This is a genomic window from Thiomicrolovo sp. ZZH C-3, from assembly GCF_054862725.1.
This window is the reverse complement of record NZ_JBTKXX010000004.1, coordinates 110,782-224,179: the sequence shown is the minus strand read 5'-3', so window position 1 is coordinate 224,179 and position 113,398 is coordinate 110,782. Positions and strand designations below refer to the sequence as shown.

General features: G+C 58.2%; 105 protein-coding genes and 2 tRNA genes (2 of these 107 running past the window's edge). 58 read left to right on the top strand and 49 right to left on the bottom strand.

All coding sequences use genetic code 11. The annotated features are described in order from the left end of the window. The 6 genes from clpX to ACXWTF_RS12400 form a co-directional block, all read right to left on the bottom strand. Positions 1-924, bottom strand: the 5' portion of a protein-coding gene (clpX, locus tag ACXWTF_RS12425) for an ATP-dependent Clp protease ATP-binding subunit ClpX (RefSeq protein ID WP_461715299.1). The gene continues 315 nt to the left of window position 1, outside the view; only the first 924 of its 1,239 coding nucleotides appear in the window; its start codon is at positions 922-924; the stop codon falls past the left edge of the window. Beyond that, positions 921-1,706, bottom strand: a complete 786-nt coding sequence (gene lpxA / locus ACXWTF_RS12420) for an acyl-ACP--UDP-N-acetylglucosamine O-acyltransferase (RefSeq protein WP_461715298.1) — start codon at positions 1,704-1,706, stop codon at positions 921-923. Before lpxA ends, clpX begins: the two co-directional genes overlap by 4 nt. A 10-nt stretch (positions 1,707-1,716) precedes the next feature. Continuing rightward, positions 1,717-2,160 carry a 3-hydroxyacyl-ACP dehydratase FabZ gene (gene fabZ, locus ACXWTF_RS12415; protein WP_231018798.1) on the bottom strand — a complete coding sequence of 148 codons (444 nt, stop codon included), beginning with the start codon at positions 2,158-2,160 and terminating at the stop codon, positions 1,717-1,719. A 93-nt stretch (positions 2,161-2,253) separates the two neighbouring features. Next, on the bottom strand, positions 2,254-3,336 hold the full coding sequence (locus ACXWTF_RS12410; protein ID WP_461715297.1) for an epoxyqueuosine reductase QueH: 1,083 nt from the start codon (positions 3,334-3,336) through the stop codon (positions 2,254-2,256). 104 nt (positions 3,337-3,440) lie between these two features. Beyond that, entirely contained in the window at positions 3,441-3,953 is a 513-nt protein-coding gene (locus ACXWTF_RS12405; RefSeq protein ID WP_461715296.1) for a peptidylprolyl isomerase, read from the bottom strand. A gap of 112 nt (positions 3,954-4,065) precedes the next feature. Continuing rightward, positions 4,066-5,646 carry a hypothetical protein gene (locus ACXWTF_RS12400; RefSeq protein WP_461715295.1) on the bottom strand — a complete coding sequence of 527 codons (1,581 nt, stop codon included), beginning with the start codon at positions 5,644-5,646 and terminating at the stop codon, positions 4,066-4,068. A 220-nt stretch (positions 5,647-5,866) separates the two neighbouring features. Here ACXWTF_RS12400 and ACXWTF_RS12395 point away from each other — a divergent pair, with 220 nt between their 5' ends. The 8 genes from ACXWTF_RS12395 (at position 5,867) to acs (ending at position 16,249) form a co-directional block, all read left to right on the top strand. Beyond that, a complete protein-coding gene (locus ACXWTF_RS12395) occupies positions 5,867-7,495 on the top strand; it encodes a sensor histidine kinase (protein ID WP_461715294.1) in 1,629 nt (542 codons plus the stop codon). Then, positions 7,476-8,135 (top strand): response regulator transcription factor, encoded by a 660-nt coding sequence (locus tag ACXWTF_RS12390; protein ID WP_461715293.1) that lies wholly within the window; start codon positions 7,476-7,478, stop codon positions 8,133-8,135. Before ACXWTF_RS12395 ends, ACXWTF_RS12390 begins: the two co-directional genes overlap by 20 nt. A gap of 138 nt (positions 8,136-8,273) precedes the next feature. Further along, on the top strand, positions 8,274-9,677 hold the full coding sequence (locus ACXWTF_RS12385) for an OprD family outer membrane porin (protein ID WP_461715292.1): 1,404 nt from the start codon (positions 8,274-8,276) through the stop codon (positions 9,675-9,677). A 13-nt stretch (positions 9,678-9,690) separates the two neighbouring features. After that, entirely contained in the window at positions 9,691-10,023 is a 333-nt protein-coding gene (locus ACXWTF_RS12380; protein WP_461715291.1) for a DUF485 domain-containing protein, read from the top strand. After that, complete coding sequence (locus ACXWTF_RS12375) at positions 10,020-11,669, top strand: cation acetate symporter (RefSeq protein WP_461715290.1); 1,650 nt, start codon at positions 10,020-10,022, stop codon at positions 11,667-11,669. The genes ACXWTF_RS12380 and ACXWTF_RS12375 overlap by 4 nt, the downstream gene beginning before the upstream one ends. Before the next feature lie 38 nt (positions 11,670-11,707). Continuing rightward, positions 11,708-13,525, top strand: a complete 1,818-nt coding sequence (locus ACXWTF_RS12370; RefSeq protein ID WP_461715289.1) for a putative nucleotidyltransferase substrate binding domain-containing protein — start codon at positions 11,708-11,710, stop codon at positions 13,523-13,525. Between the two features lie 118 nt (positions 13,526-13,643). Beyond that, positions 13,644-14,279, top strand: a complete 636-nt coding sequence (locus ACXWTF_RS12365) for a 3'-5' exonuclease (RefSeq protein ID WP_461715288.1) — start codon at positions 13,644-13,646, stop codon at positions 14,277-14,279. Continuing rightward, the gene (gene acs / locus ACXWTF_RS12360; protein ID WP_461715287.1) at positions 14,276-16,249 is read left to right on the top strand and encodes an acetate--CoA ligase; all 1,974 of its coding nucleotides are present in this window, start codon (positions 14,276-14,278) and stop codon (positions 16,247-16,249) included. Before ACXWTF_RS12365 ends, acs begins: the two co-directional genes overlap by 4 nt. Before the next feature lie 81 nt (positions 16,250-16,330). Here acs and ACXWTF_RS12355 read toward each other — a convergent pair whose 3' ends face one another. The 3 genes from ACXWTF_RS12355 to ACXWTF_RS12345 form a co-directional block, all read right to left on the bottom strand. Beyond that, positions 16,331-17,212, bottom strand: coding sequence for a diguanylate cyclase (locus tag ACXWTF_RS12355; protein ID WP_461715286.1), 882 nt, complete (start codon positions 17,210-17,212; stop codon positions 16,331-16,333). An 87-nt stretch (positions 17,213-17,299) separates the two neighbouring features. Next, positions 17,300-18,139, bottom strand: a complete 840-nt coding sequence (locus tag ACXWTF_RS12350; RefSeq protein WP_461715285.1) for a DUF6544 family protein — start codon at positions 18,137-18,139, stop codon at positions 17,300-17,302. 167 nt (positions 18,140-18,306) lie between these two features. Beyond that, positions 18,307-18,648, bottom strand: coding sequence for a hypothetical protein (locus ACXWTF_RS12345; RefSeq protein WP_461715284.1), 342 nt, complete (start codon positions 18,646-18,648; stop codon positions 18,307-18,309). 242 nt (positions 18,649-18,890) lie between these two features. Between ACXWTF_RS12345 and ACXWTF_RS12340 the strand changes: the two genes are divergently transcribed. The 3 genes from ACXWTF_RS12340 (at position 18,891) to ACXWTF_RS12330 (ending at position 21,611) form a co-directional block, all read left to right on the top strand. Further along, positions 18,891-19,799 (top strand): DMT family transporter, encoded by a 909-nt coding sequence (locus ACXWTF_RS12340; protein WP_461715283.1) that lies wholly within the window; start codon positions 18,891-18,893, stop codon positions 19,797-19,799. Positions 19,800-20,082: 283 nt separating this feature from the next. Further along, positions 20,083-21,432 (top strand): DEAD/DEAH box helicase, encoded by a 1,350-nt coding sequence (locus ACXWTF_RS12335; RefSeq protein ID WP_461715282.1) that lies wholly within the window; start codon positions 20,083-20,085, stop codon positions 21,430-21,432. Next, a complete protein-coding gene (locus tag ACXWTF_RS12330; RefSeq protein ID WP_461715281.1) occupies positions 21,432-21,611 on the top strand; it encodes a hypothetical protein in 180 nt (59 codons plus the stop codon). The genes ACXWTF_RS12335 and ACXWTF_RS12330 overlap by 1 nt, the downstream gene beginning before the upstream one ends. A 102-nt stretch (positions 21,612-21,713) precedes the next feature. Here the strand turns inward: ACXWTF_RS12330 and ACXWTF_RS12325 are convergent, their stop codons facing one another. Then, positions 21,714-21,932 carry a cold-shock protein gene (locus tag ACXWTF_RS12325; protein ID WP_461715280.1) on the bottom strand — a complete coding sequence of 73 codons (219 nt, stop codon included), beginning with the start codon at positions 21,930-21,932 and terminating at the stop codon, positions 21,714-21,716. Between the two features lie 350 nt (positions 21,933-22,282). On the opposite strand from ACXWTF_RS12325, the gene ACXWTF_RS12320 reads away from it, so the two are divergent. The 5 genes from ACXWTF_RS12320 (at position 22,283) to ACXWTF_RS12300 (ending at position 31,249) form a co-directional block, all read left to right on the top strand. After that, positions 22,283-22,954 carry a GNAT family N-acetyltransferase gene (locus tag ACXWTF_RS12320; protein ID WP_461715279.1) on the top strand — a complete coding sequence of 224 codons (672 nt, stop codon included), beginning with the start codon at positions 22,283-22,285 and terminating at the stop codon, positions 22,952-22,954. A 62-nt stretch (positions 22,955-23,016) separates the two neighbouring features. Continuing rightward, positions 23,017-24,204: a sensor histidine kinase gene (locus ACXWTF_RS12315; protein WP_461715278.1), complete on the top strand. Its 1,188-nt coding sequence runs from the start codon at positions 23,017-23,019 to the stop codon at positions 24,202-24,204. After that, the gene (locus ACXWTF_RS12310) at positions 24,201-24,887 is read left to right on the top strand and encodes a response regulator (RefSeq protein WP_461715277.1); all 687 of its coding nucleotides are present in this window, start codon (positions 24,201-24,203) and stop codon (positions 24,885-24,887) included. The genes ACXWTF_RS12315 and ACXWTF_RS12310 overlap by 4 nt, the downstream gene beginning before the upstream one ends. Before the next feature lie 86 nt (positions 24,888-24,973). Beyond that, positions 24,974-30,412 (top strand): beta strand repeat-containing protein, encoded by a 5,439-nt coding sequence (locus ACXWTF_RS12305; RefSeq protein WP_461715276.1) that lies wholly within the window; start codon positions 24,974-24,976, stop codon positions 30,410-30,412. 111 nt (positions 30,413-30,523) lie between these two features. After that, positions 30,524-31,249, top strand: a complete 726-nt coding sequence (locus ACXWTF_RS12300; RefSeq protein WP_461715275.1) for a hypothetical protein — start codon at positions 30,524-30,526, stop codon at positions 31,247-31,249. A gap of 6 nt (positions 31,250-31,255) precedes the next feature. Here ACXWTF_RS12300 and ACXWTF_RS12295 read toward each other — a convergent pair whose 3' ends face one another. Together ACXWTF_RS12295 and ACXWTF_RS12290 are read right to left on the bottom strand one after the other, a co-directional pair. Further along, entirely contained in the window at positions 31,256-32,104 is an 849-nt protein-coding gene (locus tag ACXWTF_RS12295; protein WP_461715274.1) for a hypothetical protein, read from the bottom strand. A 108-nt stretch (positions 32,105-32,212) separates the two neighbouring features. After that, on the bottom strand, positions 32,213-33,079 hold the full coding sequence (locus ACXWTF_RS12290) for a TIGR01777 family oxidoreductase (RefSeq protein ID WP_461715273.1): 867 nt from the start codon (positions 33,077-33,079) through the stop codon (positions 32,213-32,215). A 101-nt stretch (positions 33,080-33,180) separates the two neighbouring features. On the opposite strand from ACXWTF_RS12290, the gene ACXWTF_RS12285 reads away from it, so the two are divergent. Beyond that, positions 33,181-33,951, top strand: a complete 771-nt coding sequence (locus ACXWTF_RS12285; protein WP_461715272.1) for an ATP-binding protein — start codon at positions 33,181-33,183, stop codon at positions 33,949-33,951. A 13-nt stretch (positions 33,952-33,964) separates the two neighbouring features. Here the strand turns inward: ACXWTF_RS12285 and ACXWTF_RS12280 are convergent, their stop codons facing one another. Both ACXWTF_RS12280 and ACXWTF_RS12275 read right to left on the bottom strand, forming a co-directional pair. Continuing rightward, on the bottom strand, positions 33,965-34,546 hold the full coding sequence (locus ACXWTF_RS12280) for a Spy/CpxP family protein refolding chaperone (protein WP_461715271.1): 582 nt from the start codon (positions 34,544-34,546) through the stop codon (positions 33,965-33,967). A 75-nt stretch (positions 34,547-34,621) separates the two neighbouring features. Further along, the gene (locus ACXWTF_RS12275) at positions 34,622-35,770 is read right to left on the bottom strand and encodes an aminotransferase-like domain-containing protein (RefSeq protein ID WP_461715270.1); all 1,149 of its coding nucleotides are present in this window, start codon (positions 35,768-35,770) and stop codon (positions 34,622-34,624) included. A gap of 99 nt (positions 35,771-35,869) precedes the next feature. Between ACXWTF_RS12275 and ACXWTF_RS12270 the strand changes: the two genes are divergently transcribed. Next, entirely contained in the window at positions 35,870-36,745 is an 876-nt protein-coding gene (locus ACXWTF_RS12270) for an AraC family transcriptional regulator (protein ID WP_461715269.1), read from the top strand. Positions 36,746-36,751: 6 nt separating this feature from the next. Here ACXWTF_RS12270 and ACXWTF_RS12265 read toward each other — a convergent pair whose 3' ends face one another. Both ACXWTF_RS12265 and ACXWTF_RS12260 read right to left on the bottom strand, forming a co-directional pair. Next, positions 36,752-37,957, bottom strand: a complete 1,206-nt coding sequence (locus tag ACXWTF_RS12265; RefSeq protein ID WP_461715268.1) for an NAD(P)/FAD-dependent oxidoreductase — start codon at positions 37,955-37,957, stop codon at positions 36,752-36,754. Positions 37,958-37,960: 3 nt separating this feature from the next. After that, entirely contained in the window at positions 37,961-38,854 is an 894-nt protein-coding gene (locus tag ACXWTF_RS12260) for a DMT family transporter (RefSeq protein WP_461715267.1), read from the bottom strand. 168 nt (positions 38,855-39,022) lie between these two features. Here ACXWTF_RS12260 and ACXWTF_RS12255 point away from each other — a divergent pair, with 168 nt between their 5' ends. From ACXWTF_RS12255 to ACXWTF_RS12245, 3 genes are read left to right on the top strand one after another with little or no spacing between them, the layout of a single operon-like run. After that, positions 39,023-39,703 (top strand): superoxide dismutase, encoded by a 681-nt coding sequence (locus ACXWTF_RS12255; protein ID WP_461715266.1) that lies wholly within the window; start codon positions 39,023-39,025, stop codon positions 39,701-39,703. Positions 39,704-39,749: 46 nt separating this feature from the next. Continuing rightward, positions 39,750-42,320: a 2-oxoacid:acceptor oxidoreductase subunit alpha gene (locus tag ACXWTF_RS12250; RefSeq protein WP_461715265.1), complete on the top strand. Its 2,571-nt coding sequence runs from the start codon at positions 39,750-39,752 to the stop codon at positions 42,318-42,320. Further along, a complete protein-coding gene (locus tag ACXWTF_RS12245; protein WP_461715264.1) occupies positions 42,317-43,159 on the top strand; it encodes a thiamine pyrophosphate-dependent enzyme in 843 nt (280 codons plus the stop codon). The genes ACXWTF_RS12250 and ACXWTF_RS12245 overlap by 4 nt, the downstream gene beginning before the upstream one ends. Before the next feature lie 3 nt (positions 43,160-43,162). Here the strand turns inward: ACXWTF_RS12245 and ACXWTF_RS12240 are convergent, their stop codons facing one another. Both ACXWTF_RS12240 and ACXWTF_RS12235 read right to left on the bottom strand, forming a co-directional pair. Next, complete coding sequence (locus tag ACXWTF_RS12240) at positions 43,163-44,035, bottom strand: hypothetical protein (RefSeq protein WP_461715263.1); 873 nt, start codon at positions 44,033-44,035, stop codon at positions 43,163-43,165. 184 nt (positions 44,036-44,219) lie between these two features. After that, positions 44,220-45,551, bottom strand: a complete 1,332-nt coding sequence (locus ACXWTF_RS12235; RefSeq protein WP_461715262.1) for an MATE family efflux transporter — start codon at positions 45,549-45,551, stop codon at positions 44,220-44,222. 265 nt (positions 45,552-45,816) lie between these two features. Here ACXWTF_RS12235 and ACXWTF_RS12230 point away from each other — a divergent pair, with 265 nt between their 5' ends. The 8 genes from ACXWTF_RS12230 to ACXWTF_RS12195 are packed head-to-tail and all read left to right on the top strand — an operon-like array spanning position 45,817 to position 51,730. After that, entirely contained in the window at positions 45,817-47,292 is a 1,476-nt protein-coding gene (locus ACXWTF_RS12230) for a hypothetical protein (protein ID WP_461715261.1), read from the top strand. 11 nt (positions 47,293-47,303) lie between these two features. Next, a complete protein-coding gene (locus ACXWTF_RS12225; RefSeq protein ID WP_461715260.1) occupies positions 47,304-47,732 on the top strand; it encodes a TOBE domain-containing protein in 429 nt (142 codons plus the stop codon). A gap of 16 nt (positions 47,733-47,748) precedes the next feature. Then, positions 47,749-48,168 carry a TOBE domain-containing protein gene (locus ACXWTF_RS12220; protein WP_461715259.1) on the top strand — a complete coding sequence of 140 codons (420 nt, stop codon included), beginning with the start codon at positions 47,749-47,751 and terminating at the stop codon, positions 48,166-48,168. Between the two features lie 15 nt (positions 48,169-48,183). Further along, complete coding sequence (gene modA, locus ACXWTF_RS12215) at positions 48,184-48,927, top strand: molybdate ABC transporter substrate-binding protein (RefSeq protein WP_461715319.1); 744 nt, start codon at positions 48,184-48,186, stop codon at positions 48,925-48,927. After that, positions 48,924-49,334 carry a TOBE domain-containing protein gene (locus ACXWTF_RS12210; RefSeq protein WP_461715258.1) on the top strand — a complete coding sequence of 137 codons (411 nt, stop codon included), beginning with the start codon at positions 48,924-48,926 and terminating at the stop codon, positions 49,332-49,334. The genes modA and ACXWTF_RS12210 overlap by 4 nt, the downstream gene beginning before the upstream one ends. Then, positions 49,331-50,185: a ModD protein gene (gene modD / locus ACXWTF_RS12205; RefSeq protein WP_461715257.1), complete on the top strand. Its 855-nt coding sequence runs from the start codon at positions 49,331-49,333 to the stop codon at positions 50,183-50,185. Before ACXWTF_RS12210 ends, modD begins: the two co-directional genes overlap by 4 nt. After that, positions 50,172-50,855 (top strand): molybdate ABC transporter permease subunit, encoded by a 684-nt coding sequence (modB, locus tag ACXWTF_RS12200; protein ID WP_461715256.1) that lies wholly within the window; start codon positions 50,172-50,174, stop codon positions 50,853-50,855. Before modD ends, modB begins: the two co-directional genes overlap by 14 nt. Beyond that, positions 50,855-51,730, top strand: a complete 876-nt coding sequence (locus tag ACXWTF_RS12195) for an ABC transporter ATP-binding protein (RefSeq protein ID WP_461715255.1) — start codon at positions 50,855-50,857, stop codon at positions 51,728-51,730. Before modB ends, ACXWTF_RS12195 begins: the two co-directional genes overlap by 1 nt. Before the next feature lies 1 nt (position 51,731). Here the strand turns inward: ACXWTF_RS12195 and ACXWTF_RS12190 are convergent, their stop codons facing one another. Together ACXWTF_RS12190 and ACXWTF_RS12185 are read right to left on the bottom strand one after the other, a co-directional pair. Continuing rightward, positions 51,732-53,027 carry an APC family permease gene (locus tag ACXWTF_RS12190; RefSeq protein ID WP_461715254.1) on the bottom strand — a complete coding sequence of 432 codons (1,296 nt, stop codon included), beginning with the start codon at positions 53,025-53,027 and terminating at the stop codon, positions 51,732-51,734. 174 nt (positions 53,028-53,201) lie between these two features. Next, a complete protein-coding gene (locus ACXWTF_RS12185; RefSeq protein WP_461715253.1) occupies positions 53,202-53,657 on the bottom strand; it encodes a hypothetical protein in 456 nt (151 codons plus the stop codon). A gap of 218 nt (positions 53,658-53,875) precedes the next feature. On the opposite strand from ACXWTF_RS12185, the gene ACXWTF_RS12180 reads away from it, so the two are divergent. The 7 genes from ACXWTF_RS12180 to ACXWTF_RS12150 all read left to right on the top strand — a co-directional run bounded on the left by ACXWTF_RS12180 (position 53,876) and on the right by ACXWTF_RS12150 (position 63,177). Continuing rightward, positions 53,876-54,247: an HIT family protein gene (locus tag ACXWTF_RS12180; protein ID WP_461715252.1), complete on the top strand. Its 372-nt coding sequence runs from the start codon at positions 53,876-53,878 to the stop codon at positions 54,245-54,247. Between the two features lie 113 nt (positions 54,248-54,360). Beyond that, positions 54,361-54,990 carry a TetR/AcrR family transcriptional regulator gene (locus tag ACXWTF_RS12175; protein WP_461715251.1) on the top strand — a complete coding sequence of 210 codons (630 nt, stop codon included), beginning with the start codon at positions 54,361-54,363 and terminating at the stop codon, positions 54,988-54,990. Continuing rightward, complete coding sequence (locus ACXWTF_RS12170; protein WP_461715250.1) at positions 54,974-57,331, top strand: TolC family protein; 2,358 nt, start codon at positions 54,974-54,976, stop codon at positions 57,329-57,331. The genes ACXWTF_RS12175 and ACXWTF_RS12170 overlap by 17 nt, the downstream gene beginning before the upstream one ends. Continuing rightward, complete coding sequence (locus ACXWTF_RS12165) at positions 57,324-58,325, top strand: HlyD family secretion protein (protein WP_461715249.1); 1,002 nt, start codon at positions 57,324-57,326, stop codon at positions 58,323-58,325. Before ACXWTF_RS12170 ends, ACXWTF_RS12165 begins: the two co-directional genes overlap by 8 nt. After that, positions 58,322-61,042 (top strand): ribosome-associated ATPase/putative transporter RbbA, encoded by a 2,721-nt coding sequence (gene rbbA, locus ACXWTF_RS12160; protein ID WP_461715248.1) that lies wholly within the window; start codon positions 58,322-58,324, stop codon positions 61,040-61,042. Before ACXWTF_RS12165 ends, rbbA begins: the two co-directional genes overlap by 4 nt. Next, positions 61,043-62,170, top strand: a complete 1,128-nt coding sequence (locus ACXWTF_RS12155; protein ID WP_461715247.1) for an ABC transporter permease — start codon at positions 61,043-61,045, stop codon at positions 62,168-62,170. A gap of 8 nt (positions 62,171-62,178) precedes the next feature. Further along, positions 62,179-63,177 carry a lipid A deacylase LpxR family protein gene (locus ACXWTF_RS12150; protein WP_461715246.1) on the top strand — a complete coding sequence of 333 codons (999 nt, stop codon included), beginning with the start codon at positions 62,179-62,181 and terminating at the stop codon, positions 63,175-63,177. Between the two features lie 73 nt (positions 63,178-63,250). On the opposite strand, the gene ACXWTF_RS12145 is transcribed toward ACXWTF_RS12150, so the two are convergent. The 3 genes from ACXWTF_RS12145 to ACXWTF_RS12135 all read right to left on the bottom strand — a co-directional run bounded on the left by ACXWTF_RS12145 (position 63,251) and on the right by ACXWTF_RS12135 (position 65,942). Further along, the gene (locus tag ACXWTF_RS12145; protein WP_461715245.1) at positions 63,251-64,081 is read right to left on the bottom strand and encodes a hypothetical protein; all 831 of its coding nucleotides are present in this window, start codon (positions 64,079-64,081) and stop codon (positions 63,251-63,253) included. A 278-nt stretch (positions 64,082-64,359) separates the two neighbouring features. Beyond that, complete coding sequence (locus ACXWTF_RS12140; RefSeq protein ID WP_461715244.1) at positions 64,360-65,376, bottom strand: DUF21 domain-containing protein; 1,017 nt, start codon at positions 65,374-65,376, stop codon at positions 64,360-64,362. Positions 65,377-65,444: 68 nt separating this feature from the next. Then, positions 65,445-65,942: a DUF4145 domain-containing protein gene (locus tag ACXWTF_RS12135; protein ID WP_461715243.1), complete on the bottom strand. Its 498-nt coding sequence runs from the start codon at positions 65,940-65,942 to the stop codon at positions 65,445-65,447. 246 nt (positions 65,943-66,188) lie between these two features. Between ACXWTF_RS12135 and ACXWTF_RS12130 the strand changes: the two genes are divergently transcribed. Further along, positions 66,189-66,392, top strand: a complete 204-nt coding sequence (locus ACXWTF_RS12130) for a hypothetical protein (RefSeq protein ID WP_461715242.1) — start codon at positions 66,189-66,191, stop codon at positions 66,390-66,392. 31 nt (positions 66,393-66,423) lie between these two features. On the opposite strand, the gene ACXWTF_RS12125 is transcribed toward ACXWTF_RS12130, so the two are convergent. Beyond that, positions 66,424-67,164, bottom strand: coding sequence for a DUF4395 domain-containing protein (locus tag ACXWTF_RS12125; RefSeq protein WP_461715241.1), 741 nt, complete (start codon positions 67,162-67,164; stop codon positions 66,424-66,426). Between the two features lie 348 nt (positions 67,165-67,512). Between ACXWTF_RS12125 and ACXWTF_RS12120 the strand changes: the two genes are divergently transcribed. The 7 genes from ACXWTF_RS12120 to ACXWTF_RS12090 all read left to right on the top strand — a co-directional run bounded on the left by ACXWTF_RS12120 (position 67,513) and on the right by ACXWTF_RS12090 (position 72,038). Beyond that, entirely contained in the window at positions 67,513-68,028 is a 516-nt protein-coding gene (locus tag ACXWTF_RS12120) for a hypothetical protein (protein WP_461715240.1), read from the top strand. 146 nt (positions 68,029-68,174) lie between these two features. Next, positions 68,175-69,419 (top strand): DEAD/DEAH box helicase, encoded by a 1,245-nt coding sequence (locus ACXWTF_RS12115; RefSeq protein WP_461715239.1) that lies wholly within the window; start codon positions 68,175-68,177, stop codon positions 69,417-69,419. A gap of 296 nt (positions 69,420-69,715) precedes the next feature. Next, positions 69,716-69,907, top strand: coding sequence for a hypothetical protein (locus ACXWTF_RS12110; protein ID WP_461715238.1), 192 nt, complete (start codon positions 69,716-69,718; stop codon positions 69,905-69,907). A gap of 255 nt (positions 69,908-70,162) precedes the next feature. Further along, positions 70,163-70,768: a hypothetical protein gene (locus ACXWTF_RS12105; RefSeq protein WP_461715237.1), complete on the top strand. Its 606-nt coding sequence runs from the start codon at positions 70,163-70,165 to the stop codon at positions 70,766-70,768. A gap of 40 nt (positions 70,769-70,808) precedes the next feature. Further along, on the top strand, positions 70,809-71,033 hold the full coding sequence (locus ACXWTF_RS12100) for a hypothetical protein (RefSeq protein WP_461715236.1): 225 nt from the start codon (positions 70,809-70,811) through the stop codon (positions 71,031-71,033). Positions 71,034-71,167: 134 nt separating this feature from the next. Beyond that, positions 71,168-71,533, top strand: coding sequence for a hypothetical protein (locus tag ACXWTF_RS12095; protein WP_461715235.1), 366 nt, complete (start codon positions 71,168-71,170; stop codon positions 71,531-71,533). Positions 71,534-71,567: 34 nt separating this feature from the next. Beyond that, positions 71,568-72,038, top strand: a complete 471-nt coding sequence (locus tag ACXWTF_RS12090; protein ID WP_461715234.1) for a hypothetical protein — start codon at positions 71,568-71,570, stop codon at positions 72,036-72,038. Positions 72,039-72,199: 161 nt separating this feature from the next. On the opposite strand, the gene ACXWTF_RS12085 is transcribed toward ACXWTF_RS12090, so the two are convergent. The 11 genes from ACXWTF_RS12085 to ACXWTF_RS12035 form a co-directional block, all read right to left on the bottom strand. Then, positions 72,200-72,274 (bottom strand) — tRNA-Asn (locus ACXWTF_RS12085). 12 nt (positions 72,275-72,286) lie between these two features. Continuing rightward, a tRNA-Ser gene (locus ACXWTF_RS12080) sits at positions 72,287-72,376 on the bottom strand. 73 nt (positions 72,377-72,449) lie between these two features. Then, a complete protein-coding gene (pyrF, locus tag ACXWTF_RS12075) occupies positions 72,450-73,133 on the bottom strand; it encodes an orotidine-5'-phosphate decarboxylase (RefSeq protein WP_461715233.1) in 684 nt (227 codons plus the stop codon). A gap of 59 nt (positions 73,134-73,192) precedes the next feature. Next, complete coding sequence (locus tag ACXWTF_RS12070; protein WP_461715232.1) at positions 73,193-74,887, bottom strand: nickel-dependent hydrogenase large subunit; 1,695 nt, start codon at positions 74,885-74,887, stop codon at positions 73,193-73,195. Further along, on the bottom strand, positions 74,877-77,324 hold the full coding sequence (locus tag ACXWTF_RS12065) for a hydrogenase small subunit (RefSeq protein WP_461715231.1): 2,448 nt from the start codon (positions 77,322-77,324) through the stop codon (positions 74,877-74,879). The genes ACXWTF_RS12070 and ACXWTF_RS12065 overlap by 11 nt, the downstream gene beginning before the upstream one ends. Position 77,325: 1 nt before the next feature. Further along, positions 77,326-77,760, bottom strand: coding sequence for a 4Fe-4S dicluster domain-containing protein (locus tag ACXWTF_RS12060; RefSeq protein ID WP_461715230.1), 435 nt, complete (start codon positions 77,758-77,760; stop codon positions 77,326-77,328). A gap of 9 nt (positions 77,761-77,769) precedes the next feature. Beyond that, positions 77,770-78,855 carry a hydrogenase large subunit gene (locus ACXWTF_RS12055; protein ID WP_461715229.1) on the bottom strand — a complete coding sequence of 362 codons (1,086 nt, stop codon included), beginning with the start codon at positions 78,853-78,855 and terminating at the stop codon, positions 77,770-77,772. Beyond that, entirely contained in the window at positions 78,852-79,196 is a 345-nt protein-coding gene (locus tag ACXWTF_RS12050) for an NADH-quinone oxidoreductase subunit C (protein ID WP_461715228.1), read from the bottom strand. Before ACXWTF_RS12050 ends, ACXWTF_RS12055 begins: the two co-directional genes overlap by 4 nt. Further along, positions 79,183-79,710 carry an NADH-quinone oxidoreductase subunit B family protein gene (locus ACXWTF_RS12045; protein WP_461715227.1) on the bottom strand — a complete coding sequence of 176 codons (528 nt, stop codon included), beginning with the start codon at positions 79,708-79,710 and terminating at the stop codon, positions 79,183-79,185. The genes ACXWTF_RS12050 and ACXWTF_RS12045 overlap by 14 nt, the downstream gene beginning before the upstream one ends. Then, entirely contained in the window at positions 79,707-80,525 is an 819-nt protein-coding gene (locus ACXWTF_RS12040; protein ID WP_461715226.1) for a complex I subunit 1 family protein, read from the bottom strand. The genes ACXWTF_RS12045 and ACXWTF_RS12040 overlap by 4 nt, the downstream gene beginning before the upstream one ends. After that, a complete protein-coding gene (locus ACXWTF_RS12035; protein WP_461715225.1) occupies positions 80,522-82,282 on the bottom strand; it encodes a proton-conducting transporter transmembrane domain-containing protein in 1,761 nt (586 codons plus the stop codon). The genes ACXWTF_RS12040 and ACXWTF_RS12035 overlap by 4 nt, the downstream gene beginning before the upstream one ends. A 145-nt stretch (positions 82,283-82,427) precedes the next feature. Here ACXWTF_RS12035 and ACXWTF_RS12030 point away from each other — a divergent pair, with 145 nt between their 5' ends. Then, positions 82,428-82,877, top strand: a complete 450-nt coding sequence (locus tag ACXWTF_RS12030; protein ID WP_461715224.1) for an ankyrin repeat domain-containing protein — start codon at positions 82,428-82,430, stop codon at positions 82,875-82,877. Here ACXWTF_RS12030 and ACXWTF_RS12025 read toward each other — a convergent pair. Beyond that, positions 82,857-83,189 (bottom strand): hypothetical protein, encoded by a 333-nt coding sequence (locus ACXWTF_RS12025; RefSeq protein ID WP_461715223.1) that lies wholly within the window; start codon positions 83,187-83,189, stop codon positions 82,857-82,859. The genes ACXWTF_RS12030 and ACXWTF_RS12025 overlap by 21 nt on opposite strands. A 130-nt stretch (positions 83,190-83,319) precedes the next feature. Between ACXWTF_RS12025 and ACXWTF_RS12020 the strand changes: the two genes are divergently transcribed. Genes ACXWTF_RS12020 through ACXWTF_RS12010 form a run of 3 tightly spaced genes read left to right on the top strand, consistent with a single transcriptional unit; the run spans position 83,320 to position 87,086 of the window. Continuing rightward, positions 83,320-83,865, top strand: coding sequence for a hypothetical protein (locus ACXWTF_RS12020; RefSeq protein WP_461715222.1), 546 nt, complete (start codon positions 83,320-83,322; stop codon positions 83,863-83,865). 43 nt (positions 83,866-83,908) lie between these two features. Beyond that, positions 83,909-85,186 carry a DNA polymerase Y family protein gene (locus ACXWTF_RS12015; protein ID WP_461715221.1) on the top strand — a complete coding sequence of 426 codons (1,278 nt, stop codon included), beginning with the start codon at positions 83,909-83,911 and terminating at the stop codon, positions 85,184-85,186. A 34-nt stretch (positions 85,187-85,220) separates the two neighbouring features. After that, positions 85,221-87,086, top strand: a complete 1,866-nt coding sequence (locus tag ACXWTF_RS12010) for a pyruvate kinase (RefSeq protein ID WP_461715220.1) — start codon at positions 85,221-85,223, stop codon at positions 87,084-87,086. Here the strand turns inward: ACXWTF_RS12010 and ACXWTF_RS12005 are convergent. Together ACXWTF_RS12005 and ACXWTF_RS12000 are read right to left on the bottom strand one after the other, a co-directional pair. Beyond that, positions 87,054-87,860: a fructosamine kinase family protein gene (locus ACXWTF_RS12005; RefSeq protein ID WP_461715219.1), complete on the bottom strand. Its 807-nt coding sequence runs from the start codon at positions 87,858-87,860 to the stop codon at positions 87,054-87,056. The two genes, ACXWTF_RS12010 and ACXWTF_RS12005, sit on opposite strands and share 33 nt — an antisense overlap. Continuing rightward, complete coding sequence (locus ACXWTF_RS12000) at positions 87,851-88,384, bottom strand: YaeQ family protein (RefSeq protein WP_461715218.1); 534 nt, start codon at positions 88,382-88,384, stop codon at positions 87,851-87,853. Before ACXWTF_RS12000 ends, ACXWTF_RS12005 begins: the two co-directional genes overlap by 10 nt. Before the next feature lie 111 nt (positions 88,385-88,495). Here ACXWTF_RS12000 and ACXWTF_RS11995 point away from each other — a divergent pair, with 111 nt between their 5' ends. Continuing rightward, a complete protein-coding gene (locus ACXWTF_RS11995) occupies positions 88,496-89,851 on the top strand; it encodes a GNAT family N-acetyltransferase (protein WP_461715217.1) in 1,356 nt (451 codons plus the stop codon). Here ACXWTF_RS11995 and ACXWTF_RS11990 read toward each other — a convergent pair. The 3 genes from ACXWTF_RS11990 to ACXWTF_RS11980 all read right to left on the bottom strand — a co-directional run bounded on the left by ACXWTF_RS11990 (position 89,848) and on the right by ACXWTF_RS11980 (position 93,191). Beyond that, a complete protein-coding gene (locus ACXWTF_RS11990) occupies positions 89,848-90,831 on the bottom strand; it encodes an ATP-grasp domain-containing protein (RefSeq protein WP_461715216.1) in 984 nt (327 codons plus the stop codon). The two genes, ACXWTF_RS11995 and ACXWTF_RS11990, sit on opposite strands and share 4 nt — an antisense overlap. Beyond that, entirely contained in the window at positions 90,824-91,837 is a 1,014-nt protein-coding gene (locus tag ACXWTF_RS11985) for a hypothetical protein (protein ID WP_461715215.1), read from the bottom strand. Before ACXWTF_RS11985 ends, ACXWTF_RS11990 begins: the two co-directional genes overlap by 8 nt. Before the next feature lie 145 nt (positions 91,838-91,982). Next, positions 91,983-93,191, bottom strand: coding sequence for a hypothetical protein (locus ACXWTF_RS11980; protein WP_461715214.1), 1,209 nt, complete (start codon positions 93,189-93,191; stop codon positions 91,983-91,985). A 215-nt stretch (positions 93,192-93,406) separates the two neighbouring features. Here ACXWTF_RS11980 and ACXWTF_RS11975 point away from each other — a divergent pair, with 215 nt between their 5' ends. From ACXWTF_RS11975 to ACXWTF_RS11965, 3 genes are read left to right on the top strand one after another with little or no spacing between them, the layout of a single operon-like run. Continuing rightward, on the top strand, positions 93,407-95,794 hold the full coding sequence (locus ACXWTF_RS11975) for a S8 family serine peptidase (RefSeq protein WP_461715213.1): 2,388 nt from the start codon (positions 93,407-93,409) through the stop codon (positions 95,792-95,794). A 12-nt stretch (positions 95,795-95,806) separates the two neighbouring features. Further along, positions 95,807-96,280 (top strand): hypothetical protein, encoded by a 474-nt coding sequence (locus ACXWTF_RS11970; protein ID WP_461715212.1) that lies wholly within the window; start codon positions 95,807-95,809, stop codon positions 96,278-96,280. Positions 96,281-96,317: 37 nt separating this feature from the next. Further along, positions 96,318-96,524: a hypothetical protein gene (locus tag ACXWTF_RS11965; protein ID WP_461715211.1), complete on the top strand. Its 207-nt coding sequence runs from the start codon at positions 96,318-96,320 to the stop codon at positions 96,522-96,524. A gap of 15 nt (positions 96,525-96,539) precedes the next feature. Here the strand turns inward: ACXWTF_RS11965 and ACXWTF_RS11960 are convergent, their stop codons facing one another. Then, on the bottom strand, positions 96,540-96,845 hold the full coding sequence (locus ACXWTF_RS11960; RefSeq protein ID WP_461715210.1) for a sll1863 family stress response protein: 306 nt from the start codon (positions 96,843-96,845) through the stop codon (positions 96,540-96,542). A gap of 109 nt (positions 96,846-96,954) precedes the next feature. On the opposite strand from ACXWTF_RS11960, the gene ACXWTF_RS11955 reads away from it, so the two are divergent. Then, the gene (locus ACXWTF_RS11955) at positions 96,955-98,664 is read left to right on the top strand and encodes a glycoside hydrolase family 3 N-terminal domain-containing protein (RefSeq protein ID WP_461715209.1); all 1,710 of its coding nucleotides are present in this window, start codon (positions 96,955-96,957) and stop codon (positions 98,662-98,664) included. Beyond that, positions 98,664-100,148, top strand: a complete 1,485-nt coding sequence (locus ACXWTF_RS11950) for a sodium:solute symporter (protein ID WP_461715208.1) — start codon at positions 98,664-98,666, stop codon at positions 100,146-100,148. The genes ACXWTF_RS11955 and ACXWTF_RS11950 overlap by 1 nt, the downstream gene beginning before the upstream one ends. Before the next feature lie 46 nt (positions 100,149-100,194). Here ACXWTF_RS11950 and ACXWTF_RS11945 read toward each other — a convergent pair whose 3' ends face one another. The 3 genes from ACXWTF_RS11945 to ACXWTF_RS11935 form a co-directional block, all read right to left on the bottom strand. Beyond that, complete coding sequence (locus ACXWTF_RS11945) at positions 100,195-101,793, bottom strand: hypothetical protein (RefSeq protein ID WP_461715207.1); 1,599 nt, start codon at positions 101,791-101,793, stop codon at positions 100,195-100,197. A gap of 197 nt (positions 101,794-101,990) precedes the next feature. Continuing rightward, on the bottom strand, positions 101,991-103,577 hold the full coding sequence (locus ACXWTF_RS11940; RefSeq protein WP_461715206.1) for a P-loop ATPase, Sll1717 family: 1,587 nt from the start codon (positions 103,575-103,577) through the stop codon (positions 101,991-101,993). Between the two features lie 263 nt (positions 103,578-103,840). Then, positions 103,841-104,695 (bottom strand): DUF808 domain-containing protein, encoded by an 855-nt coding sequence (locus ACXWTF_RS11935; protein WP_461715205.1) that lies wholly within the window; start codon positions 104,693-104,695, stop codon positions 103,841-103,843. 71 nt (positions 104,696-104,766) lie between these two features. Here ACXWTF_RS11935 and ACXWTF_RS11930 point away from each other — a divergent pair, with 71 nt between their 5' ends. The 4 genes from ACXWTF_RS11930 to ACXWTF_RS11915 are packed head-to-tail and all read left to right on the top strand — an operon-like array spanning position 104,767 to position 108,987. Beyond that, positions 104,767-105,858, top strand: coding sequence for an anhydro-N-acetylmuramic acid kinase (locus tag ACXWTF_RS11930; RefSeq protein WP_461715204.1), 1,092 nt, complete (start codon positions 104,767-104,769; stop codon positions 105,856-105,858). Then, positions 105,851-106,822, top strand: coding sequence for an aminoglycoside phosphotransferase family protein (locus ACXWTF_RS11925; protein WP_461715203.1), 972 nt, complete (start codon positions 105,851-105,853; stop codon positions 106,820-106,822). The genes ACXWTF_RS11930 and ACXWTF_RS11925 overlap by 8 nt, the downstream gene beginning before the upstream one ends. A gap of 31 nt (positions 106,823-106,853) precedes the next feature. Continuing rightward, positions 106,854-107,519 carry an N-acetylmuramate alpha-1-phosphate uridylyltransferase MurU gene (gene murU / locus ACXWTF_RS11920; RefSeq protein WP_461715202.1) on the top strand — a complete coding sequence of 222 codons (666 nt, stop codon included), beginning with the start codon at positions 106,854-106,856 and terminating at the stop codon, positions 107,517-107,519. A 25-nt stretch (positions 107,520-107,544) separates the two neighbouring features. Continuing rightward, positions 107,545-108,987, top strand: coding sequence for an SLC13 family permease (locus ACXWTF_RS11915; RefSeq protein ID WP_461715201.1), 1,443 nt, complete (start codon positions 107,545-107,547; stop codon positions 108,985-108,987). A gap of 930 nt (positions 108,988-109,917) precedes the next feature. Here ACXWTF_RS11915 and ACXWTF_RS11910 read toward each other — a convergent pair. The 4 genes in view from ACXWTF_RS11910 to ACXWTF_RS11895 are tightly spaced (each overlapping or abutting the next) and all read right to left on the bottom strand, a layout consistent with a single transcriptional unit that may run on beyond the window. Further along, on the bottom strand, positions 109,918-110,529 hold the full coding sequence (locus ACXWTF_RS11910; RefSeq protein WP_461715200.1) for a fumarylacetoacetate hydrolase family protein: 612 nt from the start codon (positions 110,527-110,529) through the stop codon (positions 109,918-109,920). Beyond that, a complete protein-coding gene (locus ACXWTF_RS11905) occupies positions 110,526-111,383 on the bottom strand; it encodes a D-hexose-6-phosphate mutarotase (RefSeq protein ID WP_461715199.1) in 858 nt (285 codons plus the stop codon). The genes ACXWTF_RS11910 and ACXWTF_RS11905 overlap by 4 nt, the downstream gene beginning before the upstream one ends. After that, complete coding sequence (locus tag ACXWTF_RS11900; protein ID WP_461715198.1) at positions 111,376-112,650, bottom strand: sugar MFS transporter; 1,275 nt, start codon at positions 112,648-112,650, stop codon at positions 111,376-111,378. Before ACXWTF_RS11900 ends, ACXWTF_RS11905 begins: the two co-directional genes overlap by 8 nt. Beyond that, positions 112,643-113,398, bottom strand: the 3' portion of a protein-coding gene (locus ACXWTF_RS11895; protein ID WP_461715197.1) for an HAD-IIB family hydrolase. The gene runs 78 nt beyond the window's last position; the window shows 756 of its 834 coding nt (coding positions 79-834); its start codon lies beyond the right edge, outside the window — the gene reads right to left on this strand; it ends in the stop codon at positions 112,643-112,645. Before ACXWTF_RS11895 ends, ACXWTF_RS11900 begins: the two co-directional genes overlap by 8 nt.

Genomic DNA, 113,398 nt, shown 5'->3' with positions numbered 1-113,398 from the left:
GTTAAGCGATGCGATGACCGGGAGGCGGCCGATGAGTTCGGGGATCAGGCCGTAGTGCACGAGGTCATCGGGCTCGACGCTCTGCATGGTGACCTCCTGTTCGGCGGTGCTTTTCTTCTCGTGGCCGAAGCCGAGGACGTTTTTGCCCGCTTTGCGCTTGAGGATCTCCTGCATGCCGTCGAAGGCCCCCCCGCAGATGAAGAGGATGTTGGAGGTATCCATCGCGATGAAGTCCTGGTTGGGGTGCTTTCGGCCCCCCTTTGGCGGGATATTGACGACGGAGCCCTCGATGATCTTGAGCAGCGCCTGCTGGACACCCTCGCCGGAGACGTCACGGGTGATGGAGCGGTTCTCACTCATGCGGGCGATCTTGTCGATCTCGTCGATGAAGAGGATCCCCTGCTGGGCCCGGTCGACGTCGCCGTCGGCGGCCTGGAGCAACTTGGTCAGGATGTTCTCGACATCCTCGCCGACATAGCCCGCCTCGGTGAGGCTTGTGGCATCGGCGATCGCCAGGGGGACGTTCAGGATACGGGCGATCGTCTGGGCCATCAGGGTTTTCCCGCTGCCCGTCGGTCCGATCAGCAGGACGTTCGATTTGGCGATCTCCGTATCGTCGTCGAGGTCATGCTGCTTGAAGATCCGCTTGTAGTGGTTGTAGACGGCGACGGAGAGAAGCTTGCGTGCCCGCTCCTGCCCGATGATGTATTCGCCCAGGAAGGCGTTGATCTCCTTGGGCGTCATCAGATCACCGACATACTCGACGAGCTGCTTGTCCGCTTCGCTGAGGGCCTCTTCGTCTCCGAACATGATCTTGTAGGCGGAGAAGACGCAGTTCTTGCAAATATAGGCGTCATTCCCTGCAATCAGGGGGTTGGCCTCGCTTTCATGGGTGCCGCAGAAACTGCAGTGACGATCTTTCATGCTGTCTTCCTCTCAAAGGGGATACCCCGTTTGGTTTTCAGAATAAAGTTACACAGGTTGTGTACGTAGTGGTTGTCGCTGCTCTCTACCAGTTCCGCCGCCGTCTCTTTGAGGGGCTGACCCGATTCGAAAAGGTCGCGGTAGGCGGATTTGAGGGCATCGATGTCGTTGCGCTCGCTGTGGCGGCGCAGTCCGGTGAGGTTGAGGCCCCGGATGACGGCGCGGTTGCCTTCGGCCATGCAGTAGGGCGGGACGTCCTGCGACAGTGCCGACGCCCCGGCGATCATTGCGAAGTCGCCGATTTTGACGAACTGGTGGATCGGGGTCATCCCGCCGATGACGGCGTAGTCCCCCATCTCGACGTGGCCCGCCAATGTGGCGGCGTTGGCCAGGATGCAGTGGTTGCCGATGATGACGTCGTGCCCGATATGGACGTAGCCCATAAAGAGGTTGTGGCTGCCGATGATCGTTTTGCCGCCGCCGCCTTTGGTGCCCGGGTTGAAGAGGGTGAACTCGCGGATCTTGTTGTGATCGCCGATAATGAGTTCCACATCCTCACCGCCGAACTTCAGGTCCTGGGGGATGGAGCCGAGGACGGCATAGGAGAAGATCTCGTTATGTTTGCCGATGGTCGTCTTCCCGTAGATACAGGCGCCCTGGGCGATCCTGGTGCCGTCGCCGATGGTCGCTTCGGAAGAGATGAAACAGAAGGGACCGATTTCGACGTCGTTGCCGATGACGGCACCCTCTTCGATGATCGCCTGCGGTGAGATTTTGCTCATCATCCCTGCCTTACTTGTCGACGATCATCGCTTTGAGCTCGGCCTCGGAAACGAGCTTGTCGTCCACATAGGCTTTGCCCTCCAGGATCCAGATGGCCCCTTTGTGTTTGACGACTTTCATGCGGTACTCCAGGCGGTCGCCCGGACGGACCGGGTTGCGGAACTTGGCACCGTCGATGCTCATGAAGTAGACGACTTTGTTCGCCGCTTCTTCTTCGCTCATATCCATGCTTTTAAACGCGAGGATACCGCCTGCCTGCGCCATCCCCTCGAGGATCATAACGCCCGGATAGATAGGGTGGCCCGGGAAGTGGCCTTCGAAGATCTGTTCGCCTATTGTCACGTTCTTGTAACCGGTGAGGGACTCGTTCGGGTTGAGTTCGGTGACGCGGTCTACGAGGAGGAACGGGAAGCGGTGCGGCAGAATTTTCTGAATTTCGACAACATCGATCATAGTGGGTTAATCTTCCTTTTTCTGATAGCTTGCCCGGCATATTTTGGCCGGGGAAAAGTGAGTGATTTTAGCGAAAAAGGGGTTAATAACCGATTAGTCTGCGATGAGCCGCTCTTTCGTATCCTCATACACCTTGGCGTCGAGGGTAAGGGTGAGTTTGCCTTCCGGGGCCGTGTCGACGACGATGAGGGGCGAGAGGTCGAACGGGGTGTCGCTGAGTTCCTGGCGCAGGGCGAGTTCATCTTCGAGGCTGGGCGGTTCAAAGCTGAGCGCCTTGACGTTTTCATACGTGGTTCCCAGGCGGCGGTTGAAGGTCTCAAGGGTGATGAAACGGACGTCGTCGCGGTTGAAGTAGTAAATACCGTGCTGTTCGTATTCCACTTTCCCGCTGGCACGCTGGCGCGGCAGGGTCGAGTAGTACAGGGCATACGCGGGGACGGACTCCGTTTTGCCCCGGGTGAGGCGGCAGGTAAACTGGCGGTAGTTGAGGAACTTCTGCTTGACGATGCGGTAGGTTCTGCCTGCATCTTCGAGGACCATCCGCTGTTCGTACATGGCCAGCCGCTCCTCGATGGAGGCGGGCAGGATACGGCCGTCGATGGGGGAGAACATCTCGTCCATCAGCCGCTCCTGGTGTTCGCGCTGCATGCTCAGCCCGAAGAGGCAGCCGCAGTAGTCCTGGCGGTAGAGCTGCTGCTCCTTGGTGACCCGGCTCTGGTCCTGGGTCCCGCCGCCGGCGCGGTAGTCGACGGCGATGAACTCGACACCGTGCTCGCGGTGAAAAGCGTCGCCGACGCGTTTGAGCTGCTCCTGGGATTTAAGCGGGCTCACCAGCAGGGTCGTCGTCATCCGTTTTTCGCCCAGTTCCAGGGCTTTGTTCGCGCTCACCTCGAAGCGGCGGTCGAAGCAGACCTCGCAGCGCGCCCCCTTCTCCGGCTCTTTCTCCAGTCCTCTGACGGCGTCCATCCAGGTTTCGAAGTCGTATGCGCCTTCGAGCAGATCGATGCCGAGTTTTTTGCACGAACGCTGGACGTCAAGGTAGCGCAGGCGGTATTCGGAGTAGGGGTGGATGTTGGGGTCGTAGAAGAAGCCGGTCAGCTTCTCCTCGGGGTAGTCGCGCTGCAGCTTCTCCAGGAAGAAGTGGGAGTCGACGCTGCAGCAGATATGGACCAACATTAGATTGTCTCCTTGGCAAGGAGCAAAGCCCCTTGCCAATTCCTCTCACTAAAGCTACGCCTAACGGCGAGAATGTCAGTCCAGCTATTCATGTAGAGCCTTGATTAAGCTTTTTCGGCGAGGATCTCGACTTTTTCGATCTTGTCCTGGCCGGCGATGCTGTCGAGCACGGCCATGGAGTCCGCGTCATCGGCTTCGATGCCGCCGAAGACGGTGTGGACACCGTCGAGGTGCGGGCAGGGGACGAAGCAGATAAAGAACTGGCTGCCGCCGGTGTTCGGACCCGCGTGGGCCATGGAGAGGGTGCCTTTGACATGCTTGTGAACGTTGTTGGCCGTTTCGCAGGCGATGCTCCAGCCCGGACCGCCGGTACCGGTACCGTGCGGGCAGCCGCCCTGGGCCATGAAGCCCGGGATGACGCGGTGGAAGTTCAGACCGTCGTAGTAGCCGTCTTTGGCGAGGAAGGCGAAGTTCGCGACGGTATTCGGCGTTTCCTCGTTATAGAGCTTGAGCCACATGACACCCTTGCTGGTGGTCATTTTCGCCCATTGGAACGATGCCATCTCTTCGGCGCTGTAGTCGTAGGTCTTGAGTTCTTGTTTTCCGAAACCGAACATAGGTAGTACTCCTGTGTATTTTAATCCGCATTATATTTGGGAAAAACTTAACGGGCGGTTTCTAAAGCGGGTTACCCGCAGAAAACGGGGCAGGCCAAGGCTACCGCCGGGCTTACGGCAGCGAAAAACGGTAGGTGAGACCGGCGCCGACGGATGTCGCGCTGAAGGGCCTCTCCTCATGGTAGAGGTCCGAAATGTTCACGGAGACGATCTGGCCCACCTGCGCATAGAGCGCAAACCGGTCACTGAGGCTGTAGCTTGTGCCGACGGAGGGCTTGAAGACGACACCGTCGACATTCGTTCCCAAAAGCAGCTGGAAAAAGCTTTGAAAGCGCGTGGAAGGGGTGTAGTGGTTCTGGACCCCGAAGCCGGCCAGGATCTCCCCGTATCCCGGGTAGCCCCTGAAGTCGTTGTAGGCGACGCTGACCTGGGTCGCAAAATACCAGTTCTCGTGCAGCAGCGCATCGAGCTGGGCCGAGAGCATATTGACGTCGTGGTGGTCGGCATGGGCGACCTTGACGTTGAGTTCGGTCTGCGGGAAGAGGCTGAGGCGGAACCCTTTGTAGCGGCTGGCCGATGCCTTCGTGTGCTGCCGTCCGGTCGAGAGGTGGTAGTTGAGGGTGGCGCCGACCGTATAGTTTTTCGACGTGCCCGTCGGGGCGGCCAGGTAGCCCCCGGAGAGGGCCAGGCCGACGGTGTCGCCCAGCAGGTACTCCAGGGATGCCTTGGGGTAGACCAGCAGTCCCGAACCGGTGTCGATGAGGTCGGGGGAGTACCCTCCGGAGCCGACGCCGACCTGTCCGTAGAGGTTCAGGCGCGGGGTGAGTGCGAAGCGGTGGCCGGCACCGGGGAGGACCTGGTTGTAGAGCGGAAGGCCCTTGTAGCCGATTTCCGCTTCGATGAAGAGGTAGTTGGCCTCATCGAGGAAATGGGAGAACTGCAGCGCGATTGTATTGATGGTTTTGTGGTTCGTGCCCTTCGGGTCGATCTGAAAGAGATTGTTCATCTCGAAGGTAAGGATATTTTCGTGCGAAGAGAGCAGGGCGTAAATGTCCGGGACGAGTTTGCCCGCATCGGCATAGGCACCGGCGGAGTAGTCGACGGATTTTTCGATAAAGAAATTGACCTGCGAGCTGTCGATCTGGGAATCTTGGAACTTGATGCGGGCGTAGTTCACCCCCGCCGAGAAGCCGTTTTCAAAGGCGTAGCCCACGCCGATGTAGCCGATGCCGAATCCCCCCGTTCCGGAGAGTTCCTTGCTCTGCGCGATGCTGGAACCGCCGCCCCCGCCGCCGAGGGTGGCCCCCGCGTCGATGAAGAGCCCTTCATAGATGCGGTACTGGGCATGGAGGGTGGCATCGAGGGTCATAAAACCGCCGTAATCGCCTTCCACCAGCGGGGCATGGAAGCCGACGCCGAAATAGAGCCAGCTGTTGAGCTGCTGCAGGTAGCGCATCCCGAACAGGTCGATGGTGCCGCTGTCCGTGAGGGGGATCACCTGGTAATCGGCGACGATCAATCCGTGTTCGGTGTGCGGTTCGTGTTCGGCGTAGCGGGCGCCGTCCGGGTCGGCAAGCGGCTGCGTTGGTTGTTCCGAAGCGATAAGGGTGGCCTGCGGCAGAAGAAGCACCGCCAGAAGCGTACAGACGGTTGTCAGCATACGGGAAGCAGCCATGGAGGGCAAAGGTCGCATTGTCAGAGCCTGTTCATTTGGTGTTGCACACTGCAGCGACTTCGCAAGACGCGAAGTTTCACGCGGATGTGTTAAAGCGCGAACATTATAGCACCGATGGTGTTGCGCCGTAGCGCCGTTCCTGCCTAAAATCCCCACATGGCATCCCTGCCGTGATTGGTTCCGCATGAGATTTAGGATAAACTTCACTTGAGTTAACGGGAAAACGGGATATAAGAAATTGAAAAGAAAAGCATCGCACGGCCCCTGGCATACGATCAGCCTGGAGAAGATCAACTTCCTTGCCATTGTGGCACTCTTCTGCTTTGCGATGCTCTTTACGCTGTTGGTCATTTTCGAAGAGTACCGTGATTTCGACCGGGATGCGGCCCGGATGCGCGCGACCTACCTGCAGCAGCAAAAGGAGCTGATCCGTGAGGAGACGCAGCGCGCGCTCAGTTTTGTCGAGCACGAGTACGGCCGCTGGCACGGCCGGCTTGACGAAGCGGTGCTCCAGCGCAATATCATCGATGCGATCAACGCCCTCTATGACCGCGGTGACGGCAGCAAATACATCTTTATCTACACCCTCGACGGCGTCAATATCAACGACCCGAACAAACCGGAAAATTACGGCAAGGATATGCTGGACATCGAGGACGTCAACGGTGTGAAGATCCTGCGGGAACTGATCGCCGCGGCGGGCAAGGACACCTTCGTACACTATGTCTGGGAGAAGCCGACGACGGGCAGACTCTCCCCCAAGATCGCTTCGGCCGTCGCCTTCAAGCCCTGGCACTGGCTGATCGGTTCGGGGGTCTACCTTGATGACATCGATGCCATGATCGCGGAGAAGAAGCTGCAAAAACGCGACCAGCTCATCAAGTACGTTATGGAGATCCTCACCCTCAGCGCCATCCTCTTCGCCCTGGCCCTGAGCGGAATCAAGCTGATCAACAAGGTGCTGCGCGATGAGATCCGCACCTTCAGCGACTTCTTTTCCCTCGCCGCGTCGCGCTACGTCGTCATTGAGCGCGAGCAGATCCGGATCGCCGAGTTCCAGACCCTGGTCGAGCACGTCAACGGCATGGTCGATACCATCCACAAGCGCAACCTGGAACTCTCCGACCTCAACGCCTCGCTGGAGCAGAAGGTGCGGGAGAAAACAGCCAAGCTGCGGCATGAGAAGGCGTTCAGCGACCAGCTCGTGCAGTCGCAGGACGCCTTTATCAAGCAGTCCATCCACGAGGTGAACACCCCGCTGGCGGTGATCATGACGCAGATCGACCTCTACCGCCACATGCACGGGGAGGACCGTTTCCTCGGCCATATCGAAGCGGCGGCGAAGATGCTCCATACGATCTTTGACGACCTGCGCTACATGGTGAAGAAGGAGCGGATCGACTACCCCTCCGATACGATCGACCTGGGGGCGTTCCTGCAGGCGCGGCTGGGGTTCTTCGAGAGCGTCATGGCCGCCAACCGGCTGAGCGTCGCCGCGAAGATCGCCCAGACGGTCCCGGTCTGCATGAATGACGAGGAGCTGCGTCGCATCGTCGACAACAACCTCTCAAACGCCATCAAGTACGCCTATCCCGACAGCACGGTCGACGTCGAGCTGGAGGTGGTGGCGCAGACGGCCCGCATGCGTTTCACGACGCGCTCGAACCCCATTGACCGCCCGGAAAAAGTGTTCGAACCCTTCTACCGGGAAGCGGACGAGCTGAGCGGTTTCGGGCTGGGGCTGCACCTGGTCAAGTCGATCTGCAACAAGTACGGCATCGAGACGGAGATCAGCTCCGAGGCGGGGGTGACGGCCTTTACCTATATTATTGCGAAAGGGGGGTGCGATGAAAATTCTGCTGCTTGAAGATGAGGTGATGCTGCAGGGCGCCGTAAGCGAGTACCTGCAGATGCATAACCACAAGGTCGACGCCTTCGTCGACGGGGCGGAAGCCCTGGAGGCCATCATGAAGGGCGGGTACGACCTGCTGATCCTCGATATCAATGTCCCCTCCATCGACGGGCTGAGCCTGCTGGAACGCCTGAACGAAGCGAAGATCGCCGTGCCCGCGATCTTCACGAGCGCGCAGACCGACATCGCCGAGATCTCGAAGGCGTATGAGCTGGGCTGTTTCGACTACCTCAAAAAGCCCTTTCACCTGCAGGAGCTTCTCTTGCACATCAACCGGGTCATGCGCGACGTCCCGCCGGACCAGCGCAAACACCTGCGCCTCTCCAAGCGCTACAGCTACGATATGCTCAACGAGACCCTGCTGTTCGACAACGAACCGCAGACGCTGACCCGGCGTCAGCACCAGATTATCGATTTGCTTGCCCGCAACATGAACCGGGTGGTCGATTTCGAAACATTCCGCATCTATGTCTGGGATGAGGCAATCATTGACAATGCGACCATCCGTGCCGAGGTAAACCGCCTGAAAAAGGGGCTTAAAGAGGATTTCATCCAGAATATCCGGGCGATGGGCTATATGATCACCTCACGCTGACCCCCGGCCGGCACGGCCGAAAAAGTGTTACTTTTTTACCACCTTTCGCTGAAAATCCGTATTTTTTTCCGTCAAATTGTCATTGCTATGTTCGCGCTACGTTCCTCGCTTAATGTGCTGAGAGTACAAGGAGAGACTATGAGAAAAACGTTACTTTTGTCCGGCATCACTGCTGCGCTCGTCACCGCCAATGCGGCCGACGATATCGCCGCGATGTTTGCAAACGGCAAAACGAGCGGGCAGATCCGCGCCTTCTACGTCGACCGGGACTACTCCGGCTACGACGGGGCACCGCATCGTAACGCAACGGCGCTGGGCGGGCACCTGGGTTATGAGACGGACGCGCTTTACGGGGTGAGCCTCGGGGCATCGGCCTATACGACGAACCGCATTTTCCAGGGGCTCGAATACGGCTCCCCCTCCGAGGGGAAGGTCGATCCGTCCCTGTTCGGAAACGGCTACAAGAGCTACAGCATCTTCGGCGAGGCCTATATCAACCTGAAGATGGGTGCGAGCAACCTGAAACTGGGACGCCAGTCCCTCAATACACCGATGGCCGCCGCCGACGATGCCCGGATGCTTCCGAGCTTCTTCGAGGCCTACGTCTATACGAACAGCAGCCTGGCCAACACGAGCCTCGTCGCGGCGCACATCACGAAGTTCGCCCCGGGCAGCTTCTCGAACATCTACACGGGCGGCGGGATCCTCGGCGCGACGTCGGGGTATTCGCCGATTCCGGCCAACTACTCCACCTACGGCGGCGACTTTGCCAACGTCGGGAGCTGGGCCGTCGGCGAAACGACACCGGGCATCACGACCCTTGCGGCGGTCTACAAGGATGAGCACCTGAGCCTCCAGGCGTGGGACTACTACGCCTGGGATATCCTCAACGCCGTCTATGCCGAGGGGAGCGTCAGCTGGAAATGCCTGCTCAACCCGGAAGTGAAACCCTTCGTCAGCGTTCAGCTGATCAAGCAGAACAACGTCGGCGACAATCTGCTTCAGAACCTCGGCGGCGACGGCAAGATCGACAGCCTCTACGGCGCGGCGAAGCTCGGGGCGAAGTACCACGGTTTCAGCGCCTATGCGGCCTATTCGCAGAGCAGCGCGAACAGCGACAGCGATATTACCGGCGGCCAGTCCTATGCCGGTGCCGTGATCACCCCCTGGGGCGGGATGCCGGCGTATACGCAGGGGATGGTGACGCGTCACCAGTTCATGGCGGGGACCAAGGCCTATAAAGGGGCCGTGGCCTACTCCTTCAAAGAGCACGGCGTCAACCTGAACGTGGCGGCCTACTATGTCGCCTTTGACATGGACAAGAACAACGGTTACTCCGTTGTCAAAGATGTCAACGGCACCGTCACCGGGGGATATGCCTGGACGGCGGCGGAGCCGGGCTTCGACATTCAGTACTACCCTGCGGCGGTGAAGAACCTGCAGCTGAGACTGCGCGGAAACTTCCCCGACAAGTTCTATGACAGTGCGGCAAAAACCGTCAATTGGGACGAATACCGGTTTATTGTAAACTATAACTTTTAATTAAAGGACGATCATGACGAACGAAATGGTTGATCATATTAAGAACAATCCGAAGTACCAGGAGTTGGTGAAGACGCGCAGCGCCTTTGCCTGGAAGCTTTCGATCGTAATGCTGGTGGTGTATTTCACCTTCATCCTTACCATCGCATTTGACCCGTCGCTGCTCGGCACGCCGCTGAGCGAGACGGGGGTCACGACGGTCGGTATCCCGGTCGGTGTCGCCATCATCTTTATTGCCTTCGTCCTGACGGGGCTCTACGTCAAACGCGCCAACGGCGAGTTCGACGATCTCAGCCGCGACGTCCGTGCCGAACTCGAGCGCGACATGGCAAAGGGGGCGGAATGAAACGTCTTCTTCTGCTTCTGACAGCCGCAGCGTCTTCGCTGATGGCATCGGGCGCCATAGAGGGTGCCGTGGAAAAACAGCCGCTGAACGTCTCGGCGATCGTCATGTTCCTCGTCTTCGTCGGTGCGACGCTGGGGATCACCTACTGGGCGGCCAAGCGTACGAAAACGGCCAAGGACTTCTACACTGCCGGCGGCGGTATTACGGGTTTCCAGAACGGGATGGCGATCGCCGGGGACTATATGTCCGCGGCATCGTTCCTGGGGATTTCCGGCCTCGTCTTCCTTAAAGGGTATGACGGGCTCATCTACTCCATCGGTTTCCTGGTCGGCTGGCCGCTGATCCTTTTCCTGGTGGCGGAGCGCCTGCGCAACCTCGGCAAGTACACCTTTGCCGACGTCGCCTCTTTCCGTCTGAAGCAGACGCCGATCCGTACCCTGGCGGCCTTCGGCTCCATCGCGACGGTTACGCTCTACCTGATCGCCCAGATGGTCGGTTCGGGCAAGCTGATCCAGATCCTCTTCGGTCTGCCGTACGAGGTCGCGGTCATCCTGGTCGGTGTCCTGATGATCCTCTACGTCACCTTCGGCGGGATGCTGGCGACCACGTGGGTCCAGATCATCAAAGCGGGGCTGCTGCTCTCCGGTGCAACCTTTATGGCGATCGCCGTCATGGCGCACTTCGGTTTCAGCTTCGAAGCGCTCTTTGCCAAGGCGGTCGAGGTGCACGACACCCATGACGCCATCATGAGCCCGGGCGGCCTGGTCAGCGACCCGGTCTCCGCGATCAGCCTCGGTATCGCGCTGATGTTCGGTACGGCGGGTCTGCCGCATATCCTGATGCGCTTCTTTACCGTCAGTGATGCGAAAGAGGCACGCAAATCGGTCTTTTACGCGACCGGTTTCATCGGCTATTTCTATATCCTGACCTTTATCATCGGGTTCGGGGCAATCGTCATGGTGGCGACCAACCCGCACTACCTTGATGCGGCGGGCACACTGCTCGGCGGCAACAACATGGCGGCGATCCACCTCAGCCACGCGGTCGGCGGGAACTTCTTCCTCGGCTTCATCTCGGCGGTGGCCTTCGCGACGATCCTCGCAGTCGTCTCCGGTCTGACCCTGGCGGGCGCTTCGGCGATCAGCCACGACCTCTACGCCAACGTCTTCCGCCGCGGGCAGGTCGACGAGATGCAGGAGATGCGTATCTCTAAGATCGCCGTTGTCGTCATGGGGATCGTCGCGATCCTGCTGGGGATCGCGTTTGAGAAGCAGAACATCGCGTTCATGGTCGGTCTGGCCTTCGCCATCGCCGCATCCGCGAACTTCCCGGTGCTCTTCCTCTCCATGTTCTGGAAGAGACTGACGACGCGCGGTGCCGTCATCGGTGGTACGCTCGGTCTGGCAACGGCGGTCCTGCTGGTGATCCTCGGCCCGATCGTATGGGTCCAGATCCTCGGCAATGCCGAAGCGGTCTTCCCGTACAAGTATCCGGCGCTCTTCTCCGTCACGGTCGCCTTCGCCGGTATCTGGTTCTTCTCCATTACCGACAAGAGTGCGGACGGCGAGAACGAACGCGAAGCCTTCGAGGCCCAGAACATCCGTTCACAGACCGGTATCGGTGCCGAAGGCGCCGTCAGCCACTAATCGCGGGAGTGTGACTCCCGTGCCAGCATGAGGTATTAATGAGCATATTCGACCAGAAGCAGCTGTTGGCGTCGATGCACCCCTTTGACCTGTTGTCATCGCGGGCGCTGGACAACGTCATGGCGCAGATGGACATCGCCTACTATCCCCGGGAGACGGTACTGGTCTCGCCCAACGTCCCCGCGGAGTGCCTCTACATCATCATCAAAGGCAGCGTGCATGAGTGGCTGGGCGAGGAGCTGACCGACGCCTACGGGGCGATGGACAGCTTCGACGCCGACGCCCTCATCTACGGCAAGACGGACAAACGGTTCGTCGTGCATGAAGAACTCATCTGCTATGAACTCCCCAAACAGGTCTTTCTCGATCTCATCCAGGACCACGACGCCTTCAAACACTTCTACCTCGAAGACTTTGTCACCAAGCACGAACAGCTCAAAATGCTCAAGCAACAGAACGACCTGACGCCGTTCATGGTGGCGCGCATCGGCGATATCTACCTCCATGCGCCCTGTATCGTCGCGGCGGAGACCCCCATCGCGGAAGCGGTGCGGCAGATGGAAGCGATGAAGAGCCCCGCGATACTCGTTGAAGGGGAGGAGGGGTACGGCATCGTGACCGATACGGACCTGCGCCGCAGCGTTCTGATGGGCAGGGTCGAGGCTTCCGCCGCGATCGCCACCATCGCCACCCGTCCCCTCATCACCATCGAGAAACAGGATTTCCTCTTCAATGCACTGCTGCAGTTCACCGCGCATCACATCAAGCGCGTCGCCGTCACGGACGGCGGAAAGGTCGTCGGGATCCTCGAGCAGCTCGACCTGCTCAGCTTCTTCGCGAGCCACTCCTACCTGGTGGCGATGCAGGTCGAAAAGGCCGAGAGCATCGCGGCGCTGCAGCGCATCGGCGAAGAGATGGTCCACCTGATCCGCTCCCTGCACACCAAGGGGGTCAAGGTCCGCTATATCACCAAACTGATCAACGCGCTCAATACGAAGATCTACCGCAAGGTGTTCGAGTTCTGCGTCGCGCCGGAACACCGGAACGACTGCGCCCTCATTGTCATGGGCAGCGAGGGGCGCGGCGAGCAGATTTTGCGGACCGACCAGGACAACGGTCTCATTATCCGCGACGGCTGCGGGAAGGATTTCGCCGACGAGATGGCGGCGATGAACGACGCCCTGCGGCAGCTTGGCTTCCCCGACTGTCCGGGCAACGTGATGGTGACCAATCCCCACTGGCGCCGCGCGCTCGGGGCGTACCAGTCGGATATCGACGGCTGGGTCGGCTCGATGGACGAGGCGGCGCTGCAGAACCTCGATATTTTCCTGGATGCGCGCTGCGTCGCCGGGAATGCCGAGCTTCTTGAACGGGCCAAGCAGTACCTTTACGGCCGCTTTGAAGGGCGCGACGACGTCCTGGCCCACATGGCGAAGGCCGCGCTCAGTTTCGAGACGCCGCTGAGTCTCTTTTCGGGTCTGGTGGTCGAGCGCAGACAGGGGAACACGCTGAACCTGAAAAAGGGCGGGATCTTCGCCATCGTCCACGGCATCCGCGTCCTGGCGCTGCAGAAGAAGATCCGGGAGACGAACACGTTCGAGCGGATCAAGCAGCTCAACAATGTCGGGGTCTTCGACAAGACCTTCTCGACGGAGCTGATGGAGGCCTACGATACGCTGCTCTCGATCAGGCTGCGGGCCCGCCTGGGCCACGCCGGGGAGGGGTGGATGCTCAATGAGGTCGCCCCGGGCGAGCTGGACAAGCTGGAGCGGGACCTGCTCAAGGACAGTTTCAAGGTCGTCAACGCCCTCAAGAAGCTGTTGACCTACCACTTCCACCTGAACATGGTGATGTGATGTTCGGCTATTACTGTGGTACGCCAATGGAGCAAAGCCCCATTGACTACGTTAACACTTGGTTTTCCTCAGCGGAAGGCTCGTACGGTTGCCTGCGTTGCCGTTATGGTGAACGCGTATGAAGTTATTTCAAACACTCCGTGCCAAACGGAACCGCAGACGGCTGAAGGAGGAGGCGTACGCCTTCTTGTTCGAACCCTACGACGGCGACGAGGTCGTCGTTTTCGATACGGAGACGACGGGGCTCGACCCCAAAAAAGACGAGATCGTCTCCATCGGCGCGGTGAAGGTGAAAGGCAACCGGATCCTCACCTCGGAGACCTTCGAGGTCTACCTGAAAACGTCCAGACCCATCCCGGCGGAGAGCATAGAGGTGCATGGCATTCGTCCCTGCGACCTCGAGCATGCGCTCTCTCCGCCGGAGGGGATTGCGAAGTTCCTGCATTTTATCGGCCCGAGGCCGCTGGCAGGGTACTACCTTGAGTTTGACGTGGCGATGATCAACCGCTATGTCAAACCCTGGCTCGGGGTGGAACTTCCCAACCCGAAAACAGAGGTCTCCGGCCTTTACTTTGACAAAAAAAATTTCGGGATTCCGCAAGGAAACATTGATTTACGCTTTGATACAATCCTTGCCAATCTGGGAGTGCCCCCAATGGGCAGACACAACGCCGTCAACGACGCGATCATGACGGCAATGATCTATATCAAATTGAACAAAACGATTAAACTCAAAACAGGAGAGAGAACATGAGTGATACAACAGTCAAACCGGTTTTCCAACCCAACCGCGAATTCGCCAAAACGGCGCGCGTCAAGAACATGTGTGAATACAAAGACCTTGCGGCATGGGCCGAAGAGGATTATGAAGGGTTCTGGGACCACTTCGCGAAAGAGAAGATCGACTGGTTCGAGCCGTACGGCAAGGTACTCGATGACAGCAACATGCCGTTTGCGAAATGGTTTGAAGGCGGTAAGCTCAACGTGGCGCACCAGTGTATCGACCGTCACCTCGACTCGCGCAAGAACAAAGCGGCGATCATCTTTGAAGGGGACCGCGGCGATAAGCAGATCGTCACCTACCTCGAGCTCTACTACAACGTCAACAAAATGGCGAACCTCCTCAAGAACGAGTTCGGCATCAAAAAGGGTGACCGCGTCGTCATCTACATGCCGATGATCCTCGAAGCGGCCTACGCCATGCTGGCGTGTACGCGTATCGGTGCGATCCACTCCATCGTCTTTGGCGGCTTCTCCGCGGAAGCGCTGCGCGACCGTATCATCGACGCGGAGGCGAAACTCGTCATTACCGCCGACGGTGCGTTCCGCAAGGACAAACCGTACATGCTCAAGCCGGTCGTCGACAAAGCCCTTGAAGAGGGGTGCGAGTGTGTTAACAAGGTCCTCGTCGTTCAGCGCAACGGTGAAGATATCGAGTGGAAGGCGGGCCGTGACTACTCCTATAACGAGATGATCGAGCAGCAGTCCGCTGTCTGCGAAAGCGAACCGATGGACAGCGAAGACCCGATGTTCCTGCTCTATACGTCCGGTTCCACGGGCAAGCCGAAGGGGGTCCAGCACAATACGGCGGGCTACATCCTCTGGGCGCAGATGACGATGGAGTGGGTCTTCGACGTCAAGGAGAACGACACCTACTGGTGTACGGCCGACATCGGCTGGATCACCGGCCACACCTACATCGTCTACGGTCCGCTCGCCATGGGTGCGACGACGCTGATGTTCGAAGGGGTCCCGACCTATCCGGACGCGGGACGCCCGTGGAAGATGGTCGAAGAGTACAAGATCAACCAGTTCTACACGGCGCCGACGGCGATCCGCGTGCTGCACAAAACGGGGGCGGAAGAGCCTGCGAAGTACGATCTGAGCTCCCTCAAGGTCCTCGGCACCGTCGGCGAGCCTATTGACCCGCCGGCATGGAAGTGGTACTACGAGGAGATCGGCGGTGGCAAATGCGCCATCGTCGATACCTACTGGCAGACGGAGACGGGCGGCCATATCGTCACGCCGCTGCCGGGCGCGACGCCGATCAAACCGGCGTGTGCGACCCTGCCCCTGCCGGGCATCATGGGTGAGATCCTCGACCCGGAAACGGGCAAGAAGGTCGGCGTTGGCGAGAGTGGCTACATGTGTGTCACCAAGCCGTGGCCGTCGATGATCCGTGGCGTCTGGGGTGACCCGGAGCGCTTCGTGAAGTCCTACTTCGGCGACGTCAAGAAAGACGGACAGCCGGTCTACTTCACCGGTGACGGCGCGAACTACGACGAGGACGGCTACATCACCATCACGGGCCGTACGGACGACGTCATCAACGTCTCCGGCCACCGTATGGGTACCGCCGAGGTCGAAGCGGCGTGCAAGAAGCACCCGAACGTCGCGGAAGTCGCCGTCGTCGGCAAGCCGCACGAGCTCAAGGGTGAGGGGATCTTTGCCTATGTCGTCCTCAAAGGCGACGAGAGCATGGCTGAAGATGTCGAGATGAGCAAAGAGATTAACAACGTCATCAAGCAAGAGATCGGCAACATCGCCGTCTGCGACGACATCGCTTTTGTTCCGGGCCTGCCGAAGACCCGTTCGGGCAAGATCATGCGCCGTATTCTGCGCTCCATCGCCAAAGGCGAGGCGATCACCCAGGATACGTCGACGCTCGAAGACCCCAGTGTCGTCGAAAAGATCCAGGAAGTCGTCAACGCCTGCCGCGTCTGACCGTACATGGGGAGTGCGCCGCGCTCCCGCCCCACTTTTTTTTCAATCCTTGACAGTGAACGTTTGCTTTTTCTCTGTGTCCTATTCGGATACGACACTCTTGTTGCGTCCGCCCAGTTTGGCTTCGTAGAGGGCTTTGTCGGCCTCTTCGATGGCCGTTTCGATGTTGTGGTGGTCCCGGAGCCTGGTCAGTCCCGCAGAGATCGTGACGCATATACTCTCCCCGCTGGGAATATGCGTTTCCAACAGCGCGATTCCTTCGCGGATGCGCTCGATCACGGCTCTGGCCGTCTCGACATCGGTGTGGGGCATCATGACCAGGAACTCCTCCCCGCCGTAGCGGTAGACGCTGTCGTAGGGGCGCAGATGCTGCAGGATAAAGGCGGCAATATTGGCGAGGACAAGGTCCCCCGTCGGGTGGCCGTGCGTATCGTTGACCTGCTTGAAATGGTCGATGTCGATGATGGAGATCACCGTCGTCTCGACGTGTCGGTCGATCAGATCCATCTGCTTGCGCAGATCGCTGAGCATGCTGATGCGGTTGCGGACCCCGGTGAGGGGGTCGCGGTTGTACAGGGTCTCCTCGAGTTCGTATTTGAGGGTCTGCAGGTTGAGGCGCAGGCGCTCGATGGAGTTGGCGAAACTGTCGTAATCGATATGGGAGATGGCTTCGTCCCGCGAGGAGGTCTCCAGCAGCAGTCTCGCCAGGGTGTGTACCTTTTTATGCTCGCCTCGGATCGACTGAAAGGTCTTGTTGTTCTGGATCTCTTTCTCGGAACAGTTGTAGTACCACTGACCGAAGGTGCAGTGATGGTGGGCATCTTCGGCCATGTCGCGGTAATCGAAGGGGAGGCGGCAGACGATGGAGCGGATGATGTTCTGGTGCCACTGGTTATGGTTGTAGATGGCCTGGTCCACTTCGCGGATGACGGCCTGGAGTTTTTCCCGGTTGATACGGTACATTTTTATTCCCTCCCCGCAGGTATAACAAAACTTTCTATCGTCAGCTTATCATATTCTCTAATAATTTTTCAAAGAAAACAGCGCGGGTCAATCTCCCGAAGCAGCCGGCGCGGGGAAGCGGATCGCTGTGACATCGGCCTTGTAAAAGGGGAAGTACGCATCGGTACCGAACAGATTGCCCCCTTCAACCCTGAAGGGAAGGCGGTAGCCCGAAACGTCGCGGAAATCCGACAGCGTCCCTCCGAAGGGTTGCAGTCGGTACTGCTTTTGCGGGTTGGCGTTGCTCCAGCGCAGCATGGAGACTTCGACGGGCTGCCCGTCGTTGCCCAGGGTGATGTCCACCGACTGTGAAAGCGCTCCTTTGGTGACGGTGACCCGGGCGACGTTCTCGTTCACTCCTTCCCAGGCTATGTCTTTGCCGGGCAGCAGGGCCGCCGGGGTCCAGAACACCGCTTCGATGACATAGCGGCCGAAGGCGGAGCGGGTGTGGTCCGCATCCCCGCCCGCCCGGGCGACGGGAAGGATTCCCAGTATCCTGAAACGGGTCCAGCTCCCCGTATCGGACCCGGAGACGGGCAGGCCGCCGACGAGCTGCATCTTCCAGATAAAGCCGTGGGGCAGGGCGAGGATCTGCCGGGCCTGCATAGGCAGGTACGCGGGGGGGGTGAGGCTGAACTCCCCCTGCATGTCGATCTCGGCGACGGTGAGCAGCGGCGTACCGGGAGCGATGGTATAGGCGAAGTAGCGCTGTGCCGCCGGCGGAAGGTTTTGGAGCATGGAAGGGTCGAAAGAAGCAGGCTGCAGCGGCTGTTGCGAGCGCAGCCGCTGCCATTCGTGTGTTTCCGCCCGGTGGTCAACGTAGCGCAGCAGCACAAGGGAGATGAGCAGCACGGCCAGGATGCCGAGGAGCAGGATGAGAAGGGTCATGAAACGTATCCCGTAGCGGTGTAGCATAATGCCTATGATAGCCAATTCATTATGAGAGGGACGGATGCGCAGGTTTCAGTAAAGCAGGAAGCGGGCTGACGGGGGAGGGCGGCACTGTTTTGCCCAGATCAAAACGATCTGCCGCCTTTAAGGCATAGTGTTGAAGGTCAGCGCGGATTTTTGAATCCGCACTCGTTGTAGCCGCCGGTACAGGCTGACCAGCGGTAGTTGCCTGTTGCGTGGCAGGTGTAGAACCCGTTGTTGGTTTCGCCCGGGTCCAGGGTGGAGTCTGACCCGCAGGACCAGTTCCCGTTTTTCCGTTCAAGGCACACCTTGACATAGACGCGCTGGTTGCACTGGTTGGTGACCTTGAGCGACAACGAGTCTGATGAACCGCAGTTGTCGCCCCAGCGGTCATCAAGGTTGACGCAGAATTTGGCATCCTGTGCAAAGCTATTTGTTGTTAACAACAGGCCGAGGGCCAGAAACGACCAGATAAATTTTTTCACAATTTCTTTCCTCCGTCATCTATACGTTGAGAGTACTAGCAGCTGGGACCGGATGCTTACGGCATGCAAGCAAATGAGGTGTGATTGATTAAACTGCTTCAAAACAGAAGCCTGCATCAAGCCTACCAGACCGTCCCTCCGATGCGGGGAAGATACTGATTATCTTTTGTTCATATCTCAAAGGAAGAAGCCGAGTGATCGAAAGCTGATACAATGCCGCACCAAAACGTAACGGAGCAGCGGTGAAAAAGTACAGTGTTTATCTCCTTGTCGGCCTCTGCGTACTTTTCTGGTCGGGCAATTTCATTCTGGGCCGGTTCGTGCGGGATGATGTTCAGCCCCTGGAACTGGCCTTTTTCCGCTGGGCTTTCGTCTGCCTCATGCTGCTGCCCGCGTTTTACGCTGTCAGCCTTCGTAATGTCCTGAAGCTGGTCCGCGAGCACTTCATCGTGACATCCGTGCTGGCCATCCTCAGCGTGACGTTTTTCAATACCATCCTCTACACCGCCCTGCAGACAACGACGGCGACCAACGCGCTGCTCATCAACTCCAGCGTCCCTATCATGATCCTGCTCCTCTCAGCGATGATGCTCAAGCACGACGTGAGCAGGCGGCAGGTCGCGGGTATTGCACTGTCCACGGCGGGGGTCGTTTTCCTGATCCTTAAAGGCGATTTCGGAAGCGTCTCGGCGCTCCGTCTCAGTCATGGCGACTTCTGGATGTTGGCGAGTTCGCTGTCGTGGGCACTCTACTCGGTCCTGTTCAAACGGAAGCCTGCGGGCTTCAGCAGCGCGGAGCTCTTCATGGCCAATATGTACCTTGGATTCCTCTACCTGCTGCCGATCTACCTGGCGCAGGGCTATACGTTTCACGCGGAAGCCGTGCTGCTTGAAAACTACTGGGCCTATTTTATCTACGTCTCGCTCTTTGCCTCGATCCTCTCCTACATTTTCTGGAACAAGGGGATTGATGTCCTCGGTGCCGCCAAAACGGGGCAGTTCGCGCATCTTATGCCGCTCTTCGGCGCCATGCTGGCCTATATCTTCCTCGGTGAGACCCTGCAGTCCTACCACGTCGTCGGGGCGGTTTTGATCGGAGCGGGGATCTATACATCGCTTTTTCTGAAGAAGCCTGTTCAAGCGGGAGGGTGATCAAGAGGCTCTGCGGGGTGCCCGCCTGCACCCCCATCGTAGCGGCCGGGATCAGAGCAGCTGCAGATTATGGTATAATGTCACCACTTTCAGCGCACCACGGTCTGCGACTGTCTCCGTTTTCGTACTTCTTTGATCGCACAGCGCATCTACTGATTACCTTAACAATTTTTTTACACCATAGCCTGGATCGATAATGTTTTCGGATGTTTGGCAGGCTTGAGGGAACGTACGGATCCAAAGAGGATCCTGCAGTCTCCCCCTCATTGACAGGAATATATATATGTCATTTTCAACACTGGGCTTGTCAGAGCCCCTTTTGCGTGCTGTTGCCGATACCGGCTACACCGAACCTACACCGATCCAGGCACAGGCGATCCCCGTCGTATTGAAGGGAAAAGATCTCCTTGCCGGCGCCCAGACGGGCACGGGAAAGACGGCGGGCTTCACCCTGCCGATGCTCCAGCTGCTCAGCAGTGCGGCGCCCTCCAGGGGCAAACGCCCCGTCCGTGCACTCGTATTGACGCCGACGCGCGAATTGGCCGCACAGGTGGGCCAGAGCGTCGAGACCTACGGCAAACACCTTCAACTTGACTCGGCGGTGATCTTCGGCGGGGTCAACATCAACCCGCAGATCAACAAGCTGCGCCGCGGCGTCGACATTGTCATTGCGACACCGGGGCGCCTGCTGGACCATGCGAACCAGAAGAACATCGACCTCTCCCGCATCGAGCTGCTTATCCTCGACGAAGCGGACCGTATGCTCGACATGGGCTTTATCCACGACATCAAAAAGGTCCTCAAGCTCGTGCCGAACAAGGCGCAGAAGCTGCTCTTCTCCGCGACGTTCTCCGATGAGATCAAGACGCTGGCCGACGGCCTGCTGCACAGCCCGGAGCTGATCGAGGTCGCCCGTCGCAACACGACCTCCGAGCGCGTGGCACAGGTGGTCTACCCGGTCAAGCAGGACCGGAAACGCGCGCTGCTTTCGACGCTGATCAATACGAACGGCTGGGAACAGGTCCTGGTCTTCACACGGACCAAGCACGGGGCGAACCGCCTCTGCAAGCAGCTGACATCCGACGGCATCCCTTCCGAAGCGATCCACGGCAACAAGACCCAGAACGCCCGCACCAAGGCGCTGGCCGCTTTCAAAGCGAAGCGGGTCCGCGTCCTGGTCGCGACGGATATCGCGGCACGGGGGATCGACATCGACCAACTGCCGCATGTCGTCAACTTCGAACTGCCGAATGTGCCCGAGGACTACGTGCACCGCATCGGCCGGACGGGCCGCGCGGGCAACGAGGGCGAGGCTGTTTCGCTGGTCTGCGCCGAAGAGGCCGAATACCTGCGTAACATCGAGAAGCTGATCAAGGCGGCGATCCCGCAAAAAACGGTCGAGGGGTTTGAAACCCGTCTGCCCGACAAGGTGACATCCTCATCGAAACCGAGAACAAACGCCTCCAAAAAGCGTCCGGCACGGAACAGCAACGAGCGTGCGGAAGCAAAGCCTCGCCAGGGCCAGCGTGATAAAAAACGTAACGCGCCGAAAGAGCGCCGCAAAGAGCAGCCGCCGATGAAAGCGGAAGATGTCGCATCGTACCTCGCGCAGATGAAAGCGGGGGTGCGCTGATGGCACGCAGTACGCAGACATTCGAAAAACGGCGCCGGGAGCTGGACAAAAAGCAGAAGAAAGAGGCAAAACGCCTCAAGAAAGAGGCAAAGAAAAGCGATGATTACGTGCCGCTTCCGGAGATCTACGTCCCGGAAGAGGAGACGGAACCGGCCGCAGAGAGTGTGCCGGAAGTATAGCCGGAACTTTTCGGCCCGGGGAAGGGCATCTTTTAAAAACCTTCAGGACGCTGGAGGGTTTTAAAAGGTGTCCCGGCGGCGGAACGTTCCGCCGATAGGGGCTTAGAGCGGAGTAACGTTCTCTGCCTGCGGGCCTTTTTGTCCCTCGCCGATCTCGAAAGTCACTTCCTGACCCTCCTGGAGCTCAACGCGGCCGTAGCCTGTTCTGTTGACCTGGCGAAAGTGTACAAATACGTCTTTACCGCCGTCTTCAGGGGAGATAAACCCATAGCCTTTTTCACTGTTGAACCATTTAACGGTTCCCTTTTGAAGATCTGCCAAAGCAAGTCCTTGTTTAATGTAGTCGTCGAAATTTAATGTGGAGCACTCTGTAAGGTATCGAAATTATTGAGGCGCAACGGGGCTTCAATAAGTTAACACACCAAGATGAAACTCTATATCATCTTTCAATGGCTGAATGATACCTGAAAAATGGTTTCTTTCGCAAGCCGAAATCGTTTCCAAAAGGTTCCGGAGTCAAAAGAGGAAGCAGTGATGACATATTATACACCCCGGCCTGCCGGAGCGGAACGCGGGGTGCTATACTGAACCTACAACTAATCTGTCACTTCTAATACCTCTGGGAAGTTTGCCCTTTTCAAGCATTATTATTGGCTTGTAAAGGGGCAAGTATGCCTTACAGCGTCATTAACGTCAACCGTAAAGAGTATCTGGATTCCATCGCGCAGATCGACGATACGAAGAGCAGGGGATTCGCCGACCAGGCACTGAGATGGTGGGACCGCCACTACAGCTGGAATGCCGAGGGGAGTGTCATCCTCACGGATGATGCGGGGGCGCATCTTTGTTACCTCTTCTACAAGATTGACCGCTATCACGAGTATCTGACTATCCACAATATCCTCACCCCGCTGTGCCACCGTCGCCACGGCTACGCACTGATGCTGCTGCAGTGGGTGTTCGAACTGGCGGTGCAACACCATGTCCGGCGTTTCAAAGCGGTCTGCGTCCCCCAGTCGCTCGATTTTTACCTCTCTTTGGGGTTTTGCTACTGGGGACTGACGTCAACGAAGGATTACTACTGCAACCTTCCTGTCCCGGTTTCCGGACTCGACGGCCTCCGGGAGATGGTCGAATCGGCCTCGGCGGAGACCCTTGCGGGGACGGCGCTTCAAAGCATTCACGACCGGGTTGCGGACAACGATGCGTCGCTGGACACGGCCCAGCAGAACCTGCATGACAAGGGGCTTGCCAAACTGCAGGACGCCTACATGCAGACGGAGCTGATCGCGTGTATGGAAGATGCCAAGGGACAGGAGAAGGGGAACAAGCCCGGGATGTGAGCCCGAAAGCGCGAAGGCGTAACGCTAATAAAACAGGCACAAAAACATGCTATGATGGCTGAATGTTCTGTTCCGCCTGGTGTAAACGTATTATCCGTGACAATATCGACGCTCCCGAAGATTCCATAGAGTATAAACGTTCCGTCATCGCGAACCTTATTACGATCTTCGCGGTCCTGGTGCTTGTCCTGGACATCTATAACAACCTGACCCACGGGTTTGAGACCCTTGGCGTCCTGGAACTCTTCGGGATCGTCATTATCCTGATCAACAATATCCTGTTCCGCACCCGGAAGGTCAGACTGGAAACAACCTCGAGCATCCTTGTCGGGGTGATCGCGGGACTCGCCGTTCTTTCGCTGCACATCGACGGTTTTGAGAGGGATTCCGCACTCTTCTGGACGGCCTCGCTGCCGATCTACGTGTTCGCGCAGCACGGATTGACGCGGGGGATCCGCTGGAGTGTGATCATCGCATCGGGTATCGGCGTCGTGCTGCTGCTGAGTGCACTCGATCTCGGCGACCCTATCTTTCCCGCGGGGCTCCTGATCCAGATGTTTATCGGCTATGTCGCCATCTCCTTCGTCGTCTACTATTTCGAACAGATGCGCATGGATTATGAAGTCCGCCTGTCGAAAACGGCACGGGAGCGTGAAGTGATGCTCCGGGAGCTCCACCACCGTGTCAAAAACAATATGCAGGTCATTATGAGTCTGCTGTGGCTGCAATCCGAAAAGATCGAAGAGCCGAAATACCGCAAATACTTTACCGAAAATATCGGCCGCCTGCGGGCGATGGCGATGGTCCATGAAAACCTCTACAGCGCGGACGATTTTGCGGACATCGATATGCACCACTATCTGCAGATGCTGACGCTGAACCTTCAGAAGATCTCGGCGGTAGAGCTGCACTGCGAATGCGAGAAATCCATACGGCTGGGAATCCGAAATGCATTGTCGATCGGACTGATCGTGAACGAAGGGGTCACCAATGCCGTCAAGTATGCCTATGACGAGACGCAGCACGGCGAGATCCTGATCAAACTCGTTCAGCGCGGCGAAGGAAGCTATGAACTGACCGTAAGGGATTACGGGAAAGGACTTCCCGCCCACGCCGCCCCCTCCGAAGGTATCGGCATGATGCTGATCACCGACCTTGTCAAAGGTCTGGACAACGGTACCTGCGATATCAGTTCCAACGGGGGCGTGACCATTACGGTGGGATTTGAGGCAAGAGAGAGGTACGCATGATTGACTCCGTGATGATCGTCGAAGACGAGATGCTGACGGCCCGCTACATTTCCAGCATTCTTAAAGGGTGGGGCATCCGGGTGGTCGGTGTATTTGACAACGCCATGGCCGTTATCGCCGCGTTCGAGGAGGAGATCCCGGGGCTGGTCCTGATGGATGTCAATATCCGGGGCAATATCGACGGTTTTGCGCTGAGCGATATGATCTGGGAACAGCACACGGTGCCGATCGTCTATATCACGGCCTACTGCGATAACGAGACCCTGCAGAAGGCTTTCCGCCCCCTGGCATACGGCTACGTGATGAAGCCTTTCGGCCCCGAGGAGCTCGAAACTGTCTTGCGCAGCGCGCACCGGCGCCACCAGAAGGTGAGTGACGAAGCGCACGATACGGAAAAGGGTGCGCGCATCGACCTCTCCCCCGTCCATACCTATGACCTCGCCACCGCAAGCCTCTATGCGGACGGCGAAGAGGTGGTCCTGACCGCCAAGCAGAACATTCTGCTGGAACACCTGGTACTGCACCGTCACCAGGTGGTGAGTTACCATGAGCTCGAATTCGCCATCTGGGCCGACGAGGAGGTGTCACCCTCTTCGCTGAAAACGGTCGTCTACTCCCTGCGCAAACGCGCCCCGGAGCTCCGCATCAAGAACCTCAGCAAACAGGGCTATACCCTTTCGTAAAACTGCTACTCCCTCTCACGCCTTTTTGACTTTTTTTGACTTTTTTCCTGTAGCTTTTGTGATAGGAAACATTTTAGGAGTTAATAATGGTCAAGATAAGCCAGATGATGCTGTCTGTTGCTGCCGTGATCGCGATCGGCGGTTGCGGCGGTGGCGGCAGCAGCAGTAGCAATACGAGTACCGGCAGCGGCGGCGGCGTTGTTGACGGGTATGTATCGGGGGCGACCGTCTTTGTCGACAGTACCGGCGAAGGCGAGCATAACGATACGGAGTTGTCGACGGTGACCGATGCGAACGGGGACTTCTCCTTCGCGGCGACCATTGCAGACGGAACAAAAATCTATGCCTACGGGGGCATCGATATCAGTACAGGCTACCCTTTTGAGGGGCGTCTGTCAACTGTGTATGACGCGACGCGTCCGGATATCGTCCTTTCGCCGCTGACAACCTATGTCGCGGCGATCATGGCATCGGATCCGACGGTGACCTTCGATGCGGCGGCCGATACGGTCGCGGCCAACCTCGGCATCACCGCCGATCAGGTCAAGAACGACCCGATGCTCGACAGCGACAGCTTTATGGCGGCGCAGAAGGTCCAGAAGGTCGCCGAAGTGCTGAGTGCCGCCACCAAAAGTGACGGCGAGTCCTTTGACGATGCTTATACGAAGGTGTTTGAATCGTTGGCGGCCACCACGTTCAGCGGCGACTTCAACGCGACGGAACTGGCCGGTCAGGTCAGTTCCGATTCCGGGGTGACGCTTGATCCGTCGGTCACGACCTTCGTCGAAACCCTCGCCGGCACGATCGATGAACTCGCGGCAAACGTCACGACGACAAGCGAACTGGACGGCTTCGGCGAGACGATCAATACCTACGCCGAAGCGGCGGAAGGGGCGATTGAGAACGGCGATACGGCCGCCGTCTCCGACCTGACAACGACCCTGGGCGACCTGAACACGACCCAGGTGGCGAATGAGATCGAAACGGGGACCTATGTTGACCCGATGATTGCCGCACTGGCACAGGTTGAAAGCGCCCTCGCCGACAATATCACCTACCTGGGGACGAATACGGCCGAGACGAGCATTACGGCCAATCTCGTGCTGAGCGATCCTGCCGTGGCCCCCTTTGACACCCCGGATCTGAACCTGACATGGTCGGCAACCCCCGCGGGCGTCATCGATGTCGCTACCGGTGCCGTGACGCGCAGCGATCTGGCAGATGTGGCCGTCGCGCTCAAAGCGACGGTCGCGAACAGCCTCGTCACGAATAACCGGGTCTTCGACCTTGTGGTCAAGCGCAACGAGTACGCACCGATGGCGGTGGGAGATAGCCTGAGCCTTGATGAGGATACCAACGCGTCGCTCAATGTCCTGGCGAACGATTCGGACCAAAACGGCGATACGCTCTTTGTCTCGGCGGTTTCGGCCGCGGGCCACGGCGCGGCGGTGATCAACCCCGACGGCACGGTCACCTACACCCCGGTAGCGAACTACAACGGTCCGGACAGCTTTACCTATACGGTCAGCGACGGTACGGGACGCAGCGCCGATGCAAACGTCAGCGTGACCGTTGCACCGGTGAATGATGCACCGACGATCGGCGGTACGCCGGCGACGTCGGTCGACCAGGATGCACCGTACAGCTTTACGCCTTCTTCCGGTGACATCGACGGTGACATGCTGACCTTCAGCATCGTCAATCCGCCGGCCTGGGCGGCGTTCGACCCGGCAACGGGGGCACTGACCGGTACACCGGGCAACAGCGACGTCGGTACGACAGTCGATATCAATATCTCGGTGACCGACGGTACGGCCACGGTCTCCCTGCCGCTCTTCTCCGTGACGGTGCTCAACGTGAATGATGCACCGACGATCAGCGGTACGCCGGCGACATCGGTCGACCAGGACGCGCCGTACAGCTTTACGCCGACTTCGGGGGATATTGACGGCGATACGCTGACCTTCAGCATTCTCAACAAGCCTTCCTGGGCGACATTTGACACAGCGACAGGAGCACTCTCCGGTACCCCGGGTAATGCCGATGTCGGCACGACGACAGGAATCGTCATCTCCGTGTCTGACTCGGTGTTGACTGCAGCGCTGGCACCGTTTGACCTGGAAGTCATCAACGTCAATGACGCCCCGACGGCGTCGGCCGCATCGTTCCAGGTCCAGACGAATACCCAGCTCGACGGCGACCTAAGCCCGTATGCATCTGATATCGATGTCGGTGACACCCTGACCTTCACGCAGGTCGGAACGCTTGCCGGACTGACGCTCAACGGCAACGGTACCTTCAGCTTCAGCAGTGCATCCGAAGGCAACTTCACCTTCGATTATGAGGTTTCCGACGGCACACTGACAAGCGCCCCGGCAACGGTCACCATCAGTGTCGTCGCCAACCTCTCGCCCGTAGCGGGTGACGTCGCAGTCAGTACCGATGAGGATACGGCGGTGCTGATCGACGTGGCGGCACACACCAGCGACAGCGACGGTTCGGTAGATGCCACGACGGTGGCGGTCTCCGCCGCGACGGACGGTAACCTGAGCGTTGACCCGGGAACGGGCGTTGTGACCTATACACCGAATGCCAACTTCAACGGTACGGACAGCTTTACCTACACGATCCAGGATGACCAGGGCGCGACATCGAACGCCGGGACCGTAACGGTCACAATCGTTCCTGTCAACGACGCCCCGACGATCGATCCTATCGGCAATCCGCCTTCAGTGGCGGTCAGTTCACCGATCTTCGAAGTCCCGGTCTCTATTGCCGATGTTGACGGCGATGCACTGACGCTGAGCGCCGTTTCGTCCAATCCGGGCGTCGCAGCGGTTTCGGCGAACGGTACGACGGTGGCGGTCGACCCGGTCGCGGAAGGTACGGCAACAGTGACAGTCACTGTCGATGACGGCATTCTCACTGCCCAGGAGACCTTTACCGTCACGGTCATTGCCGATCCGGTGCTGACGGACAACAGTTTCTACGACGGGCAGTATCTGTATGACTACTGGATGGAAGATAACGGTACGGCAATGGTGCCGATGTACGCACAGCACTACCTTAATTACGGTGCTGTCGACACTATGACTTATGCCCTCACTGCGGATAACAATTGGAGCGAGGTCCCGATCGATATGAACATGGTGACCTGGGATGACATCAACACTGTCTGGGTCCCGGACTCTTATCTGCAGATCGACTACACCATCAGCGCGGACACGCTGACGCTCTCCATGCAAAATGAATCGCACCGCATCGGTACGGTCACTGACCTGAGTGGTCAGACGTTGGATATTCCGATCGGTTCCGGAACGACGGTGCCTGTTACGTTCTCAGCAGGTGCAAAACAGTACGTATCCCTCTACAAGGCGGACAACGAGATCTTCTATTCCTACTGGAACGAGGGTCTGGGGTATACGACGCTCGAAGACCATATGAACAACGACGGGACATTCTATTGGGATGAGTCGACATGGCCATGGCAGCCGGCTTTCGTCGCGCAGAGGAATGCCGGCGGTACCGCCGCTGTCGACAGCAACGGCGCGGATATTACGACGCTGACGCTCGGCATGACGGGTAACCTGGTCGCCGACGGCAATCACAGCCAGGTCGTCGGTAGCTGGTGGGTCTCCACCCTGCCCAATGACAGTAACCTGATCGTCCGTACCGAGTTGAATGCGACTCTGGTCGATCCTGCTATGTATAATGAGGGTGAACCCGTGTTTACGCATATCCATAACGGTATGGTCTACAACGGTGCCTACGGTGCCCCGATGACGGACTTTATCGTTGGCAATGATTCGGTAACCTACAACGATACGGCGATGAATGATATTCTGACCGCTATTGCGAACTATACGCCGCCGGCAGCCCCGGTAACGGTCGATGAGTTCTATGCGCTGACCGAGATCCCCATCAGCCAGGCGGAGTGGGATGCCCTTCCCAAGGCACAGGTTGCCAATCTTGCGAACATGGACCTGTGGGGCGTCTGGCCCGACAGTAACGGTACGGCGGTTATCGCCGTCAATTCCGACGCGCTCTATGCCGACTCCAACGGCACGGTCATGTTCAAAGATATCAACGGTACGGTGACGGATAGTTTTGCTTTCACGATCAATCTCGCCGGTACGGAACTGAATGTCTCCATTCCGCCGAGCGGCCATCTCTTTGCGAACCTGGGAGATGTCTACGACCAGGCGGCCCTCGAAGGGATGTTCGGCATCACGATGCCGGCAGGCTCCGCAGGGTACAAAACGGCGCACCTGCGCCTGAGCGACGAGTATGATTTCTGGGGGACGTTGACATCATATGACATCAACTACTCCTCCATGACGTTCACGACGCTGGCGGAATTCGTCAGCGCCAACCAGGGAGGTCTGGGCGGTTACGTCTTTAACATCAACGGCAATACCGGCATCCAGTTTGGTGCCGGCGATGCCTATACCGACATCAACAGCAACGGTACGGTGACGCTGATCGACTTCAGCGATGCCCAGGCTCCGTTTGTTGTCGAGAGCGGGACATGGTATGTCCAGAATAACGGGAACGGCGATGTCATTATCGTCGAACTGCCGAGTATGAATAGGCCTTTTGCCGCGACGGTCATGAACGACGGCTTCGGTGACTATGTTGCCGAGGGTGAAATGCAGCCGGCCTTTACCGGCGATATCGAGATTAAATTCAACGTAATCGCCCGCGATGCGCTGATCAACTACTTTATGAGCGGGGGAGGCACTGCTACGCCGACGACCGCCAACGATGCGACGCTGGTCGGGGCCTGGGCACTGGGCGGTATCACGACGATGGATGCCCTCCTGATTATCGCCGATAACGACAAATATATGGCGGTCCAGAAAGTTCTGGGTACGAACGGTGTCATCGGCGGCGTGGAAGTCGGGCTGTACACGCTCGATGCCTCCGGCAACTTCACCTCGGCCTCCCCATTGATCAACACCAATGCCGGCGACACTGCCGTGGGGGCGACGGTCAGCGATAACGGCGATGACACGGCGACGCTGACCAGCAGCGATGGGACGGTGGTCTTAAACCGCCTGAGCAGTGCTGCCAGCCTTGAAGCGGGGGCATGGATCGTCAACCAGTCGACGGCCGGTAACATCAAATTCGTTATTATGGTTCTGGACGGTGCGGGTAACTATATGGTTGCCGATATTGACGACAGTTACGGCTCGGAAGTCGTCGGAACCGAACCGGGGACCGTCGGGCGTTACAACATGACGGAGTTTGGTACCTATGTGGTCGAGGGGAACGGCACGGTGACGATGACGCCGGATCTTGAGACGGATGAAAGCGCGGTCTGTACCGATACGATCACCTCCGGATGCGATACCATCGCCGGCGATACGAATAAGGAGTTCGGTCTGACGGTCGACAATACGCTGGGATCCCAGGTCCCGGTCAATATGACGGTCAGTTTCGATCCGACTTACAACTACATGACCGTCGACGGCAGCATGGTCTTCGTCCGGGTCGTGCCCGGCGGACCGGTGATCTTCCAGTAGAGGTGCCACTGCGGCACTTGCCAATCTCTTTCTCCTGAGCGGCCGGCACGGCGCCGGCCGCTCCCTGAAAATATCAGCCCGCTTTTATCCATTCCTTTTATAATCCATCCCATGAAGCAGATCATTATCGGCGATGAGGTCAGAGGGAGCGTTGAAATGCCCGAGACCCCGAACGCCTATTCCCTTTTTCATGCAGTTAAAAAAGCCTATGCGCAGCAGCGGCCGCCGACGCTGTCACTGCTCTTTTCAGCGGAGAAGATCAAGGCACTGGGGCGTTACCAGAAGGGCGGGGCGCAGGCCGAGCTGGCCGAGCTGCAGCTCTTTATCGATATGGGTCAGGTGCTGGGGTTCGAGACGGCGGAGGCGGAGGCGCTGAAGCTGCAGATCGAACTGACCAATGACAACGCCCATGTCCACCTCAACATCTCCAAGCGCCTCAAACTGCTCAACAAAAAGCGCCGGAGCCGGACACGCGGTACCTACCTCTTCTGGGACATCGAGAACTTCGGCCCCGTCGGGCCCATGTTCACCCACGTTATCGAGAAGTTCCGCGTCCCCGACGACCACATCTACCTGGCGGCGAACCCCGACTCCCTCTACCTCAAGCGGCGGGAGTGGGAGGCGGAGCTGTACGATTACGGCAAGCGGCTGGAGTCGTTCAATTTTACCGTCGTCGATCACGGAAAGAACGTGGCGGACGATTTTCTGCTGGGGGAGTTCGAGCGTCTGAAGCTCCGGCAGGCCGACGTTTTCATCATGACCTATGACCGGGAGCTCCGCGAACGCTTCCAGGCGGCGTGCCACAACAGCAACAACCTTTACACGCTGGGGAAATAGCGGCGGTTATTTTTTCGGGTCGCTCTTTTTGAGCTTTTCCGCCTTGATGCGGATCATCGGGCGTTTGGGTTTGGTGCCTTCGGGTTTCTTCTCTGCAGGTTTCCCTGGCCCTTTCTGCGCATCATAAGGCTTCTTTTCCCCTTTGTAGGGCGGCTTTTTCTTCGCGTCGTAGGGCTTTTTACCCTGCTGCTTCCGTTTGGCATCCCACGCTTTTTTGGCCTCGAGGCTCTCTTCGGTGTGGGGCTTGCCGTCATGGCGGTGGTTACGTTCGCCAGTCTTGCCGGAGAACATCGGTTTGCCGTTCTCGTCGGTGCCGATGTAGCGGGAGACGCCGCTCTCTTTCGGTTTGCGCGGGGCACCTTTGCCCTTCGGCTTGGCCGGGGCTTTCTTCGGCGCGGCATCTTCGTAAAGGCGGGCAGAGGGTTTTTTGTAGCGTTTCGGGCGCTGGGCGGGTACGGCACTCTCTTCGGGGGCGAACCCCTCCGGGCGCTCCTGGGAGATGGCGCGGCCCAGCAGCATCTCGATGCCCATCAGGCGCGGGCGGTCCGCCTCGCCCAGCAGGACGAGGGCCCCCTCGCGGGCCAAAGCCATACGTTCCAGGTAGCGCTGCGGAACCTCCGGCAGGTCGTAGCTGATGAGCAGATCGCAGCCTTCGGCATCTTCGAGGGCATCGTCGTTCAAGACGGTGACGGTGTCGGGGACGCTGATGGCCGCAGCGTCACCGGCGGTGACGACGCTGATCTTTCTGTCGGCGTTTTCTGCGAGCAGCTGGGCAAGCAGTTCGTCTTTGCGGGTATCTTCACAGAGGAGAAGGCGGTGGTTCTGGCGTTTGAACGCTACGGATGGGATAGCCATGGTTGGTCCTTGGTGGTGCAGGGAAAGGTGCGGATTTTCGGTACGCTCCGCCGCTGCAAATGATGGTGGAATTATAGCGGTTTTTCACTCAAGCAGGGGCGGAAGGCGTCAATCCTTCCGTTTTGCAAGCAGATTGTCCAGGGCGTCGCCGAGATGTTCGAACCGGAAGGTGAAACCGGCATCAAGCAGGCGGCGCGGTACGGCCCACTGCCCGCCGGCGATTACCTCGGAACCCTCGCCGAAAACGAGGCGCAGGAACCAGTAGGGGAGGCGCATGAAGGTGGGGCGGTGCAGGCGCGTTCCGAGGGCTTCGGTGAGCTCTTTGTTAGTTGAGACCCGGGGCGCCGCGAGATTGTAGACCCCCCGCATATTGTGATCGGAGACGGCGCGGACAAAGGCCTCGCAGAGGTCGCCGATGTGGATCCAGGAGAGGTATTGCTTCCCGTTGCCGACGACGCCGCCGAGGCCGAGGCGGAAGGCGGGCAGCATCCGGGAGAGCATCCCCCCGTTGCCCAGGACGATGCCCAGGCGGAAGATCACCGTCCGGACACCGTAGGCTTTGACCCCTGTTGCCGCGGCTTCCCACTGCTGGCAGAGTTCGCCGAGGAAGGTGTAGGCGTACTCCTCGCTCAATTCGTCGTGCCATTTTTTCGACGGGTAGATGCCGACGGCGGAACCGCCGATGTAGAGGGAGGGCTTGACCTCCAGCAGGCCGATCGCCTCGACGAGGCGCTCTGTCGTGCCGACGCGGCTGGAGACGAGCAGCGCTTTGTAGCGCCGGCTCCAGCGGCGGTCGACGGGGGCCCCGGCGATGTTGATGATCACGTCGGCGCCGGCCAGCTTTTCGGCGAGGGCTTCTGCCGGAAGCGCGAGGTCGCTGCGGCTGAGCGGCACGACGGCCCACCCCTCCGCTTCAAATCGTTTCCGCAGGTGTTTGCCGACAAACCCCGTCGCTCCGCCCATGGCAATTCTCATACCGACCTCCGTTGTGAAATTATATTATCATTGTAGCGAAGGTGCCCGAAATTTGCACAGGGGTATAATGGCACGAAAAGTCCTGCCCGAGAGGAGATGCCATGATCGCATGGAACACAACCCTGGCCGCCGTGTTCAGACGGCGCACGGAGAGACTCAAACCCATTGCTCAGATAGAGGCGATGCCGCTGGAGGAGCTGATCAATATCGACCGCCAGAAGGCGGCCCTTGTCGAGAATACGGAGAACTTCATCGCGGGACGTTTTGCGAACAACGTCCTGCTCTGGGGAAGCCGCGGGACGGGCAAATCATCGCTGGTGAAGGCGCTGCTGCACGCCTACGCCGACGAGGGGCTTCGGATCGTGGAGTTTTTCAAGGAGGACCTGCGCTACCTGCCCGAGGTGATCGACGAGCTGCGCGACGAACCTTACCGTTTTATCCTCTATCTCGATGACCTCACTTTCGGCGAAACGGACCTCTCCTATACCTACCTTAAAAGCGCGATGGAGGGCTCCATCGAAAGCGCCCCGGAAAACGTCCGGGTCTATGCCACCTCCAACCGCCGCCACCTCGTCCCCGAATACATGAGCGAAAACCAAGGGGCAACGGTCAAAGACGGCGAACTGCATTACGGCGACAGCGTCGAGGAGAAGATCTCCCTGGCGGACCGTTTCGGGTTATGGCTTTCATTTTATCAGGGGACCCAGGACGATTACCTGGCCATGGTGGAACACTACTTCAAAGGGGTCGATGTCGAGCGGGAGATGCTCATGCGCGAGGCGCTGCGCTTTTCGGCCGAGCGGGCATCGCGCAGCGGTCGGACGGCCAAGCAGTTTTACCTGCACTATATGCAGCGTTTCTATCCGGCGTAACGGCGCGCGGCGTTCAGCGGGACATCCCGCCGCACTTCATGCCGCCGCATTTCATCCCGCCTTTTGGCATGGCACCGCTTTTCTGACAGCTGTTTTTCATGCCGCCGCTTTTCATACCGCCGCTTTTCATCCCGCCTTTGATCATGTTCTGTTTGATCATTTTCTTGACCATGGGGGCGGTGAAAGCGCGTTTGAAGAGGGGGCGCTGTTCCGGCGTCAGCGTGGCGTAGATGGCGGTGAAGAGTTCGGTCATCGCGTCGGTCTTGGCGTCGAACTGTTTCTGCTGGGCCGCTTTGAACTTCTTCGCATCGAAGGCGGCGTCCCCGAAGGCGTCGATGGGGAAGGTTTTGGACGCTTTGCGAGTCATCATCTTTGCCTTGAAGCTGTTGATGGCATCGGTGACGGCCTGGGCCTGCGCGGCGCTGAGGCCCGTCTGGCTGACGGCATCGACGACTTTGCGGGCCAGGTGCATTTTGTTGTCCTTGCCGCCGTGCATGCCCTGCATGCTGTTCTGGCCGCTGCAGGCAAAGGCCGACGGGACGCTGAGGGCGAGGGTGGCTGCCGCGATCACGGCCATTTTTGCGAAGGGTTTCATCTGAAGAACTCCTGTGGGTGGTTGAATGAAACCATTGTAGGACAACGGTATTAATTTACCGTTAATAGGGACGTGTCACGCAGTGGCCTTCGCCACCCCCGTGATGTTCGCGACGACCTGTTCGCGGTAGGCTTCGGCGATCAGGCTGACACCGCGGTGCATCTGCGCCGGATCGGTGTGGGTGAAGTTGAGCCGGAGCTCGTCGTGCGCCGGCGATCCGGGGTAGAACTCGCTGCCGGGGACGAAGGCGACCCCGCGCTGCACGCAGCGGTCGACCAGCGTTCTCGTATCGTAGCCGGGCAGCCTGCCGTAGAGGAACATGCCGCCGTGGGGCTCGTCAAAGATGAAGTCGGGCAGTGTCGTGCGCAGTGCCGCGGCGAGCGCGTTTTTCTTGGCCCGGTAGTGGATGCGGAGGGTGGCGAGGTGCTGCTCAAGCCCTTCCGCCTCCCAATATGCGTCGATCAGGCGCTGGTCCAGGGTCGACGTATGCAGGTCGATCGTCTCCTTGATGATGAGCAGGCGGCGCAGGTTCGCTTCGCTGGCCCGGACCCATCCGACCCGCAGGCCCGGGGCCAGGATCTTGGAGAAGGAGCCCAGGTGGAAGCTGCGTTCGGGCATGGCCGCGCTGATGGGCAGGGAGGCATGGTCGAAGTAGAGCTCGCTGTAGGGCGCGTCTTCGATCAGCAGCGCATTCTCGTTCAGCAACGCCTTGGCGACGGCGTTGCGTTTGGCGGTACTGTAGCGCAGTCCCGTCGGGTTCTGGAAGTCGGGGATCAGGTAGGCCGCCCCCGTCCTGGCGAGACTGCGTCTAAAGGGGGTCATCGCGATGCCGTCATGTTCCAGGGCGACCCCTTCGGTGCGGACTTTCGACAGCCGGAACGCGCTGAGCGCCCCGAGGTAGGCGGGTAGTTCGACGGTGACCCCGTAGGGGAGCGTGCTCATGGCGATGAGGTTGATCGCCTGCTGCGAGCCGGTGGTGATGAGGATCTCGTCCGCGCGGGTCTCAAAGCCCGCATCGCAGTAGCGCTGCGCGATCTTTTCGCGCAGGGGGGCGTACCCCTGCGAACGTGAATACTGCAGCGACGCGGGATCGCCCAGGACCTTTTCGGCAGCGGATTTGAAGCCGTCGAGGGGGAAGAGGTCGGCGTCGGGAAGGCCGCCGGCAAAGGAGATGGTGTCCGCGGTGATCACATCGAGGATCTCCCGGATAAATTGGCGTTTCATGTTCTGTCCTTTTGGTTGAACGCGATGATACGCCGATTCCGGGGATTAATCTTCAATATTTCTTGCAAAAAAATATGCAGATCTTGCTAAAATGACCTTATGAAGAAAGAGACGCTGCGCCACCACGCCCACGTCGTCAACGACGCGCTGTATTACATCTACCGTCATATCGACTCGCCGATCACCCTGGAGGTGCTCGCGGAGCGAAACCGCACGAGCATCTACCATTTCCACCGGATCTTCAAAGAGGTGACGGGGCGCAACTTCTACGACACGCTGCAGTCCATCCGGCTGCAGAAGGCGGCGAACCTGCTCATCGTCAACAAGACCGAGAAGGTCTCCATGATCGCGCAGCAGTGCGGCTACAGCACGCATTCGGCCTTTATCCGGGCCTTCCGGCAGCGCTACGCGCAGACGCCGACGCAGTGGCGCGAAGGGGGCTACCTTGACTTTTCAAAGGAGAATATCCGCTACTCCGGCAACCTGCCGCGGATCGCGTCGGATCTGACCGGCCTCAGGCCCGAGATCGTCAAGATGCCCGCCATCCGTGTCGCCTACATGCGCCACCGCGGCTACAACCGCTCCATCGGCGACGTCTGGCGGCGGCTCTACGCCTACGCGGTAGAGCACGGCCTGGAGGCGTCCCGGCAGATCGGGCTGCACCACGACAACCCCTCGATCGTGCCGCTGGAGGAGTGCGCCTACGTCGCCGCCATCGAGATTCCCGACGGTTTCGAGGTCTCGGGCTCCGTCTCCAGCTTCGTCATCCCCTCATCGCTCTGCGCGCGCTTTACGATGCAGGGGCGCTACGGCGAGGTGCCGAACCTGATCCGCTACATCTACCATACCTGGCTGCCCGGCAGCGGTTTCGAGGCGAAGACCCTGCCGCCCTACGTCGTCTACCGCCGGAACCATTTTCTCGAATCCGACGAACGGTTCGACCTCGACTTCTACCTGCCCGTCAGCGTCATTTGACGGAGATCAGGCCTCTGTCCGTTTTTTGAAGCCCGTATTGATCCGCAGTTTGAGGCCGAGGTAGTACCCTTTGGTGATGAGCTTTTTCAACAGGTAGGCCGTGTAGCCGCTGACGCGGATGATACCGAAGAGTTCGCCGACCGCGTAGCGGCCGCCCAGGGCGACAAAGACACCGTCGACCTTGGCATGAAACGGGGGAACGGGGTCGCCGTTCAGCCGCTTGCGGATGGCGGCGGCGACGTACTCGGCGCTCTTCTCCGCCGTCTGGGCCGTCGGCGGCAGGAGGTTGCCTTTCGCGTCTTTGAGTTCGACGCAGTCGCCGACCGCGTAGACGTTCATGTGCGGAGCGAGGCGCAGGTAGGCATCCGGAACGATCTGCCCTAGGCGGTTCGTCTCCGGGGGCGTGTCGCTGTGCAGCGTATTGGCGGTGATCCCCCCGGTAAAGATCATGAAACGGTAGGGCAGCGCCGTGCCGTCTTTGAGGTGGATGGTCCCGTCTTCGACCTTGTCGATAAAGGCGTTGGTCAGGATCCGGATCCCCAGCGCTTCCAGGCGTTTCGCCGTGCGGTTGACGATGTAATCGCTCATGCCCGGCAGGATCGTGTCGGCCGCATCGATGAGGGTGATCCTGATCTTTTTGGCATTGGTGCCGAGGGTCTTGTGGTGTTTTTCGATGACGTCGGCCATCTCCGCGGCGATCTCGACGCCGCTGAGCCCCGCCCCGCCGATGGCGATCTGCAGCTCGGCCGGCGCCGGGTCGCGGTGCTCTTCGACCTTGGTGTAGACCAGTTGTTCGAAGGTCTGGCGGAAGGCGAAGGCGCGCTGGAGGTTCTTGACCCCGTAGCTGTTTTCACGCAGCCCCTTGATGAACGCGAAGAAGTTCGTGCGCGCCCCGGTGGCAATGATAAGGCTGTCGTAGCCGATACGCCCCTGCTCCAAAACGACCTCCCGCGCTTCGGGATCGACCCCGGTGATCTCGGCCTGCCTAAAGGTGACACGGTCGCCAAATCCCCGGCACCAGTTTGCCAGGTCTATCGTGATGTCGTGGATATCGAAACGCCCGGCGATATAGCCGTAGGCTTCGGTCTGCAGGTAGTGGTAGGGGTGGCGGTCGATCAGCGTGATGCGAAAGCGCGGGTCGCCGGCGAGATGTTCGATGGCCCGGAGACCGCCGTAGCCGCCGCCGAGAATGACAATGTGCTCTTGTTGCATTTTTTATCCTTTTTTGACCAGGAGTCCGGCGGCGACGATCATGGCGATGCCCAGCCAGACGGCCATGTCGGGGAAACCGTCGCCGAGCATGATGCCGAAGCCGACGGCAAAGGGGATGTTCGTGTAGCTCACGGCCCCGATGATTCCCGCTTTGCTGAAACTGTACGCCTTGGTGAGCAGCCACTGTGAGAGGGTGGAGATGAGGGCCATGAAAGCGATCAGCCCCCACACCTTCGGCGACGTCGGCCAGAGGAATTCCGGAAAGAGAAACGCCAGGGCGTCCGGCGCGTCTACGAAGGGGGCGAGGGCGAAGAGCAGCAGGGAGGCGAGGGTGCCCACCCCCATGAACGAGAGGACGATGACGCGGGTGTCGTAGACGTGGCGGATCGTTTTGATGGTGGCATAGGCGGAGGCGGCGAAGAAACCGCCGAGCAGGCCGAGGAAGTGCTCGTACCCCATCAGCATCCCCGTCGGCTTGGAGATGAACAGGACCCCGGTAAAGCCGATGAAGAGGGCGCTGAGCGCGTAACGGTTCAGATGCTCTTTCAACAGGAAAAAGGCAAGGACGGAGACGAAGAGCGGGGAGGTTTTGTTGAGCGTGATCGCTTCACCCAGCGGGATGACGGTGATGGTATAGAAGAAGAGGATCATCGCGCTGAAACCGAAAAAGCCGCGCAGCAGGAGCAGGTGCACTCTGCCGCCGGGCAGGGAGGGCGGGGTATGGCGCAGCATCGCAAGGACGATGATCACCCCGATGAGGTTCCGGAAAAAGACGATCTCCAGGGCGCTCAGGTCGTCGCCGAGGAGTTTGGCAACGGCCCCGTTGAGGGCGGAGATAAAGGCGCTGAGCAGCATGAAGAGCACGCCGCGGTCGGTCCGGGAGAGAAACTTTTTCACAGAGGGAGACTTTTTTGACGGAAGTATACACTGTTTGGTTGCGCACCCGCACGCCGCAGTGGCTATTCTGAAGGCAGGCTTTATCCTGGCGCTAAAACCATTTCCTTTTCATCGCTTTACTTGGATAAGTTATGATAATAAAAATGAGCCCGCCAAAAGGAGCATAAAATGGCATTCGAACTGATGAAGCTGCCGTACGAAGAGACGGCACTGGAACCCGATATCTCCGCCGAAACGGTGTCGTTCCACTACGGGAAACACCATGCCGGTTACGTCAACAAACTCAACGGGCTGATTGAGGGGAGCCCCCTCGAGGATGCACCGCTGCTCAACATTATCCGCGAGGCTGAAGGTGCCACCTTCAATAACGCCGCCCAGGTCTTCAACCACGACTTCTACTGGCTGGGGCTTTCCCCCGGGGCCACGGCGCCTTCGGCGGAACTCTCGGAAATGATCGAACGCGATTTCGGGTCGATGGAGGGCTTCAAGGGGGCCTTCCTCGCTGCGGCGGCCGGCCTGTTCGGCTCGGGCTGGACCTGGCTGGTATTGAGTTCTGAGAACACCCTGGTGATCGAGACGACCTCCAACGCCGATACCCCCGTCCGCTATGGCCGCCGGCCGCTGCTGGTCTGCGACGTCTGGGAACACGCCTACTACATCGACCGTCGCAACGCACGTCCGGCCTACCTGGAAAAGTGGTGGGACCGGATCAACTGGCGGTTCGTATCGGACAACCTCGCCGCCGAGGAGAACGACCCCATCGCCGGCTACAGCCAGCCGTGCAATGACGACAGCGAAGTCTGCGACTACGTCGATACGATGCAGGCAAATGAAACGACCGCCACGTAAGCAGGCGTGACGGCCTCCGCAAACAACAAAATGAAAGGAGGGGGCCATGACACCGCGTGAACTTGCGGCCTATGACGGCCGTGACGGAAGACCCGCCTATATCGCCTACAAAGGGAAAATCTACGACGTCTCCGAGAGCCCGATGTGGGCCGAGGGGAACCACCAGGGGATGCACCAGGCGGGGCGCGACCTGACACCGATGCTGGAGGGTGCCCCGCACGGGGATGAGGTCTTTGCACGCTACAGCGTCGTCGGCACGCTGGAGGCGGAACCGGGGCAGACCGCCCAGGACGATCCCCCGGCACCTCCGGACCCCCTCAGGGAGCGCCGCCGCCGCTGGCAGGCACTCTACCGCCGTTACCACCCCCACCCGATGACCGTCCATTTTCCCATTGCCCTGCATCTCTTCGCTTCGTTGATGGATCTGCTCTTTTTCGCCGCCCCGACCGCACGCTATGCTGCCGCCGTTTTCTATACCTTCCTGGCGGCGACGGTCATGGGCGCGGTCGCGATGGTCCCCGGGCTGATCAGCTGGCAGATCAATTACGGCGGGACCTGGCGCCGCCCCTTTGCCGTCAAGATCGTGCTCTCTGTGCTGATGCTGCTGGCGGGCGTCGTCGCGATCGTACTCTATATGGAGGAACCGGACATTGTCTACACATGGCAGGCCGGGAGCATCATCTATCATGCGATCGTCCTGCTGACAGGGCTGGGGGTGATCGTGCTGGGCTACTACGGGGGCAGGATCACCTGGGGTGAGAGCATGCCCTATCCCCAGGCGGAAGAAGCCCCCCTTACCGCCGCCGCGCCGGTACCGGACTCTGTGCTGGAGGGAGATGTGAAGCTGCCCTCGGCCGGTCACTATGAGGTCCCTTTCGCCGCCGACCTCTCCGTGCCGCCGCTGCAGCGGCGCATGACGGCGTCGTCACCTCCGCAGAGCGCCGTACAGAGCCTCTCCATTCTGATCGGCGGTGCGGCGGGCATGGGGATCGATACCCTGGAGAAGGTGCTCAGTGACGCCTTTGTCCGCAGCGGCTACTACGTCTATTCGAGCAAAGAGTTCATGTCCAGGGTCCGCGGGGGGAGCAATACGACCCTGATCCGCATCGCCGATACCCCGCTGGAGGCACCCTGTTGGGAGGTAGACTTTTTCATCGCGCTTGACGCCTTGGCCCTGACCCACGCAGCGCCGCGCCTCACTGCGCAGACGGTCGTACTGACCGACGAGCGTTTTGCATCGGAAGCGCCCGGTGCGATTGCCGTTGCGATGCAGCGGGAGGCACAGCGGCTGGGCGACCCGCGCTACGCCAATACCTATGCCGCCGGGCTGGTTTACGGGATGCTCGGGCTGGGGACCGATGCCTTGAAGGCCAGCGTACAGTCGAGGTTCGTTCAGGACGAGGGGAATGTTCACGCGGCGGAGGCCGGGGCCGAAGCGGGGCGGAATCTTCAGCATCCGCCATTGCAGCCGCTGCCGGAGCCGCATCCCGAAGGGGCATCTGCGCTGCACCTGATGGACGGGACGACCGCCTGCGGCTTCGGTTTCCTCGCCGGGGGGTGCAACTTCGTCGCCTCTTACCCTATGTCCCCCTCCACGGGGGTGCTGAACTTTATGGCGGGAATGTCCAAACGTTTCGAGATCGCGGTGGAGCAGAGCGAGGACGAGATCGCCTCGATCCACCTTGTGATGGGGGCGTGGTACGCCGGCGCACGGGCCCTGACGACGACGTCCGGGGGCGGATTCGCGCTGATGGGCGAGGGGATAAGCCTCTCGGGCATCACGGAGACCCCCGCCGTCGTCTACCTTGCCCAGCGCCCCGGTCCGGCCACGGGGCTGCCGACCCGCAGCGAGCAGGGCGACCTGAACCTGGCGCTGCACTCGGGGCACGGCCCCTTCCCGCGGATCATCCTCGCCCCCGGTTCGCTGCACGAATGCGTCGAACTGGGCCATCTCGCCTTTGAGCTGGCCGACCGGTGGCAGCTGCCGGTGATCGTGCTGAGCGACCAGTACCTTGCGGATACGATGGCGATGACCGGTGATGTTGATTTCGCCGCTTTCGAGCAGCGCCGCTACATCGCACCGGCAGCCGAAACGTACCACCGCTACGATGATACCTCCTCGGGTGTCAGTCCCCGTGCCGTCCCGGGCGGCGGCGAGGGGCTGGTCTGCAGCGACGGGCACGAACACGACGCAAGGGGGCAGATCACCGAGGACTTCCGCGTCCGCGAGGCGATGGTGGCCAAGCGGGCCCGCAAGGCCGACGGCATCGTGTCCGAGGCATGGGCACCGGAAGTGCGCGGAACGGGACGCATCGCGGTCATAGGCTGGGGTTCGAGCCGCGGCGCCGTTGCCGAGGCCCTGGCGCGTCTCGGCGGTGACCGGACGTGCCAGGTCCACTTTGGCTGGGTGCATCCGCTGAATCCCGCGCAGCTCGCCTTCCTGGCAGAGTACGACTACCGCATCGTTGTCGAAAACAATGCCGACGGCGCCTTTGCGGAGCAGCTGGCGCTGCACGGTGTCCGGGTCGACCGGCGTATCCTGCAGAGCAACGGCTTCGCCTTCTTCGCCGACCGTCTGGCGCAGCAACTCGCTGCCGTTATCAAGGAGCTTTCATGAAACCGTTTGAACGCGAAAATGTCGATATCGGTTGGTGCCCCGGATGCGGAAACTTCGGCATCCTGACGCTGATTCGCAAGGTGCTCGACGATCTCGGTGCCGAGGGGCGGAGCGTCGTCATCGTTTCGGGCATCGGTCAGGCAGCGAAAACGCCCTATTACGTCGATGTCAATATGTTCGGGGTGCTGCACGGGCGCGCCGTGCCCGTCGCGACTGCCGTCAAGGCCGCCAACCCCGAGCTGACCGTGGTGGCAGAGGGGGGAGACGGCGATATGTACGGGGAGGGGGGCAACCACTTCCTGCATGCCGTGCGCCGCAACGTCGATATCGTCCATATCGTTCACAACAATATGATCTACGGGCTGACCAAGGGGCAGGCGTCGCCGACGAGTGTGAGAGGGATGGAAACGAAGGTGCAGGTCGACGGGGTCGGCAACGAGCCCTTCAACCCCCTCGCCGTGGCGCTGGCGCTGCGGGCGGGGTTCGTCTCCCGGGTCAACATCGGCAACCCCGAACACGCCAGGCGCGTGCTCAAAGCCGCTTTCCTGCACCGGGGCTACGCCCTCGTCGACATTTTCCAGCCCTGCGTGACCTTCAACAAGATCAACACCTTCGGCTGGTTCGGGGAGCATACCTATGAGCTGGACGCTTCCCATGACACGGCCGACATCGGTGCGGCGATGGCACGGGCGATGGAGGGCGGGCCGTTCCCGCTGGGCATTTTCTACCGCCGGGAAACGGAGACCTTTGACGAACGCGTCCGCCACGGGCAGCGGCGGCCGCTCTACCTCGCGACCCACGACGCCGCGCATATCCAGGCCCTTTTTGACGCCTACTGAGGCCTACTCGATCTCCGGGGCGCTCCCGCTTTTCCTGACGATGTAGATAAAGTAGGAGAAGACAAAAAAGAGCAGGGCCAGCGCCGCGATCAGCGACGCCGCGTAGGGGAGATCGTGGTAGTTGGAGATGGAGATCTTGAAGACGACCAGCAGGGCTTCGATCATCAGGGCAATGAGGATGGAGACGGAGAAGTTGAGCAGGGTCTTCACCTTGATCCCTTCATGGACTTTCTGCGTTCTGGGCATCACTTCCTGGTCGACGATCGTTTTGCCGAGGTCGTAGACGGCCAGACCGAGGGTGAGGGCGATCACCGGTTTGAAGAACATCTCCAGCGACATCGCTTCTTCGATGATCAGGTAGTGGCCGAAACTGAACAGCCCGTAGAGGACGACAAAGATCCCCAGCAGCAGCAGGCCCCCGCCGATGATGCCGTAGAGGGTACGGTGGGTCAGCTTGAGGGCGCCGTTGTTCTCGATAAGCATGAAACGTTCAAGAAGGTTGCGCAGCTGGAAATCGAGCAGAATATAGCCCCCCTTGCTCGTCTTGTAGACGACGGTGACGCACAGATGCCCCGTCGTCGTGGAGAGGTAGGGTTCATGAAAGTAGTAGTCGCCTGAGAGTTTATGCTCGTCAATGAGATAGCTGCGGTCTGCGCCGATGGCGCTTGAATCCTTTTTGTGGCGGCTGTGGTTGGCGGAGGTCTGGGCGAACCCCTCGTCGGTTTCATAGGCCAGTTCCAGGCTCGGGAAGACGGTAAAGATGTGCTTGACGTTTTTTTCCGTCAGGTGGATGAGGCCGATCCTCTGGAGGGAGGCCAGGATGAACTTCTGTATCAGGCCGGCGTTCTCTTCGTAAATGGAAACAAGATTTTGCATGACAGCTCCTTTATAAAATAGTCAGGGTGTCTCTCCCCGGTACAAAGGGGCCGGGGGGTGAAAAGGAGAAAAAAATTGGTTGTTCGTCACATCGTATCTACGGCGGGCATTGTAGATAACTTTATGAACAAAGTCAGTTGCACTTGTGGTTAAGTTTTAAGCAGACAGGGAAGCGATGTAGGGGTCATCGGGAGAGGTCGCCGAGGATCTGTCTGGCGTACCAGAGCGTGATGATCGCGGCGGAAACGACGACGCCTCCGATGCCGAGCCACACCGACAGGGCGCCGGGGGCGATTTGCGTCAGGAGCCAGAGGACGGCCAGCGGGGCAATGATCTGCCGAAGGAGGCTGATATAGAAGATAAAAGCGGGCCGCTTGACCCCCTGCAGCATGGCGACGTAGGTAAAGATGATGACGAAGGGGTAGATCAGAAAGGCTTCGACGCGCAGATAGAGGGCCCCCTCGGCAATAACGCCGGGGACGTCGCTGAAAAATCCCATGACCGATTCGGCGCCTGAGAGCAGCAGGAGGCCGCCGATCACGGCGACGATACCGCCGTAATAGAGGGAACGTTTGACCGTTTCATTGATACGTTCGTACCGGCGGGCCCCGCTGTTCTGCGCGACGATGGCGAGCACCGCGACGTTGAGGCCGACGGCGGGCATCAGGATGATCTGTTCGATGCGCATGCCCACCCCGTAGGCCGCGACGACCTCCTGCCCGTAGGGCGCGGCAAAGTAGGTGATGATGTAGATCCCCACCGCCATCAGTGCCAGGTTGGCGCTGGGCGGGATCCCCTGCCGGATCAGCTCCCCGAGGGCCGCCGGGTCGAGACGGAAGGGGGACGGAGCGCGGTAGACGGGTTTGGTCTTCAGACGGTAGAAAAGATATGCGGCGCTCATGGCCTCAATGAGGAGGGTGGCCAGGGCGATCCCCGTAACGCCCATCGGTGCAATGCCGAGCCCCCCGCGCACGAACCAGGCGTCGAGGGCGACGTTGATCACGGCGGCGGCGACCAGGACATTGCGGAATGAGACGGTGTCCCCGACAGCGTTGAGCAGGGCGTTGAGAAAGAAGGTAAAGACGAAGAAACCCGTACCCATGATAATGATGTTGATATAGGCCAGGGCCTCTTCGAGGTAAGCGTCCCGGGCACCGAGGGCCTGCATCAGCGCCGGTGCGGCGGCAAACCCCGCGGCGGTCAGGACGATCGCCAGCAGCCCCCCGAAAAGCAGCGCATTGCGCGCGAGATGGCGGGCTTCATCCGTATTGCCCGCCCCCAGCGCATTGCCGACAACGGCCGTCACGGCTTCGCTCATCCCCTCGGCAAGGGAGATGATGATGAAGAAGATGGGAAAGGAGAGGGAGAGGGCGGCCAGCGCCTGGGTCGAGATGGTTCCGGCAAAGTAGGTATCGGTGATATTGAAGAGGGTGTGGAAAAAAAAGCCGATGCAGGCGGGCACCGCGAGGGTCCTGATATGGCTTCGGATACTGCCGCGGGTGAGATCAAGCTGCATACGCTACCGTCCGGTGGTTTTAGCCATAGTATAAACGCTCTGCCTTCGTCTTAGGGTGATGAAAGCGAGGGCGTTCACTTCTTAAGCGGCAGGCAAGGCAAGTTTATCTACGATTCCGTTATGTTTTTCAAAACATAACACTTTTGTCATGTTTTGTCGCCTTTTTTTACACTAAACAGAGATTTTTAGAGAATAGGCATTGCAAAAATCGTTATGTTTTATAAAAAATAACGCTTCGGAAGGAGCGTGTTATGAAGGAGAGTCATTGAAAACGACCGGCTTGATCAGTGCCGCTATGGCGGGGATGCTGGGGACTGCGCTCCATGCATCGGAGGCGAATCCCCCGAAACAGGCGCTTAATTCGAACTATACGTTGGTGTATAACGCTGTCCCGGGGAGTGCGGAGCGTTTCGCGGGGATGTTCCGCGACGGGGCGTTCTACGGCCGCCTGCGCTCGAACACCTTTTACTATAAATGGCAGGCGGAGAGTGCCACGCAGGACGACCATCTCATCAGCGCCCTCGGCGGCTCGCTGGTCTTCCGCAGCGCCAATTTCGGCGGGTTCGATTTCGGGATGGGGCTCTACTACTCCCAGGCCTTCTTTGATGACGGCGGGGACCCGGTCAGCATGCTCAAACCGGGCAAGGACGTGCTGAGCCGTTACGATTACGTCAATACGGACAACAAGGGAATGGGGACACTGGGCCAGGCTTATATCGCCTACAGCGGCCTCCCCAAAACCCGTATCAGCGTCGGCCGCCAGCTGGTGGAGACCTTCTATACCAAGTCCAACGACACGAAAATGATCCCCAACACCTTTGACGGCATCGTCATCGATACGAAAGCGGTCCCGGCGACGGCGCTTCGCGTGGCGTACCTCGCCGAGCAGAAGCTGCGTGACCATACGCAGGCGCACTCGGTCCTGATGTACGGCGATGCGAACAGCAGCAGTTCGGAGCGGCCGGAGTGGAGCGAGAACGATGACTCCGCGATGCATAAGGGGCTCACCTACTCGGCGCTCAAAGCCGCAGGCAAACCGACCGACGCGCCGCTGATCACGGGAGACCTGCACAATACGGCGATTCCCAACATGAAACTCGACGCCTCCTTCTACATCGTTCCGGAACTCGTCAGCGAGGTGATGGCAGAGGCGAACTACAAGATCGCCCTGGGCAGCGTCTCGCTGACACCGGGGGTCCGCTATATCCAGCAGTTCGACAACGGCGCGGGGAAGGTCGGCGGCGCGGCGTACAACGGTACGCTTGCGGGCCAGAACGGCGCAGCCGGCGGCTATGATGAGGCCGACTCCCTGGACGCGCAGATGCTCGCCGCACGGCTTGTGGCGCAGCTGGGCAAGTACAAGCTTAACCTCGGGTATACCCAGGTCTTCGACGAAGCGGACCTGATCACCCCGTGGCGGGGCTTCCCGACGGCGGGCTATACCCGCTCGATGGCCCGCTACAACTGGATGGCGAATACGAAGAGCTACCGCATCGAGCTGCAGCGCGCCGCCAACAAAAGCGGCGTCTTCACCGACATTTTCGTCCAGGCTTCCATTCTCCACACCGATGCGGACGAGTCGAAGGGGTACTATGACGAGAACTACTACTACCTCGGATTTGTCCAGAACCTGCCGATGCTCTCGGACCTGCAGTGGCGGCTGCGCCTGGGGTATAACGACACGAAAAAACCGGATGCCGACAGCCTGGATTCACGCTTCGAGCTCAACTACCTCTTCTAAAGGAGCGGAGGATGATGATCAGTGCGCAGAACCAGATCGATGCCGATATCGTCACAGTGTGCCGGGATGGTGTCAGTGCGCTGCTGGAGCTCAAAACAGCGCAGGGGACACAGCTGTTCGCTTCGATCACCGGGAATGCCTCTGATGCCCTCTCCGTCAGGGAGGGGGACCGGGTTATCGCCTTTTTCAAAGACTCACATGTGCTGGTCGCGACGGGGTGGGCCATCCCCATCAGTGCGCGCAACCGGCTCGAAGGAGAGATCGAAACCATCCAGCGCGGCGTTGTCAATGCGGAAGTACGGATCCGGCTTGGCGGCGGGGACCGCATCAGCGCGACCGTGACCGACGACGCCGTGACGAACCTGGCACTGCAGCCGGGCATGCCCGTTGTCGCGATCATCAAGGCCTCGGATATGATGATCGCCAAACCTGTCCGATAAAAAGAAGGAACAAAAAATGAAAATCAGTGCCAGAAACCAGATCGATGCGGAGGTCCTTTCCGTTAACAGAGGGGCGGTCAACGCCAAAATTGCGCTGCTCGCCCCCAAAGGGACGCTGCTCAGTGCCATCGTGACGATCGAAAGCGTCGAAAGCCTCGGCCTGACCGAAGGGGATGCCGTCCGTGCTTTCTTCAAGGCGTCGCACGTGCTGATCGCGACGGGGGGGATCCCGAACATCAGTGCCCGCAACAAACTGCCGGGCCGTGTCGAAACGGTGATCCAGGGGGCGGTGAACACGGAGCTGATCATCCGTCTGGAGAGCGGGGATCTGCTCACCGCCATCATCACCAATGAATCGATGGCGGAACTGGGCATCGATAAAAACAGCGATGTGATCGCCATCGTCAAAGCCAGCGACGTGATGATCGCAAAATAAAAGGAACCAGTTATGATGAAAAAGACAGTATTGTCACTGCTTTTGGCACTCTCCGCTTTCGGCGGCGAGATCAACATCGCCGTGGCGGCGAACGTCAGTTACGCTATCGATGAACTCAAGGCGGTCTTTGCGAAGCAGTACCCGGATACCAAGGTCCGGGTGACGCTCGGCAGCAGCGGGAAGCTGACGGCCCAGATCAAAAACGGTGCGCCTTTCGGTCTCTTCATGGCGGCGAATATGAAGTACCCAGCGTCGCTTTATGCTGACGGGATCGCCACAACGGAACCGGTCGTGTACGCCCAGGGGGCGCTGGCCTACCTCAGCGCGAAAGCGATGGACTTCTCCAAGGGGATCGCTCTGGTGGCGGACAACTCCGTCAGCAAGATCGCCATCGCCAATCCGAAGACGGCCCCATACGGCACCGCCGCGGTCGAGGCGATGAAGAAGGGGGGCGTCTATGATGCCGTCAAGCCGAAGTTCGTCTATGCCGAATCGATCTCCCAGACCGTGACCTACGCCTTGACGGCGGCGGACATCGGTTTCATCGCGAAATCTTCCCTTTACAGCCCGAAAATGGCACAATACAAGGAAAACGTTAACTGGACGAGTGTCGATCCGGCACTCTATACGCCGATCAAACAGGGGATTGTTTTGCTTAAATATGCGGGTGAGAGTGCGGAGTACAAAGCCTTTTACGACTTTATGCTGAGCGACGAAGCCAAGACGATCCTGCGCCACTACGGATACATCGTCGAGTGAACCGGATCGAAGCCTATATCACCAGGATCGAACGCCGGGACAACATCACCGTCGTCTCGTTTAACGCGGACGGTCAGCCTATGCGGATGATGGCCCTGGGGCTGACCAGTCCCATTGCCGTCGGCACGCGGGTGATCCTCGGGGCCAAGGCCTCCCATGTGGCCCTGGCCAAGCAGCTTGACGGGCACCTCTCCATCTCCAACCGCCTCGAAGCGGTGATCGAAACGGTTGAGACGGGGGCGCTGCTGTGCAGCGTGACGCTCCGTGTCGGCCCGGCGCGGATGGAGAGCATCATTACCCTCGATTCCGCCGAGACGATGGCGCTGCATGAGGGCGACAGTGTCACGGCACTGATCAAGGCAAGCGATCTTTCCATTCTCGAGATCGTTGAAGAAGGAGACGCATGAACCGGTTGTCCGATCCGGAACTCTGGGAGTACATCAGGGGGGATGTCCCCTATTTCGACCTGACGACGCATCTGCTGGCGCTGCCGCCGCAGCAGGGCACGCTGAAGGTGTTGACACGCAACGAGGTCGTCGCGGCCTGTACCGAAGAGGCGGTGCGCATCGGGGAGCTTCTGGGCTGCGAGGCCTACAGCGCCTTCCCCTCCGGACGTGTTGCCGAGCCCGGCAGCGTGCTGCTGGAGCTGCACGGCGATCACGAGGCGCTGCACGGTGCGTGGCGGCTTTGCCAGATCCTGCTTGAATATGCCTGCGGGATGGCGACGCGCGCACGGACGATGCTTACCAAAGCGCGTGCGGTCAACCCGCACTGCGAACTGCTCGTCACCCGCAAAAGTTTCCCCTTTGCCAAACGCTTTGCCGTCCGCGCGCTGATGTGCGGCGGTGCGATGCCGCACCGCCTGGGGCTCTCGGAGACCGTCCTCGTCTTCGAACAGCACCGTTCGCTTTACAAAGACAGCGCCGCGTTCGAGGATGCCCTGCGGGAGCTCAAGCTGCGCTGCGTCGAGAAGAAGCTGACGGTGGAGTCCGAATCCCTCGACGACGCCAAACGGATGCTCTCCCTCGGCGCGGATGTGATCCAGATGGATAAGTGCGGCCCCGACACCCTGCGCGAACTCGTCGAATACAAGCGCGAGCACCATCCCGCCGCGACGATCCTGGCGGCCGGGGGGATCAACCCCTCCAACGTGGCCGATTTCGCCGCCTCAGGCGTGGAGGGGGTTGTCACCAGCAGCCCCTACCAGGCGGGCATGGCCGACCTGACGGCACGGTGGGAGACCGATGGAAGCAATTGATTTCGGCCCCTTCCTGCTGTCGTTCAAACTGGCGGGATTGACAACGCTCATTCTTTTCGCGGTCGCCCTGCCGGTCGCATGGTGGCTGTCGCAGACGGCATGCCGCTGCAAACCCTTCGTCGAGGCGGTCACCTCCCTGCCCATCGTCCTGCCGCCGTCGGTGCTCGGGTTCTATATCCTCTACGCGCTCTCGTACAACTCGCCGCTGGGTGCCTTTTTCGAGCAGACTTTCGGTATCAAACTTGTCTTTAACTTTACGGGGCTGGTCATTGCCAGCGTCTTCTACTCTTTCCCCTTTATGGTGCAGCCGCTGCAGAGCGGCTTCGAGGGGTTGAACAAGAACATGCTGGAGGCCTCTTACATCAGCGGGAAAGGCAAGGTAGAGACCCTGCTGCGCGTGGCGCTTCCCAATATCAAGCCGGCGCTGATGACGGCGCTGATCGTCACCTTTGCGCATACGGTCGGCGAGTTCGGGGTCGTCCTGATGGTCGGAGGGTCCATCCCCGGCGAGACCAAGGTCGCTTCGGTCGCCATCTATGAGATGGTTGAGGTGATGGATTATACGACGGCGCATATCTACAGCGCGATCATGGTGGTGCTCAGCTTCGTGGTGCTTCTGGGGGTCTACCTCTTTAACCAGCGGCAGAACCGCCGGATCGGGGTGGCGTGATGATCGAACTGAACATCCATAAAATGCTGCAGGGCAGCGGCGGCGAGATGCCGCTGGATGTCGCACTCTCCATCCGTGAGAAAAGCTTCGTAGCCCTGGCGGGGCAGAGCGGCAGCGGGAAAACGACGCTGCTGCGGCTGCTGGCCGGGCTGGAGCAGGCGGAAGGGGAGATCAGCGTCGCCGGGGAGAGCTGGCTGGGAAAAAAGAGCATGCTGCCGCCGCAGAAACGCGGGATCGGATTCGTCTTCCAGGACTACGCGCTTTTCCCCAATATGAGCGTGGAGCAGAACCTGCTGTACGCCAACAAGGACCGCGCCCATGCCGCCATCTTGCTGGAGATGACGGGGTTGCTGGAGCTGAAGAATCGGCTGCCGGGGACGCTCAGCGGGGGGCAGCAGCAGCGTGTCGCGCTCTGCCGCGCCCTGATGAACCGGCCGAAACTGCTGCTGATGGACGAACCGCTCTCCGCGCTCGACCCGGCCATGCGCCTGAAGCTGCAGCATGACATCCTCATGCTGCACAAGGCGTTCGGTACGACGACGGTGATGGTCAGCCACGATCCCAGCGAGATCTACCGCCTGGCCGAGCGGGTCGTCGTGCTTGATCATGGCCGGATCGTACAAGACGGTACCCCGGGCGAGGTGCTGCTGCGTACCAGCGGCAGCCAGAAATTCACCCTCGAAGGGGAGCTGCTCGACATTATCCGCGCCGACGTCATCTACATCGCCGTCGTGGCTATCGGACAGCAGATCGTCGAAGTCGTCTGCGACAAAGAGGAGGCGGAGCGTTTCGAGGTCGGACAGACCGTAGAGGTCAGCACCAAGGCCTTCGCCCCCTCCATTCACCCTGCACGCAAAGGCGGCGGACAGCTCTGAATCAGCGGTAGGGGCGCTCCAGGAAGTGCCCCCGCACCCACCGCCCGTAGAGGCTTTCAAAGAGTATTGACAGGGCAATGAACCCCCCGAAGATCACGACGGCACGGCCGTTCTTCTCCCAGGTATGATAGAGCAGGATGGCCAGCGCGCATGCACTCAGCAGCAGGGCAGTGAGGTGGATCAGGCGGCTGCCGCCGATGGCGGGGCCCAGTTTCAGTGCCGCGGCGTTGACGAGGGTGAAGATGAGTAGAAACCCCGCACTGCCGATAATGGCGATCTCGGTGAGGTTGAAGGTGTTGGCGATCAGCAGTGCGGCGGCCATGGTGGCGAGAATGCCGATAAAGGGTTCATTGCGACGCTCCTCGTCGAACGCTTCGGGCAGGCGTCCGTCTTTGGCGAGGGTATAGCCCAGCCTGGCGTTGCCGTAGATGGTGGCATTGATGGCGGAAAAGGTCGCCAGCAGTGCGGTGACGGCGACGAGAATGAACCCGGTCTGCCCCAGCGCCGGCTGCGCGGCGACGGCCAGGGCGTAGTCCTTTGCCTTTTCCAGCGTCGCCTCGGGGACGGTGCTCACCGTCACCGCGGCAATAAGCACGTAAAGGGCGATGACGATCAGGACGCTGAGCACAAAGGCCCGGGGAAGATTACGCTCGGGTTCGGCAATATCTTCGGAAGCGTTGGCAATAAGCTCGAACCCCTCGTAGGCGACAAAGATGATCATACCGGCGGAGACAATCGAGAAGAGCGTCCCCCATTGCTGCGGTTCGAACGGGGCTGCCCGGAGGTAGGGGAGACTGGAAACGATGATGACGGCGAGCAGCAGCATCTTTATGCCGACGATGAAACTCTCCGAGCGGCTGACGAAGCTGGTGCTGATAAGATTGATGGCCGTCGGCAACACGATCGCCGCCGAGATCAGAAGGTGATGCAGCCAGGGGGAACCGTCGGGGAAAAAAGTGTGGGCGTAGGCGGCGAAGGCGACGGCGTAAAGGGCGATGGTGACGAGGTAGCTGAGCCAGAGCATGAGGTTGACGCTGCCCGAGGCGAGGGTGTTGCCGAACGCCTTGTCAATGTAGGTGACGGTTCCCCCGCGCCCGGGAAAGGCAACGGAGAGCCGTGCATAGGAGAGGGCGGTCAGCAGCGCGATGACACCGCCGAAGAGGAAGGCCAGCGGGGTGGCGCCGCGGGAGAGGGAGACTGCTTCGCCCAGTACGGCAAAGATCCCCCCGCCGACCATGCCGCCGATCCCGATGGCGACGGCGCCGACAAGACCGATACTTTTCCGGGACGTTTGCACGGTTGCTGCCTTGGGATGGAGTATAGTTATGGTAACGCTTCCGCGGTTAACTTTTGGTTTGAAACGTCTGCGTCATTCGCTGCTGAACAGCTTCAGCCACGGCACTGAGAAGCACTGATAGTTCAGTAATAGGGCGTCTGCATTTGGGGAGGGGCACTGCCCCTGTAGAGGGTGTCAGCGTACGCGTTTTTTCCGCGTTGGCTTCGGTTCGGGCTCCGGCGTGAGGTCGACGGCACTCTCCATATTGCCGGTACGGTACCGGATAATGAGACGGATGGGGGTGTCCATCGGGGGAACGGGCATCTGCTTGTACCCTTCCATCACGATCAGTTCGCTCAACCGGTCGATATTGCGACGGCTGGCATGGTCAAGGACTCTGTAGCTGTCGGCCGTGCCGTCACTGCGGAGCATGAATTCCACGACATTGCTGTCGTGGATCTGCTGGCCCCCCACGGTCTGAACGGCCTGTGCCTTCATAAGCGCGACAACACGGGACTGGTTGTCGAGAATGTAATCCAGCTGGCTTTTTGTCAGGGGAACCCCAAGGTAGAGGGCCTTGATATTCTGTCTGACATCGATCTCGGCCAACAGGGAAGCGGCGATCAGAGAGAGGATAATGAGGTACTTCATGTAAACACTCCTTTGGCGCGAAACGTGCCGCCTGATAAAAATCGGTATTTCCCATTGTTACAGGTGTTTTCTTATGTTTACCAAAATCTTTGCCAAATAAGAGAAAACGATGCATAAAATGTAAAGTGTTCTCGACAGTGAAAGCGAAAAGCTTCTCCTCCAGTCTGCTGTTACGGGAGCCAAACACATTTTAATCCGTCTTCTGCCATCCTACGGCTATGAACTGTATTTTTTGCCATCTCCCCGACGCCAGTGTGATCGACAGCAACGCACTTGCCGTCGCCTTTTACGACAAATTCCCTGTGACGGAGCACCATACACTGATTATCCCCCGGCGCCACGTCGCGGACTATTTTGAACTGACGCGGGAGGAGGTTGCCGCCATGCATGCGCTGCTGCAGCGTCAAAAAATGCGTCTGCTGGCCTTGGACGGAACGATCAGCGGTTTCAACATCGGTATCAATGTCGGTGCCGATGCCGGGCAGACGATCTTTCATGTCCATATGCACCTGATCCCGCGCCGTAAAGGGGACCTGTCTGACCCCCAGGGCGGCGTACGCGGCGTGATCCCTGACAAACGGAAGTACTGACGGGCCGTACGTATGTGCTGCAGAAACACCCTCTGCAAATTTTCAGTAATTAAATTACTCTTAAGAAAATAGCTCCTATACTGTAGGCAGTCAACACACAAAAGGCGTGCGGCATGAAGCAGAGCGCAACGGATGCGAAAAAAGCCAGGCTCTTGGCATTGGCGTCGACGATGCTGGAGCAAAAAGGGTTTCAGCAGTTGAAAGTGGCGGAGCTGGCCAGAGCCGGATCGGTCTCTATCAGTACTGTCTATGCGATCTTCGGTTCGAAAGAGGGGATCTACCTTTCCTACATTGAATCGAAGATCGACGCACTGCTTGAAGCCATTGACGGTATTGCCGATGAAGACCCCGTTATGCAGTTGAAACAGTATGCCGGCTTCATTTTCGGCACGCTGGAGCAGGGCCGGCTTGTTTTCGAAGAGGGCGTAAGCAGCAATCCGCTCTTTTTCAACTCTGTCAGCAACGAGTTCCCGCAGAGCGCGAAAAAGATCCACAGTTTTCTGGCGGCCTGTTTTTCAAAGATCAATCCCGGCCTGGAGAAGGAGCAGACCGATCTGCTCGGATACGCCTTCAGCGGTCAGCTGCACGGGTACATGCAGTACTGGGTAATGGCAGGCGGAGATCCGCTGGTCCTCGCCGAGCAGTTGTGCGATACCTTCATCTGCCAGACGAAAGGGTGTTACCCGTATGCGCAGGATAAAGACGCGGAAGCAAAAGGGGGATCAGATGAAAACCGGACGTAGGCGTTGGGGCGCGGTGGCGCTGCTCCTGTTCCCCGTTTTGGCTTCCGCCCTCAATGTGGGCATCGTCGCGGACCGTTACGATGAGACATTTGCCCGGGACCGGGCGGCACTGGTGACGGAAGTGAAACAGCTTGCCCCTGTCCCTTCACAAATCCTCTTCCCGGATACATTGCAAGTAGAGGGCGGTGGCGACACTGGCCGGACCGCAGCCGCGATCGAACGCCTGCAAAAAAATACGAACGTCGACATGATCGTTCTGCTCGGTACACTGGCGGGGGATGTTGCCCTCTCAAAGGGTGCCATGCAAAAACCGACGGTGATTCCCTTTGCGGAAGGTACCGGACTTCGGGGGATCGCACCGGCAGGGGACGGGAGCGGCATTCGTAACGTCAACTATGTTCTGGGCCATAGCGCGTTCGGTGCTGCCCTGGAGCGGCACCGCGAAATCGTGCCGTTCGAGCAGGCATCGCTGCTGGTCGATGCGCGCGTCCTTGCGCTCTTCCCGGAAATGGCGGCGCGTGCTGCAAAGCAGGCAAAAGCACAGGGGGTCAGGCTCGAGGTACTGCCGGTGGCCGCCGATGGGACCTGCAGCGTGGCCGAAGGAAGCGAGGCCGTGTTGCTTGGGGAGATGTCGGGGCTCGCCGCGGCAGCGCGCACGGCGTTGATGGAGCGCCTGAGTCGGGAGAAGCTTCCTGTTTTCTCGTTGGGAGCTGAACCCGGGGTAGGCTCCGGCGTGCTGGCCGATCTCTTTGTCTCCGATGAGCGTCTGCGGCGTCTGCGGCGCAGTGCCCTGAACATCGTGGCGATCGCGCAGGGAGGGACGGCGGAGCGCCAGAGCGTCGCTTTCGAAGCGCAGAGCGTGCTGCGCATTGATATGGCGGTCGCCCGTGCCCTGCAGATCTCGCCGCCGTTCCGTGTCCTGGCACAGGCGCGCCTGCTGCACGAGTCGGCCGCTGATGGCAAAGCAATGGACCTGGTCAGCGCGGCGGAAACGGCGTTGAAGCAGAACCTCTATGTAATCGCCGGTAAACTGGGGGTCCGGGAGGGTGAAGAGAGCATCGACGAGGTACGTTCGGTCCTGCTGCCCCAACTGAGTGCGGAGCTGCTTTACACCCAGCGTAACGGCGACAACGTCTACGTCGAAGGGGGTTTCTATGCCGAGAAGAGTACGGACGGTGCGCTGAAGCTGCAGCAGATCCTCTTCTCGGAGAAGGCACTGGCGAGGCTGGCGGTGCAGCAGTCGCTGCAAAAAGGGCGCAGGGCGCAGCAGCGCGGGCTGGAACTCGAGGTGGTCCGTCAGGCGACCACGGCGTTTTTGCAGACGCACGTGGCCAAAACACTCCTTGACATCCGCCGGGAGAACGAGCGGCTGATGCAGGCCAATCTAGCGATGGCGAGACAGCGTGTCGATGCGGGGATGACGGACCTCTCCGACGTCTACCAGTGGGAGAGCGAGATCGCGGTGGCGACACAGGCACGGCTGCAGGCCGAGGCCGCTGTCGCCAGGGCGTATGAACAGCTCAACCGTATTTTGCACCGGCCCATCACCGACAGGTACGCATTGGCGGAAGTGACCCTGGAGGATCCTGCCCTCGTGATCAGCGATAGCGGTCTGCTCGGACGTATCAGCAACGCCGTATCGTTTGAACGGCTCAACGCATTTTATGTCGACGAGGCACAGAAGGTTTCGCCGGACCTGGATGCGGTCGAAGCGCAGCTCTCGGCGCAGCGCCGGCAGTACCGTTCCGACCGGCGGGCCTACTGGTCCCCGGAGATTGCGCTGTACGGCGAAGTGACCCATGTGTTCGACGAGACCCGGACGCCGGGTGCGGCGTTCAGCCTGGAGGACGAGACCAACTGGATGGCGGGGGTGTCGCTCTCCCTTCCGCTGTTCGAGGGGGGAGGGCGCAGCGCCCGTGCCGCACGCTCAAACCTGGGGGTCAGACGGCTGGAGGCGGACCGCCTCGAGCGGCTGTCGGCATTGGAACAGCGGATCCGGGGGGACCTGCATACGCTGCGTGCCGGGTATCCGGCGATCGCACTGGCGCAGTCGGCGGCCGCGAGCGCACGCAAAAGCTACAGGCTCGTGCGGGAGAATTATGCCCTGGGGAACCGGACGCTGGCGGACCTGCTTGTGGCGCAGAACGCGGCACTCTCCGCCGATTTCGGTGCAGTGAACACCCGCTACCGTTTCCTCGTCGATTTGATGCAGCTGCAGTACGACAGCGGGCGTTTCGATTTTTTCATGAACGCGGAGGTGCGCAGGGATTTTATCGCCAGGTTGCGGCATGCCCTCGTAACCCCGGAAGCCTACCCGCTCAAAAAGGAAACCTATGAATAATCCATTTGTTAAACGTGCGGGCATCGTCCTGCTGCTGGCCGCCGCGGCCGGCGCCCTCTATTTCACGCTGCTCCGGCTGGAAGGGCCTTCCCTGCCGGAGACGATCGCGATGGGGAACGGGCGCATCGAGGCGACGATGGTCGACATTGAAACGAAACTGCCCGGAAGGCTTGCCGAGATCACCGTACACGAGGGGGACATGGTCAAAAAAGGGGACCTGATGGCGGCCATGGACACCGACGAGCTTGATGCCCGTTACGCCCAGGCCCTGGCGCAGGTACGCCAGGCGGAGCAGCAGCGCAAACTCGCGCTCTCCGTGGTCAAGCAGCGCGAGAGCGAACGGACCCTTGCGCGCAAAAACCTTGAACGCTCCAAGAACCTCTATGTCAACAAGAACATCCCGCTGGTACAGCTTCAGCAGCATGAGTCGGCCCTGAACGTCACCGAAGCCGCATTGGAGGCGGCGCGGGCGCAGGTCGTCAGTGCCGATGCCGCCATTGACGCGGCGCGGGCGCAGGCGGATTCGATCAAGGCGAACCTTGAAGAGAGCCGGCTCTATGCGCCCATCGACGGACGGGTCCTCTACCGGCTCCGCGAACCCGGGGAGATCATCGGCGGCGGCGGAAAGGTGCTGACACTGCTGGACCTGACCGATGTCTATATGACGATTTTCCTGCCGACGGCGCAGGCGGGGCGCATCGACGTCGGCAGTGAAGCGCGGATCATCCTGGATGCGCGTCCCGATGTCGCGATTCCGGCCACGGTGACCTTCGTCTCCCCGCAGGCGCAGTTCACCCCCAAAGAGATCGAAACACAGAGCGAGCGCGAAAAGCTGATGTTCCGGATCAAGGTGAAAGTCGACGAAGCCCTGCTGCGCCGCTATCTTGAGCGGGTCAAGATCGGACTGCCGGGGAGCGCCTATGTCCGCACGGACGCGCAGACGCCGTGGCCCGAGCGCCTGAACCGTCTGCCGGGGGATGATCCGACGCCATGAACAGTGTGGTCACCCTTGCAGAAATCTCCCACCGCTACGGCAAGACACCGGCGCTCGAAGGCGTCAACCTGGAGATTCCCGCAGGCAAGATGGTCGGCTTTATCGGCCCCGACGGCGTGGGGAAATCGACGCTGCTGGGACTGATCTCCGGGGTCCGGCGCATCGAAGCGGGGCGCGTGGAGGTTTTCGGGGGCGATATGGCCGATGCACGCTACCGCGCATCGGTCTGCCCGCGCATCGCCTACATGCCGCAGGGACTGGGCAAGAACCTCTACATGTCCCTGTCGGTGTATGAAAACGTCGAGTTTTTCGGGCGCCTGTTCGCCCAGGGGCGCGCAGAGCGCGAAGCGCGGATCGCGGAGCTGCTGGAGAGCACCGGGCTGGCCCCTTTCAAAGCGCGGCCGGCCGGAAAGCTTTCGGGCGGCATGAAGCAGAAGCTTGGGCTCTGCTGCGCCCTGATCCACGACCCGGACCTGCTGATCCTCGACGAACCGACGACGGGGGTCGACCCGCTCTCTAGACGGCAGTTCTGGGAGCTGATCGAGCGTATCCGCTCCCACAGGGAGGGGATGAGCGTGATCATCGCCACGGCCTACATGGAGGAGGCGGAACGCTTCGACTGGCTGGTGGCGATGGATGAAGGGCATGTGCTGGCCACGGGCACCCCCGATGCCTTGCGGAAGCAGACCGGCACGGAGACGCTCGATGAAGCGTTTATCCGCCTGCTGCCCGAACACAAACGCCGGGGGCATGAAACCCTCGTCGTCCCCCCGGGTAACTTTGCGGACGCGGAAGATGCCATCGCCGCGGAGGGGCTGACGATGCGTTTTGGCGATTTTACGGCGGTGGACCGTGTCAGTTTCCGGATCAAACGCGGCGAGATTTTCGGTTTCCTCGGTTCCAACGGCTGCGGGAAGACGACGACGATGAAGATGCTGACCGGACTGCTGCACCCCAGCGAAGGGGAGGCGTGGCTCTTCGGGGTCCGGAGTGAAAGCCACGATCTGGAGACCCGCAAAAAGGTCGGCTACATGACCCAGGCCTTCTCGCTCTACGCGGAGCTGACAGTGCGGCAGAACCTTGTGCTGCATGCCGAGCTTTTCCATCTGCCCGCGCAGGAGGTTGAGCCGAGGGTCAATGAGATGATCGAACGCTTCAAGCTCGAAGCCTACGAGCACAGCTACCCCGACGGGATGCCGCTGGGCATCAGGCAGCGCCTCTCCCTCGCCGTCGCCGTCGTGCACCGGCCGCAGATGCTCATCCTCGACGAGCCGACCTCGGGCGTCGACCCCGTGTCGCGCGACAGCTTCTGGAAGATGCTGATCGATCTGGCGCGTCACGACGGCGTCACGATCTTTATCTCCACCCACTTCATGAACGAGGGCGAACGCTGCGACCGTATCTCCTTGATGCACCAGGGCAGGGTCCTGGCCAGCGACACGCCGGCATCGCTCATCCGCGCCCGGGGGAAGACGGGGCTGGAAGAGGCTTTTATCGATTACCTCGAGGAGGCGATCGGGGAGGAGGAGAAGGGGCAGAGCGCTGCGGAGCCGACGCCGGAGCCGCACCGCTCCAAAACGCCGAACCGTTTCTTCAGCCCGCTGCGCCTTTTCGGTTACAGTTACCGCGAAACGCTTGAGCTGCTGCGCGACCCGGTTCGGCTCACTTTCGCCGTGTTCGGGACCATATTGCTGATGCTCACCCTGGGGTACGGGATTACGATGGACGTCGAGGATCTCCATTTCGCCGTGCTCGACCGGGATCAGAGCCCCCAGAGCCGCGATTACGTCCAGAGCCTGGCGGGGTCGCGCTATTTTCTCGAGCGGCCGCCGCTGCATTCGCAGGCGGACCTGGACCGGCGCATGCGAAGCGGGGAGGTCGCCGTCGCCCTCGAGATCCCGCCGGGCTTCGGCAGGGATGTGACGCGGGGGCAGCAGACGCAGATCGGGGTCTGGATCGACGGGGCGATGCCGTTCCGCGCCGAAACGATCCTGGGTTACATCCGGGGGATGCACTACAACTACCTGACGGAGCTGACACGCCGGACGCTGGGGTATGTCCCCGCGCTGTCGCCCGTGGATATCGAAATGCGCTACCGCTACAACCAGGACTTCAAAAGCATCTTCGCGATGGTGCCCGCGATCATCCCGATCATGCTGGTCTTCATCCCGTCGATCCTGATGGCATTGAGCGTCGTGCGGGAGAAGGAGCTGGGCTCCATCACCAACTTCTATGCCACCCCGGTGACGCGCCTGGAGTTCCTGCTGGGTAAGCAGCTCCCCTATATCGCAGTGAGTATGGTCGGTTTTTTCGGCCTGGTGATGATCGCCGTGTTGCTGTTCGGGGTCCCGCTCAAAGGGAGCCTGATGACGCTGAGCCTGGGGGCGCTGCTTTTTGTGACGATCACGACGGGCCTCGGGCTGCTCATGTCCGCTTTTACCCGGACCCAGATCGCCGCTTTGGCGGCAACGGCCATTCTGACGCTGCTGCCGACCATCAGCTTCTCGGGGCTCAGCGAACCCGTCAGCTCCCTTGAAGGGGCGGGGCGGGTCATCGGCGAGATCTACCCGGCGACCTACTTCATCAACATCAGCCGCGGCGTCTTCAGCAAGGCCCTCACACTCAGTGACCTCTCCCGCGACTTCGCGGCCCTGGCGGCGGCGGTCGTCATTATCACGCTGCTGAGCATCGCGGCGTTAAAGCAGCAGGAACACTAGATGAAAAAGCATCTCGCGAACATCTACCTTCTGGGGATCAAGGAGCTTCGCAGCCTGCTACGGGACAAGATGATGCTCTTTTTGATCATCTACTCCTTTACCTTCGCCATCTACGTCAAGGCGACCTCCACCTCGACGGAGCTGGTGAAGGTACCCGTGGCTTTCGTCGACGAGGACCGTTCGGCCCTCTCCATGCGGATCATGGACGCCTTCTACCTGCCCCGGTTCCTTCCGCCGGACCTGATCAGCTCGAGCGCTGCCGACGCCGGGATGGAAGAGGGGCTCTACACCTTCATCATAACCGTACCGCCTTCGTTCGAGAAGGAGCTGCTCCAGGGCAGACATCCGACGCTCCAGGTAAGCATCGACGCGACGCGGATGTCCCAGGCCGGTATCGGGGCCGGCTATATCCAGCAGATGGTCAACGACGAAGTCCAGGAGTTCCTCTACGGTCAAAGGACATCGGCACCGCTGCCGGTGGAAGTCGTCACGCGCATGAAGTACAACCCCACGCTCGACAGCATCCGCTTCGGGAGCATCATGGAGGTGATCGGGCAGATATCGCTGCTCTCCATTATGCTCGCAGGGGCGGCGCTGATCCGCGAGCGCGAACACGGCACGCTGGAGCACCTGATGGTCATGCCGCTGAGCGCGGTGGAAATCATGCTCTCGAAGGTGTGGTCGATGGGCCTTGTCGTACTTGCCGGTGTGACGTTTTCGATCGAGATCGTTGTGCAGCGCATCCTTTCCGTTCCCGTCGAAGGGTCGCTGACGCTCTTTTTGTTCGGATCGCTGCTGATGCTGTTTTCGACGACGTCGATGGGGATCTTTATGGGAACCGTTGCCCGGACGATGCCGCAGCTGGGGCTCATCATTATTCTTACGATCCTGCCGCTGCAGATCCTCTCGGGCGGGGTGACCCCCTTTGAAAGCATGCCGCAGGGGCTGCAGAACGTCATGTTGCTGATGCCGACGAGTCACTTCGTCAGCATGGCGCAGGCGGTGCTCTACCGCGGCGCGGGTATCGACATCGTCTGGCCGGAGCTGCTCGCCATCAGCGGGATCGGCGTCGTCTTTTTCCTGCTGGGGCTCTTTTTCTTCCGCCGCAGCCTGGCCAGCGCTTCATGAGGGTGCCGGTGCGGATACTCATCTGGCTGCTGTCGGCGGGACTGCTTCTGCCGCTGCATGCACAGAGCTGGTCGTTTTCGATCGACAACGACATGATCTTCGGGTCGGACGACAAATACACCGGCGGTTTCCAGGTCGGCTGGATGAGTGATGCACTGGATGCAAGTGAAAAGGGGAGTTTTCAATACGGCTACGTCAAGGGGATGCGCGATCTTCTGAGGGCCGTTTACCCGTTTGACCTCTCCGAAATGAAGCAAAACGGGGCCATCAGTCTCCAGGGGATCGCCATTACGCCTGAAGATACGAATGAGACCGAACCCGTCTACGATGACGTTCCCTATATGGGGTCGACGGCCCTGACCGCGTCGCTGTTCATCTGGAATGAGAACATCTTCCACGAGGTGCTGATGACGCTGGGGATTATGGGACCCTCTTCGGGGGCCGAAACCGTGCAAAAGGGTCTGCACCGGTGGTTCAGGATCGATGAACCCCAGGGGTGGGACAACCAGGTGCCGGACCGGCTGCTATTTCAGACCGGCTATGTGATGGGAACGCGCCAATACTCCGGCCGTATCGCAGAGCGTTACACTTTCGAGTGGTTCAACAGCCTCTCCGTCAACGCGGGAAGCAGCTATGTCGGGGCGGGCGGGGGCACGGCCGTGCGCTTTGGGGAGAACGCTCCCAAAAACTTCGTGACGATCAGCGGGATTGTCAACCGTTCGCTTGCCCATCAGCTCAACCTGGATACACGAAAGGGGACGTGGGGGTGGAGCGTCAACCTCGCGCTCTTCGCCGATGTGATCGGCTACTTCTACCTGCACGAGTATGCCAAGCAGCACGGGTACGATTTCGAGATGCCGACGACGATCCTCACGGGGTTGCTGGGATTCGATCTCTATTACGAGAGGCTGCGGGTTTCGCTGGAACTCTATCCCAGCCGTCCGATCGGGCAGTATGTCCGTTCCAACTATTTCGGACGTTTAAACCTGGTGCTACAGGTACCTTAAGCAAAGGAGGGAACCGTCTTCCGTAACCTGTTGTCCCATAAAGCATCAACGCCGTCATTCGGTCCGGGATTTTTTATTGGCCGTACAATTCAAAGCATCGGGTTACTTTGTCAAAGTTATCGCCGGCCAGTCCCAAACATTTGTTCATACTCGCTTGCTTTTCGTTAAGCGCTCTGACCTGGGCATCGGCCAATGTCTGGCTTGCTTTGGCGTCGGCTTCCGCCGCTTCGGCCTGTTTGATGCTGGCCTTTGACATTGCTGTGATTTGATTGATCGACAGTTTATGCATCTCCAGGAAATCCTCCCGGCTGAGGTAGCCGTTGGCCGCGGCTTCGCAATTACGATACATAAAGTCCCGGGCCAGCAGAACGAGCTGAGTCCTGCCCTGCAGTTCGATCATCTGCCGGGAAAGGTTCAAGCGCATCTGAAGGCTGGTGTCATTTGTAATACCGATACGGCCAGAGGCATCCACGTCCGTGCCGCCCTGTATGACGCTGAGTGCGTTGACGGCATTGGAGAGCTTGGCCATCGCTTCGGCATTGGCCGCCAGCTGGTTTGAGAGGGTATTGGTCATCTCCATCGAGGCGTTGGCGGCTGTATCTGACGGGGGTTCTGCACAGATACTGAAATCGGGGTTGAAATAGTTTTTCGTCAGCTCAACGAGCTGGATTTTTCCCTGGTCATCGGTGATGATTTTCCCATCCGCATCCGTCAGAATGACTATGACCTTTGCCTCTTCAGGTCTTTTCCTCTCCCGTATATAGGTTCCTCTCAGCTCCGAGGGAAATGTGGCGATCGTATCGTTACCCGGGTTGTGATAAAGCTTGACTCTGTTTTGCGGCATCATGCTGCAGCCGACCATCAGCGGGGTGATTGCGACCAGGAGCAGTAAAGTGCGTTTCATTCGTTCCTCCTCCTTCTGAAGCAATGGCAATAGACAGGAACCGTATGGCAGCTCCCCGGCCAATGCACAGTGCATTTTTATACTCTAAAGGGGAGTATATCGTAATAACAAAATATATTGTAGAAAAATTAAAAAGTGTACAAAATTGATTATTTTAGGCAGAAGCGCGCCTTTAAAAGATGAAAATCTGCAGCCGTTTTATCGTTTTTATACGGCCGAAAAAGCGTTGAAATCCTCGGGGGTGTGAGAGAAAGGAAAAAGGTGGGAACGGGGGGCGATTACTTTGCCACGATCCCCCGCAGGAGCCGTCCGAGGATATCCGCACCGGTGATAATGCGCCTATCCGTTCCCCAGACGAGGATGATGTCCTGGTCGATGACGTCGTCTTCCATATGCTCCGCATCGACCTGCAGCCCCGGCAGGATGTAGTCCAGCGTCGTTTCCATGTTGGTGATGATCGTCGGACGGTGGCAATGCTCCATGGGGTCGAAGGTGTCGAACTCGAAAAGCGCGGCGTTGATAAAACCGTCGGCGTCCATGACCAGGCGGGGGTTGTCCCGCATGTCGGTCAGGATGATCCACGATTTGTGGGGTCTCTGGACCCGGCGCAGGAAGGGGTCGGCGGCCGAAGGGGTGATCTCGGGGAACTGCGGTACACTCCCTTCGAATTTCATCGGGATAATACTCAGAGGCTCGATGGGCTCGCCCTCGTCGCTCACCTTGAGGTCGTCCATAGCCAGGAAGTTCAGCGCACCGACCCCCTCGGTCCGCGTGATCTCCGAATCGCGCTCCTGGATATGGAGTTTGAGCATCTCCTCGATCTCGTTTTCGCGCAGGAACTGCACCGCTTCTTTGCCCAGCCAGAGATCGAGCATCTTGGCCGAGGGTTTGGCCAGCGGCCAGAGCAGCAGTTGGTAAAAACGCAGCAGCGGGGCCAGGGTCGAGGCCATTTTAAGGGCGTTGCGGGAGAAGTAGGCCTGGGGAATGATCTCGCCGAAGAGGGTAATGATGATGGTCGAAAAGATGAAGGCGACCACGCCGGCCATGACGGAGTTCGAAAGCAGGGTGAGCAGAACGTTGATGCCGACGTTGCCCCAGAGAATCGTCGTCAGCAGAAAGTTCGGGTCCTCGCGCATGGCGTAGACCTTTGCCGCAGTCGCGTCGCCTTTGGACATGTCGATACGCAGCCGCATTTTGCTGATGCTGAAAAAAGCGAGGTTGAGCCCGGAGAACATCGCCGACTGTGTGATACAGAAGGCGATACCGAGCCAGTTCAGAAGTGCTAAAGATGTCATTTCCATGCACAATCTTACTACGGGGGGCTTAAGGGAAAGACGATGCGCTGGTCGGACCCGGATCGGCTTTAGGTCTCATCCGGTTCCCAGACAGGCAGGTTGTTGTAGGCCTTTTCGATCCTTTTGACCCGGGTGATCTGTTCTTCGACGATAACGTTGATCACGGTGAACATGATCAACGGCATATCGGGCGTGACACGGAGGTCGACTTCACCGGGTGGGACACCGTGCTCGCCTGACACCCGGCAGTACTCCAGCGCCTTTTGAATCCGCTTTGGCAATCCCCGCTTTACCAGGGAGTGGATATCCCTGTCGATATGGACCCCAGTTTCGCCGAGTTCTTTCATCAGCGTGTAGATGACCAGTCGCAACAGTGCTGCGGAGGATTTTGGAGAGTGCCTGACGATGGTACGGGCTTCATTATAGAGCTTGATACACGTTTTGGGCATGTCCGCATGGGGCAGGGGAACCGTTGTGTTGTCAAGAACGATCATCTCTTCGTTGATCCAAAAGGATTTTTTGCCGGATCCCTTTCGGCGTAGTCTGTCCCAGAATGTCTGTTTCATCGTGTTTTGATTCTGCACCGTTCGTGCCGCCTTTTCCTTTTGTCACCAAAACCGCCGTAACGTTGCGGTCATGGCAAAACGCATTTTGGAGCTGGCATCTTAGGGAAAAGATGCCTTGGTTCAGCTAAAAAAAATATTTGTTTTATGTTTGGATATGTTTTTGTTTCCATTTTGTTTCATTTGACAGGTTGAGATTAACTGTTTACAATGGATCCAATGCCATAAGGGAGTCAAAGGAGACAGGTCATGAAAACACTTTTAGCGCTTGTTTTTACAGTAATGCTCGTCGGAGGTTGTTCTGACCAGAAAACGGAAACGGAAGGGGATAAGAGCGATCATGTACTGCGGCAGGAGATCGACGTCATGCGTGATGCGCAAAGTGTCACGCAGAGTGCCAATGCAAAACTGAAAGAACAGGAGGCCCAGGCCGACGCGCTGGCCGGGCATTAGCCCCTGGGGAAAAAAGAAGAGAGAAGAACGTTTAGAACTCCTCGTCTCCGAACTCTTTATCCATCTCTCTCTGGTACGCTTCTTCTTTCTCCTGTGTAAGCTGGGCATCTGTCAAAACGGCCTCGTGGAGGAACTCACCGAAGAAGGTCTTGGGCTCTTCGTATGCCAAAAAGGCGTAGGTTCCCACCAGGAAACCGACGATGGTCAGGGCCGCAATCACCTTTTGCAGCGGGTTGAACATCTGGATAGGCTCCTTGATACGGAGTTCGCAGGTACCGCCGGGACAATGGACCGGGTCAATTCGTGTCAGAAGTTTGTAGATCATACAGCCGACACAGATGGAGAAGGCACTCTCCAAAAACATCAGTGACGCACAGAGAACACAGATCAGGACCTTGTAAAACGTAATGTCCCAGTTAATGACGAACCACCAGACCATTGGCAGGGAGATCAGCCACCCCAGTGTCCAGGCAAAGCGTTTCTGCAGCCCGCCGACGTACTCCGGTTTTTGGTTTTGAACGATAAACTTGCCCAGCAGAAGGGAAGGGACATATTTCGGACTGATCATTCTCAGCGTAAAATCGATAAACAGAAAGGCAAGGTAGATCCTCGCCGCCATGATGTGGTTGAAGCCTATCCCGACAAAGATGATGATGGTCCCCATCGTTCCGAGGATCCCTGCGGCGGCTCTCGCTTCTCTTTCATTAACGACCCTGACGTCGTACCCGGGTACCTTTTCTCCGTAATCCCATAAAAAACTCTGTAGGTTCAAAAAACTTCCTTTGTGTGCATGAGAATATGCGTAATCATTCCCTGGTTCGATAAACACAGCACGAACAGGGCTTTCAAGTAAATGCATTGTGATAAAGTTTTGATGCGGGACGAATTATAACAAATTTTGAAAAGAGTGGGCATTGAAAAACTGTTTTTTTTCTTGATAAATCAGCTTCGTTGTGAGTTCATCTGACATATGCAGGACGGGTCGAACTTTTCAGCCTTCATGAGCTAATGGCACATGCATTTTTTATAGTTACAGGCTATTGATGAATATTGCAAAAATTAAGTGATATCTAATCTCCGTACATGTAGGATGGATTATATTAAATATTAGGAGAAGAAAATGAAAAAGTATGTCTCATCCATGCTCGCCGGTGCCTTGGCCCTGGGATTGGTCGGTTGTGGTAGCTCCTCAAGCAGTACAAAGGTCACTTTGGCGGACTTGAATGCCACAGGTGCAACGGGGTATCACATCAATGTTGATCTGGATTTTGCGAATAACACATATGATGCCTCAAATATCGATTACTACTTCTGTACGGATGCTGTTGGAACATATGATTATTATGCGTATACACAGGATCGCGTATATGGTTCTGAACTGCTTGTCGATGAGCCCGATTTTGATTATGGCTACTTGGACTATGTGGCGCAGAGCGGTATTCTGGAGTTTACATCCGATCAAACTCTGGGACTCTCATACGAAGTCGCTTCGGCTACAGATATTCTTAAAGCAGGTAGCACCTACGATATCGATCTCTTTATAGAAGCGACACTTGTGACATCAGGTACAGTGCAAATCAACAGTATTTCAGACTACGATTGCCCTGTTCCTGTCCCTGCCTCCGCGTCGAAGTAATGTATGGCCAAAACTCTCTTAGAGGGTTTTGGCACTTTTCTCTTTTTCACCTTACAAACCCTCCTTTTGCAGCTGAAACGCGATGACGATGCGCGTTAAAGCCCAAACCCCCTAAAATACGTGCAACAAACTATGAGGATAGCTTCATGCCCTTTACCGGACTCGGACTTATCGGCGCGATTGAACGCGCATTGCGGGAGAACGGCTATGTCGAACCGACGCCCGTACAGCAGCGGGTGATCCCGCTGGTGCTAGAAGGCAGGGACGTTATGGCGCGGGCGCAGACGGGCAGCGGCAAAAGCGCCGGCTTCGTGCTGCCGCTGCTGCAGCTCTGGTCGCAGCGCAAAGGGGAGGGCAAGGCGAAGATCAAGGCCCTGGTGCTGACGCCGACGCGGGAGTTGACGCTGCAGGTGGCGCAGGCGTTCGAGACCTTCGGAGTTTTCCTGCCGAAGCCGCCCAGGGTCGTCAGCATCATCGGCGGCGAGCGTATCGGCGATCAGCTCTACGCCGTACAGCAGGGGTGCGATATCGTCGTCGCGACCTCCGGGCGGCTCATTGATGTACTGGGCAAGAAGCAGATGAACCTCGCGCACCTGGAGTTCCTGGTCCTTGACGAGGCGGACAAGATGCTCGACCTCGGCTTTGCCGAAGAGCTGGATCTTATCCTGCCGCAGCTTCCCGAAAAACGGCAGAATCTTCTTTTTTCCGCGACCTACCCGCCGAAGATGCAGACCATCGCATCGCGCATTACCCAGGAGGCCGTGGAAGTGGCCTTTGCGTCGGAAGCACCGACGGTTCAGAGTATTGAGCAGCGGGTAATCGAGGTGGACCGCGAGAAGCGCGGGCCGCTGCTGCGACACCTGCTGGAGCGCGAACCGTGGGAACAGGTCCTGGTCTTCATGGCCAACAAGCGCGCGGCGGACAATATCGCCGCGAAGTTCCGCAAGTACGGTTTTTCGGCGGAGTCGTTCCACGGCGACCTCACGCAGGAGGAGCGCAGTGCGACGCTGGAGGATTTCAAGCAGAAGCAGTTCCGCATCCTCTTTGCCACCGATCTCGTCGGAAGGGGACTGCACGTGGACGACATCGACTGCGTCGTCAACTTCGACCTCCCGCGCTCCCCGGCGGATTACATCCACCGCATCGGACGGACGGGGCGCGCCGGAAAGTCGGGCACGGCCATTTCGTTCATCGACCATGAGACGCAGGCGCATTTCAAGGTCATCGAAAAACGCGCGAAGATCCGGCTGCCGCGCGAGCGGGTCGAAGGCTTTGAACTGACCGGCGAAGCCCCGGTTAAAACAAAAGGCCCGGCACCGGTAAAAGGAAAGAAAAAAAGCAAGAAGGACCGTCTGCGCGAACAGGCCCGCAAAGAGGCCGAAGGGCGTTAAAAGACGAGGCTTTTATGCACTCCTTATGCGTGGCGCCGACTGCTTCCTACCCAAAAGAGGACATTGTCTATCTACCCTACTAAGAGAACTCTTGATCACATACACGCTTTCCTCTTTTTAAATACAAATATTGTCATTATAAATTTAATACCGTTACTCATCTTACAGCTCCTTATAATTGAAAAGCATTTAAAGTACTTAGAACAGATACTCATTAATGGGGAGAAGATGTTTTTTATTCCTTTGGAAATCTATGTGAACAAGTATTTTGCAAAGAAGTCCGCTGAAGAAGAAAAATGAACAAAGGGTTGCTGTTTCTCGGGAGTTGTTTTTTGTTCGGCGCTTATGACGCCTTTTTTAATCATCGTCTTTTTGTGGGTATTTACGGTACATCAATAAAAGGTGAAAACCTGGAGATGCTTACAGGGGGCGTATCATTGATATTCGGCATGATCTGTATTTTAGGTGCATTACATGAAAAACGTTAGTCGGATAGGTTTAATTATTGGGATTATTTTCCTATGCGGTTATTACGGGATTTTACCGATGCTGGGGATGAAAGTCTATGTGAAATACTCTGGTTTTGTACAGCTTACTCTGTTGCAAAGCTTATTGAACCTATCGGCAGGAGTAGTAATATGGATGTTGGGGAGAAAATTCAAATGGATATAGATACTCCCAGTGCCGTTGTTCTCAAACTCCAAATATTCCAGAAGCTACAGTCGCATCAAAGGAGAGCCAAGATGATAGTCAGGATGTTGTTTTTTGCATACACTCTGGTATATGCAGAGCCGATCAATATATTCAACTATTTTCCCTCTCCAGACATGCAGGAGCGTGAGTTCGTTTATGAAATACGAAACACACCGGGTTCAGAGTATGTCGAAACGTTGACAGTGCATGAACAGTGTGTCAGCTACCATAGGGTATATGCACCTTTTGAATATACCCAGGTTGTTGCCATCGGCGAAGCGTTTGAAGAGGGAAGCCATCAAGAAAAAAAGATTATGAACGACGCGCATTACGATTATACGCTCTGCTGGAATGGCAATATGATTTACGCACAGGAGCAGACAGATTCGCCATTACTGTCCAAAAAGTCCAAATGGCAATCGAAGCTGTCCAGTACTGATGCCAATCAAACGGTTGAGACGGTGATGGTGGAGTGTGAAAGAAAGGAGTCAGAGATCAAGATGCTTTATGGCGAAGCGTATCATACCGTTAGAGTCGAATGCGATGACGGCATGGGCTCATATGCCGTTTTCGCCGATAAGATTGGAATGATAGAGAGTGGTAATAATTACGGGAGTGTAAAGCTTAGTCAGATACGAGCGAAAGATAAACAGTGACAGCTTCTATTCGAAATGACTGACAAGTAAAGGGGAATGAATGAATTTTATCATCTCTTGGAGTGTCCTCATTGTGTTGAGTCTTCAAACTGTGCTGGCAATTTTCAACTCCATTAAAATCGGAAGTACACCCGGAGTCATACTTTATAGTCTCATTCTTATTGCATTGATTTTCGTTGGAACCTCTTTTTATTTTGTATCTCGATCAAATGATGAGAAGAAAGCCGATGCAGAAAAGCAATGTGACTGGAAAAGTAATAAGTGAAAAAATAGGGGAATTGTCCAAAAGTGAATGAAATATTAATTTACAGTTACGATCCAAATCTTGACGCTCTCTACTGGGACTTGGCATTTTATATTTTCATGCTTCTTGTAGGTTTTGTCGTCTACAACATTAATATGAAATTGGATTTTAGTACTCCGAAAGGATTTTTCATTGTTTGGTTTGCAGCAGTGACGCTATTTTCATCTATTTCAATTTATGAAGAAGCAGCAGTGTATATTGCAATGAAACATGCACTTTCCAGCGCAAAAGAATGTAAATATGTGACCGGTAAGGTCCAAAAATATTCATATGATTATGGGCATGGCAGAGAGTCTTTTAATATTGAAAATGTCGTCTTCCTGACGACTACATCTATCCTGGGTAAATATTATTCTGAGTCTATTGAAAGGCTCATGCCGACTATGAAAGTACAATATTTTACTTTTTGGGGAAGCCCGAGGATTGTGAAGATATGGAGTGAGACGGATGGATGTTTATAGGAGACCTTACGTCGCTAATGAGAAATCCGACAGATTGAAAACGGTTATTTCAAGCGTATTAATTATCTGTGAACTTCTGGTCTTGCCAACGAGAAGTCATGCAGAAGGATTCTATATCGGTTTTATTCTTGGAGCTGTTTCGAAGGGCGGTTTGACAATCGGGTACCGCTTTGATGAACAAAACAGTATGGAACTCCATTCTAATGCAGTTCCAGATGTGTCCTCATACGGCATTTTTTTTAAGCATTACAGCAGCAAAAGAAACAGGGATTATGCTCTACTGGGCTATTCATCGGTCAACGGGCGCGGTCACTCATCAAAGGTTGACACTACACATGGATTAAATCTTGGGTATGGTTACAGGTTTGGATCCGATCATGAGGCTTGGTCCTATCCGGTTGAAATCGGCGGGGGTCCGGGCTACGACTTTGCCAATGAGGAATTTGTGCCTCAGTTTTTTGTCGGCGGAGGTGCCTTATACGGTGAAACCTCGGCAAAGGATTGAAGTTGTAGAGCATTGCGAAATAGAGGGAAGGTGATAGTAAGTTTACAAAGTACAGTTTTCGAAGACGATTTTTTCTTTAATCAAGGCGGAGAGAAGTGAAGTGTACTCATGTACGTGAGTGGTATGACAACGATGAGTTTAGGAAAAAGCGTCGAAGAAAATGGCTCCGGATACTGGATTCGAACCAGTGACCAAGTGATTAACAGTCACCTACTCTACCGCTGAGCTAATCCGGAATCGTTAAGAAGTGGCGGACAGGGAGGGATTCGAACCCTCGGTACCCGCAAAGGTACGCACCCTTAGCAGGGGTGTGGTTTCAGCCTCTCACCCACCTGTCCAAGTCTCAAAAATGAGAGTGAGATTATAATCAGATGGAAATAATATTTCGCTTAAAAAGCGGGGCGGAGCCGCTTAAAGTCGCTCGAGGATCTTTCCGACGACGGCGGCGGGGTCTTCGGCCTTGTAGATGGGGCGGCCGACGACGATGAAATCGACCTTCTCCGCTTCGGCTGCTTCGATCGTGGCGACGCGCTGCTGGTCGCCCGCGTCCTCGCCGAAGGGGCGGATGCCAGGCGTCAGGGTGATGAACCCGCCGCTGGTCATGTTTTTGATGGAAGCGCTTTCAAAAACACTGCAGACGACACCGTCGAGTCCCGCTTCGTGGGCATCCTGGGCGAACTTGTCCGCCGTCGCGGCGATGCCGGCGTTGTAGACGTCGCCGAACTCCTCTTCGCTGAAGGAGGTGAGTGCCGTGACGGCCAGGACAAGGGGGCGTTTCTCGTACGTCGAGAGCCGCTCCATCACCGTTTGCATGGCGCGTTTACCGGCACTGGCATGGACGTTGAACATATCGACGCCCAGGCCCATGATGGACTCGGCGGCATCGGCCATGGTATTGGGGATGTCATAGAGTTTGAGGTCGAGGAAGATCTTCGCGTCCGGGTTGATGGCCTTGAGCGCTCCCAGAAAGGGTTCGCCGTCACGGATGTAGGCGCGCAGCCCGACCTTGAGCCAGACCGGGTAGGCTTTGATCTTTTCCACCAGTGCCAGGTTTTCTTCCATGCTCGGCAGGTCGAGCGCGACGCAGAGTTCCATACGTATTCCCCTCAATGAATAGATGACGGAAGTATAACGTCTGCTGCGTTAGAGAGGGCCTAAAGCGTGCACGCCGCGGCGATCTTGTAGTGCGAGAGTTCCTTGCCCTTGGCGTTGATGACGTGGACGGCGCAGGCGAGGCAGGGGTCAAAGCTGTGCACGACCCGCAGCACTTCCAGCGGCGCGGAGGGGTCGGCGAGGGTGATGCCTACCAGGGACTCTTCGTAGGGGCCGCGGACGCCGCCGCTGTCTTTGGGTGAGGCGTTCCAGGTCGTCGGTACCACCGCCTGGTAGTTGGCGATCTTGGCGTCGTCGATACGGATGAAGTGGCCCAGCACCCCACGGGGCACCTCAAAAATGCCCCTGCCGGCCGCCGCTTTGGGCAGGGCGGCGAAGTCGTACTTCGTCCAGGTCTCCTCGTCGTAGTACTTGATGTTCTCGATGAGGTCGCTGCAGAAGTCAAAGAGGTAGTCGCAGCAGACCTGGGCTTCCACGGCGCGGGCGGCGTTGCGCCCGAGGGTCGTCGAGAAGTCCATCAGTTCGAGCCCCGTGTCCTTCATGAACGCTTCCATATAGGGCCGGATGACCGGGGAATCCTGCAGGTAGCCGATGATCATCCGCGAGAGTGGCCCCACCTCCATGGGCTTGCCCTTGTAGCGCGGTGCCTTGACCCAGCTGTATTTGCCTTCGGTTTTGAGGCTGCCGTCTTCGTTGAGGTCGGTATAGAAAGGTTCGGTCTTGCCGTCATAGGGTGCCATCGGTGCTTCGTCGGCGTACCAGGAGCGTGAGGCTTCTTCGGTGATGTATTGTTCATCGAAGGGCTCGATGTTGGCGAAATCGTGGCCCTGGATGACGCCGCCCTCGAAGAGTTGCTGCGCTTTGCCGAAATGGTAGCCGCCCACGGCCATAAAGTTTCCGCTGCCGCGTCCCACGCCGGCTTTGATCTCCTCTTTGTACGCTTCGACGGCCATCTTGATATCGGGAATATAGGCGCGTTCGATAAAGTCGCGGGCATCCTTGATGATGAACATGAAGTCGTTGAGGCGCTGCGGGTTGAGCATGTCCGCGACGCTCGTGACCCCGCCCACGACGAGGTTCTGAGGGTGTGGCGTTTTCCCGGCAAAGATCGCCACCGCCCGGCTGAGGTCGCGCTGGACCCGCAGGGCCTCGAGGTAGTGGTTCATATGGATGAGGTTCTGCTCGGGGGTGAAACGGTAGGCGTTGTGCCCCCAGTAGCCGTTGGCGAAGAGCCCCAGGCGTCCCGCGTTGACGAAGGAGGTCAGTTTCTCCTTGACGGCGCTCATGTGCCCCGTCGAGGTACGGTAGGGGTAGTCATGATAGGTCTGCGCCAGCTCCGCGGCTTTGTCCGGTTCGGCGGAGATGGCGCTGACGACGTCGACATAGTCGAGGGAGTGCAGGTGGTAGTAGTGGACGATGTGGTCCTGGACAAAGAGCGCCAGGGTGACGAGGTTGCGGATGCTCTCGGCGTTGGCTGGCAGGGCGATGCCGTAGGCGTCTTCGACGGCGCTGATGGAGGCGCGGTAGTGGACATTGGTACAGACCCCGCAGATGCGCTGGGCGATCAGCCCGGCATCCCGGGGGTCGCGCCCTTTGAGAATCGTCTCGATGCCGCGGAAAAGCTGTCCGGAGGCCCACGCCTCTTTGACGGTGTTATTTTCGTCGATTTCGACTTCGATACGCAGGTGCCCCTCGATGCGGGTAATGGGGTCTATAACGATCTTTTTAGTGGCCATGAATTTCTTCCTCTTCCCCTTCCGGCAGCGGCCGGTTGTTGGCGTATTTGTCAAAGGCAATCTTGCCCTGGCCGCAGGCGAAACAGCCGTGGCCGACCTGGACCGGCCAGCTCGTGCCTTCGTTGAATTTTACCAAGGAGCAGTTCAGATCGGCATAGGGCCCCTTGCAGCCCATCTTGAAGAGGCACCACCCCTTCTTGGCCCCTTCGTCGCCCCATTCGAGGACGAATTCGTCCAGGTCGTAGTGGCCGCGGCGCTCGCAGTTGTCGTGGACCCGGAAACCGTAGGCCCATTCGGGGCGGTTCTTTTCGTCGAGCCTTGGGAGTTCGTCGAACATGACGTAGTGCAGAAGGGTCCCGACGATATTGATGGGGTTGACCGGGCAGCCGGGCAGGTTGATGATGTCGTCCCTGCCAAGCGCCTCCGCCACCCCGACGGCACCGGTAGGGTTGGGCGCGGCGGCAACGACGCCCCCGTCGAAGGCGCACGAGCCGATGGAGAAGACGGCGGCCGCATGTTGTGCGGTGCGTTTCAGAAGCTCCAGCCCCGTTTCGCCCTTGGGCCCGATGCGCAGGAACTTGCCCTCCAGTCCGAGGGGAATGGCCCCTTCGACCATCAGGATGTAGCGCCCCTTGTCGTTCTCGATCACCCCGTCGAGGGAGAGCTCCGACTGGTCCCCTGATCCCGCCATCAGCAGTTCGTGGTAATCAAGGGAGATGTATTTGAGGATGAGGTCGTCCACCTTGGGGTGGGCGGATTTGATGAACCCCTCGGAGTTGCCGCTGCAGTCGGCGAGCTCGAGCCAGATGATGGGGATCTTGTTGAGTTGTTCGATACTCTGCCCCACCAGGGGTTCGTACTCGGGGTGCAGCCGCATATTGGCGGTGATCATGGAGACCCAGCGGTTGAACTCGCTGCTCATGTCGAAGGCTTTGAGCGCTTCGTCGAGGTTTTCGCTCTCGATGCGGTTGGCGGGGTGGAGCTTGTTGAACTTGTCGATGCGCCGCTGCACCTTCGCCATCTCCTCGGCTTTGGCGGCCGCTTCGCGTTCGGCCTTGAGGCGGGCGGCTTCTTCGGGATCGACCGGGGTGTCGGCGATGAGTTTGACGACGTCCTGCTTGCAGCGGCCGCAGACCCGCCCCGCTTCACTCAGCGGTTTAAGGTCGGCGAAGCTCTCGATGCAGTTCTCCTTGATCAGCGCGACAAGGTCCTGTTCGTAGCCGCTGGCGCAGCTGCAGATAAGGCGTCCCCGTTCGCTCACTAGCCGGTTGTCGTAGAAGAAGGCGGGATCGACCGGTTTGGCCTCCTCCATCATTGTTTTGAGTGCCATGACGTCGATGTTGGTGTTGATCCCGATAAAGCGTACAAGGCGGTCGTCATTGACGATGTACTGGTCGATCCGCCCCTCCGCCTTGGAGGTGATGACGATATCCTCGTTCGCATCGTCTTTGGGGTCATAGGCGGTCGAGGTGACGTCGGCGAGCAGAAAGCTGCCGACTTTGAGGCCGTCGATGGTGACAAAGTCTTTGAAACCCTCATCCTCGATCCCAAGAATCGCGGCGACGGCGGCGTCGGCTTGGAGCGTACACTCTTTGACCCGCCCGGCAATGTAGCCGTTGCGGAGCTGGGCCACCTCGCCGACGGCATAGACGTCGGGATCGGAGGTACGCATATGCTCGTCCACCAGGATCCCTTTGTCCGTCTCAAGCACGTCTTTGGCAACATCGGCGGCGGGGGAGATACCGACACCGAAGATGACAAAGGGGTTGTCGATGGTGTGCTCTTTCATGACGATCTTTGTGATCATCTCCCCTTCGATCACCTTGTCCGTGATCTCCTCCTCAAAGAGGATACGGACCCGGGGGTCGGCGCCTTCGTAGATGCGTTTCATCAGTGCCACGGCGGAGGGGGTCAGTGCCTTGTCGTAGAGATGGTTCCCCCGCGAGACAAGGTAGATATGCTCCGGCCCCTCCAGGCTGCTCAGCGTATCGAGCAGCTCCAGCCCGATGGGGCCCACGCCCATCATGACAACGTTTTTGCCAACAATCCGCTGTGCGATGCACTCGGAGTCGTCGGCGCTGCGGAAGGTGGCGACGTTGGTGAGGCCTACAGTGTCGAAGAGACGGCGCGGCGCGGAACCGGTGGCGAGGATGAGCTTGTCGTAGGCGTAAGACGCGGAAGCGGTAAAGATGCGTTTGGACGAAGGATCAAGTCCGGTAACTTCGGCGTTCAGCTCCACCTTGACATCGGCAGGCAGGGGCAGGGCGATCTCGTCGATATCGGCGCTGCCGTTGACCAGGGCGCAGAGGTGGATGCGGTCGTAGGGAGGGTGGGCCTCTTTGGTGACGATAAGCACCTCGTGCGCGGGCGACTGCTCTTTGATCGCATTGGCAATATAGGCGGCCGCGATGCCGCCGCCGACGATGACGATACGCATATCAGTCTCCTTCGTTTTTCTTGGCGGCCCTCGCCGCTTTCTTGGCCGCGGCATACTCCTCGCGGCTCTGGGCGCACTCCGCTTCCCAGTCGAACCAGCCGTCGTTGACACTGTCCTCTTTGAGTGCGGGGCGTGCTTTCGTTTCGCTCTGCCACAGCGCCTCTTCCGGTTTGGGGCAGGCCCGCACGCACTCTCCGCAGTAGATGCAGAGCCAGGCGTTGTAGCGGTACTCTTTTTGCCCGTCTTCGTGCTGGAAGAAGCGGATCGATTTGGGCGGACACGCCTTCTCGCATTTGTCGCAGAAAATGCATGCTTCCTCATTATACTCTATCAGTCCGCGGTAGGCCGGAGGCAGGGGCATCGGCTCGGCGGGATAGTTGTGCGTACGCACAGGTTTGAAGAGGTTTGTAAAGGCGTTGATCATGGCTTTAAGCATCAGATACTCCTATTTCGCCGTACAGGACATACAGGGGTCAAAGGAGGCGAGGATCGCCGGGGCATCGGCGTACTGGCTCCCTTTGAACACCTCCATCATGGCCGGGATGCCCGAGAAGGTCGGGGTCTTGATCCGGACGCGTTCGAGCATATTCTGTCCGCCGCCGCGCACGAGGTAGAAGAGCTCGCCCCGCGGCGCTTCGAGGCGCACGATCGCCTCGCCTTTCGGTTTGCCTTTGGCCTTCTCCATGATCTCCCCAACGGGAAGGTTCTCGACGATGTTGCGGCACATCGCGATGGAGTTGACGATCTCGCGCAGCCGCACCCGGTTGCGGGCATGGATATCGCCGCCCTTTTCCAGCATCATCTCGTAGCCCAGCGCTTCGTAGGGGAGGTCGTCGGTCTCCGCCCGCACGTCGGTGGCCAGCCCGGCGGCACGGGCCAGGGGGCCCAGGGCGTTGTAGATCTGCGCCTCCTCCAGCGAGAGCGCCCCGATACCTTTGTACTTGAGCGAGAGGGACCAGTTGGATTCGAAGAGCTCGATGAGGTCGGCAATTTTGCCGGAAAGCTCGTCGAGGTTCTTGTGCAGCAGCGCGACCATCTCGGGGGTAAGGTCCCGGGTGACACCGCCGATGGCGATAAAATCGAACTGGATGCGGTTGCCGCTGATGGCCTCCTGGATATCCATGACGAGCTCCCGGTCCCCCATGATCTGCATAAAGAGCGCCTCGAAGCCGGCATTTTCCGCCGTATGGGCCAGGCAGAGCATGTGCGAATGGATGCGGTCGAGTTCGACCATCAGCATCCGCAGGTACTTGATGCGGTCGTTGGGGGTAAAGTCCAGCAGCTTCTCCGCGGCGAGGGTGTAGGAGAGGGAGTGGGTGATGGCACAGAGCCCGCAGACCCGCGCCACGACGAAGCCGACCTGTTTGAAGTCGAATTTGGTGGTACAGGCCTGTTCGACGCCGCGGTGTACGAACCCCACGTCGGCGTCGACCCCGACGATGGTCTCGTTCTCACATTCGAATTTGAACCGGATGGGTTCGAGCAGGGAGATGTGCTGCGACCCCAGTGGGATCTGGACGGTCTTTTTCATGCGTCCCCCCTGAGCGGATGGGGTTGGGAGTCTTCGTCGAGGTAGAGACCCGCCGCGGCGCCCTCGACGTTCAGACCGAACATGTCGACGATCTCCCGTTCGCCCAGGAAGGCGGAGGGGATGACGGGCACGACGGAGGGGACGGGGATGTCGTAGTCGCTCAGCGCGTAGTAGACGACGACGTCGTTCTTAGCGCCGTAGCGGGAGAAGATCCACTGCAGTTCGATCTTCCCATCACCCAGGTCGATTCCGTTGACGGTGAGGAAGTGCCACGCTGTGGGATCGTAAAAGGCGCCGAGGTCCGCGAGCACCGCGCCGAGGGTTGTTTCAATCTTCTGCATCATTCACCTTTTTTGCCATGCCGAGACGGCTGAGTTTTCCGGCGACCGTTTCGACGGCGCCGAAGAGTTTGAAGGGCGTTTCGATCGCCTTGCTTTTGCGCTCCAGGATCTGCAGCCCTTCGACGAGTGCATCGATGATGAGCTGGGGGGAGGAGGCGCAGCCGGGGACGTAGACGTCGACGGGGATGTAGCGGTCGATCCCGTCCTCGACGTTGTACATCCCGCGAAAGACCCCGCCTGCCGCCGTGCAGGAGCCGACGGCGATGACGACTTTGGGTTCGGGGATCTGGCAGTAGAGCTCCACCAGCCGTTCGCGGGAGCGGTAGGTGACGGGGCCGGTCACGAGGAAAATGTCGGACTGCTTGGGGTTGCCGGTATTGATGACGCCGAAGCGCTCGAGGTCGTAGCGGGGGCCGAGCGCGGCGAGGATCTCGATGTCGCAGCCGTTGCAGCTGCCCGCGTTGTAGTGCAGGATCCAGGGGGATTTCTTCCGAAAAGCGTTAAAAAATTTCATAGGCTGATCCAAATAATGTTGGCCGTTGCCATCGCAAAGGCCGTTGCATAGATGATTTTGACCATCTGGTCGGTCCGGACGCGCGCGGTGGCGTTGTCGACAAGGTTGACGAGCAGGAAAACGGCCAGCACGAGCAGCACGCCCCACAGCGGCGACGCCCCGGCAAAGAGGAAGACGATGCCGTAGACGAAGAGGTATTCCAGGAAGCGGGCCATGTAGAGAAACTCGTAGAAGAGCCCGCTGTATTCGACCTCGACGCCCCCGACGATCTCCTGGTGTGCTTCGACGGTATCGAAGGGGGATTTCTTGAGTTTGATCGGCAGGATGAGGAGCAAAGCGGCAAAGAGCAGCGGCATTTGTGTGAGGTAGCCGCCCTGTGCGAGGATGGCGCTGACGTCGAAACTGCCCGAGACGAGGTAGAAGCCGACGGCGAGGAGCACCAGGATGGGCTCATAGGCCGCCAGGGCGGCGAGTTCGCGGTTGGCCCCTACCTGCGAATAGGGCGAGCGGACGCTGTAGCCCGCCAGGACCAGGACGATCAGGGCGAAGAGGTGCAAAAAGACGATATAGAGCAGGTTCCACCCGGCAAAGAGTGCCCCCACCGCCAGCCAGAGCAGCAGGAAGTGGGCCACGGCCAGCAGGGCGTGGGGGGCGTGGATGATCAGGGTACGCTTGTCCATCAGCTTGAACATGTCGTAAAAGGGCTGTAGCAGCGGCGGTCCCTGACGGCGCTGCATCCGGGCGCGCAGCACCCGTTCCGCGCCGTAGACGAGGCCGCCGAGCAGGGGGGCGAGGAGGATCATGACCCAGCTCATCGGATCGCTCCCGAGAGGGCGACGGCGGCGAAGAGCAGGCCGAAGCCCCACTGCAGTCTCCGTGCCGCGGCCGCGGAAGGTTCCACATAAAAGAGCGCACCGTCAAACTCGCTTTTCTCCCCGCAGCGGTAGGGCATAACACGGTCGAAACGCTGCAGGGAGCGCGTCAGCAGCGGCAGTAGGGCAACGATCAGCACGGGCAGGGCCAGCAGCCAGAGCAGGCTGCTGTGCTGCTGCACCATGTAACCGCCCGCCGCTGCGAGGCTGAGCAGGGTCAGCAGGGCCAGGGGCGTCATAAAGCCCGGGGGCATCGTTTCGCGTTCAATGGGGAGGGTGTCCGGGGCGGTGGCGAGCAGCGCGGCGGCGATCTTGAAATAGAGCAGTACCAGCAGGGCGCTGCCGACGGCGATGCCCATCAGGACGATAACGAGCCACGGCTGGGTATGCAGCAGCGACGCGACGGAGGCGATGGCGAAGAGTTTCCCCATAAAGAGCCCGAAGGGCGGCAGGGTGAGGGAGAAGAAGCCGAAGAAGAGGAAGCCGACGCTGCGCGGCGCGTGCTGCAGCAGCCCTTTCATCTGTTCGACGTCCTTGAAGCCGAACGCCTTTTCGAGCACGCCTGCTGCAAGGAAGAGGAGCGCCTTGGAGAGGGCGTGAAAGAGCATCAATACCATCGCGAGCTGCATGCTCTCGGGCGTACCGACGGCGGCCAGGCTCATCATCAGCCCCAGCAGGGCGACGGTCGAGTAGCCGAGGATCTCCTTGAGCAGGCTGCGCGACAGTGCAAGGTAGGAGGCGGCGACGAAGACCAGGGCCCCGAAGAGGGCCAGAAGGGTGCCGGGGAGGGTCCCCTCCAGCCCGGGGGCGAGCTTGAGGATCAGGAAGGGGGCGATCTTGACCATCGTCGCCGAGTGCAGGATGGCGCTGACCGGGGTCGGGGCGACCATGGCGCCGAGCAGCCAGCTGTCAAAGGGCAGAGATGCCCCTTTGACCGGGGCGGCCATGGCGAGCAGGGCCAGGGCGAGCAGCAGCACCCCGCTGTCGCCCTGCAGCAGGCCGCTGAAGGTGGCGCTGCCCGGCCCGTAGGCCGCGACCAGGGCACCCAGAAGCAGGAACACCCCGCCGATCTGGTTCATCCAGAGCGCACGCAGCGCGTTGCGGCGGCTGACACTGTCGCCGCGGAAGGCGATGAGGAGGTACGAAGCCAGCGTTGTCATCTCAAAGAGGAAGAAGAAGAGCAGGATCGCGTCGGCGATGACGATGGCGTTCATGACGGAGAGGAAGAGCATCAGGTAGGCGACGAACAGGCGCTGCTTCCCTTCACCGCTCTTCTCACGGCGCATATACTCGACGGCGTAGAGGACGATGGCGCCGCCGACGATGTTGATGATGAGGAACATGAAACGTGCCAGGTCATCCACGACCAGCGCCGGAGCTTCTGCTGCGGGGGTGACCGCCACGGCCCAGAGGTAGAGCGGCAGCTGCAGCAGTGCAAGCAGCAGGACCGGCACGGAGCGGTGCTTCACCCCCTGGAAGAGGAAATAGAAGAGCAGAAGAACATCGGCGGCTTCGGTCAGGGTCTCGATCCCCGGAGCAATACCAAGGGGGATTGCTCCGGGTTGGAAGAACAGGGAGAGCGCACTGACCGAGAGGACGCCGAAGAGCAGTGCCGCTACCGTATAGCGCGCCCGAAGCGAGGGGAGTGCAAAGAGGGCCAGCGCCGCGGCAACTGGCGTAAAAAGTAGTAAAAAAAGCATTATATATACCTGGCTCCGTTTCTATCTGTTCTCGCAATTTTACCCTCATTACATCACAAAACGACTACGGCGGGGATGAGGTGGGTGTATAAAAAAGCGGCGGATTGTATAATGGGAGAAACATTCATGCCAAAAGGAGCCGAAAATGGACGATCACAAACTGCAGATCCTGGACAAGATGGCGCCGGAGATCGAAGAGCGGATCCTGGATTATGCTTCCCACCCGGAGGGGGGACTGTTCGAATTGCTGGAGGATGTCGTTTATATGAACGATCTTGAAGCGTTTGAGGCGATCTTCGAAAACGGGGGGAATGTCAACCTGCAGAACAAGTACGGCTGGACCCCGCTGCACATCGCCATCCGCCGCGACCGCCGCGATATGGTGGAGTACCTGCTTTCCCACGGCGCGGACATCAATAAACAAGACGGCGTCGGCTGGACGCCGCTGATGGAGAGCATCATGGACGATAAGCCCGAACTGTGCAAACGTCTCCTCGACGCCGGGGCGGACACTTCCATCGCCAATGAGCGCGGCGGCACGGCGGCGATGCTGGTGCAGAAGTTCGGCCGTACCTCAATGATGGGGATGTTCTAGGCCGCTTTCGGTTGACGCAATGCGCCGCCGCAAGACGGCAAGGGTTTCGAGGTAGGCGGTTTTGAACGCACCGTCGGGGAGGCCCGCCGCCTGCGCTTCCAGCCGGCGGCACCCCTCGAGCATCCCGCTGCGCAGGCAGGGCGGATTGGCGTCCATCGCCGCGCGGCAGAGATGCATGATCCCCCGGTACGCCCCGATCCTTCCCAGGCGTACGTCTCCCCGTTCGCTGCTGCCGTATTTGCTCCTGCTATAGAGAAAGTAGGCGGTAAAAAAAAGGATCCGAAGCTCTTCGGTGTCGATATGGCGTTTCATAAGTGCAAGTCTATGGCACTTTCAACGCAAAGCATCAAAACAGGGCAGAGCGTCATTTTGTGTTACACTTTTTACAGCAGCGCGGTGCGAAAAAGATGCGTCCCGCGTATTCCGGGGAGGGGGAGAGATGATGAAAGCGCTTTTGTTTTTGATGGCAGTGATGCAGACCGTATGGGCCGCAGGGAGCATCGAGGTCAACGGGACCTCCTCGCTGCATGACTGGAGTATGGCGTCGGACAGTGTCCGTGTCTACATGGTGCAGGAGAATGGCCGGGTCGAAACGCTGCAGGTCGCCCTGGTCATTGAAACGCTCAAAAGCGGGAACGAGGCGCTGGACAACGACGCCTACGAGGCCTTCGGCGTCGACCGGGCGTGCCCCGTCCTCTTTACCCTGCACGCCCAGAACGAGGACGGCTCCCTGGCAGGAGTAATGCGCATAGGGCGCCATGAGACGCCGGTTGTCGCCACGCCGGACCGTATGGAAGAGGGGGTGGTTTCGGGGACGTTTGAAACGAAAATGAGCCGTTTCGGCATCACCCCTCCCTCGCTGTTCGCCGGCATGATGGTCGTGGACGACACGGTCGAAATCCGCTACACGCTCTCGGATGACGGCGTGCCGATTCCGCCTATGCTGCTGCGGTGCCTCTTCCCGCCGCAAGAGGGTATGGCGCCGTGAAATAAAACGGCCCGCCGTCGGCATTTAGCCGTATCATGGCGGTATGATACTTCACCTCGACCTCGACAGCTTCTTTGTCTCCGCCGAACGTACCCGCAACCCTGAGCTCGTGGGCAAGCCCGTCATCGTCGGCGGGCGGGGGGACCCGTTCATCTTTGACGCGAAACCGGCCAGGGAGAAGAAACTCGTCCAGCTGAACCAGGGGGCTTTCGTGCCGACGCTCTTTCACGCCGAGCACGACGCCTCGAACTACTTTTTCGACGCGGGGCGCATCCGGGGGATCGTCACGACGGCCAGCTATGAGGCGCGGGCCTGCGGCGTCAAGACGGCCATGACCATCCGCGAGGCGCTGCAGCTCTGCCCCCAGGCGATCCTCGTCCCCCCAAACCATCTGCTCTACCACACCCTGTCGCACGAAATGATGGAGATGCTGGCCAAGGAGATCCCGCTGGTGGAGCAGTACAGCATCGACGAGCTCTTCGGCGACGTCACGGGCTGGGTCGAGGAGCGTGACATGCCCGGTTTCATCCGCTACCTCCAGGAGAAGGTGACGAAGGAGCTGCTACTGCCCGTTTCCATCGGGGCGAGCAACGCCAAGTGGATCGCGAAGCTGGCGACGTCGACGGTGAAACCCTATGGGCTCCGGGTCGTTTACGATGAGGAGATCGCCGATTTTACGCGCGACGTCCCTGTGGGGGAGTTCCCCGGGGTCGGGAGGGCCTTCGGGAAGAAGCTGGCGCGTTACGGCATCGCCACCGTCGGCGAAGCCGTCTCAAGCCCGCACCTCTTTGCCAGCTGGGGACGGCACGGGCGGGACCTCTACGCCCGCATGACAGGGCGTGACGGGGAGGGGATCAACCCCCGCCGCAGCCGCAAGGGGATCGGTATGTCACGCAGCATGGACCGCCCCATCCGCGAACGTGACGAGTTCTACCGCCGCGTGCGGGTGATGGTGCGCCACTGGACCCATACCATCGCCCGCCTCGGCGTCAACCCTACAACGTTTTATTTCAGCATCGGCTACGAGGGGCGGCTTCGCAGCAAGAAACAGTACACCGTCTACCGCTTTTTCAACGAGCGTTTTATCACCGCGTTCGCCCTGGAGAAGTTCCGGGAGCTCGACCTTTACCCGAACGCGGCCGTCACCTACATCGCCATGAGTGCGACGAAGTTCCTCCACCACGATCCCAAGGCGGTCGATATGTTCACCCTCGAGGAGGACCGGAAGATGCAGCAGCTTGACGGCGCGGTGATGAAGATGCGGGAACGTTACGGCATGGATATCGTACGGCGTGCCGCAGAAATGGGCAGGAAAACGTAACCGATTTGAAACGCCTTCACGGTAAGATGTTGGTATGCTGGACAGAACTTTGATGCAATCGGCCCTGGACACCTTCGAAGAGCTGCGGAGCGATCTGCTCGCGGCCCGCCACGGGACCGATAGAAACCACCCGCGCTACCGGAGCCTTCTCAACTTCAGGCAATATCTGATCTTGCGTTCAAAAGACTGGACGGAGCTGCAGGAGAAACTTTTCCTGCTTTCGCTCTCCTCGCTGGGACGCTCCTACGCCCACGTCGCGGCCAGTGTCGATACCCTCTACGACCAGCTCTCCTCTTCGCTGGGACGGGGGGAGATCTCCACGGAGGAGACGGCGGCGTTCCACCATCTCGGCATCGCCGCGGCCCAGGAGATGATCGCACAGAACAGCCGGGCCCTTTTCGGCGGAGAAGCCGCTGCGGACGCTGCGGAGCAGACGACGGCGGTCATGGTAACGCTCCCCTCCGACGCGGCCCGCAACGGCGGGGAGCTGATCCGGGGGCTCGCAGCGGCCGGGGTCAACGTCTTCCGCATCAATACGGCCCATGACGATTCCGCCGTCTGGCAGGGGATGGCTGATGTCATCTTGGCGCTGAACGAAACGCGTCCCGCGCCGGAGCGGTTGAAGATCTTTGTCGACCTGGCAGGGCCGAAGATACGGACCGGGCGGATCCGGCGGTTGAAGCTGCCCGTCGTACTCGGCAGCAACAAGCGCGAAAAGACGATCCTTATCCGCCCCCTGCCTGCACAGACCGTCTCCGAGCGTACCGACCCCAATACCCGGGCGAAGATCCCGGGGCAGCTCGCGCTGGAGCGGGGCCTGTTCGACACGCTTAAAGCGGGCGATGTGCTGAAGGTGACGGACATCAACGGCCGGCATGCCAAGATCACCTTGAAGCAGCGTGACGGAGAGGGGGCGACGGGCGTGATCAGCAAGAAGGTCGCTCTCGACGAAAGCTGCATGGTCGCAGCCGGCGGCCGGACGGGGTACGTGCGGGGCTGTGTCGTGCAGCCCGAGCGCATCCGGCTGTTCGCGGGGGACACGTTGCGCATTACCGCGACGGACGCGGAGGGGTGTGCCGCCCTCAAAGACGAGACGGGAAAGACGGTCGTACCGGCGCAGGTCTCCTGCACGCTGCCGGCCTTCACCTCCCACGTCCTCCCGGGCGACCGGGTCTATATTGATGACGGCAAGATCGGCCTCTCGGTGCACGAGGTCGAAGCGGACGGCGTGCTCTGCACGGTCACCCAGGCGAAACCGGGCGGCACGCTGCTCAAGGAGGAGAAGGGGATCAACCTCCCCGACACCTACCTGAACATCCCGGCCCTGACCCCGGCAGACCGGGAAAACCTGCGCTCTGTCAAGCACTTTGCCGATATGTTCGGCCTCTCCTTCTGCCAGACGGACCGGGACGTTGCCGATCTTCAGGCGCTCCTGCAAGAAGAGGGGTGCGGCCATATCGGCATCGTGCCCAAGATCGAGACCCGGCACGCCGTCTTCCGCATGCCGCGTATCCTGGAACAGCTGCTGCTGTGGGAGCGCAGCGGGGTAATGATCGCCCGGGGCGACCTGGCGATCGAAACCGGTTTCGAGAACCTCGCCACCATCCAGGAGAGCTTGCTCGATCTCTGCAGTGCGGCGCACCTCCCCGTCATCTGGGCGACGCAGGTGCTCGAGAGCCAGATGAAGAACAACCTCCCCAGCCGCGCCGAGATCACCGATGCGGCGATGGCGGGGCGGGCGGAGTGCGTCATGCTCAATAAGGGTCCCTTCGCGATCGGGACGGCGGGGGCGCTGCTGCGTATTCTGGACCGGGTGCACCAGAGCTTCCGGAAAAACCGGCAGCTTCTGCGTAAAGAGACGCTCTGGTCAGTAGCCGACGCGCCGGAGGATCGCCTCTAGTCCCGCCAGGTAGCCGCCGCCGAAGGCACGGATGTGCACAAGGTAGGGGAAGATGCGGTAGAGGTCGGCCCGCTGTTCGAAAAAGCCCTCCGGAATGGGGCGGTGAGAGCGGTAGCGTGCGTAGAACGCTTCGCCGAAGGTGTGGAACATCCCGATAAAAGCGAGCTCCATCTCGAAGTGGCCGTAGTAGCAGGCGGGGTCGATAAAGGCGGCCAGGCGGTTCTCACGTGTCAGGACGTTGCCGCCCCAGACGTCGCCGTGCAGCAAAGAGGAGTGTTCGGGCTCGTCCAGGAACTGTTCGAAATCCGCGGCCAGTTTCTCGATACGCTGCAGAAGGCTCTTGTCGATCTGCCCTTCGTCGAAGGCCCTGGCGGCGAAGTCGAGCACCCGCATCTCCCGGTAGAAATCGACCCAGCGTATCCGCGGCCGGTTGCGCTGGCGGAAGGGGCCTATTGTCGTATCGGAGCCGAACCCGAAGACACCCTGGGCGGGGATACTGTGCAGATAGGCCAGGGCGTCGGCGATCTCCTCCTCGCAGGCGCCGTTGCAGGCGGCGTCGTTGGGGATGTACTCCATGACCAGGCGCCCTTCACTCCGCTCGAACACCTTGGGCACGCGCAGGTGGGGTCTTAGGTGTTCGAGCATCGTCGCTTCCGCCTCCAGCGCAAAGGGGTCTTCGGAGGATTTGACGATCCGCTGCGTGCCGCCTTCGGCCGTCTCAAGGTCGATGGTCGCAATGGAGTTGCTGCCGAGCCGGATCGTTCTTACGCCCATGACTCCCTCGTGATTTTAAGCTGCCGATCCTTTTCGTCGCTCAGAAGCAGTTCGCCGTCCTGGATCAGCGCCTGGAGTTGCATACTCCGTTCTGCAAAGGTTTCGGCGTCGCCCTGCGTATCGAGCCGGATCACCTTCAGGTTGCCGAAACGCGCCAGTTTGGTAGCGTTCTGGCGCCACCACGCGTCGGCCGCACGGCGGGAATAGGTGTAGATGATCACCTCGTCTGCGCGGCCGCACGCCTTGCGGATCCGCTTCTCGTCGGGCTGTCCCAGGTCGATCCAGAGACGGATGGTGCCGTCATAATCGGTCAGCCAGAGATCGGGTTCATCCTCCTGGACGATCCCCTTGGTAAAAGCGAGCCGTTCGTCGGCATGGAGGGCAAAGGCGGCCAGGCGCATCATCATCCGCTCTTCCGTTTCGGAAGGGTGGCGGGCGACGGTGAGGTCGAAGTCATGGTAGAAGTGGCGGTCCAGATCGGAGATGGAAAGGGATACTTTGTAGATCGTTGCGCCCAGCGCCATGGGTTCTCCTTGCAAATGCGGTGCGTCATTATACTTCACTCCCGGATCAGGGGCGGTATAATGGAAAACAGCGTCATAAAACAGTAGAATAACTTATCTTAGGGGGTACAGATGGACTACCGTATCGAAAAAGCCGAAGCAGGCGATAGAAATGCGATCCTGAACGTAATGGAGCCTTGGAATATGCACCATGTCCCCTCCGTCGAAATGGAAGAGCTGGACCTCTCCTGTTTTTACGTAGCACGGACGGAGGACGGCCGTATTATCGGCGCAGGCGGTTACAAGATCCTTGCGCCGGAAGAGGGGAAAACGACACTTTTGGGCGTATACCCCGAATTTCAGGGCATGAACATCGGAAAGGCACTCCAGAATGCACGGCTGGAGGCGATGTACGACGCGGGTGTGAAGTACGTCACGACCAATGCCGACCACCCCGAGACGATCGTCTGGTACCGAAAGCACTATGGTTACGAGGTTGTCGGCCGCCTGGAGAAGCTCTGTTCCTTCAGCCTTGAGGATGTTACCCACTGGACAACGCTGCGGATGGACCTTGTGCGTCATTTTGAGACGAAGGCGCAGAGGGATATTGCGGCGGCAGCCTATATTGCCGAGAACGATCCGCACCCGCTTAACCCGTACCCCCCGCTGATGATCAATGTCTGTCTGACGGGCATGGTCCCGACGAAGGTGAGTACACCGCATGTACCGGTCTATGTCGAGGAGATCATCGCGGATGCGATCCGTGTCTACGATGCCGGGGCGCGGATTGTCCATATTCACGCCCGGGACGAAACGGGGCAGCCGACGCCGGATGCCCGTTATTACGAAACGATTCTGACGGGGATACGGCGGGAGCGGCCTGGAATGGTCTGCTGCGTCACGACATCCGGACGCAACTGGAGCGATTTCGAACGGCGTTCCGAAGTGCTGCACCTGACGGGAGCGGCGAAACCGGATATGGCGAGTCTGACGCTCGGGTCGCTCAATTTTCTCTCGGGGGCCAGTGCCAACTCGATCAATATGGTCGAGCAACTGGCGATGACAATGAAGGAGAAGGGGATCCGCCCGGAGATGGAGGTCTTTGATTACGGGATGGTCAACCTGGCCAAGTACCTTGAACGCCACGGGATTATCGAAGGACGGAAATACTTCAATATTCTGCTCGGCAATCTCAATACGGCGCCGGCGACACTCGGCAATCTGGCGATGATTGCAGAGGCCCTTCCGGAAGACTCTGTCTGGGCCGGGGCGGGGCTTGGCGGCTTCCAGTTGCCGATGAATACGGCCGCCATCGCTGCGGGAGGGCACGTCCGTGTCGGGATTGAGGATAATATCCATTATGATTACGAGCGGAAGGTGCTTGCGTCCAACGAAGCGCTGGTGCGGCGCGTTGCGCGGATTGCGGAAGAGATGCAGCGGCGCCTCGCAACCCCCGAAGAGACGCGTGCGATGATGGGGCTTGCCTAAGCCTGCGCCGCTTTGCGCGCTATCAGCGCGTTGAAGGCCGTTTTGATGGCATCGAGGGCGGCTTCCTGGTAGGGGATGGGGTTGCCGCCGACGATCCGCATACAGGTATTGAGCTCGAAAATGAACATGTTCCCCTCCGCATCGAGGTGGCAGTCGATACCGAAGAAATCGAGCGGCAGCTTTTCATGAATACGGCGGCAGGTTGCTTCGAGCTGCGCGGGCGGGGCTGCCAGAAAGGCGATCTCCTCCTGCTGACGGGCGGCAGAGTCGTTCATCATCTCCTCCCGTGTTTCCGAGTGGATATTCCAGGATTTTGAGACGATGAGGTGCCGGGGATAGACCCGGCCGTCGATGACGACGAGACGGTATTTTCGGTAGAGACCGTCCTCGTCACGGAAATCACGGAAGGCAATGGCGTAGAAATCCCTGCCGTCGAAGGCGAAACGTTCCAGTTCCGGCAGCTGTTTTTCGCTTTCGACCAGGACCATTCCCCCGCCGCCGTGCTCGCCAGCCGAGCGGAAAATATAGGGATACTCCAGGCCGTGCTCCGCGATCAGACCCGGGATCTCTGCCAGCTTCCGCGGCGCGAGCCGGACTGTTTTCGGCACAATGAGCCCCCGGGTGCCGTGCAAACGCGCATAGGTCTGCTCCCGGGTCGTCTGAAAAGTGAGGTCCGGCGGATTGATGACGGGGATCGCCAGCCGTTCCAGCGCCTTTTCGAGCTGATGCAGTGCGACGGCATTGGTATCGGGGTCGCAGAGCGAATTGACGATGACATCGGCTTTTTCCGGAACGAGCTGTTTGGGGTGCTGCCCTCCGAAGGTCATGGGAATGACATCGTACTGTTGCGGGTCGATGAGGCTGACAAGGCTGTTAGTCCCTGCAAAATTGATCCGGATCTGGCGGGGATCCCCGTTGTTCCAGATGACGGTTGCCCGGCCGCTGTCGGGGGTACCGATGGGATTGAGTACTTTAAGCATGGTTCGCCTTTACCGCATAGCGTTTCGCAAGGAGCATTTCCTCGACCGCCAGGTTGAACGCTTCGATCTCCTTCGGCGAATGATACCCCTGTTCTTTTGTCCCGTCGGCATAGTGCCCGTTACAGTCAAGACCGAAAAGCAGGAGTTCCCCCTTTTCGTCGATGGCGCACTCCGCGGCGAAATAGTCAAGGCCGAGCTGCTTTTTGAGCAGGGAAAGTGCCGGGAACTTCCTGTTCTGAAACTTTTTGAGAAAGGCTTTCTCCTCGTTAAGGAGTGTTCTCATGTCTGATTTCAATCCCTTGTGGGCTTCGGCATCATTGCGGATATACCATTGGTCGGAGATGATGAGGTGGCCCGGCAGTACGGTGTCACCGATGACATAGAAACGGTAGTGACGGTAGAAGCCGTCGGGTGAACGGTAGTCGGTGAAAGAGGAGGCGTAGTAGGCCCGGCCGTCGAAAGCGAAACGTTCGAGGGCGTGGAGATCGTCGAAACGTTCAAGGATGAAGTGGTTGGGCTGTTCCGGGTACGCGGCGGCTTCCCTGAAGAGGATCGGGGTGTTCAGACCGTCTGTCTCCAGTGTCTTGCGGACGTCGGCAAGCGAATGCGGTGTCAGACGGAGGGTTTTAGGCATCGCAATCCCTTTTATCGGTGCAACGGTCTGACAGAGACGGTCGGGGCGGATGCGGGGAATATTGACCGGCGTATTGATAAAGGGATAGGGGTTGCTTCGTGCAGCATGCTGCGCACGGTCCAGTGCAAGGATGCAGCGTTCCGGGTCGCTGATGCTGTTGTAGACGATGTCGGGCCTTATGTTGACGCTGACCGGGTTCTCGGCACCGCCGTAGAGCAGTTTGAGGTGGCGAAATCGGGAAGGATCAAGCGTTTCGAGCAGGGGGGATACCCAGTTGAAATCGAGAAAACGGCGTGCACCCGTTTCATCCGTCGTCTCCAGGACGATCTCATTGGAATCGGGCAGGCCCGCCAGTTGTAAAATGGTGGTCATATATAGATGCTTTCGCTTGTAAAGATATTGGATTATCGTGGATGGGGACTTAGAACTCTCTAAAAATACTTTAGAAGCCGAAAGTCGGGAAAGGATGCATGGTGCAGAAGGGGGAGTGACCCACCTTGCTGCATGCCATGGAGCGTTACGGCATCATGCTACCGCAGGTGCCGACCGGAATGTCGCTCCAGCGGCTGTAGGTTGCATTGCCGTCCGTTGCGCTAATAGTGACTGTCGAGTACATGGATGCATTGGCGTCGAAGTCAACCATCGCGCTGCCGCCGGCACTGACGCTGACGCTGCCGGCATACGGGAGAACGTCGCTGCCGTGAGCACCGCCGCCGTCAAAGTAGTCATCCTGGTTGGACTGGACGACTGTATTGGTATTGAACGTAACGGCCCCGCCGAGGCAGCTCGTACCGTAGGTACCGCTAATTGTAATGTTGTCTTCGCTGCCGCTCGTGTAGGTTTCCACGACAAAGTCGTTGTAGTATGCGCCCCCTGTCATGCTCTCGACACCGCTTGCATTGGTTTCATAGTAGCTGTAGAAGCCGTCGGCCATGGTTTTGTGGTGGGAACCGTCCTGGGCACCCATTTCGGTCCATTTCTCATTGTAGACGTCTCTCCAGCCATCAATGACATCCCCGTTGCTGTCGACATCGACCCGCTTATTAGTGCCCACATACTGCCAGGTGTCGCTCCAGGCCGGTACGCCGGCGGCGTCGAAGTAGTTACCGTCCGCTTCCCAGGTCTCTTTTCCGCTGCTAACGTAGGTATAGGTGCGTGACGTCGTCGTCTCGTTGTTGTCGTAGCCGTAGCTGTGGTTGTCACTCCATGCCCACGTCTCTTTGGACATATTCGCGTCACTGCTATAGGTGGCTATGTTGGAGTAGCTGCTCGTACCGTTTTCAAACCGGCGGTTGGTCGGTTCGCCGTTAATGGTGGTGCTGTAGTTGTCGATACAGTGGTTGGCGCTGTATTTGCTCTTATAAGTTTCCGTCCAGCCGCCGTCATCAAGGTATTCGTAAGTGCGTTCCCACGAGTAGGAGTAGGTACCGCTGATACCACAGTCGTAGGTGTATGAGTAGCTGTCCTGACCGCTGCCGGCAGCGGCTGCCGCCTTTGCATTGATCGCCGTTTTGATCTTGGCGACCGCCGCGCTTGCCGGAGATGCCGCCGTAATGCTGCCACTTCCGAGCAGCGCCAATGCGTTCTCTACAGTGGAGAGGTCAACGGTAGCCTTGGTTTTGAGCTCTGACGGAGCCGACGGACCCGAGGAGCTGCTGCTGCCGCAGCCGCTCATAATCAAAGCCGCAGCCGCGACCGAAATTCCAACTAAACCAACATATTTCATAGGACACCCCTTGTGTGTATAGTGAGATAATATTAGTTTATGAATGCCAAGCTTAAAGTTTGCTTGAAGCCGTCTGAATCCGTTAAAAAAAGCTATTTTATTGTTGTGAAGCTGCAATGTTCTATAATTAATGTAAATTGAAAAATTATTGTATGGATGTTGTAGTGGATCGAGGGGGGTGTAAAAAGATGAAGACGTGCTGTTTAAAAAAAAGAATGCTGTTTATCTATACGCTATCGTTGCTCTTTCTGCTGGCAGCATGCGGAAGCGGTTCGCATTCCGAATCGGAAACACCGGTGGAGACGGTTACAGTAGTTATCGGTGGCAGTACCGCTGTCACCGGGGCGCTATGCGACGCGGATATCGAAGTGATGAGCCTGGCGGGGACCGTGCTTTTCCGGACGAAGAGCACCGGGTATGACCCGCTGCAGGACGGCACGGACTACAACGCCACGGCAGTAAAACTGCGCCCTTTTGCAGAGCGGGTCGCCGGGCGCTTTTCGGCAACCCATACTTTCGTACTTTCGGCCCTGCCTTCGGAGAGTACAATGATGCTTCTGAAAGTGACCGGCGGCCGGGAGATCGATCCGGACGGCGACGGGTTTGTCATCGAGGGTACTGAGCGCAGTTTCGCCGGGCCGCTTTATGCCTATGCGGCATTCGGTGCACTGCGCGAGGGCAATGTGTCGGTGAACCTTTTCAGTTCCGCGGCGGCTGCCGTGGCGGCGGAACGCCACCTTTTTGTGCCGTCCACGATTACGATGATCCTTGAACAGAGTGCCGAAAAACTTTTCGTTACCGACCCGGCCGGCGGCACGGTCGATGCGTTGACATTGACACGTTTCAATCCCTCCTTTGTCGAGAATAACCGTTCTGTACACTTCGACTTTCTGAATGATGCTGATAGCTACAGGGCGCTGGCAGACGGCCATTACGGGCAGGGCCTCTATTCGGGGAACGCCGGGCTTTGGAAAGAGGATGCGGACCATGAGGGGCTTTTGGATGCATTCGAACGGCTTGCCGGTACGGACGCCGGGCTGCCCGACAGTGACGGTGACGGGGTCAATGACTACGCTGAGATCTGGAGCGGTACGGATCCTGTGAACGGCGGCAGCGTTGCGGGGGATATACTCTTCCCCTATCAGTGGCACCTGCAGAATACGGGGCAGGCGAGCGGTGCGCAAAACGGCGGCATAGCGGGAGAGGATATCGGCATTGAGGCCGTGCCGACAGCCTATGCGGGCAGCGGTGATGTAGTCGTCGCTGTCGTCGATACCGGCGTCGAGTCCGGGCACCCCGACCTGAAAAACAGCCTTGATCTTAGCATGAGCTACCACTATGGAACCCGTTCGAACGACCCCGTGCCGCTGACGAGTGATATCGGGTATCACGGAACATCCTGTGCGGGGATCATCGGAGCACAGGGGTTCAACACACTCGGTGTACGGGGCGTTGCCCCGATGACGCGACTGGCCGGTTTAAATGTGTTGGCGACGGGAAGGGTCTCCCATTTCGCGGATGCCTTTCTGCGCAGCGGGATTGCTATTTTTTCCAACAGCTGGGGGCCTATCACTTCGGCTGCTTTGACCGAATGGGGGTCGGTGATGGAAAGCGCACTCGAGGAGGGGGCGGTAAATGGCCGGGACGGCAAAGGGGCCATCTATGTATTTGCCGCCGGCAACGACCGGACGGAGGAACATGAAGGGTATGCCAATACGTCCAGCCTGCATAACAGCAAATACGCCATTACGGTTTCCGCCGTGAACGCGTCGGGTACGCTCAGTGCCTATTCCAGTACGGGAGCGAACGTGCTTGTTGCCGGGACGGGGGGTGAATACGGACTCGTTGACCCCGCCATCGTGACGACAGACCTGACGGGCCTCGGTATCGGGCATGATATCAAGTACGACGGTGACGGGAATGTTCTCGGCGATTCCTCGCTGGAGGGGAACAACCCTGACGGTAATTACACCCGTTTCATGAACGGGACCTCTTCGGCCTGTCCGTCGGTGGCCGGGGTCTGTGCGCTCATGCTTCAGGCCAATCCGGCACTGACCCGGAGGGATGTCCGCTATATCCTGGCCAAGAGCGCACGCCAAAATGACACGGCCGACACGGGCTGGAGTACAAACGGGGCCGGGCTGCATATCAACGACAAATACGGTTTCGGCATCGTGGATGCCGCGGCTGCCGTCGCCATGGCAGAGGGGTTTGCATCCCTGGGTGCGGAACAGACGAGCATACGGTACGGCGACAGCAACGGCATCGAGATTCCCGATGCCAATACAACAGGCATTGAGCGTACCCTGGAGGTGAGCGAAGCCATGACGGTGGAGCATGTCGATCTCTGGATCACGACCGAACACTACCGCATTGACGACCTCCGCATCATACTGATCTCGCCGTCGGGAACGCAAAGCGTTTTGGCAGTAGGCGGGGAAAACTACATCCTTGCGGCGGAACGGTATGATGACTGGCGTTTTTCAACCGTACGGTGTATGGATGAACCTGCGCAGGGGACATGGCGTCTGAAGGTCATGGACCTCAGAAGCGGCTATATCGGCTCGCTCTCAAGCTGGGGCATACAGATCAGCGGTCATTAAAAGGAGGCAGTGATGAAAATGGTATATATGGTAGTGAGCCTGATAGCAGCCGGGATGGTTGCTGCGGCTACGGTCGGGCACTCCCGCATTTTACTGAGCAGCCAGGGCGCAAAGACGCTTTTTGTCCGGGCGGAAGCGAAAACCTTTGATCCGGCCGAGCAGGCTGCTTCGGAACATGCACGCCAGGCAACTGATAAAGCACCGCATGCCGGGGAAGTCTTCTACAAAAGGGGCGTGAGAGAAGCGGCATTCCGCCATGTGACGACAGGCCGTATCGTCGTCCGGTTTGTTCCCGGGGTGGACCCGGAGGCTTTTGCGGTGGAAAATGGTTTGGAACTCCGCCGCAGTTTCGGCATCGGGGGACGCAGTGCCGTTTTTATCAATCAAAGCGACAGTGACGATATCACGAAGTCCAATGCACTTCTGCAGCAACAAAGCGTCGAGTCGGCGGAACCGGACTGGGTGCTGCCCGTCACAGTCTATTAGACGGTATAATGATGATAAAAATACTGAAGGAGCAGCGATGGGCTGGACCTGTTCGTACCAGCATGGTGACGTGTGCGACCTGCTGAAAAAAACATGCGATCCGGGTGACAAGGGGTGCGTTCTGTACGGAAAGGCCGTCTTTTCCAATCCGGAAACCCCCTCCAACGCTGCCGTCAAACGGCGCGAAGAGACCCGCAAAAGCAAGGGCCTGCGTGACGAGATGGAGGACGCGAAGTTTTTCTAGCGCTCGGGCGCCCGGTTACCCTTTTTTCTTGTAATGGGAAAGGAAATAGTGGTAGGAGTGGGCCAGGGCCTTGTTGGTTAGGACGACAAAGGCTTTTGTTTCGTCCCATTTGGCTTCCGTTTTGTCCTTGAAGGCGGCGTAACGCTCCTGCATTTCACCGTACATCTTCTCCAGTTCCTCCAGGCGTTTGTCGAATTCGGCTTTGACCTCGGTACTGTAGTGGGTCGCTTTCTCTTTCAGTGCTTCGATCTCGGCGCGGTAGCCCTCGAGGGTTTTCTGACTCTCTTCGATGGTCTCTTCCTCTTTTTTATGTGCGGACATGGTATCGCTCCTTTCAGTGGGTTATAACTATTGTACACTATTTCCGCCGCCATTGGTAGTGCTGTTTCATTAAACGCATTATCCAAAATGAGTGTGTACAATGCGAGGCATGCGGATACTTACACTTTTATTTTTTCTTCCCCTGTTTCTTCTTGGTGCGACGGAGCATTCCGACGCCGAACTCAAAGCGCAGATCGGGCGGATGCTCATTGTCGGTTTCGATGCCGAAACGCTCGACGCGTCGGACCCTTTCGTGCGGGAACTGCGGCAGTACAAACCGGGCGGCGTGATCCTCTTTGACCTCGGCTATCCGGACCTGAAACGGACGAAGAACATCCGTTCACCCCGCCAGCTCGCGGCGCTGACAGCCCAGCTGCAGGCCTTTGCCACGGCCCCGCTGCTCGTCTCCGTGGACCAGGAGGGCGGCCGGGTCGCGCGGCTGAAACACGCCTACGGCTTTCCCGTCGTTCCCTCGGCGGAAGCGGTCGGAAAGCGGGATGACCCGGCGTACGCGCAGCAGGTGTACTCCCAGCTGGCGTCGACCCTTGCCGACGCCGGGATCAATACGGATTTCGCCCCCGACGTCGACCTGGCCGTCAACCCTGAGAACACAGTGATCGTCGGGCTGAAACGCTCCTACGGCAAGTCGCCGGAGAAGGTGACGAAGTACGCGGGGATCATGCTCGATGCTCTACGGGCGAAGAAGGTTGTCGGGGTCCTGAAGCACTTCCCCGGCCACGGCTCCTCCCTGGGGGATTCGCACAAGGGTTTCGTGGACGTCACCGAAACGTGGACGCCCGAAGAGCTGGAACCCTACCGTCGCCTTATCGGTGAGGGCAAAGCGGACATGATCATGACGGCCCACGTCTTCAACCGCCGTCTCGACCCCGATTACCCGGCGACGCTCTCGCACAAGATCAACACGGAGCTGCTGCGCGGCGAGCTCGGTTTCAAAGGGGTCATCGTCAGCGACGACCTGCAGATGAAGGCGATCTCGGAACACTACAGCCTTGAAGAGACGGTGCGCCTCGCCATCAACGGCGGGGTGGACATGCTGCTCTTTGCAAACCAGCTCGGCAGCAACATGCTCGGCCGGATCGTCGAGACGATCTACGCCGAGGTCAAAGCGGGACGGATCTCCCGCGAGCGGGTCGCCGAGTCGAACCGCCGCATCAACGCGCTCTTTGACGCCTACGGCATCGGCGCGCCGAAGATCGTCGACAAGCCCATCGCTTTCGGGCCGCAGCGCATCGCGCTGACGAAGCAGTACGTCAAGCAGCACTACGGTATGGACGTGAGCGACATTACGATCGATCCGAAAGTCATTGTCTTGCACTGGACGGCCGATATGGGGCTGGAGTCCTCGTTTTCTCGCCTGCAGCCGGAGCTGCTGCCCGGAAGCCGCGGCGACATCGCGACCGCGGGCGCGCTCAACGTCTCCTCGCAGTTCCTTGTCGACCGGGACGGCACGATCTACCGCCTGATGCCCGAGAACCGGATGGCGCGCCATGTCATCGGGCTGAACTTTGACAGCATCGGCATCGAGAACGTCGGCGGGGAGGGCAATGCCAAAGAGGACCTCACCCCGGCGCAGCTGCGCGCGAACATTGCGCTGGTGCGCTACCTCGCCGGGAAGTACCCGCACATGGAGTACCTCATAGGCCACCACGAGTACCGCAGGATGGAAGCGACCCCGCTGTGGCGGGAGCGGGACAAGGGGTACCGCACGGAAAAGAGCGACCCGGGCGAGGCCTTTATGCGGAAGGTGCGCAGCGCCGTCAGTGACCTGCACCTGAAAGCCCCGCCGGAAGCGCGCTGATGGGATTCTCCCCCCTCGACTGGACCGTCTTCGGCGGCTATTTTGCCATCCTCGCTTTCAGTTCGTGGCTTTTCTCCCGCGTGAACATCCGTTCATCGCGCGACTACTTCGTCGGCGGCAACAGCGTCCCGATGCTCGCGGCCGCCGTCTCCGTACTGGCGACCTCGCAGTCAGCGGCGACCTTCCTGGGTGGCCCGGAGTATGCCTACCGCAGCAACCTCACTTTTGTCGGCTTCTATGTCTCTGCGCTGCTGGCCGTGCTTTTCATTGCTAAAGTGCTGGTGCCGCGCTTCTATGCCATCCGCGCCGTCACAGTCTACGAACTGCTGGAACAGCGTTACGGGGCGAAGGCCAAACGCGAAGCGGGGGTAATGTTCCTTGTTGGGCGGGTCCTCGCCAGCGGCGCGCGGCTCTACATCGGGGCGCTGGCCGTGTCGATGATTGTCTTCGCCGACATCGCGCCGCTGCACCTCTTCGCCGCCATACTTATGCTCGTGCTGGGGGCGCTGGCCTATACCTACTTCGGCGGGGTGAAGTCGGTCATCTACAGCGACGTCATCCAGGCGGTGACCTACATCGGGGCGGGGGTAGCCGTGCTGATCTACCTCTACAGCACGATGCAGACGGACTTCGGCACGATGTATGACGTTTTGAACGCCGAAGGGAAACTGACCCTGATCGATACGGCCGGGAACTTCGGCGTCTGGAGCCTGCTGGGCGGCTGGCTGCTGCTCAACATCGCGGCCTACGGCCTGGACCAGGATATGACCCAGCGTGTGCTGGCCTGCAAAAACGGGCGTGACGGCTCCAGGGCGCTGGTCGTCTCCATCGTCATGACGATTCCCGTCGTGCTGCTCTTTTTGGCCATAGGGCTGCTGCTCTACCTCTTTTACAACCACCCGGAACTCTCCGGCATCGGCGGCGCCGCCGTGCAGGAGTTCGGCGGGGAGAAGATCACTATTTTCATGACCTACATCCTCAACGAAATGCCCGCGGGGCTGCGCGGCTTCGTGACGGTGGGAGCGATCGCCGCCGCGCTCTCCTCGACGAACTCGGTACTCGCGGCGATGGCCTCGGTCGCCGTGGAAGACATCTACCGCCCCTGGAAGAGTGCGCGGGGCGTGACGGAAGAGAGTCACTACGTCGCCGCCGCCCGGACGGCCGTACTGCTCTTTGCGCTCGTGCTGACAATGATGGCCGTCGTGAGCTACTACTGGCAGCGGGCAACGGACCTGCCTTTGGTCAGTTTCGCGCTGGGGGTCATGAGCTTCGCCTATGCAGGGCTGCTGGGCGTCTACGCCTCGGCACTCTTTACGAAACGCGGAAGCGCCCGGGCGGTACCGTGGGCCCTGGGCGGCGGTTTCGTCACGGTCCTTCTCTTGCAGCCTTATTGTTTCGGCGGGGCCTTTTCCCTGGCCGATCAGCTCGTCGGAGGGACGGCAGTTTCTTTTATAATTATGCAGTTTGGAAGTAGGGAAGAGTAACATTTAAGAAGTCACCCGCAGGTTTTTATTGGCCCTCTGTGATTTATTAAATATTTCCTTTCCAGTTTTTGTTCCAATAAAAATCAAACTTTTTGATATTTTCAAAAATATAATTTTGCTTGAAAGGAACTATTATACGTGGCGTAGACCTATTTTTATAGTAGTACATACTACAAATAAAGTATTCATTGTCTGATAACAGCGAAAATGCTTTTCGTTCGTATTGTCTATAAAAAACGTTTAGATTGATGACATCAGCTTCAACTTTACCAAATTTTATTTTTGTATATGGGTTTTTTTGATTTTCAAGTTGTCTAATCCTCTTTGATAGTGATAAAAGAATAGACATAATTCCATCTTTTTCAATTGAGGGGTTGTCAATTATTAAAGTGCACTTGTATCTTTTTAAATCCTTATTGCTAATGTCACTAATCTCTAGTACTTCCCATTCTGAATTTTTTAATTTTGGGAATACTTGAAATTTATATGCTTTGTAATTCGGATCATAGTTTTGTATTTCTGGAAGCAACCAAGCGCTTGCTTCGTGGTTTATTAATTGATCGATAGTAGTGAGATCGGATGTATTTCTTATTCGTGCAAGAGTGTCTTCACCTAAATGTATCATTCCTGAAATGCTAAATGGATGTTTGTAGTTTATAAAATATCGATCATATTCCGGAAAAAATTGGTACATCGCTTTGAGGAGTAAAATACATAGATGGATAATTGAACCATTGTCGTCTATCTCTTCAATATGTATTTGAATATTTAGTTGAGGTGGGTCAATCATACTTTTGGAGAATGAACTAATACGTATATTGTCATTTTGGAAAAGAAGTTTGAAGAATTCAAACCTTATTTCTTCCGGAGCTGTGCCCTGAAAAATGCTTTCTGTAAGTTGGCTATTGAGAATAAATTTTATCCAGCCAATAATTGCTCCACCTGCAATATCTATAAGGTTATTTTTTAGACTATCCAACTCATAAACCTTATATCCGCTATATCTAATTTCTCGTGTTCCTTTTTCCCTATACCAATAGGTGGTTTTGTCTTCTGAAACATCTACTTGACCATGACTTATTGCATTTCTAAAGTCGTAATCGATATTAGTAAGTATGTCAAATGTATAGTCGCCTAATCTTTTCGATTTTAGATTATCTTTATAGCTACCAAGCGTATTTGCATTTGAGAAATCTACATCTACGAACTCATTAATAATATGATTGATGCCCGAATAGAAAGAATTTAAACAATACTCCATAAGTTGCTGTATTGTAGGCAAATAGTAAAGTCTCATTTTTAGTTCATTGTCAAATGCAACACTGTCTAACTCTTTGTAAAGTTCCCGTACATTAAAGTATGAGTTCAGTGAATCAAAAAAATTATCTTGATATGACAAAAGAGTTTGTATGAACAATTCAGGATTCTGCGAATAAAAATGAGTGAAGTTGGTGAATACTTCATTACATACATCTCTATTGAAATAATATTGCGGCTCATTGTTGATGAAATTGCTAAGTATTCCAAGGAACATCAAAGGAAATTCACCATCAATAGATGTTAATTCTCTAATTTTCTGTTTATTATCTTCAGTAAAAAGTTTTGGGTCTGTTAAATGGTGGAATTCATTATATACGGATATCAACTTGTTACTTTCCTTGAGAATTGACTATTTGAGTTTTGATACTTAACGTTTAAAATGAGCAATCGAAAAGCCCCTCGCGGTTTTTTTGATTGGTCTTCTCTGATTTATTTAGCATGCTACTCTGAAAATTTCATATATATATTTAGTTCTTCCCTGCAGGAAAGTCCATCCCTTTTTTTGTCTGCTTACCGGTCAGGTTAGGACTTCCGAATTTTTTTGAATTTCTTACCAATATTCAATGCTTTAGCAATGCCAGGATGAACATCGTAGTTACAATTTACTTTTACTTTGGGCATGATTTTGGCGTGTGATCGTTCTCTATATGCCCAATGAAAAAAATCACCGGTTCCATCTTCTGGCGATTCACTAAAGCCAATTAAGTTAATGTCGTACCAAAATTGTAGTAATCCTTCAGGAGTTTCCAAATAAGAGGGGTCTTCTAGCTCTTTAATCCGAGGATCTGCTTTAAAGTTTTCAAATGCCTCTATAAATGTCTGATAATTAAAGTTACGAGCACCATCTAAGTATTGAAAGAAATTAATATATATCTCAAAGTCTTTATTTGTAATGTAATAATTTGAGTAATTCTTTGCTTCTCCGAGCAAATATTCAGAAAAGTTGTCAGTAAATTCAGATGAATTCATAGAATTTCTTGCAAACTGGTTGCCGTTTCCTTTTCCAGCTCTTTTATAAATATCAATAAGAATTTTTACTGCAGAAAATACATCTCTTGGTCGTTGGAACGAATTTGTCAACAATATTGGGAAGGATTTAAATCGGTCTTCTTTTTCAGAGAAATAATGATTCCATCCATGAGTATTTTCATTCTGAGATAAAAAGTATTTGTCAGACATTTTGAATAAATTCGATTCTTTAAAACGATCACTTGTTGTATGCCAGTGGAAAAGAACAGAGTTGTCTGAAAGCTTACAGTTGGAATTATGCATGTTTAGAGAATCAAATACATCTGGTCGAAGCAGTAGTACGGCTCTCATTCTACCTTGGGTATCTCTGATGTTTGGAAAAAATTCTGAATTAAGATGCCATGCAGCTTCTGATAAACCAATAAGACAGTTTTTATATTCAGAGTGTTCGATGCCATTAGGTTTAGCATCCAGTCCATCAATGAAAATTGCTATGTCATCTTTTAACCGTAGGCTTTGTAAACCTGTTTTCAAAAAACCTTCACACTCCAAAAGTGCGGATTTGATTTTGGTCTGAGTTGTTTTGCTTGTCTGGGAACCATGTTCAGCAATACCAACTTTTACTATTTCTGGTATTGCTGTAGAAAGTTCAGAATCTGAAGTGAGTGTAGTAGCAAATTCAATTACATATTCCAATTCTGGAATTTGAGAGGAACTGTCATATTGTTGAATCGCGTCCTCTATGGGTTTAAACTTATTTGTAAGATTGTGATGCCATTTTTTTCTTTTGTTCAAAATTAATTTGGAAATTAAGTAAAGTAATGTCGCTCTCCAGATTATGGAATAGTCCGTATAAGATAATTTACCGTCTTCTTTTAATTTTATAAATCTTTTATATTGAGTTTCAGATATAGAAATAACTTTTGCCCCAATATTCTTTGGTGCAGTATTCTGTATGTGATAAGCGAGTGCTGTTTTCCCCGACCCCTTTTCCCCAATTAGATAATAGCAGTTCTCTTCGCAAGCTTTTTCTAAAAATTCAGTTGAAAGATATGCCTTTTGAAAAAATTGTTTTTTCGATTTAACGTTGTAGTCAACGGCATCAATAGAGGGGGCTACAAGCTTATTTATGGTTGTCATCAAAGACCTTTCTTCATTTATTGTCAAACTATTTTGATATCCAAATTATGCTCTTTTGTCGGCATCTTACATAGATATTCAGACATATAAAATACCCTGCTATCAGAATATGATTTTTAAAACTCAACAAAATGACATATTTTCACATATTCTACAGAGGAATACTTAAGACTATTACTGTTTGCATAGGGAAGTGATTAGGATAACAGGACTATTGGAAGTGCTAGGTCGGAACCAGGGCCAAACGATTGTCGAGAAGGGGATTAGTCCCGCTGTGTCAGCCGCTCCCAGAGCAGGACAAGTGCCACCAGCAGCATCCCGGCGGCCAGGCCGCTTGCGAGTTCTGGCAGGACGGAGGGCATGAATGCGAGAGTGTGGTGCAGCCACTCTATGTGATGTACGAAGATGCCGCCGCCCACCAGCAGCATCGCCACGGTGCCGATGTAGCCCAGCGCCTTGATGAGTTTCGGCATCGCCTGCACGAGCAGCAGGCCGGTACGTTTCAGCACTACGGCTTTCGTACCCGTGCGCGTCTGGCTGAAACCGACCAGGGCGAAGCCCATGTCGTCCATGCGTACCATCAGCGCGACGATGCCGTAGACCCCCACTGTTGCCAACAGCGCGATCAGGGTGACGACGAGGATCTGGGTTGTCAGGGCTTCCCCGGCGACGACGCCGAGGGCGATGACGATGATCTCGATGGAGAGGATGAAGTCGGTGCGGATGGCCGATGTGATTTTGGCGGCCTCGTCGACAACGCTTTTCTGCTCTTCCCCGTGATGACCCGGCCGGAGGTATTCCAGTACTTTTTCCGCCCCTTCATAGCTGAGGTAGGCCGCCCCGAGCATCAGGATGGGCACAATCGCCCAGGGGGCGAAGGCGCTGAGCAGGAAGGCGACGGGGAGGATGATGGCCTTGTTGCGGAAAGAGCCCTTGGTAATGGCCCAGAGCACCGGCAGTTCGCGCGCGCTGGCGTGGCCGGAGGCCTGTTCGGCGTTGACGGCGAGGTCGTCTCCCAGGACGCCGCCCACTTTTTTGGCCGCGACCTTGCTCATGACAGCCGTGTCGTCGAGCAGCGCCGCGATATCGTCGAGAATGGCGAAGAAGCCCCCGGTCATTGATCCCTCCTGGAGGGCATGAACATGCCCTGGATAAAGTTGCATATAGTACCATATCGGTAGGAATGAAAATGAGCTTTGATTCGAAACAGTGTTATATCGGTGTCATGTCGGGAACGAGCCTGGACGGGGTGGACGTCGTGCTCTGTCCCGTGGACGGGGAGGGCATCGAGCTGGCGGCGTCGCTTGCCTACCCCTTTGACGCGCAGCTGCGCGTGGACCTGCTCCGCGTCATCGGCGGCAGCACGACGCTTGAGGAGATAGGGGAACTGGACCACCGGCTGGGCATCCTCTTTGCCGACGCAGTAGAAGTGCTCATCCGCGAGCACCACCTCGACACCGCCCGGATCGAGGCGATCGGGTTGCACGGCCAGACGCTCTGGCACCGTCCCTCCGGCCCCAATCCCTTTACAATGCAGCTGGGGGACCCCAACATCGTCTGCGCCCGGACGGGCATACGGACCGTCGCGGATTTCCGCCGGAAGGATGTAGCGTTTGGCGGGCAGGGCGCGCCCTTCGCCCCGGCGTTTCACCGCTTCCTATTCGAGAAGCTCGAAGGACGCACGCTCGTCGTCAATATCGGCGGGATGGCGAATATCACCGTCATCGGCGAGCCGTTGCTGGGCTACGATACGGGGCCGGGAAACGTGCTGATGGACGGCTGGTGTGCCGAGAAGTTCGGTTGCGCCTACGATGAAAACGGCACCATCGCGCAGCGGGGGGAAGTCGATGAAAACGTGCTCGGCGCGATGCTCTCCGACCCTTATTTTTCGCGCCCGGCACCCAAAAGCACGGGGCGGGAGCAGTTCAACGCCGCGTGGGCGGAGCGCTTTGTCAAAGAGGGGATGCGCAGCGACGCCTTCCTGGCGACCCTGACGGAGCTGACGGCGCGCAGCATTGCGCAGGAGGCCGCGAAATACGCCCCGTCGAGGCTGCTGCTCTGCGGCGGCGGGGCGGAGAACGTCTACCTGCGGGGGCGGATCGCCTCGCTGCTCGAAGGCGTCGAGGTCGTGCGCACGGACGAATACGGTATTTCCGGCGACTGGATGGAGGCGATGGCCTTCGCCTGGTTGGCATTTAAGCGCATGAACGAAGAGGCCGTCGAGCTCTCCAGCGTGACGGGCGCGTCGCAAAATACGATCCTCGGGGGAATCTATGCATAAAGTAAAAGCGTGGCTGGCAAAGACGCCCTACCGTGACTGGGAGGTGGAAGTCGCCAGTGCCGACGCCAGTTTCCGGCGCTATTTCCGGCTGCGCCGGGGGAGGGAGAAGCTCATCGTCATGGACGCTTCTTTGGAGAAGGAGTCGCTTGTCCCTTTCCTCGATGTGACTGGGAGGCTGCATGGCGTCGACGTCAAGGCGCCGCAGGTCTACCTGGAGGACAGGGACGAAGGGTTCCTTGTCCTGGAGGATTTCGGTTCACGCTCCCTGCTCAATGTCCTGAACGAGGCGAACTTCGACTCCTACTACAGCAGCGCCATCGACGAGATCGTCAAGATGCAGGCGGCGGATGCGGAGGGGCTGCCGCTCTACGACAAGGCCTTTTTGCACTTCGAGATGGACCTGATGAAGACCTGGTTCCTGGAGAAGTACCTGGGAATGACCCTCAGCGAAGAGGAGGAACGGATGCTCTCGGAGGTGCTGGACACGATCTCTGAGACGGTGCTGTCGCAGCCGCAGGGCGTCTTCGTCCACCGCGATTTCCATTCGCGCAACATCATGGTGACGCCCTCGGACGAAACGGGGGTCATCGACTACCAGGATGCCATGAAGGGGGCGGTGACCTACGACCTCGTCTCCCTGCTCAAGGACCTCTACATCCGTTTCGAGCCGGAGGAGATGGCGGCGCTGGCCCTGCGCTTTCGGGACAGGGCGGGCATCGTCGCCGACGATGCGACGTTTCTGAAATGGTTCGACTTCATGGGGCTGCAGCGCCACATCAAGGTGCTGGGCATCTTTGCGCGCCTCTGGCTGCGCGACGGCAAACCGGGCTACCTCGGCGACCTGCCGCTGACGCTCCGCTACACCATCGAGGCGGCGAACCGCTACGAAGAGACAAAACCGCTCGCTGCGCTGCTTGAGCGGGTGACACTGCCGCCGCTTCCGGCGAAGGGTGAAGCGCAATAGAAACCATACGTCTAGAAAAAGGAGAAAATGAATGGATACAGCGATGATTTTGGCGGCGGGGAAGGGCGAGCGGATGCGCCCGCTCACGAACACGATCCCGAAGCCCCTGCTCGAAGTCCGGGGCAAACCGCTTATTGTGCATCACATCGAACGCCTCGCGGCGGCGGGGTTTAAACGGATCGTGATCAACATCGCCTACCTGGGCTACATGATCCCCGATGCGCTGGGCGACGGGTCACAGTGGGGGGTGGAGATCCTCTACTCCGACGAGCAGCACGAGGAGCCTCTGGGCGTGATCGGGGGCATCGTCAAGGCGCTGGGGATGCTGGGGGACGAGACGTTTCTCATCATCAGCGGCGACGTCTGGACGGACTTCCCTTTCGATACGTCGTTCGAACTGCCTGCATCGCTGGGACACCTGATCCTCGTGCCCAACCCTGAGCATAACCCCGAAGGCGACTTTGCCATCGAGGAGGGGCGCGCCGCCTGCGACGAGGATGAAGAGAACTACACCTTTTCTGGCATCGGCTACTATGCGCCGAAGTTCTTCTGGGGACTGACGTACGGCAACAAACCCCTGAAGATCACCTACTGCACGAAGATGGCCGGGAACCTCGTTTCGGCAGAACTCTACGAGGGAGAGTGGCGGGACATCGGGACGCCGGAGCGGCTGGCCGAACTGAACGAAGAGGGCTGAACGCGGCGATGAGGGGGAGTAGAAGATGATCGATTCGCGGCAAGGGATCCGGAAGTTCGCCAACCTTGGAGGCGTCGAGAACCGGGTAGACCGCCTTATCCGCTTTGCCGTCTCGCTGATCGTGGCGCTTCTGGCGGCCTATCTTCCCGATTACGAAGGGCTGGGCAGCGAGGGGCGGGCGACCTTCTTCATTCTCATCTTCGCCGCCGGGCTTTGGCTTACGGAGGCTATTCCCGCCTTTGCCGTCTCTTTTCTTATCATCGCGTTGGAAATAGTGCTGCTCGGCCTCATCCCCGGCGGGGAGTGGGAAGCGTTCCTCTCGCCGTGGGCCAGCCCGCTTGTTTTCCTCTTCCTGGCCGGGTTCATCATGGCCAGCGCGGCGTCGAAGACCCGCCTGGACATCTGGATCGCCAAGCGGGTCCTTTTTCTGGTCGGCAACCGTCCCGAGCACATTATGAGCGGGATGATCCTGGTGACCTTTACGATGTCGATGTTCATCTCCAATACGGCGACGGCCGCGCTGATCGTCTCGATCCTCTTCCCCATGCTCGCCACGATGCGGCCGGACAATCCCTATAGAAAGGGGCTGATGCTCGCGGTCACGATGGCCGCCAATATCGGGGGGATGGGAACCATCATCGGGACGCCGCCCAACGCCATCGCCGTGGGGCTGCTGGGCACGGAGGCCCCCAGCTTTGTCGGCTGGATGGCGCTGGCGCTGCCGCCGGCGCTGCTGCTGGTCATCTCTTTGCGTTTTCTGCTGCTGAAGCGCTACCCCTCCAATGAACCGCAGATCGACCTCGGCCCGCTGCACGGGGTCGACCATACCGACGACACGAGCCATGTGCATGCGACGGTGCCGAGCGTACCGAGCTGGAAAAAGAGTGCCGTCGTCCTTACCTTTTCTCTGACCGTCCTGCTCTGGCTGACGGGGCCGCTGCACCACATCCCGACGACAGTAGTCTCCTTCCTGCCGATTGTCATCTTCACGATGCTGGGCATCCTGGAAGCGGAGGATATCCGGGCGCTGCACTGGGACGTCATCATCCTCATCATCGGCGGCCTCTCCCTGGGGAGCGCCGTAAGCAGCAGCGGGCTGGACGACTGGATCGCGATGCTCTTTGCCGAACAGACGCTGCCGCTGCTCGTCCTCGTTCCGATCTTCGCCTACCTTGTTGTGCTGCTGTCGAACTTTATGAGCAATACGGCCGCGGCGAACATCCTGCTGCCGCTGGTCGCGGCCGTCGCCGTCGTCATCGGCAACAGCAGCCCGGTGCTGGCCGTCGTCACCGTTGCGCTTAGCGCCTCGCTGGCGATGGCGCTGCCGGTCTCGACGCCGCCCAACGCCATCGTCTTCGCATCGGGGGCGCTGAAAAGCCGGGATTTCTGGATGATGGGAATCGTTTCGGGGGTGTTGGGACCCCTTGTGATCCTGGGCTGGATCTATCTGGTATCCACGGTTCATTAAGTCTGGAGGAGAGATGCTATTTAGGATAGTACGATCCAAATGAAAATAAATAGCACAAAAAAAGTATGAAGGGGCGTGAAATGCTATCTCTTAAAGAGTATAAATTTTTATTGATTTCAATACTTATAATATCGCCAATATACTACATATCGTTTCATGAGATAATTGATGGATATCAATTATTCCTATTGATTGCAGTTTTGGTATCAACAATCAAGTCAATCTATGATGTAAAGAATAAAAGTGGCGATCTTTCTATATACAAGTATTCAAGTCGTACAAACTTTTTTATGAGAATTGGAGCATTTGTAATTCTTTTTTGCTTATGTGTTTTCTATCATTACTCAGTATATAGACAATGGGTTGGAGAAGGCTAAAATGGACCACGACTGACCTGTGGGATTTGGAGTAAGATCGATGCTTCTCAACGCCATCGTGTTCGTGTCATGGGCGCTGAAAAACCGGGATTTATGGATGATGGGAATCGGCTCTGGCGTGATTGGGCCTCTTGTGATCTTGGGGTGGATCTATTTGGTTTCCATGCTTTAATGACGAAAGCAACAGTTCTGTGGAGTTAAAATGAACAGTGAAACGATATCCTACAAGAGAAACTTCTTAAATCTATTAAGAATAGTCCTCATTACATGGGGAAGGAAGAACTTACTGGTTAATACGAATGGGGACAGAGTCTATAAACTAAATATCTACTTCTACTTTTTTGCACTGTTCTATCATTACTTTTTATATATTTTCTTGTTTTTTATTTTGGCGGGCTTCCTGCAAGAAATATATTATTCTTTCCTTTTTGCTACTTTCGGGTCTTTTTTTATTCTCTTTTTACTGGATGTTCTAATCGCATATATAGCACCATTACATGAAGTAGAAAATCTATAGCATGTAAGCGGTGTTATTGCCTACTAATGACGTTATTTAGCCCTGGACGACCCAGGTCTGTTCGATGAGCAGGGTTTCGTCCGAGTAGACCCGACCTACGAAGGTCTGCCCGGCCTCGTAGGTGCCGACCCCCTTGGGTGTACCACTCATGATGATGTCGCCGTCTTCCAGTGTCATAAACGATTTGATCTCTTCGAGCATGACAGAGGGTTTGTACATCATAAGGCCGTAGCCCGCGTACTGCTGGAGTTTGCCGTCGACGTGCAGGGTCATCCGCAAGGATTCCATCGATTCGTGAAAAGGAACGAAGTCGCTCAGAACGGCCGAGCCGTCAAACCCCTTCGCCCGTTCCCAGGGCAGCCCCTTCTCTTTCAAACGGTTCTGGATACCCGCTTTTGTGAGGTCGAGGCCGAAACCAATGCCTGCGATCTCACCCTTTTCGATGAGAAAACAGATCTCCCCTTCAAAGCGGCAGGTCGGTTCGATGTAGCGGAGGGTGTCGGTGACGGCGGAGTTGGGTTTGTTGAAGACGACCATCTGCTCGGGGATCTCGTTGCCGAGCTCTTCGATGTGTTCGACATAGTTTCGGCCAATGCAGACGACTTTGGACGGCGAAAGCTCGCGGCCGTCGAAAATGACCGCCCTCACTTGATGCTCTGCGTGATCGTGTGGGAATCACCCGGGGCGACGGTGACGGAGTTGGAGAGGGCGTTGGCCGTTTCGATGCAGACCATCGTGTTGTAGCCGTCGTCGGCAAAATCCTCCATGCGCGCCGCTTTGTCGATCCAGGGGTTCCAGACGACGGTGGAGCTGCTGCCGCTTTTGCCGACGATGACGGTGCGCCCCAGACGCTCGTCGAGCAAAATCACCGTGTCTTCGGTGTCGAGGTAGACGCGGTCGGTCTCCCGGGTAATCCCGATGGGCGCGCCGGAGGATTTTTTGCTAAACCCGTCCAGGGCGTCGGCGTAGGTGACCCCCTCCAGCCCGACGATGCTGACGGCGGCGATATTGCCGAGGCTGAAGTAGGTGTGCAGCGCCTCGGTGATCTCGAAGGGCTCTTTTCCCAGGTTCTTTGTCGTGAGGGCGAGTTCAAGCTGCTCGCCTATGGTAATGCGCATCGTCAGTTCGAAGAGGTAGGGGAACCAGCGGCGCTCGTGCTGTTCGAGCATCGTGTCGTCGAGCTTCAGGGTAACGACGGTCGCGGTCTCCTCCGCCTCCTCGACGCTCTCGAGGCGCCACAGTACGGCGCGGGCGAAACCGTGCTGGGGCCGCTCGGGGATGTCGGGGTCCGAGCCGAACCAGGGCCAGCAGACGGGCACGCCGCCGCGGATGGCCCGTCCCGGTTCGAAACGGGCCGTCGGGCTCAGCCAGAGCAGTTCGGGCTGGCCGTGGCGGGCGTATTCGAAAAGATGCGCCCCCTGCAGGGCGATCTTGGCCGTGGCTTCGGTGTTGATGATCTCGAGGATTTCCAGGCCGTTTTCCGAGGTGACAAGCTTATGCATGGGTTCTCCTTATGCTGTGGCCGGTAAGGGCGTAGTAGAAGATGAAGGCGTAACAGACGAAGCCCAGGGCGTAGCCGTGGCGCAGGGTGCCGCCCATCTCCCCGATCTGGCCGAAGAGCAGCGGCAGCAGCGCGCCGCCGGCGATGCCCATGATGAGCAGGGCGCTTCCTTTGGCCGTCAGGGGGCCGAGGTCCTTGAGGGCCAGGGGCCAGACGGCGGGCCAGACAAGGGCGTTGGCGAGCCCCAGCAGGGCGACGAAGGTGAGGCTGTCGGGCAGCGTGCCGATGCCGCTCCAGCCCCAGAGGATCGACGCGACCGTGTGGCTCTGTTCGCTGCTCCAGAGGATCCCGGCCGTAAAGACCAGACCGGCCAGGGCCGTGTAGCGCAGCGCCTTCTCCTGGGAGATGAACCTGGGGATCGTCGTGACGCCGATGAGGTAGCCCAGGACCATAAAGACCATCGTATAGGCGGTGAGCGCCGTCGCGTTTTCAATGCCGAGCGACTGGCCGTAGAGGCCGATGGTGTCCCCCGCGATCACCTCGATGCCCACATAGAAAAAGAGGGTGACGGCCCCGAGCAGGAGGTGCGGATGGCGCCAGACAGAGTCGCCCGGGGCGGCGGGAACGGCTTCGAAGGGGAGTTTCGGCAGGGGCGCAAGACGGACGAAGACCGCCAGCAGCGCGAGGGCCGAGGCCATTGACAGGTAGGGGCTGACGAGTTTCTGCGCCAGGGCCGCTTTCACTTCCGGCGTCGCGTCGGCCGAGACGGGGGCGGTGAGGTCGGCGAAGATGAGGGCGGTAAAGAGCAGCGGGGCGAGGACCCCGGCGCCCTTGTTGATGAGTCCCATGATGCTGATGCGCGCCGCGGCACTCTCATGGGGACCGATATGAACGATGTAGGGGTTCGATGCCGTCTGCAGCAGGGTGAGGCCCGCGCCCAGGGTAAAGAGACCGCCGAGGAAGAGGCGGTAGTCCGCACTCTGGGCCGCGGGGATGAAGAGCAGGGCCCCGGCGGCCATGATGCCGAGCCCCAGGGCCATCCCCTGTTTGTAGCCGGTGTAGCGCAGCACCGTCGCCATCGGCAGGGCCATTACCGTGTAGGCGATATAGAAAGCGAAGGTGACAAGGAGCGCTTCAAAGGCGGTGAGGTCGCAGATGATCTTGAGAAAGGGGATGAGCGAGCCGTTGAGCCAGGTGACGAACCCGAAGATGAAAAAGAGCAGCCCGAGAATGCTCATGGGCAGGAGGGTGGAGGTTTTGTCAGGCATGGGCGGCCTCCTGCAGGTAGCGTGCGACGGCATCTTCGTCATTGGTGTGGGGCAGCACGATGTCCGCGGCGGCTTTCACCTCATCCAGGGCGTTCTGCACGGCGCAGGCGGTCCCGGCGAGTTCGAACATCCCCAGGTCGTTGAGGCTGTCGCCGAAGACGGTGAAGTCGGCGGTGTCGTGCTCCATGTATTCGGCGACCTTCGCCATGGCGTGGGCCTTGTCACCGAGGGGATGCAGGATGGTGAGGTAGTAGCCCCCCGTATACTTCTCCGGAGAGAGTTTGAACTCCAGGGCATCGCCGAAGAGCGCCCTGAAGTGTTCCGTGAGCGGCCGCAGGCGCGCCTCTTCGGCCATATAGACGATCTTGAGGGTCTCGTCCATCGCCTCCATGCGTCCCAACCGCTCCAGGCGAGGATCGCTTTTGTAGTTTTCCAGCACCTGCCGCTGCATCGGGGTGACCTTTTCGGGGTAGCGGAACGCTTCGTTGAGGTCACGGTCGGTGAGGCCGATGACGAAGGGCTCGATGTTGTCAAAGCGGCGTCCCGCCTCGATCAGTTCGTCCCCGATCTCTTTGCCGACGGTTTTGATGTCGATGAGGGTCTTGTCCGGCAGCACGACCATGGAGCCGTCGAGCAGGATCATCGGCGCGTCGAGATGCAGGGCGCTGAGGAAATCGTGCGACTTGGAAAAACTGCGGGCCGTGGCGACGGTGAGGGGGGTGTGGCGGGCAATGCGGTTCCAGATGTC

Excerpts from the sequence above, each read along its gene's own strand:
- lpxA (WP_461715298.1), bottom strand. The coding sequence starts at position 1,706 with ATGAGCAAAATCTCACCGCAGGCGATCATCGAAGAGGGTGCCGTCATC.
- fabZ (WP_231018798.1), bottom strand. The coding sequence starts at position 2,160 with ATGATCGATGTTGTCGAAATTCAGAAAATTCTGCCGCACCGCTTCCCG.
- ACXWTF_RS12410 (WP_461715297.1), bottom strand. The coding sequence starts at position 3,336 with ATGTTGGTCCATATCTGCTGCAGCGTCGACTCCCACTTCTTCCTGGAG.
- ACXWTF_RS12405 (WP_461715296.1), bottom strand. The coding sequence starts at position 3,953 with ATGTTCGGTTTCGGAAAACAAGAACTCAAGACCTACGACTACAGCGCC.
- ACXWTF_RS12400 (WP_461715295.1), bottom strand. The coding sequence starts at position 5,646 with ATGCGACCTTTGCCCTCCATGGCTGCTTCCCGTATGCTGACAACCGTC.
- ACXWTF_RS12390 (WP_461715293.1), top strand. The coding sequence starts at position 7,476 with ATGAAAATTCTGCTGCTTGAAGATGAGGTGATGCTGCAGGGCGCCGTA.
- ACXWTF_RS12385 (WP_461715292.1), top strand. The coding sequence starts at position 8,274 with ATGAGAAAAACGTTACTTTTGTCCGGCATCACTGCTGCGCTCGTCACC.
- ACXWTF_RS12380 (WP_461715291.1), top strand. The coding sequence starts at position 9,691 with ATGACGAACGAAATGGTTGATCATATTAAGAACAATCCGAAGTACCAG.
- ACXWTF_RS12375 (WP_461715290.1), top strand. The coding sequence starts at position 10,020 with ATGAAACGTCTTCTTCTGCTTCTGACAGCCGCAGCGTCTTCGCTGATG.
- ACXWTF_RS12370 (WP_461715289.1), top strand. The coding sequence starts at position 11,708 with ATGAGCATATTCGACCAGAAGCAGCTGTTGGCGTCGATGCACCCCTTT.
- ACXWTF_RS12365 (WP_461715288.1), top strand. The coding sequence starts at position 13,644 with ATGAAGTTATTTCAAACACTCCGTGCCAAACGGAACCGCAGACGGCTG.
- acs (WP_461715287.1), top strand. The coding sequence starts at position 14,276 with ATGAGTGATACAACAGTCAAACCGGTTTTCCAACCCAACCGCGAATTC.
- ACXWTF_RS12355 (WP_461715286.1), bottom strand. The coding sequence starts at position 17,212 with ATGTACCGTATCAACCGGGAAAAACTCCAGGCCGTCATCCGCGAAGTG.
- ACXWTF_RS12350 (WP_461715285.1), bottom strand. The coding sequence starts at position 18,139 with ATGACCCTTCTCATCCTGCTCCTCGGCATCCTGGCCGTGCTGCTCATC.
- ACXWTF_RS12335 (WP_461715282.1), top strand. The coding sequence starts at position 20,083 with ATGTCATTTTCAACACTGGGCTTGTCAGAGCCCCTTTTGCGTGCTGTT.
- ACXWTF_RS12330 (WP_461715281.1), top strand. The coding sequence starts at position 21,432 with ATGGCACGCAGTACGCAGACATTCGAAAAACGGCGCCGGGAGCTGGAC.
- ACXWTF_RS12320 (WP_461715279.1), top strand. The coding sequence starts at position 22,283 with ATGCCTTACAGCGTCATTAACGTCAACCGTAAAGAGTATCTGGATTCC.
- ACXWTF_RS12315 (WP_461715278.1), top strand. The coding sequence starts at position 23,017 with ATGTTCTGTTCCGCCTGGTGTAAACGTATTATCCGTGACAATATCGAC.
- ACXWTF_RS12310 (WP_461715277.1), top strand. The coding sequence starts at position 24,201 with ATGATTGACTCCGTGATGATCGTCGAAGACGAGATGCTGACGGCCCGC.
- ACXWTF_RS12305 (WP_461715276.1), top strand. The coding sequence starts at position 24,974 with ATGGTCAAGATAAGCCAGATGATGCTGTCTGTTGCTGCCGTGATCGCG.
- ACXWTF_RS12300 (WP_461715275.1), top strand. The coding sequence starts at position 30,524 with ATGAAGCAGATCATTATCGGCGATGAGGTCAGAGGGAGCGTTGAAATG.
- ACXWTF_RS12295 (WP_461715274.1), bottom strand. The coding sequence starts at position 32,104 with ATGGCTATCCCATCCGTAGCGTTCAAACGCCAGAACCACCGCCTTCTC.
- ACXWTF_RS12290 (WP_461715273.1), bottom strand. The coding sequence starts at position 33,079 with ATGAGAATTGCCATGGGCGGAGCGACGGGGTTTGTCGGCAAACACCTG.
- ACXWTF_RS12285 (WP_461715272.1), top strand. The coding sequence starts at position 33,181 with ATGATCGCATGGAACACAACCCTGGCCGCCGTGTTCAGACGGCGCACG.
- ACXWTF_RS12280 (WP_461715271.1), bottom strand. The coding sequence starts at position 34,546 with ATGAAACCCTTCGCAAAAATGGCCGTGATCGCGGCAGCCACCCTCGCC.
- ACXWTF_RS12275 (WP_461715270.1), bottom strand. The coding sequence starts at position 35,770 with ATGAAACGCCAATTTATCCGGGAGATCCTCGATGTGATCACCGCGGAC.
- ACXWTF_RS12270 (WP_461715269.1), top strand. The coding sequence starts at position 35,870 with ATGAAGAAAGAGACGCTGCGCCACCACGCCCACGTCGTCAACGACGCG.
- ACXWTF_RS12265 (WP_461715268.1), bottom strand. The coding sequence starts at position 37,957 with ATGCAACAAGAGCACATTGTCATTCTCGGCGGCGGCTACGGCGGTCTC.
- ACXWTF_RS12255 (WP_461715266.1), top strand. The coding sequence starts at position 39,023 with ATGGCATTCGAACTGATGAAGCTGCCGTACGAAGAGACGGCACTGGAA.
- ACXWTF_RS12250 (WP_461715265.1), top strand. The coding sequence starts at position 39,750 with ATGACACCGCGTGAACTTGCGGCCTATGACGGCCGTGACGGAAGACCC.
- ACXWTF_RS12245 (WP_461715264.1), top strand. The coding sequence starts at position 42,317 with ATGAAACCGTTTGAACGCGAAAATGTCGATATCGGTTGGTGCCCCGGA.
- ACXWTF_RS12240 (WP_461715263.1), bottom strand. The coding sequence starts at position 44,035 with ATGCAAAATCTTGTTTCCATTTACGAAGAGAACGCCGGCCTGATACAG.
- ACXWTF_RS12235 (WP_461715262.1), bottom strand. The coding sequence starts at position 45,551 with ATGCAGCTTGATCTCACCCGCGGCAGTATCCGAAGCCATATCAGGACC.
- ACXWTF_RS12225 (WP_461715260.1), top strand. The coding sequence starts at position 47,304 with ATGATGATCAGTGCGCAGAACCAGATCGATGCCGATATCGTCACAGTG.
- ACXWTF_RS12220 (WP_461715259.1), top strand. The coding sequence starts at position 47,749 with ATGAAAATCAGTGCCAGAAACCAGATCGATGCGGAGGTCCTTTCCGTT.
- modA (WP_461715319.1), top strand. The coding sequence starts at position 48,184 with ATGAAAAAGACAGTATTGTCACTGCTTTTGGCACTCTCCGCTTTCGGC.
- modD (WP_461715257.1), top strand. The coding sequence starts at position 49,331 with ATGAACCGGTTGTCCGATCCGGAACTCTGGGAGTACATCAGGGGGGAT.
- modB (WP_461715256.1), top strand. The coding sequence starts at position 50,172 with ATGGAAGCAATTGATTTCGGCCCCTTCCTGCTGTCGTTCAAACTGGCG.
- ACXWTF_RS12195 (WP_461715255.1), top strand. The coding sequence starts at position 50,855 with ATGATCGAACTGAACATCCATAAAATGCTGCAGGGCAGCGGCGGCGAG.
- ACXWTF_RS12185 (WP_461715253.1), bottom strand. The coding sequence starts at position 53,657 with ATGAAGTACCTCATTATCCTCTCTCTGATCGCCGCTTCCCTGTTGGCC.
- ACXWTF_RS12180 (WP_461715252.1), top strand. The coding sequence starts at position 53,876 with ATGAACTGTATTTTTTGCCATCTCCCCGACGCCAGTGTGATCGACAGC.
- ACXWTF_RS12175 (WP_461715251.1), top strand. The coding sequence starts at position 54,361 with ATGAAGCAGAGCGCAACGGATGCGAAAAAAGCCAGGCTCTTGGCATTG.
- ACXWTF_RS12170 (WP_461715250.1), top strand. The coding sequence starts at position 54,974 with ATGAAAACCGGACGTAGGCGTTGGGGCGCGGTGGCGCTGCTCCTGTTC.
- ACXWTF_RS12165 (WP_461715249.1), top strand. The coding sequence starts at position 57,324 with ATGAATAATCCATTTGTTAAACGTGCGGGCATCGTCCTGCTGCTGGCC.
- rbbA (WP_461715248.1), top strand. The coding sequence starts at position 58,322 with ATGAACAGTGTGGTCACCCTTGCAGAAATCTCCCACCGCTACGGCAAG.
- ACXWTF_RS12155 (WP_461715247.1), top strand. The coding sequence starts at position 61,043 with ATGAAAAAGCATCTCGCGAACATCTACCTTCTGGGGATCAAGGAGCTT.
- ACXWTF_RS12145 (WP_461715245.1), bottom strand. The coding sequence starts at position 64,081 with ATGAAACGCACTTTACTGCTCCTGGTCGCAATCACCCCGCTGATGGTC.
- ACXWTF_RS12140 (WP_461715244.1), bottom strand. The coding sequence starts at position 65,376 with ATGACATCTTTAGCACTTCTGAACTGGCTCGGTATCGCCTTCTGTATC.
- ACXWTF_RS12135 (WP_461715243.1), bottom strand. The coding sequence starts at position 65,942 with ATGAAACAGACATTCTGGGACAGACTACGCCGAAAGGGATCCGGCAAA.
- ACXWTF_RS12130 (WP_461715242.1), top strand. The coding sequence starts at position 66,189 with ATGAAAACACTTTTAGCGCTTGTTTTTACAGTAATGCTCGTCGGAGGT.
- ACXWTF_RS12120 (WP_461715240.1), top strand. The coding sequence starts at position 67,513 with ATGAAAAAGTATGTCTCATCCATGCTCGCCGGTGCCTTGGCCCTGGGA.
- ACXWTF_RS12115 (WP_461715239.1), top strand. The coding sequence starts at position 68,175 with ATGCCCTTTACCGGACTCGGACTTATCGGCGCGATTGAACGCGCATTG.
- ACXWTF_RS12110 (WP_461715238.1), top strand. The coding sequence starts at position 69,716 with ATGAACAAAGGGTTGCTGTTTCTCGGGAGTTGTTTTTTGTTCGGCGCT.
- ACXWTF_RS12105 (WP_461715237.1), top strand. The coding sequence starts at position 70,163 with ATGATAGTCAGGATGTTGTTTTTTGCATACACTCTGGTATATGCAGAG.
- ACXWTF_RS12100 (WP_461715236.1), top strand. The coding sequence starts at position 70,809 with ATGAATTTTATCATCTCTTGGAGTGTCCTCATTGTGTTGAGTCTTCAA.
- ACXWTF_RS12095 (WP_461715235.1), top strand. The coding sequence starts at position 71,168 with ATGAAATTGGATTTTAGTACTCCGAAAGGATTTTTCATTGTTTGGTTT.
- pyrF (WP_461715233.1), bottom strand. The coding sequence starts at position 73,133 with ATGGAACTCTGCGTCGCGCTCGACCTGCCGAGCATGGAAGAAAACCTG.
- ACXWTF_RS12070 (WP_461715232.1), bottom strand. The coding sequence starts at position 74,887 with ATGGCCACTAAAAAGATCGTTATAGACCCCATTACCCGCATCGAGGGG.
- ACXWTF_RS12065 (WP_461715231.1), bottom strand. The coding sequence starts at position 77,324 with ATGCGTATCGTCATCGTCGGCGGCGGCATCGCGGCCGCCTATATTGCC.
- ACXWTF_RS12060 (WP_461715230.1), bottom strand. The coding sequence starts at position 77,760 with ATGCTTAAAGCCATGATCAACGCCTTTACAAACCTCTTCAAACCTGTG.
- ACXWTF_RS12055 (WP_461715229.1), bottom strand. The coding sequence starts at position 78,855 with ATGAAAAAGACCGTCCAGATCCCACTGGGGTCGCAGCACATCTCCCTG.
- ACXWTF_RS12050 (WP_461715228.1), bottom strand. The coding sequence starts at position 79,196 with ATGCAGAAGATTGAAACAACCCTCGGCGCGGTGCTCGCGGACCTCGGC.
- ACXWTF_RS12045 (WP_461715227.1), bottom strand. The coding sequence starts at position 79,710 with ATGAAATTTTTTAACGCTTTTCGGAAGAAATCCCCCTGGATCCTGCAC.
- ACXWTF_RS12040 (WP_461715226.1), bottom strand. The coding sequence starts at position 80,525 with ATGAGCTGGGTCATGATCCTCCTCGCCCCCCTGCTCGGCGGCCTCGTC.
- ACXWTF_RS12035 (WP_461715225.1), bottom strand. The coding sequence starts at position 82,282 with ATGCTTTTTTTACTACTTTTTACGCCAGTTGCCGCGGCGCTGGCCCTC.
- ACXWTF_RS12030 (WP_461715224.1), top strand. The coding sequence starts at position 82,428 with ATGGACGATCACAAACTGCAGATCCTGGACAAGATGGCGCCGGAGATC.
- ACXWTF_RS12025 (WP_461715223.1), bottom strand. The coding sequence starts at position 83,189 with ATGAAACGCCATATCGACACCGAAGAGCTTCGGATCCTTTTTTTTACC.
- ACXWTF_RS12020 (WP_461715222.1), top strand. The coding sequence starts at position 83,320 with ATGAAAGCGCTTTTGTTTTTGATGGCAGTGATGCAGACCGTATGGGCC.
- ACXWTF_RS12015 (WP_461715221.1), top strand. The coding sequence starts at position 83,909 with ATGATACTTCACCTCGACCTCGACAGCTTCTTTGTCTCCGCCGAACGT.
- ACXWTF_RS12010 (WP_461715220.1), top strand. The coding sequence starts at position 85,221 with ATGCTGGACAGAACTTTGATGCAATCGGCCCTGGACACCTTCGAAGAG.
- ACXWTF_RS12005 (WP_461715219.1), bottom strand. The coding sequence starts at position 87,860 with ATGGGCGTAAGAACGATCCGGCTCGGCAGCAACTCCATTGCGACCATC.
- ACXWTF_RS12000 (WP_461715218.1), bottom strand. The coding sequence starts at position 88,384 with ATGGCGCTGGGCGCAACGATCTACAAAGTATCCCTTTCCATCTCCGAT.
- ACXWTF_RS11995 (WP_461715217.1), top strand. The coding sequence starts at position 88,496 with ATGGACTACCGTATCGAAAAAGCCGAAGCAGGCGATAGAAATGCGATC.
- ACXWTF_RS11990 (WP_461715216.1), bottom strand. The coding sequence starts at position 90,831 with ATGCTTAAAGTACTCAATCCCATCGGTACCCCCGACAGCGGCCGGGCA.
- ACXWTF_RS11985 (WP_461715215.1), bottom strand. The coding sequence starts at position 91,837 with ATGACCACCATTTTACAACTGGCGGGCCTGCCCGATTCCAATGAGATC.
- ACXWTF_RS11980 (WP_461715214.1), bottom strand. The coding sequence starts at position 93,191 with ATGAAATATGTTGGTTTAGTTGGAATTTCGGTCGCGGCTGCGGCTTTG.
- ACXWTF_RS11975 (WP_461715213.1), top strand. The coding sequence starts at position 93,407 with ATGCTGTTTATCTATACGCTATCGTTGCTCTTTCTGCTGGCAGCATGC.
- ACXWTF_RS11970 (WP_461715212.1), top strand. The coding sequence starts at position 95,807 with ATGAAAATGGTATATATGGTAGTGAGCCTGATAGCAGCCGGGATGGTT.
- ACXWTF_RS11965 (WP_461715211.1), top strand. The coding sequence starts at position 96,318 with ATGGGCTGGACCTGTTCGTACCAGCATGGTGACGTGTGCGACCTGCTG.
- ACXWTF_RS11960 (WP_461715210.1), bottom strand. The coding sequence starts at position 96,845 with ATGTCCGCACATAAAAAAGAGGAAGAGACCATCGAAGAGAGTCAGAAA.
- ACXWTF_RS11955 (WP_461715209.1), top strand. The coding sequence starts at position 96,955 with ATGCGGATACTTACACTTTTATTTTTTCTTCCCCTGTTTCTTCTTGGT.
- ACXWTF_RS11950 (WP_461715208.1), top strand. The coding sequence starts at position 98,664 with ATGGGATTCTCCCCCCTCGACTGGACCGTCTTCGGCGGCTATTTTGCC.
- ACXWTF_RS11940 (WP_461715206.1), bottom strand. The coding sequence starts at position 103,577 with ATGACAACCATAAATAAGCTTGTAGCCCCCTCTATTGATGCCGTTGAC.
- ACXWTF_RS11935 (WP_461715205.1), bottom strand. The coding sequence starts at position 104,695 with ATGACCGGGGGCTTCTTCGCCATTCTCGACGATATCGCGGCGCTGCTC.
- ACXWTF_RS11930 (WP_461715204.1), top strand. The coding sequence starts at position 104,767 with ATGAGCTTTGATTCGAAACAGTGTTATATCGGTGTCATGTCGGGAACG.
- ACXWTF_RS11925 (WP_461715203.1), top strand. The coding sequence starts at position 105,851 with ATGCATAAAGTAAAAGCGTGGCTGGCAAAGACGCCCTACCGTGACTGG.
- murU (WP_461715202.1), top strand. The coding sequence starts at position 106,854 with ATGGATACAGCGATGATTTTGGCGGCGGGGAAGGGCGAGCGGATGCGC.
- ACXWTF_RS11915 (WP_461715201.1), top strand. The coding sequence starts at position 107,545 with ATGATCGATTCGCGGCAAGGGATCCGGAAGTTCGCCAACCTTGGAGGC.
- ACXWTF_RS11905 (WP_461715199.1), bottom strand. The coding sequence starts at position 111,383 with ATGCATAAGCTTGTCACCTCGGAAAACGGCCTGGAAATCCTCGAGATC.
- ACXWTF_RS11900 (WP_461715198.1), bottom strand. The coding sequence starts at position 112,650 with ATGCCTGACAAAACCTCCACCCTCCTGCCCATGAGCATTCTCGGGCTG.